This window comes from Chromobacterium violaceum ATCC 12472 (assembly GCF_000007705.1).
In the GTDB taxonomy this organism is placed as follows: Bacteria; Pseudomonadota; Gammaproteobacteria; order Burkholderiales; family Chromobacteriaceae; genus Chromobacterium; species Chromobacterium violaceum.
This window is the reverse complement of record NC_005085.1, coordinates 2,325,523-2,437,955: the sequence shown is the minus strand read 5'-3', so window position 1 is coordinate 2,437,955 and position 112,433 is coordinate 2,325,523. Positions and strand designations below refer to the sequence as shown.

The 112,433-nt window shown below is 65.3% G+C and carries 112 protein-coding genes, 1 other RNA gene and 2 pseudogenes (2 of these 115 only partly in view); 49 read left to right on the top strand and 66 right to left on the bottom strand.

The features are described 5' to 3' along the window. The 4 genes from CV_RS11050 to CV_RS11035 form a co-directional block, all read right to left on the bottom strand. Nucleotides 1–165, bottom strand: partial view of a hypothetical protein gene (locus tag CV_RS11050; RefSeq protein WP_011135796.1) — the 5' portion only. It extends 60 nt beyond the left edge of the window; only the first 165 of its 225 coding nucleotides appear in the window; it begins with the start codon at nt 163–165; the stop codon falls past the left edge of the window. A gap of 241 nt (nt 166–406) precedes the next feature. After that, nucleotides 407–1,633, bottom strand: coding sequence for a sugar MFS transporter (locus CV_RS11045; protein ID WP_043596092.1), 1,227 nt, complete (start codon nt 1,631–1,633; stop codon nt 407–409). Nucleotides 1,634–1,649: 16 nt separating this feature from the next. Then, nucleotides 1,650–2,324 carry a transaldolase family protein gene (locus tag CV_RS11040; protein WP_011135794.1) on the bottom strand — a complete coding sequence of 225 codons (675 nt, stop codon included), beginning with the start codon at nt 2,322–2,324 and terminating at the stop codon, nt 1,650–1,652. Then, entirely contained in the window at nt 2,321–3,196 is an 876-nt protein-coding gene (locus tag CV_RS11035; protein WP_011135793.1) for a helix-turn-helix transcriptional regulator, read from the bottom strand. The genes CV_RS11040 and CV_RS11035 overlap by 4 nt, the downstream gene beginning before the upstream one ends. Nucleotides 3,197–3,847: 651 nt before the next feature. On the opposite strand from CV_RS11035, the gene CV_RS11030 reads away from it, so the two are divergent. From CV_RS11030 to CV_RS11020, 3 genes are read left to right on the top strand one after another with little or no spacing between them, the layout of a single operon-like run. Further along, complete coding sequence (locus tag CV_RS11030) at nt 3,848–4,960, top strand: alkene reductase (protein ID WP_043597867.1); 1,113 nt, start codon at nt 3,848–3,850, stop codon at nt 4,958–4,960. Between the two features lie 21 nt (nt 4,961–4,981). Further along, nucleotides 4,982–5,635: an oxygen-insensitive NAD(P)H-dependent nitroreductase NfsB gene (locus CV_RS11025; protein ID WP_011135791.1), complete on the top strand. Its 654-nt coding sequence runs from the start codon at nt 4,982–4,984 to the stop codon at nt 5,633–5,635. A gap of 38 nt (nt 5,636–5,673) precedes the next feature. Beyond that, complete coding sequence (locus tag CV_RS11020; RefSeq protein ID WP_011135790.1) at nt 5,674–6,129, top strand: VOC family protein; 456 nt, start codon at nt 5,674–5,676, stop codon at nt 6,127–6,129. Nucleotides 6,130–6,142: 13 nt separating this feature from the next. On the opposite strand, the gene CV_RS11015 is transcribed toward CV_RS11020, so the two are convergent. From CV_RS11015 to CV_RS11005, 3 genes are read right to left on the bottom strand one after another with little or no spacing between them, the layout of a single operon-like run. Then, on the bottom strand, nt 6,143–7,522 hold the full coding sequence (locus CV_RS11015) for an efflux transporter outer membrane subunit (RefSeq protein ID WP_011135789.1): 1,380 nt from the start codon (nt 7,520–7,522) through the stop codon (nt 6,143–6,145). Next, nucleotides 7,519–10,647: an efflux RND transporter permease subunit gene (locus CV_RS11010; RefSeq protein WP_011135788.1), complete on the bottom strand. Its 3,129-nt coding sequence runs from the start codon at nt 10,645–10,647 to the stop codon at nt 7,519–7,521. The genes CV_RS11015 and CV_RS11010 overlap by 4 nt, the downstream gene beginning before the upstream one ends. Nucleotides 10,648–10,650: 3 nt before the next feature. Then, nucleotides 10,651–11,775: an efflux RND transporter periplasmic adaptor subunit gene (locus tag CV_RS11005; protein ID WP_043596087.1), complete on the bottom strand. Its 1,125-nt coding sequence runs from the start codon at nt 11,773–11,775 to the stop codon at nt 10,651–10,653. Nucleotides 11,776–12,073: 298 nt separating this feature from the next. On the opposite strand from CV_RS11005, the gene fepB reads away from it, so the two are divergent. Both fepB and CV_RS10990 read left to right on the top strand, forming a co-directional pair. Then, nucleotides 12,074–13,075, top strand: a complete 1,002-nt coding sequence (gene fepB, locus CV_RS10995) for a Fe2+-enterobactin ABC transporter substrate-binding protein (protein ID WP_043596081.1) — start codon at nt 12,074–12,076, stop codon at nt 13,073–13,075. Nucleotides 13,076–13,304: 229 nt separating this feature from the next. Next, the gene (locus tag CV_RS10990; protein WP_011135785.1) at nt 13,305–13,961 is read left to right on the top strand and encodes a hypothetical protein; all 657 of its coding nucleotides are present in this window, start codon (nt 13,305–13,307) and stop codon (nt 13,959–13,961) included. A gap of 72 nt (nt 13,962–14,033) precedes the next feature. On the opposite strand, the gene entS is transcribed toward CV_RS10990, so the two are convergent. Further along, a complete protein-coding gene (entS, locus tag CV_RS10985; protein WP_011135784.1) occupies nt 14,034–15,311 on the bottom strand; it encodes an enterobactin transporter EntS in 1,278 nt (425 codons plus the stop codon). Nucleotides 15,312–15,449: 138 nt separating this feature from the next. On the opposite strand from entS, the gene fepD reads away from it, so the two are divergent. The 3 genes from fepD to CV_RS10970 are packed head-to-tail and all read left to right on the top strand — an operon-like array spanning nt 15,450 to nt 18,333. Next, nucleotides 15,450–16,460 carry a Fe(3+)-siderophore ABC transporter permease gene (gene fepD, locus CV_RS10980; protein WP_052278808.1) on the top strand — a complete coding sequence of 337 codons (1,011 nt, stop codon included), beginning with the start codon at nt 15,450–15,452 and terminating at the stop codon, nt 16,458–16,460. Continuing rightward, a complete protein-coding gene (gene fepG / locus CV_RS10975; protein WP_011135782.1) occupies nt 16,457–17,500 on the top strand; it encodes an iron-enterobactin ABC transporter permease in 1,044 nt (347 codons plus the stop codon). The genes fepD and fepG overlap by 4 nt, the downstream gene beginning before the upstream one ends. Continuing rightward, nucleotides 17,497–18,333 (top strand): ABC transporter ATP-binding protein, encoded by an 837-nt coding sequence (locus tag CV_RS10970; protein ID WP_011135781.1) that lies wholly within the window; start codon nt 17,497–17,499, stop codon nt 18,331–18,333. The genes fepG and CV_RS10970 overlap by 4 nt, the downstream gene beginning before the upstream one ends. 66 nt (nt 18,334–18,399) lie before the next feature. Here the strand turns inward: CV_RS10970 and CV_RS10965 are convergent, their stop codons facing one another. The 3 genes from CV_RS10965 to fes all read right to left on the bottom strand — a co-directional run bounded on the left by CV_RS10965 (nt 18,400) and on the right by fes (nt 28,616). Next, nucleotides 18,400–26,922 carry an amino acid adenylation domain-containing protein gene (locus CV_RS10965; RefSeq protein ID WP_227590032.1) on the bottom strand — a complete coding sequence of 2,841 codons (8,523 nt, stop codon included), beginning with the start codon at nt 26,920–26,922 and terminating at the stop codon, nt 18,400–18,402. Between the two features lie 104 nt (nt 26,923–27,026). Beyond that, a complete protein-coding gene (locus CV_RS10960; RefSeq protein ID WP_011135779.1) occupies nt 27,027–27,239 on the bottom strand; it encodes an MbtH family protein in 213 nt (70 codons plus the stop codon). 72 nt (nt 27,240–27,311) lie between these two features. After that, a complete protein-coding gene (gene fes / locus CV_RS10955; RefSeq protein ID WP_011135778.1) occupies nt 27,312–28,616 on the bottom strand; it encodes an enterochelin esterase in 1,305 nt (434 codons plus the stop codon). A 264-nt stretch (nt 28,617–28,880) separates the two neighbouring features. Between fes and CV_RS10950 the strand changes: the two genes are divergently transcribed. Further along, a complete protein-coding gene (locus CV_RS10950; RefSeq protein WP_011135777.1) occupies nt 28,881–30,935 on the top strand; it encodes a TonB-dependent receptor in 2,055 nt (684 codons plus the stop codon). Nucleotides 30,936–31,152: 217 nt separating this feature from the next. Here the strand turns inward: CV_RS10950 and CV_RS10945 are convergent, their stop codons facing one another. The 8 genes and pseudogenes from CV_RS10945 to CV_RS10905 all read right to left on the bottom strand — a co-directional run. Then, on the bottom strand, nt 31,153–33,861 hold the full coding sequence (locus tag CV_RS10945; protein WP_011135776.1) for a nitrate reductase: 2,709 nt from the start codon (nt 33,859–33,861) through the stop codon (nt 31,153–31,155). A 16-nt stretch (nt 33,862–33,877) separates the two neighbouring features. Continuing rightward, nucleotides 33,878–34,003 (bottom strand): hypothetical protein, encoded by a 126-nt coding sequence (locus CV_RS24255; RefSeq protein ID WP_256595642.1) that lies wholly within the window; start codon nt 34,001–34,003, stop codon nt 33,878–33,880. Between the two features lie 27 nt (nt 34,004–34,030). Continuing rightward, on the bottom strand, nt 34,031–35,233 hold the full coding sequence (locus CV_RS10935) for a nitrate/nitrite transporter (RefSeq protein ID WP_011135775.1): 1,203 nt from the start codon (nt 35,231–35,233) through the stop codon (nt 34,031–34,033). 140 nt (nt 35,234–35,373) lie between these two features. Next, complete coding sequence (locus CV_RS10930; protein ID WP_011135774.1) at nt 35,374–35,868, bottom strand: ABC transporter substrate-binding protein; 495 nt, start codon at nt 35,866–35,868, stop codon at nt 35,374–35,376. Nucleotides 35,869–35,877: 9 nt separating this feature from the next. Beyond that, complete coding sequence (locus CV_RS10925) at nt 35,878–36,468, bottom strand: ANTAR domain-containing response regulator (protein WP_011135773.1); 591 nt, start codon at nt 36,466–36,468, stop codon at nt 35,878–35,880. Nucleotides 36,469–36,568: 100 nt separating this feature from the next. Then, nucleotides 36,569–37,723: an alanine/glycine:cation symporter family protein gene (locus CV_RS10920; RefSeq protein WP_080508982.1), complete on the bottom strand. Its 1,155-nt coding sequence runs from the start codon at nt 37,721–37,723 to the stop codon at nt 36,569–36,571. 2 nt (nt 37,724–37,725) lie between these two features. Next, a protein-coding gene (locus CV_RS10915) for an IS3 family transposase (protein WP_115610257.1) occupies nt 37,726–38,846 on the bottom strand; the annotation gives its coding sequence in 2 pieces (ribosomal slippage) (nt 37,726–38,588 and nt 38,588–38,846; 1,122 coding nt in all). Nucleotides 38,847–38,907: 61 nt separating this feature from the next. Continuing rightward, a pseudogene (locus tag CV_RS10905) lies at nt 38,908–39,279 on the bottom strand (alanine:cation symporter family protein); the annotation flags it as partial. Between the two features lie 271 nt (nt 39,280–39,550). Here CV_RS10905 and CV_RS10900 point away from each other — a divergent pair. Further along, on the top strand, nt 39,551–39,880 hold the full coding sequence (locus CV_RS10900; RefSeq protein WP_043596062.1) for a hypothetical protein: 330 nt from the start codon (nt 39,551–39,553) through the stop codon (nt 39,878–39,880). A gap of 92 nt (nt 39,881–39,972) precedes the next feature. Continuing rightward, entirely contained in the window at nt 39,973–40,242 is a 270-nt protein-coding gene (locus CV_RS10895) for a hypothetical protein (protein ID WP_115610124.1), read from the top strand. Here CV_RS10895 and CV_RS10890 read toward each other — a convergent pair. Together CV_RS10890 and CV_RS24250 are read right to left on the bottom strand one after the other, a co-directional pair. Continuing rightward, entirely contained in the window at nt 40,239–41,231 is a 993-nt protein-coding gene (locus tag CV_RS10890) for a hypothetical protein (RefSeq protein WP_043596057.1), read from the bottom strand. The genes CV_RS10895 and CV_RS10890 overlap by 4 nt on opposite strands. A gap of 178 nt (nt 41,232–41,409) precedes the next feature. After that, nucleotides 41,410–41,541, bottom strand: coding sequence for a hypothetical protein (locus CV_RS24250; protein ID WP_254894279.1), 132 nt, complete (start codon nt 41,539–41,541; stop codon nt 41,410–41,412). 198 nt (nt 41,542–41,739) lie between these two features. On the opposite strand from CV_RS24250, the gene CV_RS10880 reads away from it, so the two are divergent. Beyond that, the gene (locus CV_RS10880) at nt 41,740–42,246 is read left to right on the top strand and encodes a GAF domain-containing protein (RefSeq protein ID WP_011135769.1); all 507 of its coding nucleotides are present in this window, start codon (nt 41,740–41,742) and stop codon (nt 42,244–42,246) included. Between the two features lie 12 nt (nt 42,247–42,258). Here the strand turns inward: CV_RS10880 and CV_RS10875 are convergent, their stop codons facing one another. The 4 genes from CV_RS10875 to CV_RS10860 all read right to left on the bottom strand — a co-directional run bounded on the left by CV_RS10875 (nt 42,259) and on the right by CV_RS10860 (nt 50,809). Next, entirely contained in the window at nt 42,259–43,440 is a 1,182-nt protein-coding gene (locus CV_RS10875; protein ID WP_115610123.1) for a metallophosphoesterase family protein, read from the bottom strand. A gap of 39 nt (nt 43,441–43,479) precedes the next feature. After that, nucleotides 43,480–45,363, bottom strand: coding sequence for a c-type cytochrome (locus CV_RS10870; RefSeq protein WP_011135767.1), 1,884 nt, complete (start codon nt 45,361–45,363; stop codon nt 43,480–43,482). A 75-nt stretch (nt 45,364–45,438) separates the two neighbouring features. After that, nucleotides 45,439–48,894, bottom strand: coding sequence for an alpha/beta fold hydrolase (locus tag CV_RS10865; protein WP_011135766.1), 3,456 nt, complete (start codon nt 48,892–48,894; stop codon nt 45,439–45,441). A gap of 313 nt (nt 48,895–49,207) precedes the next feature. Next, nucleotides 49,208–50,809 (bottom strand): NAD(P)/FAD-dependent oxidoreductase, encoded by a 1,602-nt coding sequence (locus tag CV_RS10860; protein ID WP_011135765.1) that lies wholly within the window; start codon nt 50,807–50,809, stop codon nt 49,208–49,210. Nucleotides 50,810–51,174: 365 nt separating this feature from the next. Between CV_RS10860 and CV_RS10855 the strand changes: the two genes are divergently transcribed. The 4 genes from CV_RS10855 to CV_RS10840 all read left to right on the top strand — a co-directional run bounded on the left by CV_RS10855 (nt 51,175) and on the right by CV_RS10840 (nt 55,543). Next, a complete protein-coding gene (locus tag CV_RS10855) occupies nt 51,175–51,495 on the top strand; it encodes a hypothetical protein (protein ID WP_011135764.1) in 321 nt (106 codons plus the stop codon). A gap of 94 nt (nt 51,496–51,589) precedes the next feature. Beyond that, entirely contained in the window at nt 51,590–52,798 is a 1,209-nt protein-coding gene (locus CV_RS10850; RefSeq protein ID WP_011135763.1) for an EAL domain-containing response regulator, read from the top strand. 26 nt (nt 52,799–52,824) lie between these two features. Then, nucleotides 52,825–53,334 (top strand): molybdopterin-dependent oxidoreductase, encoded by a 510-nt coding sequence (locus CV_RS10845; protein ID WP_011135762.1) that lies wholly within the window; start codon nt 52,825–52,827, stop codon nt 53,332–53,334. Nucleotides 53,335–53,338: 4 nt separating this feature from the next. Then, nucleotides 53,339–55,543, top strand: coding sequence for an ATP-binding protein (locus CV_RS10840; RefSeq protein ID WP_011135761.1), 2,205 nt, complete (start codon nt 53,339–53,341; stop codon nt 55,541–55,543). Nucleotides 55,544–55,627: 84 nt separating this feature from the next. Here CV_RS10840 and CV_RS10835 read toward each other — a convergent pair whose 3' ends face one another. From CV_RS10835 to CV_RS10750, 18 genes are all read right to left on the bottom strand, one after another. Beyond that, a complete protein-coding gene (locus CV_RS10835) occupies nt 55,628–55,843 on the bottom strand; it encodes a hypothetical protein (RefSeq protein WP_011135760.1) in 216 nt (71 codons plus the stop codon). A gap of 29 nt (nt 55,844–55,872) precedes the next feature. After that, nucleotides 55,873–56,376 (bottom strand): DNA-deoxyinosine glycosylase, encoded by a 504-nt coding sequence (locus CV_RS10830; RefSeq protein WP_011135759.1) that lies wholly within the window; start codon nt 56,374–56,376, stop codon nt 55,873–55,875. Nucleotide 56,377: 1 nt separating this feature from the next. Then, nucleotides 56,378–56,974, bottom strand: coding sequence for a ribonuclease HII (gene rnhB / locus CV_RS10825; protein WP_011135758.1), 597 nt, complete (start codon nt 56,972–56,974; stop codon nt 56,378–56,380). Continuing rightward, nucleotides 56,965–58,137 (bottom strand): lipid-A-disaccharide synthase, encoded by a 1,173-nt coding sequence (gene lpxB, locus CV_RS10820; RefSeq protein ID WP_043596051.1) that lies wholly within the window; start codon nt 58,135–58,137, stop codon nt 56,965–56,967. Before lpxB ends, rnhB begins: the two co-directional genes overlap by 10 nt. A 4-nt stretch (nt 58,138–58,141) precedes the next feature. Beyond that, entirely contained in the window at nt 58,142–58,918 is a 777-nt protein-coding gene (gene lpxA / locus CV_RS10815; RefSeq protein ID WP_011135756.1) for an acyl-ACP--UDP-N-acetylglucosamine O-acyltransferase, read from the bottom strand. A gap of 2 nt (nt 58,919–58,920) precedes the next feature. Next, nucleotides 58,921–59,373 (bottom strand): 3-hydroxyacyl-ACP dehydratase FabZ, encoded by a 453-nt coding sequence (gene fabZ, locus CV_RS10810; protein WP_011135755.1) that lies wholly within the window; start codon nt 59,371–59,373, stop codon nt 58,921–58,923. Then, on the bottom strand, nt 59,366–60,412 hold the full coding sequence (lpxD, locus tag CV_RS10805; RefSeq protein WP_011135754.1) for a UDP-3-O-(3-hydroxymyristoyl)glucosamine N-acyltransferase: 1,047 nt from the start codon (nt 60,410–60,412) through the stop codon (nt 59,366–59,368). The genes fabZ and lpxD overlap by 8 nt, the downstream gene beginning before the upstream one ends. Before the next feature lie 51 nt (nt 60,413–60,463). Next, the gene (locus CV_RS10800) at nt 60,464–60,949 is read right to left on the bottom strand and encodes an OmpH family outer membrane protein (RefSeq protein WP_011135753.1); all 486 of its coding nucleotides are present in this window, start codon (nt 60,947–60,949) and stop codon (nt 60,464–60,466) included. 18 nt (nt 60,950–60,967) lie between these two features. Beyond that, complete coding sequence (bamA, locus tag CV_RS10795; protein ID WP_011135752.1) at nt 60,968–63,283, bottom strand: outer membrane protein assembly factor BamA; 2,316 nt, start codon at nt 63,281–63,283, stop codon at nt 60,968–60,970. Between the two features lie 9 nt (nt 63,284–63,292). Next, entirely contained in the window at nt 63,293–64,636 is a 1,344-nt protein-coding gene (gene rseP, locus CV_RS10790; RefSeq protein WP_011135751.1) for an RIP metalloprotease RseP, read from the bottom strand. Then, nucleotides 64,630–65,814: a 1-deoxy-D-xylulose-5-phosphate reductoisomerase gene (gene ispC / locus CV_RS10785; RefSeq protein WP_011135750.1), complete on the bottom strand. Its 1,185-nt coding sequence runs from the start codon at nt 65,812–65,814 to the stop codon at nt 64,630–64,632. Before ispC ends, rseP begins: the two co-directional genes overlap by 7 nt. A 16-nt stretch (nt 65,815–65,830) precedes the next feature. Continuing rightward, nucleotides 65,831–66,637, bottom strand: coding sequence for a phosphatidate cytidylyltransferase (locus CV_RS10780; protein ID WP_011135749.1), 807 nt, complete (start codon nt 66,635–66,637; stop codon nt 65,831–65,833). 4 nt (nt 66,638–66,641) lie between these two features. After that, complete coding sequence (gene uppS / locus CV_RS10775; protein WP_370448037.1) at nt 66,642–67,331, bottom strand: polyprenyl diphosphate synthase; 690 nt, start codon at nt 67,329–67,331, stop codon at nt 66,642–66,644. 75 nt (nt 67,332–67,406) lie between these two features. Next, nucleotides 67,407–67,964: a ribosome recycling factor gene (gene frr / locus CV_RS10770; protein ID WP_011135747.1), complete on the bottom strand. Its 558-nt coding sequence runs from the start codon at nt 67,962–67,964 to the stop codon at nt 67,407–67,409. A 75-nt stretch (nt 67,965–68,039) separates the two neighbouring features. Then, entirely contained in the window at nt 68,040–68,759 is a 720-nt protein-coding gene (pyrH, locus tag CV_RS10765) for a UMP kinase (RefSeq protein WP_011135746.1), read from the bottom strand. 91 nt (nt 68,760–68,850) lie between these two features. Then, complete coding sequence (gene tsf, locus CV_RS10760) at nt 68,851–69,717, bottom strand: translation elongation factor Ts (RefSeq protein ID WP_011135745.1); 867 nt, start codon at nt 69,715–69,717, stop codon at nt 68,851–68,853. A 73-nt stretch (nt 69,718–69,790) separates the two neighbouring features. Then, nucleotides 69,791–70,522, bottom strand: a complete 732-nt coding sequence (gene rpsB / locus CV_RS10755) for a 30S ribosomal protein S2 (RefSeq protein ID WP_011135744.1) — start codon at nt 70,520–70,522, stop codon at nt 69,791–69,793. A gap of 149 nt (nt 70,523–70,671) precedes the next feature. Continuing rightward, nucleotides 70,672–70,863 carry a hypothetical protein gene (locus CV_RS10750; protein WP_011135743.1) on the bottom strand — a complete coding sequence of 64 codons (192 nt, stop codon included), beginning with the start codon at nt 70,861–70,863 and terminating at the stop codon, nt 70,672–70,674. A gap of 80 nt (nt 70,864–70,943) precedes the next feature. Here CV_RS10750 and CV_RS10745 point away from each other — a divergent pair, with 80 nt between their 5' ends. Continuing rightward, nucleotides 70,944–71,975, top strand: a complete 1,032-nt coding sequence (locus CV_RS10745) for an NAD(P)H-dependent flavin oxidoreductase (RefSeq protein ID WP_011135742.1) — start codon at nt 70,944–70,946, stop codon at nt 71,973–71,975. Between the two features lie 67 nt (nt 71,976–72,042). On the opposite strand, the gene CV_RS10740 is transcribed toward CV_RS10745, so the two are convergent. Then, on the bottom strand, nt 72,043–72,837 hold the full coding sequence (locus tag CV_RS10740) for an outer membrane protein assembly factor BamD (RefSeq protein WP_011135741.1): 795 nt from the start codon (nt 72,835–72,837) through the stop codon (nt 72,043–72,045). Between CV_RS10740 and rluD the strand changes: the two genes are divergently transcribed. The 8 genes from rluD (at nt 72,836) to CV_RS10700 (ending at nt 78,691) form a co-directional block, all read left to right on the top strand. Beyond that, nucleotides 72,836–73,927, top strand: coding sequence for a 23S rRNA pseudouridine(1911/1915/1917) synthase RluD (rluD, locus tag CV_RS10735; protein ID WP_011135740.1), 1,092 nt, complete (start codon nt 72,836–72,838; stop codon nt 73,925–73,927). The genes CV_RS10740 and rluD overlap by 2 nt on opposite strands. Then, nucleotides 73,917–74,654: a peptidoglycan editing factor PgeF gene (pgeF, locus tag CV_RS10730; RefSeq protein WP_011135739.1), complete on the top strand. Its 738-nt coding sequence runs from the start codon at nt 73,917–73,919 to the stop codon at nt 74,652–74,654. Before rluD ends, pgeF begins: the two co-directional genes overlap by 11 nt. Before the next feature lie 105 nt (nt 74,655–74,759). After that, complete coding sequence (locus tag CV_RS10725; protein WP_043596048.1) at nt 74,760–75,371, top strand: AraC family transcriptional regulator; 612 nt, start codon at nt 74,760–74,762, stop codon at nt 75,369–75,371. Continuing rightward, entirely contained in the window at nt 75,368–76,216 is an 849-nt protein-coding gene (locus CV_RS10720) for a GNAT family N-acetyltransferase (protein WP_043596046.1), read from the top strand. The genes CV_RS10725 and CV_RS10720 overlap by 4 nt, the downstream gene beginning before the upstream one ends. A 141-nt stretch (nt 76,217–76,357) precedes the next feature. Continuing rightward, a complete protein-coding gene (locus CV_RS10715) occupies nt 76,358–77,011 on the top strand; it encodes an HD domain-containing protein (protein ID WP_043596045.1) in 654 nt (217 codons plus the stop codon). Between the two features lie 24 nt (nt 77,012–77,035). Further along, nucleotides 77,036–77,758, top strand: coding sequence for a metallophosphoesterase (locus tag CV_RS10710; protein WP_011135736.1), 723 nt, complete (start codon nt 77,036–77,038; stop codon nt 77,756–77,758). Between the two features lie 75 nt (nt 77,759–77,833). Continuing rightward, nucleotides 77,834–78,238, top strand: a complete 405-nt coding sequence (locus tag CV_RS23805) for a hypothetical protein (RefSeq protein WP_011135735.1) — start codon at nt 77,834–77,836, stop codon at nt 78,236–78,238. A gap of 54 nt (nt 78,239–78,292) precedes the next feature. Continuing rightward, nucleotides 78,293–78,691 carry a VOC family protein gene (locus CV_RS10700; RefSeq protein WP_043596039.1) on the top strand — a complete coding sequence of 133 codons (399 nt, stop codon included), beginning with the start codon at nt 78,293–78,295 and terminating at the stop codon, nt 78,689–78,691. Nucleotides 78,692–78,720: 29 nt separating this feature from the next. Here CV_RS10700 and CV_RS22170 read toward each other — a convergent pair whose 3' ends face one another. From CV_RS22170 to apaG, 3 genes are all read right to left on the bottom strand, one after another. Beyond that, nucleotides 78,721–79,863, bottom strand: a complete 1,143-nt coding sequence (locus CV_RS22170; RefSeq protein WP_011135733.1) for an RHS repeat-associated core domain-containing protein — start codon at nt 79,861–79,863, stop codon at nt 78,721–78,723. 318 nt (nt 79,864–80,181) lie between these two features. After that, complete coding sequence (locus CV_RS10690; RefSeq protein ID WP_011135732.1) at nt 80,182–81,972, bottom strand: ABCB family ABC transporter ATP-binding protein/permease; 1,791 nt, start codon at nt 81,970–81,972, stop codon at nt 80,182–80,184. A 176-nt stretch (nt 81,973–82,148) separates the two neighbouring features. Next, nucleotides 82,149–82,529 (bottom strand): Co2+/Mg2+ efflux protein ApaG, encoded by a 381-nt coding sequence (gene apaG, locus CV_RS10685; protein ID WP_011135731.1) that lies wholly within the window; start codon nt 82,527–82,529, stop codon nt 82,149–82,151. A 106-nt stretch (nt 82,530–82,635) separates the two neighbouring features. Between apaG and rpe the strand changes: the two genes are divergently transcribed. The 4 genes from rpe to trpE all read left to right on the top strand — a co-directional run bounded on the left by rpe (nt 82,636) and on the right by trpE (nt 86,432). Beyond that, nucleotides 82,636–83,319 carry a ribulose-phosphate 3-epimerase gene (rpe, locus tag CV_RS10680; protein ID WP_011135730.1) on the top strand — a complete coding sequence of 228 codons (684 nt, stop codon included), beginning with the start codon at nt 82,636–82,638 and terminating at the stop codon, nt 83,317–83,319. A gap of 40 nt (nt 83,320–83,359) precedes the next feature. Beyond that, nucleotides 83,360–84,112: an SDR family oxidoreductase gene (locus tag CV_RS10675; RefSeq protein ID WP_011135729.1), complete on the top strand. Its 753-nt coding sequence runs from the start codon at nt 83,360–83,362 to the stop codon at nt 84,110–84,112. Between the two features lie 55 nt (nt 84,113–84,167). Then, nucleotides 84,168–84,836 carry a phosphoglycolate phosphatase gene (locus CV_RS10670; protein ID WP_011135728.1) on the top strand — a complete coding sequence of 223 codons (669 nt, stop codon included), beginning with the start codon at nt 84,168–84,170 and terminating at the stop codon, nt 84,834–84,836. A gap of 129 nt (nt 84,837–84,965) precedes the next feature. Further along, nucleotides 84,966–86,432, top strand: a complete 1,467-nt coding sequence (trpE, locus tag CV_RS10665; RefSeq protein ID WP_011135727.1) for an anthranilate synthase component I — start codon at nt 84,966–84,968, stop codon at nt 86,430–86,432. A gap of 37 nt (nt 86,433–86,469) precedes the next feature. On the opposite strand, the gene CV_RS10660 is transcribed toward trpE, so the two are convergent. Together CV_RS10660 and CV_RS10655 are read right to left on the bottom strand one after the other, a co-directional pair. Then, on the bottom strand, nt 86,470–87,672 hold the full coding sequence (locus CV_RS10660; protein ID WP_011135726.1) for an MFS transporter: 1,203 nt from the start codon (nt 87,670–87,672) through the stop codon (nt 86,470–86,472). Between the two features lie 65 nt (nt 87,673–87,737). Continuing rightward, nucleotides 87,738–88,490, bottom strand: a complete 753-nt coding sequence (locus CV_RS10655) for an SDR family oxidoreductase (protein WP_011135725.1) — start codon at nt 88,488–88,490, stop codon at nt 87,738–87,740. A 93-nt stretch (nt 88,491–88,583) separates the two neighbouring features. Here CV_RS10655 and CV_RS10650 point away from each other — a divergent pair, with 93 nt between their 5' ends. The 6 genes from CV_RS10650 (at nt 88,584) to prmB (ending at nt 93,756) form a co-directional block, all read left to right on the top strand. Then, nucleotides 88,584–88,934, top strand: coding sequence for a winged helix-turn-helix transcriptional regulator (locus CV_RS10650; RefSeq protein WP_043596036.1), 351 nt, complete (start codon nt 88,584–88,586; stop codon nt 88,932–88,934). A gap of 400 nt (nt 88,935–89,334) precedes the next feature. After that, entirely contained in the window at nt 89,335–89,904 is a 570-nt protein-coding gene (locus CV_RS10645; protein WP_011135723.1) for an aminodeoxychorismate/anthranilate synthase component II, read from the top strand. After that, a complete protein-coding gene (locus tag CV_RS10640; RefSeq protein WP_011135722.1) occupies nt 89,904–90,290 on the top strand; it encodes a lysozyme inhibitor LprI family protein in 387 nt (128 codons plus the stop codon). The genes CV_RS10645 and CV_RS10640 overlap by 1 nt, the downstream gene beginning before the upstream one ends. Before the next feature lie 12 nt (nt 90,291–90,302). Continuing rightward, nucleotides 90,303–91,331, top strand: a complete 1,029-nt coding sequence (gene trpD, locus CV_RS10635) for an anthranilate phosphoribosyltransferase (protein WP_011135721.1) — start codon at nt 90,303–90,305, stop codon at nt 91,329–91,331. A 57-nt stretch (nt 91,332–91,388) separates the two neighbouring features. After that, nucleotides 91,389–92,765, top strand: coding sequence for a phosphomannomutase/phosphoglucomutase (locus CV_RS10630; RefSeq protein ID WP_011135720.1), 1,377 nt, complete (start codon nt 91,389–91,391; stop codon nt 92,763–92,765). Nucleotides 92,766–92,853: 88 nt separating this feature from the next. Further along, nucleotides 92,854–93,756, top strand: coding sequence for a 50S ribosomal protein L3 N(5)-glutamine methyltransferase (prmB, locus tag CV_RS10625; protein WP_011135719.1), 903 nt, complete (start codon nt 92,854–92,856; stop codon nt 93,754–93,756). Nucleotides 93,757–93,869: 113 nt separating this feature from the next. Here prmB and CV_RS10620 read toward each other — a convergent pair whose 3' ends face one another. Then, entirely contained in the window at nt 93,870–94,790 is a 921-nt protein-coding gene (locus CV_RS10620; RefSeq protein WP_011135718.1) for a LysR family transcriptional regulator, read from the bottom strand. Between the two features lie 115 nt (nt 94,791–94,905). Between CV_RS10620 and leuC the strand changes: the two genes are divergently transcribed. The 3 genes from leuC (at nt 94,906) to CV_RS10605 (ending at nt 98,356) form a co-directional block, all read left to right on the top strand. Next, a complete protein-coding gene (gene leuC / locus CV_RS10615) occupies nt 94,906–96,336 on the top strand; it encodes a 3-isopropylmalate dehydratase large subunit (protein ID WP_011135717.1) in 1,431 nt (476 codons plus the stop codon). Further along, entirely contained in the window at nt 96,333–96,971 is a 639-nt protein-coding gene (gene leuD, locus CV_RS10610; RefSeq protein WP_011135716.1) for a 3-isopropylmalate dehydratase small subunit, read from the top strand. The genes leuC and leuD overlap by 4 nt, the downstream gene beginning before the upstream one ends. A gap of 62 nt (nt 96,972–97,033) precedes the next feature. Beyond that, entirely contained in the window at nt 97,034–98,356 is a 1,323-nt protein-coding gene (locus CV_RS10605; RefSeq protein WP_011135715.1) for a 2-hydroxycarboxylate transporter family protein, read from the top strand. A 71-nt stretch (nt 98,357–98,427) separates the two neighbouring features. Here the strand turns inward: CV_RS10605 and CV_RS22875 are convergent. From CV_RS22875 to CV_RS10535, 15 genes and pseudogenes are all read right to left on the bottom strand, one after another. After that, nucleotides 98,428–98,652, bottom strand: a pseudogene (locus tag CV_RS22875) (DUF2269 family protein); the annotation flags it as partial. A 141-nt stretch (nt 98,653–98,793) separates the two neighbouring features. Continuing rightward, entirely contained in the window at nt 98,794–99,147 is a 354-nt protein-coding gene (locus CV_RS10595; RefSeq protein WP_011135713.1) for a Mor transcription activator family protein, read from the bottom strand. Next, a complete protein-coding gene (locus CV_RS10590) occupies nt 99,144–99,746 on the bottom strand; it encodes a gp16 family protein (RefSeq protein WP_011135712.1) in 603 nt (200 codons plus the stop codon). The genes CV_RS10595 and CV_RS10590 overlap by 4 nt, the downstream gene beginning before the upstream one ends. Then, nucleotides 99,747–99,821, bottom strand: an RNA gene (locus CV_RS22870) — hammerhead ribozyme type II. Then, nucleotides 99,821–100,093 (bottom strand): HU family DNA-binding protein, encoded by a 273-nt coding sequence (locus tag CV_RS10585; RefSeq protein WP_011135711.1) that lies wholly within the window; start codon nt 100,091–100,093, stop codon nt 99,821–99,823. Before CV_RS10585 ends, CV_RS22870 begins: the two co-directional genes overlap by 1 nt. Nucleotides 100,094–100,139: 46 nt before the next feature. Continuing rightward, complete coding sequence (locus CV_RS10580) at nt 100,140–100,361, bottom strand: hypothetical protein (protein WP_011135710.1); 222 nt, start codon at nt 100,359–100,361, stop codon at nt 100,140–100,142. Between the two features lies 1 nt (nt 100,362). Further along, entirely contained in the window at nt 100,363–100,974 is a 612-nt protein-coding gene (locus tag CV_RS10575) for a DUF3164 family protein (RefSeq protein WP_011135709.1), read from the bottom strand. Beyond that, nucleotides 100,971–101,342 carry a hypothetical protein gene (locus CV_RS10570; protein WP_011135708.1) on the bottom strand — a complete coding sequence of 124 codons (372 nt, stop codon included), beginning with the start codon at nt 101,340–101,342 and terminating at the stop codon, nt 100,971–100,973. The genes CV_RS10575 and CV_RS10570 overlap by 4 nt, the downstream gene beginning before the upstream one ends. Next, nucleotides 101,336–101,668, bottom strand: coding sequence for a hypothetical protein (locus CV_RS10565; protein ID WP_011135707.1), 333 nt, complete (start codon nt 101,666–101,668; stop codon nt 101,336–101,338). Before CV_RS10565 ends, CV_RS10570 begins: the two co-directional genes overlap by 7 nt. Before the next feature lie 30 nt (nt 101,669–101,698). Continuing rightward, nucleotides 101,699–102,004, bottom strand: a complete 306-nt coding sequence (locus CV_RS10560) for a hypothetical protein (RefSeq protein WP_011135706.1) — start codon at nt 102,002–102,004, stop codon at nt 101,699–101,701. Between the two features lies 1 nt (nt 102,005). Then, on the bottom strand, nt 102,006–103,202 hold the full coding sequence (locus CV_RS10555) for an ExeA family protein (protein WP_011135705.1): 1,197 nt from the start codon (nt 103,200–103,202) through the stop codon (nt 102,006–102,008). 11 nt (nt 103,203–103,213) lie between these two features. After that, nucleotides 103,214–105,001, bottom strand: a complete 1,788-nt coding sequence (locus CV_RS10550) for a DDE-type integrase/transposase/recombinase (protein WP_011135704.1) — start codon at nt 104,999–105,001, stop codon at nt 103,214–103,216. Between the two features lie 11 nt (nt 105,002–105,012). Next, entirely contained in the window at nt 105,013–106,005 is a 993-nt protein-coding gene (locus tag CV_RS10545; protein ID WP_011135703.1) for a hypothetical protein, read from the bottom strand. Between the two features lie 14 nt (nt 106,006–106,019). Further along, on the bottom strand, nt 106,020–106,322 hold the full coding sequence (locus CV_RS10540) for a helix-turn-helix domain-containing protein (protein ID WP_011135702.1): 303 nt from the start codon (nt 106,320–106,322) through the stop codon (nt 106,020–106,022). Next, nucleotides 106,319–106,792 carry a hypothetical protein gene (locus CV_RS10535; protein WP_043596028.1) on the bottom strand — a complete coding sequence of 158 codons (474 nt, stop codon included), beginning with the start codon at nt 106,790–106,792 and terminating at the stop codon, nt 106,319–106,321. The genes CV_RS10540 and CV_RS10535 overlap by 4 nt, the downstream gene beginning before the upstream one ends. 111 nt (nt 106,793–106,903) lie before the next feature. On the opposite strand from CV_RS10535, the gene CV_RS10530 reads away from it, so the two are divergent. After that, nucleotides 106,904–107,176 carry a hypothetical protein gene (locus CV_RS10530; RefSeq protein WP_011135700.1) on the top strand — a complete coding sequence of 91 codons (273 nt, stop codon included), beginning with the start codon at nt 106,904–106,906 and terminating at the stop codon, nt 107,174–107,176. 202 nt (nt 107,177–107,378) lie between these two features. On the opposite strand, the gene CV_RS10525 is transcribed toward CV_RS10530, so the two are convergent. Continuing rightward, nucleotides 107,379–107,621, bottom strand: coding sequence for a DNA-binding protein (locus CV_RS10525; RefSeq protein WP_011135699.1), 243 nt, complete (start codon nt 107,619–107,621; stop codon nt 107,379–107,381). 77 nt (nt 107,622–107,698) lie between these two features. On the opposite strand from CV_RS10525, the gene CV_RS22865 reads away from it, so the two are divergent. The 10 genes from CV_RS22865 to CV_RS10480 all read left to right on the top strand — a co-directional run. Then, nucleotides 107,699–108,172 carry a hypothetical protein gene (locus tag CV_RS22865; protein ID WP_218567015.1) on the top strand — a complete coding sequence of 158 codons (474 nt, stop codon included), beginning with the start codon at nt 107,699–107,701 and terminating at the stop codon, nt 108,170–108,172. Nucleotides 108,173–108,198: 26 nt separating this feature from the next. Then, nucleotides 108,199–109,272, top strand: a complete 1,074-nt coding sequence (locus CV_RS23505; protein ID WP_147296133.1) for a hypothetical protein — start codon at nt 108,199–108,201, stop codon at nt 109,270–109,272. A 50-nt stretch (nt 109,273–109,322) separates the two neighbouring features. After that, complete coding sequence (locus CV_RS23500; RefSeq protein WP_011135696.1) at nt 109,323–109,841, top strand: hypothetical protein; 519 nt, start codon at nt 109,323–109,325, stop codon at nt 109,839–109,841. 109 nt (nt 109,842–109,950) lie between these two features. After that, nucleotides 109,951–110,361: a M15 family metallopeptidase gene (locus tag CV_RS10510; protein WP_011135695.1), complete on the top strand. Its 411-nt coding sequence runs from the start codon at nt 109,951–109,953 to the stop codon at nt 110,359–110,361. After that, complete coding sequence (locus CV_RS10505) at nt 110,361–110,591, top strand: hypothetical protein (protein WP_011135694.1); 231 nt, start codon at nt 110,361–110,363, stop codon at nt 110,589–110,591. The genes CV_RS10510 and CV_RS10505 overlap by 1 nt, the downstream gene beginning before the upstream one ends. Beyond that, nucleotides 110,584–111,177, top strand: coding sequence for a hypothetical protein (locus CV_RS10500; protein WP_011135693.1), 594 nt, complete (start codon nt 110,584–110,586; stop codon nt 111,175–111,177). Before CV_RS10505 ends, CV_RS10500 begins: the two co-directional genes overlap by 8 nt. Beyond that, nucleotides 111,170–111,376, top strand: a complete 207-nt coding sequence (locus CV_RS10495) for a TraR/DksA family transcriptional regulator (RefSeq protein ID WP_011135692.1) — start codon at nt 111,170–111,172, stop codon at nt 111,374–111,376. Before CV_RS10500 ends, CV_RS10495 begins: the two co-directional genes overlap by 8 nt. Then, nucleotides 111,373–111,756 (top strand): hypothetical protein, encoded by a 384-nt coding sequence (locus CV_RS10490; protein ID WP_011135691.1) that lies wholly within the window; start codon nt 111,373–111,375, stop codon nt 111,754–111,756. Before CV_RS10495 ends, CV_RS10490 begins: the two co-directional genes overlap by 4 nt. Further along, nucleotides 111,753–112,061: a hypothetical protein gene (locus tag CV_RS10485; protein WP_011135690.1), complete on the top strand. Its 309-nt coding sequence runs from the start codon at nt 111,753–111,755 to the stop codon at nt 112,059–112,061. Before CV_RS10490 ends, CV_RS10485 begins: the two co-directional genes overlap by 4 nt. Further along, nucleotides 112,061–112,433: the 5' portion of a DUF3486 family protein gene (locus tag CV_RS10480; protein ID WP_011135689.1), read on the top strand. Its footprint extends 197 nt past the window's final position; only the first 373 of its 570 coding nucleotides appear in the window; it begins with the start codon at nt 112,061–112,063; the stop codon falls past the right edge of the window. The genes CV_RS10485 and CV_RS10480 overlap by 1 nt, the downstream gene beginning before the upstream one ends.

The window sequence follows — 112,433 nt, the reverse complement described above, 5'->3', positions numbered from 1 at the left end:
CATCAAGGAAAGCAGGTACTCCTTGGTGAATACCAGGGAGCCCTCCCATTCCGAACCTTTCTCTCCGACGATAACCGGGCTGGTCACCAGCACCTGATCGCCCTGAATCACATCCAGAGCATAATCATCGTCTGCTATTTCCCTGACAAGCCTGCTGGAATTCATCACTGTTGCTCCTGGTGGGATTTTCCTGCATAGTTCAATGCAAACTAAAAATACGACCTAGCATCAATAAAATCTTACGACGTCAAGATATCGCATACGGCGCCATCAAATAAGTACAGATTTCTGTAGTCTTTCCTCTGTCCTGACCCAAAAGCCGAGCAAGCGCGCAAAATTGCGCGCCTGAACGAACAAAGCCGGCTTTCGCCGGCTTCGCTTTATTTGCTTTTTCCCCTTTTGAAATTCAGAGCGCGCTGGCCAAAGGCTGCGTCGCCCTTTGACGCTCCAGATACACGCTGTACAGGAAAATCACGACGAAACTGGCCAGCGGAATCGCGTAGGCCGGCGGCGTGCCGTAATGGTCGGAGACATAACCCATCAAGTACGGATAAACCGCCCCTCCGCTCACCGACATCGCCAGGATGGAGCTCGCCCGCTTGGTCTGGTGCGCCAGGCCCTTGATCGCCAGCGAGAAAATGGTGGGGAACATGATGGACATGAAGAAAAACATCAGGGTCAACGCTCCCACCGCGATGGCCCCGCCCATGGTCACCACCGCCAGCGACAACAGAATGTCGGCGAAGGCGAACAGCATCAGCAAGCGTCCCGCAGACAAGCGGCCGATGGCGAAAGTGCCGACGAAGCGCCCCGCCATGAACAGCAGCATCGCCACCGACAGCAGCCAGGCGGCAGACTGCGCGCTCAAGTCCATGCCGCTTTCCATCGCGTAATTGATGAAAAAGGCGCCGATCCCGACCTGCGCGGCCACGTAGAGAAACTGCGCCAGCACGCCGAACGTGAAGCGGCCGTTGCGGATCAGCGGCCGGCCGCCGCGCCGCTCTTCGGCCTGGCAGTGGCCCGCGTCCGGCATCGGCGTTCGGGCGATGGCCAGCGCCAGCAGCGCCACGAATGCCGCGATCCACACATAGACCTGCATCACCATATCGTGCTGCGCGCCCGAAGTCGCGCTATTGCCCAGCTTGAAGAAGAAGGCTCCGCCGATCAGCGGCCCCACCACCGTGCCGAGTCCGCAAAAGGCCTGCGCCAGGTTCAGCCGCCGCTCCGAGCGGCTTTCGTCGCCCAGCAGCGAGATGTACGGATTGGCGGTGGTTTCCAGGAAGCCGGATCCGCAGGCCAGCACGAACAGCGACAGCACGAAGGCCAGGAAGCTGGCGTTCAGCAGCGACGGGATGAACAGCAGCGCCCCGGTCGCGAAGAAGCACAGCCCGGCGATCAGCCCGCGCTTGTAGCCAAAGCGTTCATTGAACAGCGCGGCCGGGATGGCAATCACGAAATAGGCCAGGAAATAGGCGATCTGCAGCCAGCCGGAGTCGGCCTTGGACAGCCGCATGGCCTGCTGGAAATGCTTGTTCAGCACATCCAGCAAGCCATAGGACATGCCCCACAGGAAGAAGGTGCAGGTCACCAGAATGATGGTTTTTCTCAACAGCGCGTCATCACGATTCATCATTTTCTTTCTTGTTTGCTCACGCCTTGAACAGCGCGGCGTCCCGCATCAGCCCGTTGCTTTGCCAGGCCGCGTCGAACTTGCGCAGGCTCTCCTCGATGTCCTCGCTGGACGCGTACAGCTGCTGGAATACCGCCACCGGCAGCGTGACAGCGGCCACGCCGGTCTGCGCGCAGCGCAGGAACTGTTCCACCGTCTTGACCGCCGCCGCCAGGATGGCGGTCTTGTAGCCGTAAGCGTCCAGCAGGCGCTGCGACTGCTCCAGCACCTCGAAGGCGTTGCCGGCGGAAAGCTCGATCCGGTTCACGTAGGGCGCCGCGTAGCTGGCGCCGGCCAGTGCGGCCAGCGCCAGCTGCCGGGTTTCGAAAATGGCGGTCGCCAGCGTGGCGACGCCCTCGCGCTCCAGCATGGACATCGCGCGGAAGCCATCGCCGACGGCCGGGATCTTGACTACCATCCTGGGGCTGATCGCGGCGATGCGCCTGGCCTGCGCCAGCATGCCGTCCAGCCCGCGCGCCACCACCTGTACCGCCAGCGGGCCGGTCTGCGCGTCCAGGATCTCGCTCAGCACGGCTTCCACGTCCCGATTGGCCGTCGCCAGTATCGAGGGATTGGTCGTCACGCCGGCCAGCACGCCCATGGCCTGGGCCTTGCGGATGGCGTCAATGTCTATCGTGTCCAGCCATATCTTCATTTGTTCGCACCACTTGCCACTGAAAAAGGGTAGATGTTGCGCGCGCTCAGCTTGCCGATCACAAAGCCCAGTTGGCACAGCGACCGGCAGTTGAGCCGCTCCTTGATGTTCTTGATGTGCTTGTTGACCGCGTCGCTGGTGATGTCCAGCGAGACGGCCGCCTCGGCGCAGGAAGCGCCGCTCACCAGCTCCCGCATCAGCGCCACCTCCTTCTTGGTCAGGTAGGCGCTGCGGTCCGCGTCGCCCAGATAGATGCGGGACACGTCGCGGCGGTCCATCAGGCTGTAGAAGTCGGAAACCAGCATGTCGTGGTTGATGTCGCTGTCCAGGATCAACTTGCCCCTGGCCGATTCCGGCAGATAGATCCGGTCATTGCAGGCGGCCTCGATCACGTCGTGCAGCTTGTACTTGAACAGCGAGACGAACTGCTGCAGGTGGGCCATCTTGCCGGCCAGGTAATCGTTGTTGACGCTGTTGTCGTGGACCGAGCCGAAATGGAAGAAGTCGCAATGCCCGTCGCCCCGCTCGATCAGCGTCACGCCGTTGTCTATGCCGAACTGCGCGGCCGCAGAGTAGATGGGCTCCCGGTTCAGCCAGTTCCAGAACACGTAGCCATCGGTGAAATTGTCGGAGTCCTTCTCGAATACCGCCAATTTGAACATTTCCCGCCGCCAGTAATGCTGGATCCAGTCCGGCGCATTGGTCAGCGCGACGCGGGAGCCGTCGGCATAATGCCTGTCGTAGGTGAAGTAGGAAATCTTCAGGCTGCGCAGCGGCCGGGTGAATTCGATCACCTCGTCGGTGGCGGTGAAAGACGCGTTGGTCGCGTAAAAGCGATCGCTCTGGAAATCGATGCTGGTCATCGCACCCATTACAATCTCCAATCGGCGGAAAGTTTCTTCGCGCAGCGGCGCAAATCGTAATCGATATAATCAGAAAACAAACTGTTTATATGCATACAAATAACGCGCCGGGATTTTATAAATAACCATGAATCATATCATTAAATCATCCGCCAAAATCCATCAATAAATTAATCACCCACGCAACCATCGCTATAAAAACAGCCATGTTCAAGAAATAAACCATTCGCTTTCATGGCGTTCACCCGCATTTTCTCCAGCGGCATTTACCCAGGCCCGAAAACGGCACATTCCACACAGTGCCGATTGCATGTCATTTCAGCCTTCCGTCTTGCCCCGGACGCATCCATGCGCATCCTCCTGTTCCGCGCATCCGCTTGACTGCCGCCTGCTCCGCCGTGAAGGCGGCTACCGGGACGAACCGATTCCGCCAAGGCGCCACCCGCCTAGCTGGGATACATCGCGCCGCAAGCGCATGCGCGGACTGGACCAAATCCGGCTGGACGGACAAAATGCCTGAGCTCCGAGTGACGCCATTTTCAAAAACCGCAAGCAAGTGATTCTGGCTAGAACTGGTTTTTCTCTTGCCGATTGCAAAGCATCATGTCCTCACTGGAACGCCTCCCCCTTCGCGGAGGCCGCATACCGAGGTTGAACGACATGCCCGCACCCGATCTGTTCTCGCCGCTGCAAGCCGGCGCCCTGCCACTGCCCAGCCGCATCGTGATGGCGCCGATGACCCGCTGCCGGACCGACCAGCCCGGCGACATCCCCAACGCCATGATGGCGCGCTACTATGCCCAGCGAGCCGGCGCCGGCCTGATCGTTTCCGAAGCCACTCAGATCTCGCGCCAAGGCCAGGGCTACAGCTTCACCCCCGGCATCTACAGCCAGGACCAGATAGACGGCTGGCGGCGGGTGACCGACGCCGTCCGCCAGGCGGGCGGACGCATGGTGCTGCAGTTGTGGCATGTGGGCCGGATGTCCCACCCGATGTTCCATGACGGCGCGCCGCCGGTGGCGCCGTCCGCCATCGCGCCCGACGCCCAGGTCTGGGTGGCGGACGAAACAGGCGCGGGCCGCATGGTGGATTGCCCGACGCCCCGGGCGCTGGAAACCGCCGAAATCGCCGCCATCGTCGGCGACTACCGCCAAGCGGCCCGCAACGCGATGGCCGCCGGTTTCGACGGCGTGGAAATCCATGCGGCCAATGGCTACCTGATAGACCAGTTCCTGCGCAGCACCTCCAACCGGCGCGACGATGCCTACGGCGGCAGCCTGGAAAACCGGCTGCGCTTCCTGATGGAGGTCGCAGCCGCGGTGGCGGACGAAATCGGCGCCGCGCGCGTCGGCGTGCGGTTGGCTCCCTACATCACCGCGCGAGGAATGAATTGCCCGGAGATCGTTCCGGCGATACTGGAGGCCGCCGTCCGGCTGAATGGGCTGGGCATCGCCTACCTGCACCTTTCCGAGGCGGACTGGGATGACGCCCCTCAGGTGGACGACGCCTTCCGCCACGCGCTGCGCGCGCGCTTCCGCGGCGCCATCATCGTGGCCGGCCGTTATGACCAGCCGCGAGGCGAGCGCTTGCTCGCGGAAGGCCTGGCGGACCTGATCGCCTTCGGCCGGCCCTTCATCGCCAACCCCGACCTACCCGAACGCCTGGCCCGCGGCTGGCCGCTGGCTGATTTCGACCCGTCCGCGCTGTTCGGCGGCGACGGACGCGGCTACGACGACTACCCACGCTACCGGGAAATGGCAACCGCCCGATAACCGACTGACAAGGCAAACATCATGAACATCGCCCATTACGCCCAGACCCGCTACACCACCAAGGCCTTCGATCCCGGCTTCCGGCTGAGCGCCGGCCAGATCGAACAGATCGAAACCCTGCTGCGCCACAGCCCATCGTCCACCAACTCCCAGCCCTGGCATTTCTTCATCGCCGGCAGCGACGAGAGCAAAGCCCGCGTCGCCAAGGCCACCGCCGACGGCTATGCCTTCAACCAGGCCAAGGTGCTCAACGCCTCCCACGTGGTGGTATTCTGCACCCGCGCCGCGCTGGACGACGCCTACCTGCGAACGCTGCTGGACCAAGAAGAGCGAGACGGCCGTTTCGCCAGCCCGGAGGCCCGCGCAGGCCAGCACAAGGGCCGCTCCCACTTCGCCGACATGCACCGCTTCGAGCTGCGCGACGCCCCGCACTGGATGGAAAAACAGGTTTATCTGGCGGTAGGCACCCTGCTCCTGGGCGCGGCGGCGCTGGAAATCGACGCTTGCCCGATAGAAGGCTTCGACCAGCGGACTCTGGGAGAGGAGCTGGGCTTGCGGGAAAAAGGGCTGATCGCTTCGGTGATCGTCGCCCTGGGCCGCCGCTCCGACGAAGACTTCAACGCCAGGCTGCCGAAGTCCCGCCTGCCGGCCGAGGCCGTCATCACCCGTCTGTGACGCAAAACCGCGCCCGCGCGGCGCGCAAGGAGTCCGGGATGAACATCCAGGGAATCGACCATTTCACGATACGCACTGCCGACCTGGAGGCCAGCGCGGTCTTCTATCAGCGAGTGCTGGGCCTGAGCGACGGCCCGCGGCCGAGCTTCCGTTTTGCCGGCAAGTGGCTGTACGCGGGCGGCCGTCCGGTGCTGCACCTGGTCGAAACGGCAGTGGACGACGCCGAACTGGAAGCCTATCTGGGCCGGCGGGAAAACCGCTCCGGCTCCGGCCGCGTCGATCACATCGCGCTGCGCGGGCAGAACCTGGTCGACATGCAGATGCGGCTGCTGTCGCTGGGCCAGGACTTCCACGAACGCGTGGTGCCGGAGCTGGGCGAGCACCAGTTGTTCATAGACGACCCGGACGGCGTCAGGATAGAACTGATTTTTCCCTACGCGCCCGACAACCGGATGGCCGGCGGCCAGTTGCCGCGGCTGGACATCCAGAGCTGAGGCCGCGGCGGGATCAGCTCTCCAGCCCGCCGCCCAGAGACCGGTACAGCGCCGCCATATTCTCCGCTTCGGCCAGGTGGGCGCCGATCCACTGCAGGCGCGCCGCCTGCGCCGTCCGCTGCGCCTCCAGCAGGCTCAGATAGCCGTCCAGCCCCTGCCGATAGCGCGCCTCCGCCAGCCGCAGCGAGCCCTCCGCGCTGGCGAGCGCGGCCTGCCGCGCCTGTTTCTCCTCCGCCAGCGCCTGGCGCTGGCTCAAGGCGCCAGCCACTTCACGGAAGCCGTTCTGCAAAGCTTTCTCGTAGGCGGCCAGCGCCGCCAGGCGCTGCGCCTCTGCCTGATCGACTCCAGCCTTCGCCGCGCCGCCGTCAAGCGCCGGCAAGCTGGCGTCCAGCGCCAGGCTCAAGGCCCGCGCCGGCGCGTTCAGCAGCCCGGCCAGCGTCACGCCGCTCAGCCCTGAGCTGGCGCTGAGCCCCAGCTTGGGCCACAGGCCCGCCCGCGCGGCGTCCACGTCGGCATGGGCGGCCCGCAGCAGATTTTCCGCCTGGCGGACATCCGGCCGGCGCAGCAAGGCATCGGCCGGCGCGTCCGCCGGCAGCGCCGCCAGCGTGTACGGCCTGTCCTCCAGCGCCGCCGGCACCCGCGTCTGGTCCAGTTCCGCGCCGACCAGCAATTGCAGCGCCAGGCGGTCCCGCTCCGCCTGGCCTTGGTAGCGGGCGACATCGGCCCGCGCCTGCTGCCGCACCGTTTCCATGGCGCTGACATCCAGCGCGGAAGACGCCCCCAGCCGCAGCCGCTCGCGCGTCAGTTCCAGCGAGCGCTCGGCGCTTCGCAGCGTCGTCCGCGCCGCGGCCAGCTGGCTGCGGTCGGCGGCCAATGTCAGGTAGGCGTTGGCGGTTTCCGCGATCAGGCTGACCCGCGCCGCCTGCGCGCCGGCCTCGCTGGCCAGATAGCGCCGCCATTGCGCGTCGCTCAGGCTCCGCACCCGGCCGAACAGATCCAGCTCGAACGCGCTGACGCCCAGCCCGGCGCTGACGCCGCGGCTGTCCGCCGCCAGCGACGGATCGCCGCCGCGGGTCAGCTGGCGGTCGGACTTGCCCTGCAGCTGCACGGCCGGCAGCCGCGCCGCGTCCAGTATCCGGTACTGCGCCCGCGCCGCCTGGACATTGGCGGCGGCTACGCGCAAATCGCGGTTGTTGGCCAATGCCTGGGCGATGGTTTCGCGCAGGCCGTCGTCGACGAAGAAGCGCCGCCAGGCGATATCGGCCTGACCGCTTTCCGCGTCCGCCGCCGGCCAATGCGCCGGCACCGGCGCGGCGGGCCGTTGGTAATCCGGCTGCGGCGACGCGCAGCCAGCCAAAGCCGCGCCCATCAATAAGCAGAAAGCCCGCTTCATGGCCGCGCCTCCGCCGGCTTCCAGCGCCGCTCTGCGACGCGGCCGGCCAGGCCCCGGATCAACACATGCGCCAGCGGCACGAAGAACAGAGTCAACAACGTGGCGGACAGCACGCCGCCCAGCACCGCCGCGCCGATGGCGTTCTGGCTGCCGGCGCCCGGCCCGCCGGCCCAGACCAGCGGCGCCACGCCGACCCCGAAAGCCAGCGAGGTCATCAAGATAGGCCGCAGCCGTTGGCGGGCGGCGGCCAGCGCCGCGCTCAGCGCATCGTCGCCGCGCCGGATCGCCGCCTCGGCGAACTCGATGATCAGAATGGCGTTCTTGGCCGACAGGCCTATCGTCGCCAGCAGGCCCACCTGGAAGTAAATGTCGTTGGCGAGGCCGCGCGCCATCACCGCCAGCACCGCGCCCAGCACGCCGAGCGGAATCGCCGTCATAACAGCGCACGGCACCAGCCAGCTTTCGTACAGCGCCGCCAGGCACAGAAAGACGAACAATATCGACACCGCGTACAGCAGCGGCGTCTGGCCGCTGGACAACCGGTCCTGGTAGGACAGGCCGCTCCATTCGTACTGGGTGCCCGGCAGCTTGCCGGCTATCGCTTCCACCGCCCGCATCGCCTCGCCGGAACTGATTCCGGCGGCGGCCGAGCCGGACAGCGGCAGCGCCGGCAAGCCGTTGTAGCGGCTCAGCTGCGCCGGGCCGTATTCCCAGCGCGCGCGGGCGAAGGCGGAAAACGGCGTCATCGCGCCGTCCGCGCCGCGGACGAACCACAGGCCCAGATCCTCGGGCTTGGAACGATACGGCGCGTCGGCCTGCATCATCACCTTCTTCACCCGGCCTCGGTCGACAAAATCGTTGATGTAGCGCCCGCCCCAGGCCGCGCCCAGCGTGTCGGCGACATTGGCCAGATCCAGCCCCAACGCGGCGGCCTTGCTCTGGTCGACGTCCAACCGCAGCTGCGGCTTGTCGTCGGCGGCGCCGGAGCGCACCGCGCTCAGCCTGTCGTCGCCCTGCGCGGCCTTCAGCAATTGGTCGCGCGCTTTGGCCAAGCCTTCGCGCCCCATGCCTGACGCGTCCTGCAGCCAGAATTCGAAGCCGTTGGTCTGCCCCAGGCCGCCGATAGGCGGCAGCACCATGCCGAACACCTCGGCGTCGCGCTGAGAGGCCAGCGCGGCGGTGGCGCGGTCGGCGATCGCCTGCGCGCTGTTGCCGGCGCCCGGCCGCAGCGACCAGTCTTTCAGCGCGACGAAAGCCATGCCGGCATTCTGGCCGGAGCCGCCGAAGCTGAAGCCGGACAGCATGTACACCGATTCCACATTGGCCTTCTCGGTCACCAGGAAATGCTGCTCCACCGCGCGCGCCACCTTGTCGGCGCGCTCGTGGGTGGCGCCGGTGGGCAGCGTGAACTGCACCATCACCGTGCCCTGGTCCTCGTCCGGGATGAAAGCCGTGGGCAGTTGCGGATACAACGCGGCCAGGCCGGCGGCCAGCGCCAGGTAGACCAGGCCGCCGCGCAAGGGACGGCGCAGCCAAGCCGGCAGCCAGCGCTCGGCATAGGCCGACTGCAGACGCAGGAAGCGGCGCTCGAACGCGGCCAGCGGGCCGTTGTCCGATGGTTTTTCCGGCCGCAGCAGCGTCGCGCACAAGGCAGGCGTCAAGGTCAGCGCGGTCAGCACCGACAGCGCCATCGCCGCGACGATGGTGATCGAGAACTGGCGGTAGATGACGCCGACCGAGCCGCCGAAGAAGGCCATGGGCAAGAACACCGCGCCCAGCACCAGGCCGATGCCGACCAGCGCGCCGCCGATCTCGCCCATCGAGCGGACGGTGGCCGCATGCGCGTCCACGCCTTGCTCATGCATCACCCGCTCGACGTTCTCCACCACCACGATGGCGTCGTCCACCAACAGGCCGATGGCCAGCACCATGCCGAACAGCGTCAGCGTGTTGATGCCGAAGCCGGCGGCCGCCAGCACGCCGAAGGTGCCCAGCAGCACCACCGGCACCGTCAGCGCCGGGATCAGCGTGGCGCGCCAGTTGCGCAGGAACACGAACATCACCAGCACCACCAGCGCCACCGCCTCCAGCAGCGTTTCCATCACCGCGCGTATCGACAGCCGGACAAAATGGGTGGTGTCCTCCGGATAGGCGACGCGGATGCCGGGCGGGAAATTGCGCTGCAACTCGGCGACGCGGGCCTTCACCGCCTCGGCGGTGGCCAGCGCGTTGGCGCCCGGCGCCAGCATCACCGCCAGGCCGGAGGCCGGATGGCCGTTCAGCCGCGAGCTGCTGCCGTAATCCTCCTGCCCCAGCTCCACCCGCGCCACGTCGCCCAGCCGCACCGCGCCGCCGTCCGGCAGCGCCTTGACGACGATGCCGCGGAACTGCTCCGGCGTGGACAAGCGCGACCAGGCGGTGACCATCGCGTTGAGCTGCTGGCCCGGCGGCGACGGCAAAGCGCCCAGCTCGCCGACCGAGACTTCGGTGTTCTGCTTGGAAACGGCGGCGCTGACATCGGACGGAATCAGGCCGTAGCTGTTGAGCTTGTGCGGGTCCAGCCATATCCGCATCGCGTACGGCGCGCCGAAGGCCCGCACCGAGCCGACGCCGTCCACCCGGCTCAATGGGTCTTGGATATTGCTGGCCAGCCAGTCGGCGATGTCGGTGTCGCCGCGCTGGCCGCTGATATCGTAAAAGGAAGCGATCAGCAGGAAGTCGCCCTGCATCTTCTGCACCGACAGGCCGTTCTGCTGCACCTGCTGCGGCAGCCGCGCCAGCATCTGGCTGACTTTGTTCTGCACCTGCACCTGGGCGGTGTCGGGATTCGCGCCCTGGCGGAAGGTGAGCATGATCTCGGCCTGGCCGGACGAGGAGCTGGTGGAGCTGAAATACATCAGATTGTCCAGGCCCTTCAGCTCCTGCTCCAGCACCTGGATCACGCTGGTCTCCACCACCTGGGCCGAGGCGCCGGGGTAGCTGGCGCTGACCATCACCGTGGGCGGGGCGATGTCCGGATATTGCGACACCGGCAGCGCGCGCAGCGCGAACAGGCCGGCCAGCATGATGACGATGGCCAGCACCCAGGCGAAGACCGGGCGGTCTATGAAGAAACGCGCCAGCATCGCTCAGCTCCTTCCGGCATAGGCCGGCAAGGCCACCGGCTTGGCCGCCTCGCCCGGGCGGGCGCGCTGCAGGCCGTCGACGATCAGGCGGTCGCCGGCTTTCAGTCCTGCGGTCACCAGCCAGTAGGCGCCGTGGGTGCCCTCGGTCGTCAACAGCCGCTGCTCCACCTTGTCGCCGGCGCCCAGCACCAGGGCGGTGGCGCGGCCCTTGTCGTCGCGCGCCACGCCTTGCTGCGGCGCCAATACCGCCTGGCGGCGCACGCCCTGCTCCAGCTCGGCGCGCACATACATGCCGGGCAGCAGCAGGCCTTCGGGGTTGGGGAATTCGGCGCGCAAGGTCACCGCGCCGGACACGCGGTCGACGTTCAATTCGGTGAAGCGCAGCTTGCCGGGATGCCGGTAAGGCGCGCCGTCCTCCAGTTTCAGCCTGGCGGCCGCGCCGGCCGGCTCAAGCTCGCCGTCGGCCTGCCGGCGCTTGAACGCCAGCAGATCCTGGCTGGACTGGACGATGTCCACGTACATCGGGTCCAGCTGCTGGATGGTGGCCAACGCCGCGCTCTGGCCCGAAGTGACCAAAGCGCCCTCGCTGACGGCGGAGCGGCCGATGCGGCCGGAAATCGGCGCCAGCACGCGGGTGCGCGACACATCCACCCTGGCCGCCGCCACCGCCGCCTCGCCGGCTTTCGCCGCAGCCAAACCCTTGCGATAGTCGGCATCCGCCTCCTCCCGCTCCTGACGGCTGACGCCGTCTATCTTGGCCAGCTCGGCATAGCGCTCGGCCCGGCCCTTCAGGCTGCCCAGCGCGGCGCGGGCGGAGGCCAGCGTCGCCTCCGCCTGCCGCAAGGCCGCCTGATAGCCGGCCGGGTCGATCTGGTACAGCAGGTCGCCGGCCTTGACCAGGCTGCCCTCGGTGAAATGCCGTTTCAGCACGATGCCGTTCACCTGCGGCCTGACTTCGGCGCTGCGGTAGGCGACGGTGCGGCCGGCCAGCTCGGCCCGTATCGCCACATCCTTCGCTTCCAGCCTCACCACGCCCACCTCGGGGGGCTTGCCCGCCTCCGGCGTCCGCTCCGCCGCCCCGCAGCCGGCCAGGCTCGCCGCCATCGCAACAACCGTCAATATCCGCATATTCCAGTGCATTCCAGCCGCGAAAACGGAAACCATCCCCCCATCCGATGTGCGCGCGGACGCATGCTGTCATCGACAACGGGGCTTGACGGCTCTCGCTCCGGGCTCAATCGAGTCCAGTGTCCAAACGGCGTCGAGCCCGGGCGAAGCGCCCGCCGCTCGTCCGCCGCTCGCATGAGCTTGCAGGCAGATTTCCCGAATGAAGACGGGAATCTTGGCATGGGCGACAATGTTAATGATAATACTTATCACTTGCAATAAAATCGCCACACGCTCCCGAATGCAAAGGAACACCATCATGCCGCTTTCCAACGCCACGCGCCGCGACGCGCTGCGCCTGGCCGTCGCCGCCAGCCTCGCCATCCTGCTCTCGGCCTGCGACGCCCCCGCCCAGTCCGGCGACGCGGCGGCCGCCTCCGCCGGCTGGCCGCGCACGCTGGACACGCCCAAGGGCAAGCTGACGCTGGACAAGATGCCGCAGCGCATCGTCTCGACCAGCGTGACGCTGACCGGCACCCTGCTCGCCATCCACGCGCCGGTGGTCGCCAGCGGCGCCAGCGCCGCCCACTCCAAAGTCACCGACGAGCAAGGCTTCTTCACCCAATGGAGCGCGGTGGCCAAGCAGCGCGGCGTGACGCCGCTCTACCAGGGCGAGCCCAACGCCGAGGCCATCATCGCCGCCCAGCCGGACCTGATCGTGATGGCCGGCACCGGCGGCGACTCGGCGCTGAAGCTGTACGAGCAATTGAGCCAGATGGCCCCGACCTTGGTGGTGAATTACGACGACAAGAGCTGGCAGGAGCTGGCGACGCTGCTGGGCCGGGCCACCGGCCGCGACGCCGACGCCCGCGCCGCCATCGCCGGCTTCGACGCCGAAGCGGCCCAGGTGAAGGCAGCGCTGAAGCTGCCGCCGCAGCCGACGGCGGCGCTGGTCTATTACGAGGACGGCTCCGGCGCCAATCTGTGGACGCCCCAATCGGCGCAGGGCAAGCTGCTGCAGTCGCTGGGCTTTGAACTGGCGACCGCGCCCGACAGCGTCAAGGGCAATACCAGCATGGGCGTGCGCCGCGACATCATCCAGCTGACCGGCGAGAAGTTCGCCGACGGCCTGCGCGGCCGATCGATGATCCTGTTCAACGCCGACCATGACCAGGTGCCGCAGGTGCTGGCCAACCCCTTCCTGGCCGGCAACCCGGCGGTGAAAGCCAAACAGGTGTACGCCGCCGGCCTGGACACCTTCCGCCTGGACTACTACAGCGCGCGCAATCTGCTGGCGCGGCTGCGCAAGCAGTTTGCTTAGAAAATCGCCCGCCCAGGCCATCCCCGCAGACTCAACGGGGATGGCGCCAGCTCAGCGGTATCGCGCGGGCAGCCTTTGAAAAATCTCCCACTCGATGACGCGGCTGGCCCCGTTGCCATCGTCCCGGCTCAAACGCCCAGGCAAGACATTCTCATTGCCAATGGCTTGATTCACAGATACCTTCCAAAGCTTTTGCCGACCGCGCCGAATCGCTCCAGCCATTCAGGGATTGAAAGCGCCATCGAAAACTTGCCGGCTAGACGCCGCACAAACCTCGGCTTCCCTCATGAAAAAAATCACTGCCTTCTTCTGCCTCTGCTTGCTCTCCCCTTTTTCTTTCGCCGACGAACCAGCCTGTCTTGACGACTTGGCCGGCACCTTTCAGGGCGCGATCGGCCGCAGCGCGCCGGAATCGGTTCTTACGGTGAAGCATGGCCAGGACGGCTGGGAATTCAGCCTGCCGGAGGGCGCGGAATACGATAAGGACTCGCTTTTCCGCTATCACTTCGACCGCGCAAAAACGCTGCAGGCCAACTCCATCACCGGAGACAGCCTGCAATATGTCGGCTACACCATGCTGACGCCATTTTTAGAAAAGAACATCACGCTGGACAAGATCAAGATCGAGTGCGGCCTGGCCGTCGACGGGATGTTCCTGGTCAGAATGGACCTGGCCCAGGCAGACGGCAGGCTCCTGCAAAACATGGCCATGCTGAGCAGCGTGATGGCGGGCAACAAGCCCGGCGTCAAGATAGACGACAGGCAGGTCAAAAAACTGCGGGGCATCCAGTACTTTGCCGGTGAATCGCTGCAGCTGGACGGCGTCATCAATACCATCACGCCGTTCCTGGTGCAGAAATCCGCGGGCGCCGGACAGACCCATTAGCATCGGCCAGATACGCGGCGCATGAAAAAAGCGGACCCTGGGTCCGCTTTTTTCATGACTCCCGCCTCAGGCTCAAGAGCCCGCCGCCTGCTCCGCCGGCTCGCCCTCCGCCTCGTCTTGCTGATGTCCGCCGGGAAGACGGCGCAGCGAGCCGAAGCCCGCGCACATCAGCAAACCCGCCGCGGCCGCGCCGGCGCCGAACCAGGCCACCGCCATCAGCGGCGCCAACGCGCGGGCCAATGCGCCCAGGCCCAGCGCGCCGAGGCTGTCGCCCACCACGTCCTGCGCGTTCCACAGGCTGTTGACCCGGCCCAGCAGATGGTCCGGCGTCTGGCCCTGCACCAGCGTGAACTGCAGCAGCGAGGCGATGGAGCCCAGATAGCCCAGCACCACCAGCGCCGCCAGGCCGTAGGCCAGATGGGTGAAAGCGCCCAAGGACGCGATGGCCAGCGACGAGGCGGTGACGCAGGCCAGCATCATCGCGCCGGGACGGCTGAGGCCGCCCACCCAGCCGCTGGTGAAGGCGCCCAGCATCGCGCCCAACGGCACCGCCGAATACATCAGGCCCACTTCGAACGCGCCGCCGCCGTAGCCGTCCTCGGCCAGCGACGGGTACAGCACCCGCACCGCGCTCAACAGCGTCTGCAGCGTGCCCACCGCCACCACCGCGCCGACCACCTTGTTCTGCCACAGGAATTCGAAGCCTTCCATCAAGGACCGCAACGGATGGGATGGCTCAGCGTTTTGCGGCTTCAGCGAAGGCAGACGGGTCAGCGGAATCAGGGTGGCCAGCGTGCCGATGCCGGCCAGCAGGTAGTTCCAGTTGACGCCGGCGGCGGTGATGATCAGGCCGCCCAGCAATGGCGACAGCACCGCGCCGAAGCGCACGGTCAGCATGCTCAGCGCGCCGGCGGCCGGCAGATTCTCGCGCCCGACGATGACCGGGATGGACGCCATCAGCGAGGTGATGCCGATGCCGCTGAAGAAGCCGTCCCAGGTGGACACCACGTACAGCGCCGTCACCGACGGGTTGGTCATGAAGCCGTTCAAGGCCAGCGCCAGGAAGCCCAGGCCGCAGGAGGTGCGGCCCAGCAGGATCAGCCGGCGGCGGTCCATGCGGTCGGCCAGCACGCCGCCGCACATCAGGCCGGCGAACATGCCGATGCCGTCCAACGCCATCGCCGCGCCCACCTGCAGCGTGGAGCCGGTCAGTTGATGGATCTGCACTGGTACCGCCACCATCAGGATGCCGAAGGCGAACACCGAGATCATCCGGGCGATGAAGATGGAGCGGAAATGCGGATTCAGCCTGAGCAGGCTGAAATCGACGAAGATGGGCGATTTTTTCATGTTCTCAATGCAGTGGTTCGATCAAGAGCGGCATGCGCGCCGCAGGCTGAGATGACAAGCCGCGCCATGGGCCTGTCCCTTCATGTGACAGGCATGGTAACATCGGCAGTTGTTATTAGGAATCATTTTCATTTGATTATGCAGACAAGCTCCGTCTCCGGACGCCGCGCCGCCCTGTTGCTGGCCTGCCTGGCGCTGCTGGCCGTCGCCGCCACGCTGAGCCTGGTCCTGGGCGCCAAGCCGATTCCGCTCGCCACCGTCTGGAACAGCCTGCTGGGCCGCGACTACGGCCCGGACAGCGTGATCGTGCTGCAAGGCCGGCTGCCGCGCACGCTGCTGGGCCTGCTGGCCGGCGCGGCGCTGGGGCTGTCCGGCGCGCTGATCCAGGCGCTGACCCGCAATCCGCTGGCCGATCCCGGCGTGCTCGGCGTCAACGCCGGCGCCAGCTTCGCCATGGTGCTGGGCGTCGCCTTCCTTGCCGTGGACAGCCAAGGCGGCTACATGGCCTGCGCGGCGGCGGGCGCGCTGTGCGCGACGCTGCTGGTCTACCTCGTCGGCGCGCGCGGCCGCCGCGCCGATCCGCTGCGCATCGTGCTGGCAGGCGTCGCCGTCGGCGCGGTGCTGATGGGCCTGTCGGCCGCCATCACCCTGCTCGATCCCATCGCCTTCAACCGGCTGCGCTACTGGAACGCCGGCACGCTGGACGTGCGCGACATGTCCGCCGTCGCGCTGGCGGCGCCCGCCATCCTGGCCGGCGGCCTGCTGGCGCTGCTGCTGGCCCGCCCGTTGAACGCGATGGGCCTGGGCACCGACCTCGCGGTCAGCCTGGGCGGCCGTCCGCTGCTGATCCAGGGCGGAACCGTGGCCGCCGTCACGCTGCTGTCCGGCGCCAGTACCGCCGTCGCCGGGCCGATAGGCTTCGTCGGCCTGATGATTCCGCACGTCGCGCGCCGGCTGGGCGGCGCCGACCTGCGCTGGAGCCTGCCCTTCACCGCCCTGCTCGCCCCCATCTTGCTGCTGGCCTCCGACATCGCCGGCCGGCTGCTGACGCCGGGCGAGCTGCGCGTGTCCATCGTCACCGCCTTCATCGGCGCGCCGGCGCTGATCTGGCTGGCGCGCGGCCACGGCGGCGCGGGAGGCCGGACATGAAAGCGATGGCACTGCGACTGGGCCATCCCGACGGCCGCTTCAACCTCCGCCTGAGGCTGGACCGGTTGTGGCCTGGGCTGCTGCTGATGGCGGCCTGCGCCGCACTGGCGCTGATCAGCCTGCGCGCAGGCGCCTTGCACCTGAGCATCGAGCAGGTCTGGGCGGCCTTGCAAGGCCGCGGCAGCCGGCTGAACGTGGCGGTGGTGCAGCAATGGCGGCTGCCTCGGGTGGCGATGGCGCTGGCGATCGGCGCGGCGCTGGGCATGAGCGGCGCGATTTTCCAGTCCTTGCTGCGCAATCCGCTGGGCAGTCCCGACGTGGTGGGCTTCAACACCGGCGCCTACACCGGCGCGCTGCTGGTGATCACCACCATCGGCGGCAGCCATTTCCAGATCGCCGGCGGCGCGCTGGCCGGCGGCCTGGCCTCCGCCGCGCTGGTTTACCTGCTGGCATGGAAGCGCGGCGCGCACGGGCTCAGGCTGATCATCGTCGGCATCGCCGTCAGCGCCATGCTGAGCGCGCTCAACAGCTGGCTGCTGATCAACGCCAGTCTGGAATCGGCGATGAGCGCCGCCATCTGGGGCGCCGGCACGCTCAACGGCATGACCTGGAGCAAGGGCCTGCCCTCGGCGCTGTTCTGCCTGCTGGCCATGCTGGCGGCGATGGCGCTGAAGCCGCGGATGCGGCTCTTGGAAATGGGCGACGACTGCGCCTGCGCGCTGGGCGTGCCGGCCGAGCGCACCCGGCTGACGCTGATGGGCCTGGGCGTGGCGCTGATCGCCTCCGCCACCGCGGCCGCCGGGCCGATTTCCTTCATCGCGCTGGCCGCGCCGCAGATCGCCCAGCGCCTGCAGCGCGCGCGCGCCACCAGCCCGCTTACCGCCGCCTGGACCGGCGCGCTGCTGCTGTTGGCGGCCGACTACGCCGCGCAGCATCTGTTCTACCCGCGCCAACTGCCGGTTGGCGTCGTCACCATCTGCATCGGCGGCCTGTACCTGCTGTGGCTGCTGCTGCGCCAAACCGGAGGCGCGAAACCGTGACCACCCTGTCCTTCAAGCTCAGCCCCGCCGCCGTTGATTCCGCCGCGCCCGTTGCAGGACTGCCGCGTCTCTCCGGCGACAGCCTGCGGCTGGGCTACCGCGAACGTGTGATTTGCGAGCGGCTGGACCTGCGGATTCCCGACGGTTCCTTCACCGTCGTCATCGGCCCCAACGGCTGCGGCAAATCCACGCTGCTGCGCAGCCTCAGCCGCCTGCTCAAGCCGCTGGACGGCCAGGTGCGGCTGGACGGCCGCGACATCCACAGCCAGCCGGCCAAGACGGTGGCGCGCCAATTGGGCCTGCTGCCGCAAAGCGCCGTCGCGCCCGACGGCGTCACCGTGGCCGACCTGGTGGCGCGCGGCCGCTACCCGCACCAGGGCCTGCTGCGGCAATGGAGCCGCGACGACGAAGCCGCGGTCGACGAGGCGCTGAAAGCCACCGGCACCGCCGAACTGGCCGACCGGCTGGTGGACGAGCTGTCCGGCGGCCAGCGCCAGCGCGCCTGGGTGGCGATGGCGCTGGCCCAGCAGACGCCGCTGCTGCTTTTGGACGAACCCACCACCTACCTGGACATCGCCCACCAGATCGAACTCTTGGAGCTGTTCCGCACGCTCAACCGCGACGGCGGCCGCACGCTGGTGGCGGTGCTGCACGACATCAACCACGCCTGCCGCTACGCCACCCACCTGATCGCGATGAAAGACGGCCGCATCGTCGCCGAAGGCGCGCCGTCGCGCATCGTCAGCGCCGAGCTGATCGAGCAGGTATTCGGCCTGCCCTGCCTGATCATCGACGACCCGGTCAGCCATACGCCGATGGTAATTCCGCGCTGAACACGTCTTGCCGTCCCGCCATGAAAAATGGCCCCTCGCGGGGCCATTTTCATTTGCCGGGATCGATTACCCCAGGCTGTCCACCTCCTTCAAGATGCCGTCCAGCAAGGGCCCCAAGGTCTCCAGCGACTGCGGCGACACGATATCCTCGTGCGCGCAGTCGAGCTCATGGACGGTTAGGCCGGCCAGGTGCGGCCGCCAGGTTTCCCGCACGTCCATGCCATCGGGCAAGGTGCGGCGGGCGACGAACAGCGTGGCCTCGCCGTCGTAGCGCGGCGTGCGCGCTTGCGACAGCAGCCGCACCGCGTCCTGGTAGTTGGCGACGATGTGGCCGAACATCTCGGTTTTTTCGCGCCGCATGAAGGCGTCGGCGGCATCCTCGGTGGCGGACATGAACTGCTCCTGCTCGCGCGCCACTTCAGCCTTGGCTTCTTCCTCGGTCGGGCCGTTCCAGTCCTGGCCCTCCGGCGGATAGGTGTCGAGCAGGCCCAGGAAGGCCACCTCCTCGCCCTGCTGCCGCAGCTTGGCCGCCAGCGCCTGCGCCACCGTGCCGCCCAGCGAATAACCGATCAAATGGTATGGCCCTTGCGGCTGGATGCGGCGCAAATTGGCCAGATGGCGTTCGCACACCTCGTCCATGTCGGCGCAGCGGGCGATGGCGCCGTCCGGACGCGGCGACTGCAGGCCCACCAGCGCGAGGCCTGGCCGCAGATGGCGCGACAAGCCGCTGTACTGCCAAGCGAAGCCGGAGGCCGGGTGAATGCAGAACAGCGGCCGCCCCTTGCCGGCGCGCAACGGCAGCACCTCGCCGAAGCCGGCCAGCGCCGGGTCGGACATGAGGCCACTGTCGGACAGCACCGCCGCCAGCTTGGCCACCGTCGGCGAGCTCATGATCTGGCCGACCGACACCGGCAGCTTCAGTTCGCGGCGCAGCGCGGCCGCCAGCCGCATCGCCAGCAGCGAATGGCCGCCCAGCGCGAAGAAGTCGTCGTCGGCGCGCACCGCGTCGCGTTCCAATATTTCGGCGAACAGCGCGGCGATGCGGCTTTCCAGGCCTGGACGCGGCTCGCGGCCATCGGTCGGCGCCGCAGCCGACGGCTCCGGCAGCGCCTTGCGATCCAGCTTGCCGTTGGCGCTGAGCGGGAAGTCCGCCAGCCGCATCACCGCCACCGGCACCATATGAGCCGGCAAAACCTTGGCCAGCGCCGCGCGCAGCGTATCGGCATCAGGCGGGTTGTCCGGATCGGACGCGATCACGTAGCCGACCAACTGGCGGTTGTCGGCGCCGGCGGCGTGGGCCGCCTGGCCGCCCAGCGCGCGGGCATGGACCACCGCGCGGGCCACGCCCGGCTGCGAGAGCAGCGCCGCCTCGATCTCGCCCAGCTCGACGCGCTGGCCGCGTATCTTCAGCTGGTCGTCGCAGCGGCCCAGGTACTCGACGACGCCGTCCAGCAGCCAGCGCGCGATGTCGCCGGTGCGGTACATCCGTTCGCCGTCGGCGTACGGGTCGGCGATGAAGCGGCTGGCGGTCAGGTCCGGCCGGCCCAGATAGCCGTGGGCCAGTTGCACACCGCACAGATAGAGTTCGCCCGGCGCGCCGACCGGCACCGGCCGCAACGCGACGTCCAGAATGCGCAGCGCGGTGTTCCACACCGGCAGGCCGATGGGCACGCTGGCCGATTCCGGCGCCGGCTTGGCCGCCGGCTGGTAGCTGACGTCCACCGCCGCCTCGGTCGGGCCGTACAGATTGTGCAGCGGCGCGTCTATCAGGCCTGCATAGCCGTCGGCCAACTCGCGCGACAAGGCCTCCCCGCTGCAGAACACCCGGCGCAAGCTGGCCGTCTGGGCCGAACGCGCCGCCGCGTCTCCCTGCATGTGAGCCAGCAGCGCCGCCAGCATCGACGGGACGAAGTGCAAGGTGGTGACGCCGCGCGCGGCGATCAGTTCCAGCAGCGCCTCCGGATCGCGGTGGGCGTCCGGCGGCGCCATGAACAGCTTGGCGCCGACGATCAGCGGCCAGAAGAATTCCCACACCGACACGTCGAAGCTGCAAGGCGTCTTCTGCAGCACCACATCGTCCGCGCCCAGCCCGTACTCGTGCTGCATCCACAGCAGGCGGTTGACGATGGCGCGGTGCGAGACCAGTACGCCCTTGGGCCGGCCGGTGGAGCCGGAGGTGTACAGCAGATAGGCGGCGTGGTCCGGCGTCAGCGCCGGCGCGTCGAAGGCCTGCGGCTCGGCCGCCAGCTCGTCCTGCAGCAGCAGCGTGCCCATCGCGGCGAAGCGCGGCGCCAGCTCGGCGCAGGTGACGATCAACGCCGGCTTGGCGTCGGCCACCATATAGGCCAGCCGCTCGTCCGGGTAGCCGGTGTCCAGCGGCAGATAGGCGGCGCCGGCCTCTTGCGCCGCCATCAAGGCCAGGCTCAGATGCGCCGAGCGCGGCAAGGCCACGGCGACGATGTCGCCCGGCTTGACCCCGGCCTCTGCCAGCCGGCCGGCCAGATGGCCGACCTGGGCGCGGGTTTCGGCATAACTGAGGGCGCGCGCCTCGTCCAGCAGCGCCGGCGCGTCCGGCGTCCTGGCGGCCTGCGCCGCCAGCAGCGACGGCAGCGTGGCTTCCGGTATCGCCGCGGCGGTGGCGTTGACTTGCTCGATCAGCTCGCGCTCTGCGCCGGTCAGCGGGTTGAAGGCCGACCACGGCAGTTCCGGCTGATAAGCCAGATGCTCCAGCAGCGCCAACATGCGTTCGGCCAGTTGTTGCGGCTGCTTCACCAGGTTGCGGTACTCGATCAACAGGCGCAGCCCGTCGCCCGGCAGCGCCAGCACGGTCAGCGGATAGTGGGTATGGCCGCGATTGCGCAGCGCTGCGATGCGCGCGCCGTGGTAGTCGCGCGACTGCATGTCCTGGTCCGGGTAGTTTTCCACCACCAGCAGCGTGTCGAACAGCGTGGTCGCGCCGGCCAAGCGCTGGATTTCGCCCAGCCCGATGCCGTCATGCTCCAGCAAGCGGATCTGCCGCGCCTGAAGATCGGCCAGCTGCTCCCACAGCGGCGCGTCCGGCCGCAGGGCCACCCGCACCGGGATGGTGTTGCTGAACAGGCCGATATGCTCATCCACGCCGTCCACCGCGCTGAAGCGGCCCGACACCGGCGAGCCGAACACCACGTCGTTGCGGCCAGTCAGCACCGACAGCAGCGCGCCCCACATGCCCTGCAGCGCGGTGTTCAGCGTGAGGCCGCGTTCGCGGCAGCGCTCGGTCAGCGCGTCTTCCAGCGCTTGCGGCAGCACCAGTTCGAATTCCCGCACTTCCGGCGCGGCCGTCTGCTGGCCGAACAACAACGTCGGCTTGACGCCGTCCAGCGTCCGCAGCCACAGCTGGCGCGCCGGCGTCAGGTCGCGCGCCGCCAGCGCGCGCACCACGCTGGGGTAGTCGACGCGGATGGGCGGCAGCGTGTCCGGCCCGTCGCCATAGGCGGCGAGCAGATCGCGCAGCAGGATGGGCGTGGACCAACCATCGACAATCAAATGATGCGCGGTCAGGAACAGCGTGGACTGGCCGCCGTGACGCGCCAGCGTGGCCTGCAGCAGCGGACCGTCGCCGGGGCCGCCGACCGCAAAATCGCGGTCCAGTTCTTCCTGCTCCAGCGCCTGCAAGGCTTGCGTCTCGTCAGCGGTCGCCGCCAGCTCCAGCTCGCGCCACGGCCATTCAGGCAGAACAAGCGGCAGCAACTGCAGCGGCTCGGCCTGGGCCTCGCTGTCGAAGCCGGCAGCCAGCTGCGGGTGGCGGCGCAATACCGCCGCCAGCGACGCGCGCAGCCTGTCGGCATCCAGCGGTCCTTCGAAGGTGACGCGGGTGATGGAGTTGTACTTGCCGGCCGCCTCTCCCAGCTGGGCGTGGAACAGCAGGCCCTGCTGCAGCGGCAGCACCGGCAGCGCGGCGGCCAGGCGGCCGTGGCGGGCGCAAAGCGCCGCCAGCTCGGCGTCGGCCAACGGCGCGCCATTGCCGCTCCGCGTCTCGGCGGCCACCAAGGTGTCCGCCGCGGCCAACGGATCGCGTTCGGCCAGACGGGCCAGCGCGGCGATGGCGCTGTCCATCCGCTGTCCCAGACGGGCTATGGTGTCGGCGCCATACAGCGCGTAGGCCCAAGTCCAATTGACCGCCACGCGCGGCGCGGCGCCGGACTCGTCGATGAAGACATTGGCCTCCAGTCCGTACTGCAGCGGCAGGGCCGGATCGATGTCGACGGCGAAGGCGTCGGCGAAGCGGCCGCCGGCCGCCAACGGCGTCCATTCGCCGTCGCCGGACTGGAAGCGGCCCAGGTAGTTGAACAGCAGTGTCGGGCGGTTTTGCGCCTCCAGCGCGCCCAGCGCCGGGCCGTGCTCTTCGTCCAGATAACGCAGCACGCCGTAGCCGAGGCCGTGGTCCGGTATCGCCCGCATCACGCGCTTGACCGCGCGCAGCGCCGCCAAGGCCGCGGCGTCGCCGGCCGGCTGCGCCGACAGGTCGAACAGCGCCGGGTACTCGGCGGTCAGCCAGCCCACGGCGCGGCCCAGGTCGATGCCGTCGTCGCCGGCGTGGCGGCCGTGCGACTCCAGGCCGACGCGCAAGCGCCGCGCGTCGAATTCGCCGCGGCAGGCCAGCAGCAGCGCCGCCAGCAGGATTTCCTCCACCGTCGCGCGGCAAGCATTGGGCAGCCGCTGCAACAGCGCCGCGCTGGCCGCTTCGCCGAGCAGCGCGCGCTGGTGGCGGGCCGTCTCGTGGCGGTCGCGGACGGCGTCCAGCGCCTTGGCGCTCAGCGCGTCGGCCGGCTCGGCCAGCATGCCGCGCCACATCGCCAACTCGCCGCGGCGGGCCGGCGCCTGGGCCGCCAGCGTTTTCGCCCATTCGCGCAGGCCGAACTCCTCGCGCGGCAGCTGGGCGCGCTGCCCGGCCATCGCCGCTTCGCACGCGGCCTGCAGTTCCGGCAGCAGCGCGCGCCATGACACGCCGTCCACCGCCAGGTGGTGGATGGCCAGCAGCACGTGCTTGCCATCCGCGCCATCCCGCAAGGCCGCGTGCAGCATCACGCCGTCCGCTGGGTCCAACCGCGCGCAGGCGGTTTCGAACAGGCTGTCCGGCGTCGCGTCCGCGGCCGCCTCGATCAGCATGCGCGCGTCCAGCGCGGCCGGCGCGGCATCGATATGCAGCTGGCCGTCGGCAGCGCGGCTGCGCAAGGCGGAGTGGGCGCGCTGCAAGGCCAAGAGGCCGGCGGCCAGCTGCTCGGCACTCAGCGCCGCCGGCGCCTTCAGCCACACGCCCTGCACGAAGCGGCTGGCCATGCCGTATTGCTCGGCGAACCAGCTGACGATGGGCAGCTTGCCCACCGGGCCTGCCTTGTCGTCGGCCGCCGGATTGGCGGCGGCCAAGGGCTTCAGCGCCGCGGCCATGCCGGCTGGCGTGCGCTTGGCGAACACGTCGCGCGGACGCAGCAGGAAGCCGGCGCGGCGCAGCTCGGTGCCCAGGCTCATCGCCGAGATGCTGTCGCCGCCCAGCTGGAAGAAATCGTCGTCGGGGCCGGTCTGCTCCAGATTCAAGACTCTGGCCACCGCCGCGCACAGCAGGCGCTCGGCCTCGTTGGCCGGTTCGCGGCCAGAAGCGGCGTTCTGCGGCCGGATCGCCGGCAGCGCCTTGCGGTCTATCTTGCCGTTGATGTTGACCGGCCATTCCGGCAGCACCGCCAGCGCCGACGGCACCATGTAGTCGGGCAGCGTTTCCGCCAGCTGCGCCAACAGCGCGGCGGACAGCCCCGCCTCCTCATGGCGGCCGGCCTCGGCCATCGTGCAGTAGGCGATCAGGCGGTGGCTGCCGCCGACCGCTTCGGCCAGCGCCACGGCGGCGTTGACGCCGGGGAGGCTGGCCAGCGCGTGCTCGACCTCGCCCATCTCGATGCGGAAGCCGCGCACCTTGATCTGGTGGTCGACGCGGCCGATGAAATCCATCTGGCCATGGGCGTTCCAGCGCACCAGGTCGCCGGTGCGGTACATCAGCTCGCCGTCGCCGAAGGGGCTGGCGACGAAGCGCGACGCGGTCAGCGACGGGCGGTTCAGATACCCAAGTCCCAGGCCGTCGCCGGCCAGATACAACTCGCCGGCCACGCCTATCGCCACCGGACGCAGCGCGGCGTCCAGCACCAGCGCGCGGGTATTGGCCACCGGCCGGCCCACCACTGGCTCCTCGGCGATGGTCCCCGGCGCGCCCAGCGCGGAGATCGTGTATTCGGTCGGGCCGTAGAAATTATGGAAATGCAGCTGCGTGTAGCCGCGCATCTCCTTCCACAGCGCAGGCGGCACCGCCTCGCCGCCCACCATCACCATGCCGGGCTGCCAATGGCCGTCGTCCATCAGGCCGCAATCCAGCATCTGCCGCAGCAGCGACGGCGGCACGTCCATCTCGTCGATGCGCTCGCGGCGCACCAGCTCCACCAGCTGCTGGGCGTCGCGGCGCAATTCCTCGTCGCACAAATGCACTTCCTGGCCCATCAACAGCCAGAACAACTGCTCCAGCGCGCCGTCGAAGGACAGCGAGGCGGTCTGCATCGTGCGCACTCGGCGGCCCCGGCCGCGGACGAAGTCGCCGAACAGTCCAGTCTGCTGGCTCAGCAGCAGGTTGAGGAAGCTGGCGTGGGCGATCATCACGCCTTTCGGCTTCCCGGTGGAGCCGGAGGTGTAGATCATGTAGGCCAGCCGGTCGCCATTCAGCGGACGCAGCCGTTCCGCGTCGTCCAGCGGCTGGGCGGAGCGGGCGGCCAACCGCGCGCGGACCTCGCCATCATCCAGGCACAGCGCCGGCAGGTCCGGCAGCCGGCCGCAAACGTCGGAGCGGGTCAACAACAAGGCCGGCGCGGCGTCCTCGCACATCATCGCCAGCCGCTCGGGCGGATAATCCAGATCCAGCGGCAGGAAGGCGGCGCCGGCCGCCAGCGTGCCCAGTATCGACACCACGGTGTCGACGCTGCGCGGCACGGCGACGCCGACCACGCTGCCGTCGCCAATGCCGCGCGCCAGCAGTTCGCGCCCCAATTGCGCGACGCGGGCCGACAGCTCGCCATAGCTCAGCCGCTCGTCGCCGCAGACCAGCGCGGTTTCGTTTTCGCATTGCGCGGCGCTGGCCAGGAACACGTCCATCGCCGTGCGCACGCCGGCCGGCGCGTTGACGCGCGGACCGCGCGACCATTCGTCCAACGCGGCCTTCTCCGCGGCGCTATGCAATGGCGCGTCGCCCACCTTCGCGCCGCCGGCCAAAGCGGCGATGAAGCCGCGCAGCCGCCAGGCATGCCATTCCAGCTCCGCCGCGTCGTAGCGCGCCGGATTGGCGCTCAGCTCCACCACCAGCGCCTCGCCCTGCTGCCAGATGCCGAATTCGATGTCTTCGACCGGCCCCACCGCCAGTGGCAGCGTGACGCCTTCCACCTCGCCCAACCGCAGCGACTGGTCATAGATCTTCAGGTTCAACGTCGCGCCGTACAGCGCGCGGCGCGATCCGACCATGCCGCTGTCGCGCTGGATCTGCTCGGCGTCGTAACGCTCGCGGCGCCGCGCTTGCTTCAATTCGTCGGCCAGCCGCCGCGCGAGCGTAGCCAGATCGTCGCCGTCGCTGACATCCAGCGCCACCGGCAGCACATTCACCACCGGCCCGGTCGCGCGCAGCGCCGCCGACCCCATCCGCCGCATGAAGGGCATGCCCATCGCCACCCGCGCTTTGCCCGTCATCTTCGCCAGATAGGCGAAAGCGGCAGCCATGGCCAGTTGCGGCGCGCCCAAGCCGGCAGCCAGGCCGCCCAGCGCCCGCGCGTCGCCGCCGATCAATTCAAACCGCCGGCGCAGCACATCGACATTGGCCGCGCCGTCGCCGGCCAGCGCGTCGCGCGCCGACAAGGTGGACGGCGGCGGCAACGCGGCGGCGTAGCCGCGCCAAAACGCGCGGTCTTCCTCGCAGCGCGGGCTGGCCAGGTAGGCCTCGCGCTCGGCCGCCACCGCGGCGAAAGAGACGAACGGCGACGGCGGCGGCGCTTCGCCGCGGCCCAAGGCCTGGTAAATGTCGGCGATGCGGCGGGTCAACGCGGCGAAGCTGTAGCCGTCCACGCAAACATGGTGGTAGCGCTGATACCAGAACCAGCGCTCGCCGGCGCCGCCCGCCAGCTTGAACAGGCGGTGCAGGTACAGCGGACGCTCGCCGTCGGCCGCCAGCCCGGCGGCCAGATCGTCGCGCATCCACTGGCGCGCGCGCGCTTCCGGATCGGACTCGGCGCTCAGATCCTGGATGCCGGCAAGAGGCAGATCCTCGGCGCGCAGTCCCCGCGGCAAGCGCAAGACCGGGCCATCCGGCGTTTCCAGATAATGGCCAACGACAGTGTCGGCCTCGGCCAGGCCCAAACGGATGGACTGGCGCAGCCGCTCGGCGTCTATGGCGCCGTCCAGTGCTACGCAGTGGGCGACGGTGTAGGTGTTTTTCTGTTCGGCGATCTGGTCCGCTAGCCAGATGCCCAGTTGCGAGCCGGACAGCGGCAGCTCGCGCTCGACGGCGGAGGGATTGGTTTCAATGCTCAACACGATGCTTCCCCGAAAGCGGGTAATCGGAACGACCGGCGCGCGGCCGGCCGCGCCCAGGCCTGCGGCGTGGGCGGGACGATGAAGAAAATGATGAAGCGGCGGCTTCAGCCGCTGCGCAGCGCGCGCGGCCGGATATCGGTCCAGTTGGCGTCGAGATAGGAAACGCACGCGGCGCGGCCATCGGGCCCGAACACCGCGCGCCAACCCGCCGGCGTCGGCAACTGCGACGGCCACAGGCTGTGCTGGTCCTGGCGGTTTACCAGGACGAGAAAGGAAAGGCTTTCGTCATCGAAAGGATTGGTTTGCTCCGCGCTCATGGCGAACACTCCAGCAAGGCGAGCCGGCCTGCAGGCGGGCCTGGCCCGCCTTCGGACGATTCTGGTTTGTTTTTAGGGGGCGACCCAAGGCCGCCACAGACAGCCCAGCCCCTGCAACAAACCGCCGCGCCAGCACAGCCAGTCGTGCCCGCCCTCGAACACCCGGTAATGCACGTCGTGCCCCGCGCGTTCCAGCGCCGCGCGGTGGCTGTCGTTGACATCCACCATCACCTCTTCGCGGCTGCCCACCTCCTGGTACACGCGCAGCCGTCCGGGCGGCATCTCGCCCGCCTCCAGCCGCTCGGTCAGGCGCCCCTTGCTGCCCGGCAGGCGGCGGGCGCTCGCCGCGCGCGCCCTTTCATGCAACTCCACATGCGGCCACCAGAACGAGCCGGACTGGCTGAGCACGCAGCCGAAGCGCTCCGGCCACTGCAAGCCGGCGAACATCGCCGCCAGGCCGCCATAGCTCTGCCCTGCCACCACGGTGCGGTCGGCGCGGTCGCTGAACGGGGCGATCAAGGCCGCCTGCGGCAGCAGTTCCGCCTGCAATGCCAGCCAGAAATCGGCATTGCAGGGCAGGTCCTCCTCACGGTTGCGGCCGTCGATGCTGTCCACCAACAGATATACCGCGGGCGGCAAGCGGCCGCGGCGGGTGTCTTCGTCCAGCGCGGAAAACACTGGCAGGCGCTGCGCCCAGTGCTGGCCATCCAACAGGATGGCCAGCGGCCGCTCCGCCCATTGTCCGGCCGGCACGGAGCCGGTGTGGTAAATCCAGACCCGGCGCGCCTTGCCCAGCATGGCGCTGTCCCAGCAGATCTCGGCCAAGCGGCGCGGATCCGCCCCCTGCCCGGCCTGGTCCCATGCCGCCCAGGCGGACTGGTCCGGCGCGTCGGGCAGATGCAGCGGCGACAGCGCCGCGCCCCAGCTGCTGCGGTAGCCGGCGGCGGGGTTGAGCGGATCGGAGATGGCCTGTCCCATGATGCTTAGCCACCACTCGCGATGGCGCAGCCGGCTCTCGCGGACGTCTGCGTTCGGCGCGGGCGGCGTCTGCCCGGCCGACACCGGGATATAGGCGTAGCTGCCGCGCCAGTCGGCAGGCAGCACGGCCTGCCACCACCAGACATCGGTATCGCCCAGGCGGGACAGCGACTGCGGCTGCGAACTGTGATGATCGGTGACGGAGTTCACATCGGCGTACACGCGGACCGTGGCCGAAGCGGCGGGCCCGCCCGCCGGATCGCGCCACAGGAAGGTCACGCGCACGCGTCCATCCGGCAGCCGCTCGCGCAGCGGCGCGCCCGCGGCGGCCAGCCGGTCCCACCATTGCGGCTCACCCGCCTCCGGGTGTTGCAGCCAGGCCGCACTCGCTACAGCCAACTGATTTGATTCCACAATTCTCTCCAACGATCCAGGCTGCGGAACCGTCCGGGCCAGGTTTAGGCTCCGCGCTCCGCTTTTTGATTGCATATTGATAATGATAAATATTATCATTCGCATCGATTGATCGCAACGATCACTCGGGTCAGCACAGCCCGACATGTTCAGTACGCCGCATTAGCCAACGATTCCTCGCCAGCCAGACGACGCCGCCGAACTGCTTCCGGTCACTCTGACAACAATCACAATGAGGAATATGAAACGATGAAAAAAATCCCGCACCGCAAACACGATGCCCTGGCTCACGCCACCCTGCTGGCCCTGGCCTGCCTGGGCGGCGTCACGCTGTCCCAGTCCGCGCTGGCCGACCAGCAAGACACCGCTCTGCCCACCGTGACCGTCACCGGCGAGAAGATTAACCGTTCGCTGAAAGACACCACCACCGCAGTTACGGTGCTGCGCGACGCCGACACTGGCGAGATCAAATCGGTCTATGACGCGGCGGCCGCAACGCCCAACGCCTCGCTCAACGGCGCCGGCATCGTCAATATCCGCGGCGTGGAAGGCACCGGTCCCGGCACCGGCTACAACACGCTGGTCTCCGGCTCCCGCCCGCGCGTCAGCACCACGGTGGACGGCATGTCGGAAAGCTGGAACGGCCAGCGCTACGTCGACGCCAGCCCATGGGACGTGGAGCAGATTGAAGTGCTGCGCGGCCCGCAGTCCACCACCCAAGGCCGCAACACCATGGCCGGCGCCATCGTGGTCAACACCAAGGACCCGACCTTCGACTGGGAGGGCGCGCTGCGCGCCGGTTATGAGAACAGGGATGGAAAAGTGACGCTGGCTGGCATGATCTCCGGCCCGATCACCGACGAACTGGCCTTCCGCCTGACCGCGGAAGGTCTGAACGGACACGGTTTCATCGACTACCCGGGCCAAATGCCTTGGGATGGATCTCAGATCAATCACAGCAGCTACCGCGGCAAATTGCTGTGGAAGCCCAGCGCGCTGCCAGGCCTCACCGCCAAGCTGACCGTGTCCCATCGCAAGGACAGAGGCGAGTACCTGAACTATGTCGATGGCAACTACTTCGACTACCAATACCATCGCTTATCCACCCAGGCACGCTATCAGGATTCGTTCAATAACACTGTTAGCACCGATCTGCAATACCAGTTCAACGATGCCTGGACCGCCCACCTGCTGCTAGGTCATTCGGACAACGTCAGCACATTCAAGGATACCGACACTCCTCCCCTGAACATGCGTTTGGACGAGAAAAGCAATACCGTCGAGGCACGGTTGGCCTATGCGCCGCAGAACGGCTGGCTTAGCGGGATGATGGGTGTCTACTACTACGATCGTGACCAAAACCTGCACACTTTCCGGTTCCCCAACCTATTGGCCAAGGATCGTCTCAAGACAGAGGCGCTCTACGGCGAAACCACCTTGGCACTCAGCGACAAATGGAGTTTAAATCTGGGCGGCCGCATCGAACGTGAAATGCAGCGCCGCAACACCGCGTTTAACCCGGACGTCGGGGGGCAAAGCCAGGCGAACTACAATATGGGCGAAACTTTGTTCCTGCCCAAGGCAGGCTTAAGCTATCGCTACAGTCAGGACACCACGCTGGGGCTGACAGCTCGTAAGGGCTACAACGCCGGAGGCTCTGGTCTTGACGACAACTATGTGTACTACACCTACAACAAGGAAGAGGTCACAGCCTATGAACTGAGCAGCCGCTCGACCTTCTTGGACAACCGGGTCAGCCTCAACGCCAATGCCTTCTTCAACCAATACACTGGCTACCAGGCGATGCAGCAGACGAACGGCAGCTCTCGCTTTACCAATATCCCCAAGGGCGAAAGCTACGGTCTAGAGCTGGAGGGTAAGGCCCGGGTGACATCAATGCTGACGATCAGCGCCGGTCTTGGTTTGCTCAACACCAAGGTGACCGCAACCGATGCAGCCCACCCCGGCATTCTAGGCAACCAGTTCAACTATGCGCCGCACACGACCATCAATCTAGGCTTCAAACAGCGCCTGCCGCATAACTTCTATGTTGGCGGCAGCCTGAACCGCGTCGGGTCCTATTATTCGGAAATCACCAACGATCCTAACCTGAAAGCCGGCGACTACACCGTGGTCAACCTGAACACAGGCTACGAGGATGCCCGCTGGGGGGTGCGCGCCTACGTCAACAACCTGACCAACCGCGGTGTGCTGTATTCCCAGATCGCGTCCCGCAGCAACAATCTGGGCGTAGTCGGTGCCCCGCGCACGGTCGGCGTGACGGTGGACTACCGCTTCAACTGATCGGCCTTCCGTCTTTGGCCTGAAACCAGCAAGGCTGCCCTCCGGCAGCCTTGTTTTTATCCTCTCCCGCCTCAAGCGATCGCGGCAGCGCGTAGCGGCGCATCAGTCTCGGGATGGCATCCTGCGGCGTAAACTGGCAACGCCCTCCCGGATCGCCCGGCCCCGCGCCAGCAGGCCCGCCCGGCCCATGTTTCGCGCATTTTCCATTCCCCTCTCCTCAGGCATGCTGCCGGTAGCCGGACGCCATCCGAGCCAGCTCCGGCGCGCAGGTGCCGCAAACCATGCCGCAACCCAGCTCGGCCTGCAATTCCGCCACGCCCCCACCCTGCGCCAGCCTGGCGAGGATGGCGGCCTCGCCCACCTGCTTGCACTGGCACACGATGCGGTCCCGCCTGGCGGCGCCGGCCGCGGCCGGCGAAAACGCGGCGAGCCGCGGCCCCCGCCATGGCTCGCCATCCAGCAGACTTTGCAGCAGCCGCTCGCCGGCGTCGCGGTCATCCTGGGCGCCGCCGGCGAAAACCAGCCACGCCAAACGGTCGCCGTCCCAGGCCACGCGCTTGAGCGCGCCGCGGCCGTCGTCGCGGTACTCCAGCACGTCCGGCCCGGGGAACAACGCCAACGCGTCCAGCACGCGCATCAGCCAATCCAGCCGGGGCGAGGCGCCGGCCGCGCGCAGCAGCAGCGTGTCCCTGCCGGCCAAGGCCATCGCCGCGTAATCCATATCCCCCAGCAGCGGGGCCAGCCTGGCCTGCAAGGCCGGCAAATCCGGATGGCGCAGCGCGGCCAGCGCGCGCCACGGCAGCTCGGCCTTCTCCACCCTCACCGCCGCGTGCTTGAGCTCAGGCTGAAAGGACAAGCCGTCCACCGCCGGGATGGTCGCCTCGTTGCAGCCGCCGCTGCTGAGGAATTGCCGGCTCCAGTGCATGGCGGCGAACACGCAGCCGCGCATCAGGTCGCCATCGGTTTTCAGCGGCAACACCCACTGCCCGCGCTTGCTGGCGACGCGCACCAGGTCGCCATCGCACAGGTTCCGCCGCTCGGCATCCTCCGGGTGCATGCAGAGCTCCGGTTCCGGGCTATGGGAAAACAGGCCGGGCACGCGGCCGGTGCGGCTCATGCCGTGCCACTGGTCGCGCAGGCGGCCGGTGATCAGCCGGAACGGATAATGGGCGGAGATCTTGTCGACCGGCGGCTGGTAGTCGATCGCGTGGAAGCGGGCCTTGCCGTTGTCGGTGGCGAACACGCCGTCCACATAGCGCCGGGCCTGGCCCTCGGCCTGGCCGGCAGGCAACGGCCATTGCTGCGGCCCTTTTTCCTCCAGCAGGCGGTAATCCAGGCCGCCCATGTCCAAGTCGCGGCCCACGGTCAGCGCGCGGTGCTCATCGAACACTTGCCCGGCGTCGGCGTAAGCGAAGTGATCGGCCTCGCCCGGATGCAGCCGCGCCGCCAGCCGCCGGCCGAATTCAGCGGCGATCCAGCCGTCCGGCCTGGCCTCGCCCGGCGGCGGCACGGCCGCCCTCACCCGGCTGACGCGGCGCTCGGAATTGGTGACCGTGCCCTCCTTCTCGCCCCAGCTGGCCGCCGGCAGCAGGATGTCGGCGAAAGCGGTGGTGTCGGTGGCGGCGAAAGCGTCCTGCACCACCACCAGCTCGGCGCGGCTCAGCGCCTGCCGCGCCAGCGCCAAGTCAGGCAGCGAGTGGGCCGGGTTGGTGCAGACTATCCATACCGCCTTGATCTCGCCCCGCGCCAGCGCCTCGAACATCGCCACCGCCGGCAGGCCGGGGCGCGAAGACAGCCGCGCCTCCGGCACGCCCCAATGCGCGGCCACCTCGCGCCGGTGATCGGGATTGGCGATGTCCCGGTGAGCGGCCAGCATGGTGGCCATGCCGCCCACCTCGCGCCCGCCCATCGCGTTGGGCTGGCCGGTCAGCGAGAACGGCCCGGAGCCGGGCCGGCCGATCTGCCCGGTCGCCAGGTGCAGATTGATCAGCGCCAGATTCTTGGCCGTGCCCTGGCTGGACTGGTTCAGGCCCATGCAGTACAGCGACAGGCTGGCCGGACTGCGGCCGAACCACTCCGCCGCGGTGGCGATGTCCTCGGCGCGCACGCCGCAGATCTCCGCCGCCATCTTGGGCGTGTAGTCGCGGACCATGCGCTTGAGCGCGTCGAAGCCCTCGGTATGGGCGGCGATGTAGCCGGCGTCGGTCAGCCCTTCCCAGATCAGGTGGTGCAGCATGCCGTGGAACAGCGCCACGTCGGTGCCGGGCTGGATCTGCAGGTGCAGATCGGCCATCGCCGCGGTGTCGGTGCGGCGCGGGTCGACCACGATCCAGCGCGCGTCGGACCAATCCCGCCTGGCGTCCTCCAGCCGGCGGAACAGCACCGGGTGGGCGTAGGCCATATTGCTGCCGGCGAACAACACGCAGCCGGCGGATTCCAGGTCTTCGTAACAGGCGGGCGGGCCGTCGGCGCCGAAGGCCATCTTGTAGGCGGTGACGGCGCTGGACATGCACAGCCGGGAATTGGTGTCGATATTGTTGGTGCCGGCCACGCCCTTGGCCAGCTTGTTGAACAGGTAGTAGTCCTCGGTCAGCAGTTGGCCCGACGCGTAGAAGGCCACCGCGTCGGGGCCGTGGCGGCGGATGATGTCGGCGAAGCGGTCGGCCGCCGCGTCCAGCGCCTGGTCCCAGCCCACCCGCAGGCGCGGCACGTCCCTGGCCATCCGCATCTCGGGATGCAGTGCGCGGCCGCTGTCGCTGGCGGCGCTGGCCGCCAGGCTCAGGCCCTTGCCGCACAGCCGGCCGTAATTGGCCGGGTGGTCCGGGTCGCCGCGCACGCCGACGATGCGGCCATTCTCGCTCGAGATCAGCACGCCGCAGCCCACGCCGCAATAGCAGCAGGTGGTGCGGGTTTCCGTCTTGTCCATCGATCCACCCTCCCCACTACAGCGCCAGCCACACCGCGCCGCCTTCCAGCCGCGGGGGGAAGCGCCTCGCGCAGCCGCTGTCCGGCGCCTGCGCCTCGCCGCTGGCCAGGTCTATGTTCCAGCCGTGTAGCGGGCAAGCCACCGCGCGGCCATGTCCATGCCTGTCCCCTCACACGCGGGCGGCCGCCACCGCCCAGTTGTCGCGCCAATGCCGCTGCACGCCCGCCAGGCTGAGCCAGGCCAGCAGGCAGAGGCCCGCGAACAGCCACAAGCCCGGCGCGTAATCGCCGCTGGCCTGCTTGACCGCGCCCAGCCCGGCCGCCAGCAGGAAGCCGCCGATGCCGCCGGCCATGCCCACCAGGCCGGTCATCACGCCCAGCTCCCGGCCGAAGCGCTGCGGCACCAGCTGGAACACCGCGCCGTTGCCGGCGCCCAGGCACAGCATGGCCAGCACGAACAGGGCCAGCGCCGCGCCAGCGCCGCCGGCGTTCAGCGCGGCGGCGGCCATCAACAGCGCGCATGCCAGATAGACCGCCAGCAGCGAGCGGGTTCCACCCATGCGGTCGGCCAGCATGCCGCCCAAGGGCCGCATCACCGAGCCGGCGAACACGCAGGCGGCGGTGTAGAGGCCGGCGGCTTTGGCGTCGAAGCCGAACTGGTCATGGAAATAGCCGGGCAAGGCGCCGGCGAAGCCGGCAAAACCGCCGAAGGTCATCGAGTAGAAGAACATGAACCACCAGGCGTCCTTCTCCTTCAGCACGGAGAGGTAGTCGGACAGGCGCTTGGGCCCCGCCGCGGCCGGCGCCTCCCTGGCCCAGACCGCGTAGATCGCCAGCACCAGCAGCAAGGGCAGGCAGGCCAGGCCGAACACATTGCGCCAGCCGAAGGCCGCGGCCAGCGCCGGCGCGAACAGCGCCGCCAGCACGGTGCCGGAATTGCCCGCCCCGGCGATGCCCAGCGCCGTGCCCTGGTGCCGCGGCGGATACCAGCGCGAAGCCAGCGGCAAGGCGGCGGCGAACGAGGCCCCGGCCACGCCCAGCAGCGCGCCCAAGGCCAGCATGCCGCCCAAGCTGGACAGATTAGCGAGCCAGGCGCCGAGCAACGCGGCGATGACGACGATCTGGCCGAGCAGCCCGGCGCGCTTGGCGCCGATGCGGTCCACCAGCATGCCCATCAGCGGGCGCAGCAGCGCGCCGGCCAGGATGGGCGTGGCCACCATCAGGCCGCGCTGCTGGGTGGAAAGCTGCAGCGCGGCGGCGATGGGCACCTGCAGCGGTCCCAGCAGATACCAGGCCATGAAGCTCAGATCGAAGTACAGAAAGGCGGAAACCAGCGTCGGCCGGTGCCCGGCCTGCCAGAAGGTACGGTCCATGATCGCTCCCGGCATGCATATGGTTTGCATGCAGATCGTCAAAACAAAACGGCGCCCCCTCCCGTCATCAAAACAGGAGAGGACGCCGTTGTCCCTAGTGGCAATCACCTACCTTGGCGCTTGCCCGCGTTTTAGAGCGGCTAACAAAATTCCTGATGCGGCGTTGCGCCGACTTGTCGTACTCCAGTACTGGCTGCGTCGGCGCGCCTTGCCATCGCATGGGTGCCGGTGGGAAAGGTGTGCGCCAGCCGCAGCGGCCGGCCCAGGCGGCGGGCGATCTCCGCCAGGCCGGCGCCGTCGCGCCACTGCGCCGCCAATGAGGGGCTCAGGCTGATGCCCTGGCCGTTGCGGTTCAGCGTCATCAGCAGCGCCATGTCGCACTGCGGTCCGCCCAGGCCCAGCTGCACGCCGCAGGCCAGGCCGTACAAGGCGTGGGCGGCATCCAGCTGCCCGGCCAGCAGGCGGTCTCGCAATGCCGTCCAGGACGGCTGCCGCAGCGGCTGCAGCGCCAGGCCGTACATTCGGTCCAGCCCCAGCTTGCAGGCGACGGCAATCGGCGCGCAGTCGGTCAGCGGCAGGAAGCCGACGCGAATCTGCGCCAGGCGGCTGTCTTCAGCATGGATGTCGGTTTTCATCGCGGCCTTTCAATCCAGCAGCTCGCTGGCGTGAATCAGTTGGCGGGACAGCTCGGCGAGGCACAGGCCGGATTTCATCGCCTGGCGGCGCAGCAGCGCGTAGGCCTCCTCTTCGTCCAGCTGGCGCCGCCGCATCAGGATGCCCTTGGCCCGCTCGATCAGCTTGCGATCCGCCAGCCGCTGCTCCATCTCGGCCAGCTTGCGCTTCAGCCTGGCGTCCTCTTCGAACTTGACCCTGGCCATGTCGATGATGGGCGCCAGCCGCTCCGCGGAAACGTGATCGACGATGTAGGCGGTGACCCCGGCGCGCACCGCGGCCTGGATGGCGGGCAATCCGCCGTGCCCGGCGAACATCACCACCGGCCGCGGCGCGGCGCGGTCCATCAGCGCCAATTGCTCCAGCGTGTCGCGCGTCGGCGATTCGGTATCGACGATGATGACGTCCGGCCGCTGCGACTCCGCCAGGCGCAGCAGCTCGGCCGCGCCGTCCGCCTGGGCGATGGCCCGGTAGCCGGCGCTGGCGAAGGCCTCGCGCAGCTGCCGCATCGGGCGGTCGGTGTCGTTGACCAACCACAGCCTCAAGGGGACGGACGGGTCCATGCTCTCATTCGCGGAATGGGTCTGCGGGAAATAAAAGCAAACCCCATGCCCGAATGCCGGGACGACGCAAAAACGCCCGCGTGAGCGGGCGTCGCGTCAATCAACCGGCCTTGGCCGGCTCCGGCTTGCCGCCTGGCGGCGGATCATCCCGCTCGGCGTCCAGATTGCTCTCGGCGCGGCGGCCGGCCCAGTAGGCGGCGTTGACGATGCCCAGCTTCTCCGGATGGAATACCGGATCCAGGCCCTGCGCCTTCTGCGCCTCGTAGTCGCGCAGGCAGGCCAGCGCCGGCTTCTGCATCAGGATGATGGCGACGATGTTCAGCCAGGCCATCAGGCCGACGCCGATATCGCCCAGGCCCCAGGCCAGGTCGGCGGTCTTGACCGTGCCGTAGACGGTGGCCGCCATCAGGCCCACCTTCAGCGCGAACACCAGCCACGGCCGCCGCGCCTTGCGGTTGATGAAGGCGACATTGGTCTCGGCGATGTAGTAGTAGGCGATGATGGTGGTGAAGGCGAAGAAGAACAGCGCCAGCGCGACGAACACCGAGCCGAAGCCAGGCATGATGCTCTCCATCGCGGTCTGCACATAGCCCGGCCCCGCCGCCACGCCGGCGATGCCGGTGTACAGCGCCGCGCCGTCCGGCCCCTGCACGTTGTACTGGCCGGTGATCAGCAGCATGAAGGCGGTGGCGGAGCAGACGAACAGGGTGTCGATGTAGACCGAGAACGCCTGCACCAGGCCCTGCTTGGCCGGATGGCTGACCGCCGCGGCGCTGGACGCGTGCGGGCCGGTGCCCTGGCCGGCCTCGTTGGAATAGATGCCGCGCTTCACGCCCCACTGGATGGCGAAGCCCAGCACCGCGCCCATGCCCGCCTCCAGACCGAAGGCGCTCTTGAAGATCAGCGCCACCACGCCCGGCAGCTGCTCGATATTGAGCGCGATCACCACGCAGGCGACGATGATGTAGCCCAGCGCCATGAAGGGCACCACCGCGCCGGCGAACACCGCGATGCGCTTGACGCCGCCGAAGATGATGAAGCCCAGCATGATGGCCAGCACGGCGGCCGTCACCGTGGGCGCGATGCCGAAGGCCGACTGCATCGAGTTGGCGATGGAGTTGGCCTGGATGCCCGGCAGCAGCACGCCGGTGGCCACCACCGTGGTCAGCGCGAACAGCCAGGCATACCACTTCATGCCCAGCCCCTTCTCGATGTAGAAGGCCGGCCCGCCGCGGTACTGGCGACGTCCCCCCACTTTCAGTAGCAGAGAGCTTTAGAGTCCGGGCTTAATTGACCTGATTTCTCTGCAAGTGATTCGGCATAGGCAGCTGGCGTCAAACCACCCAGTGCTTTCTTGGGCCTTTCGTTGTTGTATTCCCTACGCCAGGCTTCGATGACGACCTGGGCATGGCGCAGGCTGGTGAACCAGTGTTCGTTCAGGCACTCATCCCGGAAGCGCCCGTTAAATGATTCGATGTAAGCGTTCTGATTCGGCTTGCCTGGCTCGATCAGAAAGAGCTGCACCCCACGAGCGTGTGCCCAGGTCAACATCGCTCGGCTGCAGAATTCCTTGCCGTTATCGGTCCGGATGGCTTTGGGCAAGCCACGTGTCTGCGCCAGCTGGTCGAGGACGCGGGTCAGATGCAGACCTCCCATCGCACGTTCCGGAACAATGGCGACTGCCTCATGCGTGGCATCATCGACTACCGTCAGATTTTTGATGACCCGCCCCTCTGCCGTTCGGTCGAACACAAAGTCCATCGACCAGACCTGATTGGCGGCCAAAGGACGGGCCAGTGGGTGACGGTCGGCCACAGGGATTTTCTTGCGCTTGCGCCGGCGAATTTGCAGACCGGCCTCAGCATAGAGCCGATCCACCCGCTTGTGATTGACCACCATGCCGCTCTGCCGCAGTTTCAAATAGATCATGCCGGCGCCGTAGCGTCGGTGCCGTTGCGCAAGCGCGATGATCTTCGCTTTCAAGACGGCATTGCGATCGGTGGCGGGCTGATAGCGGAATGAACTGGGACTCATGCCGGCCAGGCGCAGCGATTTGCGCTCGCTGAGCCCTTTGCCCACCAGATGGCGCACCAGCTCCCGCCGTGACGGTGCGCTCACCACTTTTTTCTCAGGGCTTCTTTGGCAATCTCGTTCTCGAGCATGGTCTCGGCCAAGAGTTTTTTCAGGCGCGCATTCTCTGTCTCCAGCTCCTTGAGACGCTTGGCCTCCGAGACATTCATTCCGCCGAATTTGTTGCGCCAGAGGTAATAGCTGGCTTCCGAGAAGGCGTGCTTGCGGCACAGTTCGGCAATGGGCATTCCCGCGTCGGCTTCGCGCAGGAAGCCGATGATCTGTTCTTCGGTGAATCGTTTCTTCATATCCAATCTCCGTGTGTGGTTGATTGGACTCTAAAGTCACGTGCTACTCAATACCGGGGGGACGTCGCTGGCCGTCTATCTTCTCCTTGTACACCTGGCCCAGCGTCGATTCGACAAAAGCGGAGCTGGCGCCGAGAAAGGCCACCAGCCACATCCAGAACATCGCGCCCGGCCCGCCGAAGGTGATGGCGGTGGCCACGCCGGCGATATTGCCGGTGCCCACCCTCCCCGCCAGCGTCATCGCCAGCGCCTGGAACGACGACACGCCGGCACTGCTGCTCTGGCGGTTGAACATCAGGCGCAGCATTTCCTGGAAATGCCTCAGTTGCAGAAAACGGGTGCGCAGCGAAAAATACAGGCCCACGCCCAGGCACAGGTAAATCAGCGCCGGACTCCAGACCACGCCGTTGATGGCGTTGACCAACTCCTCCATGGGTTCTCCTTTGTAAGCGAAGGTATGCAATCGGCGTGTTTTTATATTCCTGCTGCCGATTGTCCGACTGGAACCCGCAAGATAATGGTCAAAGCCTCGATGTTTCCAGATGGTTTACTGTAAAAATAAAGTAAATACCCTAAATCAATATCGTCGTTTCGACAGGGAAAATTCGACGGCGCAAACGATAACGCCGCGGCACCTGGGCCGGGCGGCTGGCCCGCGCGTGGTATAGTGTGCCCCCGGTTCCACCAGCAGAAAGCTTCAAGCCATGTCCACCCCCTTCCGCCTGTCCGCGGCCTGCCTGCTGCTGGCCGCGCTCGGCGGCTGCCAGCCGCCGCAACGCATCCAGGCCAGCTACCACTGCGAAGACCAGATTCGGTTCAGCTTCGACCGCCGCACCCAGACGGTGGAAGTATTCCGCGGCGGTGAGCGCTTCAAGGGATATATGGACGAGAAAGGCCTGCTGACCTGGCCCAAGCCGCTGGCGGGAAAATCGCTGCCGGACAGTTTTTACATTTCCCGCAAAACGCCGGACCAGATGAAGCTGTACGGCGGCTTCGCCGGCACCGGCAAGGCGTGCCGGCTGGACCCGGGCTGAGCAAGCGCCGCGCGAGGCTTCGCATCCGGCCTCAGCCAGCGTCCATGGAGCGAGCCGGCGCATTCCGCGACGGCCCCGCTCTGGAGACCGCCATGTCGCTCGCGCTGAACAACTGCCCTCTTACCAACAACACCGCCGTCACCATCCGCGTCGTGCCCGACGCGCCCGGAAACGCCTTCGATGTGCCGGCGGGCCAGACCGTCAATTCCGGCGTGATCGTCTTCGACACCATACAAGTCCCCGGCGACGTGCTGGACACCGACGCCAACCAGGCCGCGAACCAGCTGAACTGCTATTTCGTCCTGGTGGATGGGGAATACCGGCTGAACATCCCCGACGACTTCACCGCGGTATTCAGCTAAATCGAAAAGCCGCCGTCGAAGAAGACCTTGTCGCCGAAGCGCAGCCGGCCGCCGGAAAAGATCAGGTCCAAGTGATGGCTGCCCAGCTCGCCGCCGCCCAGGCCCAGATGCAGTCCTGGGTGGCGCTCCTCGAAGCCGGCGTTGAGTCCGTACAGTCCCTTCACCCCGCAGTTGGTGCCGATGCCGAACTCCGCCACAGCGGCGTTGCCGGGGTTGGCGCTCAGATACTTGTCGAAATCCGCCGAGAAGCGCGCGTCGCCGCAACTGAAGTCCGCCACCCGGCCATCGCGGATGCGCAGCGTCGCGAAATCGCGGACCACGCCGTACTTGGCGGCGAACGGTATCGTGCTGAGAAAGGCGCCGCTGAAACGCACCTCGCCCTTCAGATCGGGAAGGGAGGTGGCGATCTCTCCAGGAACGAGGTCGACATTGCCGTCGCCGTCTATCGAGGTCCAGGATTGATCGGGCCGGATCGAGCCGCGGAGCCATCCGCCGCCCTCCTGCTCGAACGCCACGTATCCGGCTTGCTCCGCCAGCGCGATCAGGCGGCGATTGCGCTCCGCCATCCGCGCCCGCGGCTCGGAGAACGCCTCGTAGAAATAGGCCCCGTAGTCCTTGAACAAGATGGATTTCTTCCAATGGGACTGCATCGCGTGCTTGATCGGCAGCAGGAAGGCCGGGCCGCGCGGATCGACAGACGGCAACGTGGACGAGCGGTACAGGAAAATGAAGACATCGCATTGTTCGATGGCGGCGGTCAGCGCGTCCGCGCTCTCGCACTCCAACTCTGCCAGGCGGATGTCCGCGGCCATGCTCTCCCCGGCACCCTCGGCGATGTCCGCGGCGACCTCGCCGTGAAACGCGTCGAATCCCAGCAACAGGCGGATGGGCTCTCCCGAGGCCGCCTTGTCCCTGGCCGCCGGATGCAGCGCCAGGCAGGCGTACATATTGCGGACGCTTCGCGCCCGCTCTTCGGTGGTGATGCGCATTCAGCTTTCTCCCAAGGTCCGCTGACAAAAACTCGCGGAGCCTCTGGTCCAAAGCGCCGCGGGCCGTGCCAATCGTTCGACGCAGGGAGGCGCAGTCCAGGATCCGTTTTTTGTCGGCGGCTCTAAAAAACGGGGCCGCCAGGGCCCCGTCGTCAGACACGGATTCGGCTGATGCCTATCAGACCGGCCACAATGCGGTGCCGAACGGCACGACGGCCTTGTCCTGCATCATTTCCACCGCTTCGGCGAAGGTTTCTTCCTGGAACCAGGCATCCAGCTCGATATCCGCGCTTTGGATTGGATCGTTCATCTGCATCTCCTTTGTCGTTGGAAAAATCGCAATGCTAGAGCAAATGCCCTAACAAAATCACAGACGCATGAAATGCCGGCAAGTTCTAATCTCGCTTAGTATTATTTATGCTATTAACATTGCAATGGCATCGCGCAATGGCATTACTGCCCGCATCGCCGCCTATACTCACATCACCCCCCACACCGCGAGGTCATCATGCAATCCCCCGGCATTCCCACCAACGAGGCAGAACGCGTCCGGGTGCTGCAAGAGTTGCTGATCCTGGATACCGATCCGGAAGAACGCTACGACGCGATCACCGCCTACTGCCGCTCCCGCTTCGCAGTCAAGATCGCGCTGATCAGCCTGGTGGACAGCGACCGCCTGTGGTTCAAATCCCGCTGCGGGCTGGACGCGAGCGAAACGCCGCGCGACATCAGCTTCTGCGCACATGCCATTCTCGGCGACGACATCTTGGAAATACCGGACGCCAGCAACGACAACCGCTTCAGTGACAATCCGATGGTGCTTGGCGATCCCAATATCCGTTTCTACGCCGGCGCGCCGTTGAAGCTGTCGTCCGGCCACACCATCGGCACGCTGTGCCTGATCGACCCCAAGCCCAAGCGCCTGGCCGGAGAGGAGAAAAGGCATCTGAAAACGCTGGCGCATACCGTGGTGCTGGAGATAGAGGGCAGCCGCGCCGTCAGCGAGCCCGGCTGACCCGCTCGCCGGCTAAGGCTCGGGCCACCTCTGGTAGCCATTCTCGTCGTAGAAAATCTCCGTCAACGCCTCGCCGTTCAGCTCCAGCCTGACAAAGCCGTTCAATACCCGCTCCGGGTACTGGCTGTCGTCTGCGGACCGCGTTTCCGCCCATGCCACCTGCGGCTTGCCGTCCAACACTTTGGCGGGTCCGTACGGAATCGCGCCATGGCCGACGCAGCGGGCCAGCAGCTTGCCCTGCTGCCGGTAGCAGATGACGTTGTGCAAATGCCCCCAATACCAGTAGTCCGGTTCCCGCCCCAGCGCGGCCACCACCTCCTGGTACAACGGCGTCGTGGCCGAGCCGTCCATGGCGTAGCCCTGGTGGTGGGACAGCAGCATAATCTTGCCCTGCCAGCCGGCTGTCACCGTTTTCAGCCACGCGGTCTGCGCGTCGCCCAGCGCGCCGTCCATGTAGAGATTGAACTTCTCCGACCAGTAAGCGGTATCCAACCCCAGAATCAGCCAATTGTGGTTGTACAGGCTGAAGTAGCTGGTGCCCTGCTGCAGGGGAAAGCGCAAACCCAGCTCCTTGAAATAGCCGAAGGCGCCGTTGTACATCTCGTGATTGGAGTTCAACGTGAACTGGCCGTGCGCTCCAGCCGGCCAGGCGGCGAAGTCGCGCAGCTCGTCCGGGGCGGAGCCCGCATAGTAAACATCGCCCAGATGCACCGTATAGTCGGCGGGCTTCGCTTCCATCGCCTTCGCCACCTTGGCGGCGATGTAGTCGCCGCTTCCCCAGTCGCCGGCGATATTGAGGCTGACTTTGTCGGGCATGGCCACATGGTTGGGGCTGGCCGCCCAGGGCGCCCGATTCAGCAGATGCTCGAACCACTCCACCAGCGCCTCGCCCCACTGCGGGTCCAGCAGTTCCCATTTTCGACAGCCCAGCAAGGTGCCGTCATCCATCACCCGCGTGGGCAGCTCCGCCTCGGTGGACGGCAGATGCCTGCCATCCACCACGCCTTCCAGGATGGACAAGCCATGGGCGAACTCCCAGGGAATGTCTATCGGCACGGTGGAGCCGCTGTCTATCAGGTCCAGCGCCTGCTGGTGCACCTGCTTCAGCCGCTCCAACAACTGCTGCTTCTGCTCCAGCGCTTGCTGCGCGCCGACGAGATCATCCTCTACCCGCTTGCGCCAATCGTCGAACATGCCCATTTCCGCCTCCGCTCGCTATCCGGTGCTTACCGCTCACAAGGTTTTCATGTACTCGATCAGATCCCACTTCTCGCTGTCGGACAGATCGGTTCCGTACTCGTGGCCGGTGTTGTGGTTGCCCGGCAGACGGGTGTCGAACTTGAAATAACCGCCGCCCTTGACCTCCGGTCCGGCTGTAATGAAGCCGACGTTGCGGGTGTCGAATACGCTGGAGCCGCGATAGAACGCCTTGGGCCGCTTGTCCGGCTTCTGCAGCAGGTCCCACAGCGTCGGCACCGAGCCGTTGTGCAGGTAAGGCGCGCGCAGCCAGATGCCGTCGGTCGGCGTATTGCTGTAGCTTTGCGTCTTGCGGTACGCGCCGAAGTCGAACGGCGGCTTCTTGAACTCGTGGAACTTGTCCACCAGGCCGACGGTGAAGGAGTTGACGCGGTAGGGGTCGGTGCCCAGCTCGTCCAGCCCCACCGTCACCTGCCCGGTATCGGCCTTGCCGAAGTCATGGCAGCCGGCGCAATTCTTCTCCCACAGCGCCTGGCCGCGGTGCGCGCGCACCTGATCCAGGCCGCCGAACGGCCACTTGGGCGAAGGATGCGCGAGCAGCCAGTCGGTCACGCGCTTGAATTCGGCCGGCAGCACCGACTGCGGCGTCGCGCCCACTGCCATCGCCGCCGCGTAATTGCGCTCCTTGATGTCGTTGTTGTTGCCGTCCCAGTGCAGGTACAGCGACTCGCGCGGCTTCTGGTTCCAGATCTGCGGCAGGTCGACGGTGCCGATGGTGGAGTCGTCGGGGAAGCCGAACACCGCCATCTTGGTGGGGTTGAAGGTATCGGTGCGGCCCGGTCCCTGAACCGGCCGCAGCTTCTGCCACGCATACTGTTGCTTCTGCTTCAGGAAGGCCTGGCGCGTGGCCGGCACGATCAGGAAGCGGTAGAACAGCTTTTCTATCGGACCCAGGTCGTAATGCTGCTCGATGGCGTTCATCACCTTGGCGTTGAAGTCCGGATCGCCGGCGCAGTCGTACAGGAACCACTGGAACGACTCCAGGTTGAGCAGCGCCGCCGGCGCGGTGGGCACCGGCACCGGCACGTCGTCGGCGCTCTTGCGGTACATGCCGGTATGGCACAGCGCGCAATTGGGCTCCACCGACGGGTAGCCTATCTGCCGCTTGGCCAGGCCTATGGGCAGATCATGCCCGCCTTCGTAAATGAAACCGAACGCCTGCCAGCCGGTGCCGAGCCTGGGCATGCGGGCAGCGCACACCTGCGGCAGCACCGAGAACACATACAAGGGAATGCGCGCGTCCGGCCCCAGGCCTATCGCCGCGTACTTGAAGTGGTCGACATCGGACTGGATGGGCGGCTGCGGCACCTCGCGCAGCAGATTGGCCCAAGCCTCGTAGCCGACGAAGGCCAACACCAGCACCACGGCGATGGCGATCTTGCGGCGGGCGCCGGAAAAACACTTGGCCACGCAGCGCCACAAGCCGCACAGGCCGGCGCGGATCAGCGGCCATGGGCGCTGGTCCGGCAGGCCGATGTACAACAAGGCGCCCAGGATGACGAACATCGCGGCGTCGGAATACAGCAGCGGCTTGAAGGCGTCCGGATAGCCCGAGGTCTGGATCAGGTAGATCCAGAACACCACCGCGATCAGCCGGGACAGCACGCACAGCCAGGAATACACCGGGTAGCGGACGGCGCTGACGCCGGCCGGCGCGTAAAACAGGCTGACGCCGACCAGCAGCATGCCGGCGTTCTGCAGCCACGGATACACCGCCTGGCTTGGCAGGCCGAAGCTGCTGTTCAGGAAGTCCGGCCAGAACAGCGCCGGTATCGCGAATACCATGTTCATGGCGATGCCGATCCAGATGAAACGCTGGAACCAGCGCACGCCACACTCCGCGCAACGAGTCTTGTCCATGAAGATGTCCTTGTGAAGACGGCGTCGAATGGCCAGGCGCGGCCGGGACCGGACAGCGGCCCCGGCGCTTCCGCCTCAGCCGCCTGCGGTCTTGTCCAGATGCGCGACGATGGCCGGATAGACATCGGCCGCCGCGTTCTTGCCGAACATGCAGTCGATGTGGCCGTAGCCCGGCACCACCAGCCGGCTGTAACGCTCAGGACCGAAGCGCTGCGCCAGCTTGTCGAACGTGCGCTCCGTGCTCTCCGGCAGGTAGCACTCGTTCTGTTCGCCGCTGATGAACAGAATGGGCATTTGCAACCGGTCGAAGTGCGGCATGTAGATGTCGTCGCCGTCGAAGGACACCAGCCGCCCCTCGCGGCACATCCGCGCCAGATGCTCCATGGTGCGCATGTTCGCCACGCCGAACAGTTCGTGCAGATTGTCGTGCAGCGTCTCGTTCAGGGTTTCATGGCGGTACAGCGATGCGTACATGAAGGTGATGCGGTGGCAGACCGGGTTGTTGCAATAGCCCTGCGCCTCCGCCAGCGCGTAACCCTTCAACGCGGTGTCGTACAATTTCTCGAACCAGTTGGAGTCCGACGCGGTGTAGGCGGTCAACGACGACACGCCCAGCTTGTCCAGCACCGTCGGCAGGTGCAGGCCGGTCTTCACCTGGGTGGCGGTCGGCACCACGATGTCGGCGGCGATCTGCGAGCACACCACCGATCTCACGCCCTCCAGGCCGGCCAGCATGGACATGAAGAAGGTGGTGGCGCCGTAGCAGTGCACCACGCACTGCACGTCGGCCGCGCCGGTGGCCTCGCGTATCCTACGGATCGCCGCCGGATAGTCGTAGCGCGCCACCTGGTCGCCGTCCCACTGCTGCTGGCTCGCCGGCAGCAGGATGCTGACGCGGAAGTCCAGCAGCCATACGTCGTAGCCGTGCTGGTACAGGTACTCCAGCAGATTGGTGGAGATGGTGTCGGTGGAGAAGATGTTCGATCCCACGCCCAGGCCGTGCACCAGCATCACCGGGCCCTTGCCGCCGCCGTTGTAGCGGGTGAGCCGCAGGTTGACGCCGTCCTCGGTCGGAAAGAACACCACCTCGGGCGCGCAGACGTTGAGCGGGCGCTTCTTGCGCGGCGGCGCGTCCGGATTGAAGTAGACATTGGGCGCCAGCACCCCGCCGTAGCTCTCCCACAGCACGCCGGCGAAATACTCGCCGAAGCGGGCAAGCTGCTTCAGCCGCTCCGCCTCGCTGGAGACGTTGAGCACCTTCATCGTGGTCATCTGCCGCGCGAAGTCGGCCGGCTCGATGTGCAGCACGCCGCTGCCGACCACCTCGCCTCCATCGTCCACGCCCCGGTACACCGTCACGTACAGCGTGCTGGTATCGGCCCAGGCCTGGAGCGGACCGTGGTCGCTGGGCACCGACTTGAACGCGCTGAAGAAATACTCGACGCCATCCTCCGCCGTCAGCCGCATCTTGTAGTTCATGTGGCGCTCGCCCACCTGTTGCGGATACGCCTCGAACAGATTGAACACGCCGTGGGTCACCGTCAGCGGCAACGGCGACAGCGCCGGCGCATTCAGCGTGCCGACAATGGTGGCTGGATGGCTGGGATCGGCGATCAGCCTGTCCAGATCGTCCGAGGCCACGGTGACGGTGAAGCCCATCGCCGAGCCGGCGTCCTTGCCGGCCTGATACGCCGCCTCGTACGCGGCCAGGTCCGTGCTCGCCGGTTGGCGGTGAGCGGTGGAAAAGAAGCCTTTCATCGTCTCGGTGAATTCGATGCCCGGCTTGTTCGACTGCGGCTGCCCGCGGCGAGGCGCGGACGGAAGCGAGTAGTCTATCGTCCAGCCGCGGTCGGCGGCCAGCAGCGCCATCGCCCTTTCGCTGACCGCGGAGATGGTGAACAGCGGGTTCACCGCCAGCGAGGTGGGAATCACCGAGCCGTCGGTCACGTACAGCCCGGGATAGACGGCGCTGCCGCTCGCCCCGCTGAATGCCTGGCCCTTGTGGTTGACCACGCCCTGCTCCGCGTCTTCTCCCATCACGCAGCCGCCCAGCGGGTGGACGGTGATCAGGCTGTGCTTGAACAGGTCGGTCCAGATCGGATTGCGCACGTAGATGCCGCCCAGCGCGTGGGTGGCCTCCTGCAGCCTGTCGTTGCCGATCTTGAAGTTGGGCTGCTCGCCCACATCGGGCCAGTCCACCCGCAGCTGGTCGTGATCGTCCAGCGCCATCCGTCCGGCGCCGTCGTCGTGGCTCATGATCAGATAAGTCTGCAAGCGGTTCATCGCGCCGTGATATGGGCCGCGCAGCGCGCTCTCCACCTCGCGCGCCGCATACTTGATCTTGGCCAGCGCGCCGGTTTCCGACGGCTGGCCCAGCTCGGCCGAGGCCGCGGCCATCGCCGGCACCATCACGCCGCCGATGGCGCCGGGGATGGAGCCCTCCTCTATCACCATGCGCCGCCGCCAGCCGCTCTCGTCGCGCATGTCGATGATGGAGGTGATACAGGGACCGACCGGGCCGATCTCCTTGGCCGAGTGCGTGCCGAAACCGATGCCGTTGATCTTGTCGCCGTTGTTGTAGCCGAAACCCAGGATGTCGCCGTTGCCGCTCATGTGCATGCCCAGCTGGTCGGACAGGGCCAGGCCTTCGGCGCGGGAGCGCAGCAGGATCTCGGTGGAGCCGAGCGTGCCCGCGGACAGGATGACGATGTCCGCCTTGACGAACAGCGTAGGCGCGTCGAACTTCTCGCGCCCGGTGCCCACGTACTGGTAATGGACGATCCAGCCGTCGCCGTCCCGCTCCAGATAGCGCACCGACGCCTGGCAGAAAATCTCCGCGCCGTGGTTGCAGGCATCCGGCAGATAGTTCATCAGCGTGGTGTTCTTGGCGCGGTTGTTGCAGCCGGACACGCAGTCGCCGCAGTAATTGCACGGTTTCTGCTCGACGCCGACGTGGTTGAGATCGTTAGGCAGTTTCTCGAAGGTGACGTTGATAGGCGGGCGGTAGAAGGTATGCTTGGCCTTGATGCGCTCGCCCGACTTTTGGTTGGCCTGCAGCTTGGGCAGCGTCGGCGCGGCTTCCGGATAAGGCGTGGGCTTCAGCATTTGCTGCGCCCGCGCGTACCCCTCCTTCAGCAACGTGTCCACATGATCGCGCACGCCCTGCGGCCAGCGCGGATCCTCGAATACCTGCGGTTCCGGCTGCAGCGAGACGTTGGCGTTGATCAGCGAGGTGCCGCCCAGGCCGCAGCCGACGATGACGTTCTGCTGCGCGTTGACATGCAAATCGTAAAGGCCGGTGCGCGAGCCGAGGTGTCCGTCCGGATGATGGACCTGGAATTCCTCGGTCGCCTCCGCCAGCGTGTCGGGATACTCGCCGGGGATGATCTCCCGACCCCGCTCCAGCAGGCAGACCGAGCGTCCGGCTCTGGCCATCCGCGACGCGGCGATGCCGCCGCCGTAGCCGGAGCCGATCACCACGACTTCGTAATGTTCCTTGATTTCACTGATGGGAGTAGCGATTCGCACCATTGACTTGCTCCTGGGAAGGATCAATCAGTCAGGCCACGAATACCATTGCAGAAGGCGCGAAGCAGGCGGGCTGCGGGCGCGGTTGCCGGCCATCCGCAGGATGGCGGGACCGGCGATATTGTCATTGTGACGGCATGATTTGATCTAGGTCAGAACAATGCCGGTGTCAATGGCGCCGTTAAGTTTTTGTGTCCGGCCCGGCGCGCGCCAGCCAAGCCGCGCGGAGCGGGCCAAAGTCCGCTCGCCGAAAACATTGGCAAATAAAAAACCGCCGCGGCTCGTGGTCCGCGGCGGCTTATGGACGATGGAAGCCTTACTGGCCCAGCATGGCCTTCGCCACCGCTTCCGCCACCTTGATGCCGTCGACGCCGGCCGACAAGATGCCGCCGGCGTAGCCCGCGCCCTCGCCCGCCGGAAACAGGCCCTTGATGTTCAGGCTCTGGAAGTCCTCGCCGCGGGTGATGCGCAGCGGCGAGCTGGTTCGGGTTTCCAGGCCGGTCAGCACCGCGTCGTGAAGATCGTAGCCGCGGATCTGGCGGGCGAAATGCGGGATCGCCTCGCGCATCGCCTCCACGCAGAAGTCCGGCAGGATGCGCGCGAGGTCGGTCATGGTCACGCCCGGCTTGTACGACGGCTCCACGCTACCCAGCTGGGTGGACGCCTTGCCGGCCATGAAATCGCCCAGCAACTGCGCCGGAGCGAAGTAATCGCCGCCGCCCAGCTCATAGGCCTTGCTTTCCAGCTCGCGCTGGAAGTCCAGCCCGGCCAGCGGGCCGCCCGGATAATCCACCTCGGGCGAAATGCTGACCACGAAACCGGAATTGGCGTTGCGCTCGTTGCGCGAATACTGGCTCATGCCGTTGGTGACCACGCGCTTCTCTTCCGAGGTGGCCGCCACCACGGTGCCGCCCGGGCACATGCAGAAGCTGTACACCGCGCGGCCGTTGCCGGCGTGATGCACCAGCTTGTAGTCGGCCGCGCCCAGGATCGGGTGGCCGGCGTACTTGCCCCAGCGCGCCGCGTCGATCAGCGATTGCGGGTGTTCGATGCGCACGCCGACCGAGAACGGCTTGGCCTCCATGTACACGCCGCGCTTCTCCAGCATCTGGAAAGTGTCGCGCGCGCTGTGGCCCAGCGCCAGCACCACGTGGTCGCTCAACACCTCGCCGCCGTCGGCCAGCTTGACGCCGCGCACGCGGTCGCCGTCCAGGATCAGGTCGTCCACGCGCTGCTCGAAACGGATTTCGCCGCCCAGGGCGATGATCTCGGCGCGCATGTTCTCGACCATCGAAACCAGCCGGAAGGTGCCGATGTGCGGCCGGGCCAGATAGAGGATCTCCTCCGGCGCGCCGGCCTTGACGAATTCGGTCAGCACCTTGCGCCCCAGATGGCGCGGATCCTTGATCTGGCTGTACAGCTTGCCGTCGGAGAAGGTGCCGGCGCCGCCCTCGCCATATTGCACGTTGGATTCGGTATTGAGCTCGCTTTTGCGCCACAGGCCCCAGGTATCCTTGGTGCGCTGGCGCACTTCCTTGCCGCGCTCCAGCACGATGGGCTTGAAGCCCATCTGCGCCAGGATCAGCGCGGCGAAGATGCCGCAGGGGCCGAAGCCGACGACGACGGGCCGGGACTTGAGGCTTTCCGGTGCCTGGGCGACATAGTAATAATGGGTGTCCGGGGTGGGCATGACCCGGCGGTCGCCCTTGAAACGGGCAAACAGCTTGTCTTCATTGGCTACGTCGACATCGATGATGTAGACCAGGCTCATCACGCCTTTGCGCGCGTCGTAGCTGCGCTTGAACACGGTGAAACCGCGAACTTCGTCCGCCGGCGCCTTCAGGAAACCGGCGACGGCGTCGGCCAATTCCTCCTGCGTATGGTCCAGCGGCAGTTTCAGTTCGGAAATACGCAACATAAAAAATCCAGTAACAGGTTGGTGTCTATTCAACGAGGCGCCATTGTAGCGGCAAACCGGGCTGCCGGCACGACCAGGGTCAAGCCTGCGATTGAAATCCCCTGGCTATTTGGCTATAGCGTACTGTGGCCATGGCCACCGGCATGGCTTTGCCTGCCACGCCTGCCGTCCACCACCAGACTGACGGAACCTTAGCTGCCGCGACATTCCAGATAGCGCGGCAAAGCATTCAAGCTGCAGGTTATCGGGACTGCTCCTGACTCGATGCTTCCGCCGCGACGACAACAAGGCCATATCGCCACGCGCGCGGCATTTGCCGGGAAAATCGAGCCGAGCGGGAAAGTTTTGCATCAAGGAGAATCCTAATGGATCTGGACATTCTCACCCAACCGGCCGTCCGGCTGGCGATAGAGGCATTGCAGCACGGCGACCATGCCGGATGGATGGCGCAGTTCAGCGCCGACGCCACGCTGACCGACGATGGGCTGCCTGCCAATTTCCACAAGTTCAGCGAGCACGCGATGGGACATGAGCGCTTCACCAGCATCGACAGAGTGGAAAACCACGGCCTGGACGTATATGGCGGCTTCCACAGCGACCGCTGGGGCGATTTCAACACTTATTTCAAATTCCAGCTCGATGTCAACGGCAAGATCCGCCAGTTGGACATCGGCCAGGACAGCTGAGCACCTGCCCGGGCGGCCCCGTTTCCACCCGGAAGTCCGACACTATAATTGCAGCATCCACACCATATGACCAGCTGGCGTCATGGGAGAGGCGATGCACCAGATACTGGTCGTAGACGACGATGCCGTATCGCAGCAATTCCTCGTGATGGTGTTGCAACGCCTCGGCTACGCAAACGTGGTCGTCGCCAGCGACGGCCTCGATGCGTTGATCCAGCTCGATGCCGGCGACCGCCGTTTCGACGTGATCTTCTGCGACCTGGACATGCCGCGCATGGACGGCATCGAATTCGTCCGCCACCTCGGCGAGCGCGCTTTTCAGGGCAAGCTGCTGATTTCCAGCGGATTCGACGAGCGCGTGCTGGAATCGGTGGCGGAACTCGCCCGCATGTACGATCTGTGGCTGGCCGGCGTGCTGCCCAAGCCCATCAACCACCAGGCGCTGCAACGCCTGATCAACCAGGCTCCGCCCGCCTCTCGCCATCCGACCCACGCCGTGGCGCCGCCCACCGAGGACGAATTGCGCGCCGCCATCGGCAAGGGCGAGATCCGTCCTTTTCTTCAACCCCAGGTCTTGCTGGCCGACGGACGAATCCGGTCGGCGGAAGTGCTTGCGCGCTGGCAGCATCCCCGCCTCGGGCTGATCGGCCCCCAGCAATTCATCCAGCTGGCGGAACACTCCAGCCTGATCACCGAGCTGACCCTGCAATTGCTGAAGCAGGCGGCCGCCTCGATGGACAGGCTGCCCAGCGAGACGCCGATGGAGATGTCGCTCAATCTGTCGGTGGCGTCGCTGAACGAGATCGCCCTGGTCTCCCAGTTCGAACGGATACTCAACGACTGCGGCTTTCCCTTCAGCCGCCTGACCGTCGAAGTGACCGAAACCGGCCTGATGGCCAACCCGACCCGCGCGCTGGAGCTGCTGACCCGCTTGCGGCTGAAAGGCGCGCGGCTGGCGATAGACGACTTCGGGACGGGCTTCGCCAGCATGGATAGGCTGTCGCGCATTCCCTTTACCGAGTTGAAGATAGACAAGAGCTTCGTCATCGACGCCGCCCGCAACCCCACCAATCTATCCATCGTGCGCGCCAGCGCCGAGCTCGGCCGGCAACTGGGGCTGGTCGTGGTGGCGGAAGGCGTGGCGACGGAGTCGGAATGGCGGCTATGCCAGCAACTGGACGTGGAAATCGTCCAGGGGTCGTTCATTTCGCCGCCGGTGGATGCGGAAAGCTTCCGCCGTTGGCTGCTGAAACACCGCGGCGTATTCCTGCGCGCCGCGCCCGATCTTTCAGATACCGGTTGAAAGCCCGAATGCAAAGGAGCCTAGCCATGCCCGCCCTCAGCCGCGCCATTGCGATCTTGCTGTTCCTGGCCGTCTCCCTGTGCCACGCCGAAAGCCCCCAGCTGCCCAGGCCCGCCGGCAAGGTCGTCCTGACCGTCAGCGGCCAGATCAGCAACAAGAACCGCGACAACGACGCGGTGTTCGACATGGACATGCTCGCCAAGCTGCCGCAGCACACGATCGCCACGCGCACCCCCTGGCTGCCCGGCGTCAGCCGCTTCACCGGCCCCTACCTGCAGGACGTGCTCAACCTGGTGGGCGCGAAGGGGCACATGCTGCGGGCCGTCGCGCTGAACGATTACAAGACCGACATCCCGCTCGACGACGCCTCCCGCTACCAGGTGGTGCTGGCCCGCCTGCTCAACGGCAAGCCGATGCCGGTGCGCGACAAAGGGCCGCTGTTCATCGTCTACCCCTACGACAGCCAGGCCGTGCTGCGTTCGGAGGTCTATTACAACCGTTCCGCCTGGCAATTGAAGTCGCTGCAGGTCGAGTAACGCCATGACTCAGGGCAAATGGCAATCCACTTCCTGGCGCCTGTTGCTGGCCATAGGCATCGCGCTATCCTGCGTGTTCGCCGGCGTCGCCTACATCCAGCATCGCCAGTCCCAGATTCTGACCAACGCGGTGCTGTATCAGGACGACAACATCATTTGGGCCTATTTCCAGCTGGAAGCGGAAAACCTGCACCTGCAAACCGCGCTCCACGCCGCGCAGCACGATCAGATGTCGCCCGAGGACCTGCAGCAGCGCTACGACATCTTCGTCAGCCGCGTCGGCATCATCCGCGGCGGCCAATATCGCAGGCTGCTGCAAGACCAGCCCCAGTTCCTGCTGATGCAAGCCCGGCTCGACGCCTTCATCCGGCAGGGAGACGCCTATTTCAGCGCCGCCAACGCGGCGAACGACCACGCGCGCCAGGCCAGGCTGGAAAGGCTGTCCGCCTCGCTGTCGGACGGGCTGCACGATCTGTCGCTGCAGGCCAACCAGGCCGCGGCCCTGCAAGTGGACAACCGCAACCGCACCATGCAGCAGTACATCGCGGTCAGCAACTGGCTGATGACATTCGAATGGCTGCTGATCTTCGGCTTCGGCTTCACCGTGATTCGCCAGCTGCGCCAGCTGGAAAAACGCCGGCAGACCCTGGAAACGCTGACCGACAATCTGGAAGAAGCCCGCAGCCAGGCCGAGGCGGGCAGCCTGGCCAAGAGCGCCTTCCTCGCCAACATGAGCCACGAAATCCGCACGCCGCTCAACGGCGTCCTCGGCATGCTGGCGCTGCTGGCCGACAGCCATCCCAGCGCCAGCCAGGCCAACTACATCCGTACCGCGGAAGAGTCGGCTCGCCATCTGCTCTTGCTGCTCAACGACGTGCTGGACGCCAGCAAGCTGGAGTCCGGCAAGCTTGAACTGGCACCGGTCACCTGCAATCTGGCCTATTTGCTGCGCCAGGTGACCAATTTGATGAACGCCCAGGCTCAAGCCAAGGGACTGATGCTGAACCTGGAAATGGCTTCGGAAATACCGCAATGGGTGGAGCTGGACCCCACCCGTTTGCGCCAGATAGTGCTCAACCTGCTGAGCAACGCCATCAAGTTCACCGAGCGGGGCGGCGTCACCGTGCACGCGTCGGCGACGGCGGGAGAGCAGCCCGGCACGGCTCAGCTGCTGCTGGTGGTCACCGATACCGGCATAGGCATGGACCAGGCTACCCTCTCCAAGCTGTTCAAGCGTTTTTCCCAAGGCGACGGCTCCACCGCCCGCCAGTTCGGCGGCAGCGGACTCGGTCTGGAAATCTCCCAAAGCCTGGCCCAGCTGATGGGGGGCGGCATATCGGTGAGCAGCGTTCCGGGCCAGGGCAGTTGCTTCCAGCTGACGCTGCCGCTCCGGGTGATCGCCGCGCCCGACCTGCCTCCCGAAACCGCGGAGGCGTCCTTCAGCCACGATGTGCTGGGCAGGCCGCTGCGCATCCTGGTAGTGGACGACAACGCGGTGAACCGCAAGTATCTGCAAGCGCTGCTGGAAAGGCTGAACCAGCAGCCTACGCTGGCCTCGGATGGTCCGGAAGCCTTGCGCCTGGCCGCCAGCCAGCCCTTCGACCTGACCTTGATGGACCTGCACATGCCGGGAATGGACGGCGCGGAGACCGCGCGCAGGCTTCGGAAAGAGGCGCAAACGCCAGGAATGCCCATCGTCGCGCTGACGGCGGACGCGTTCCCGGAGACGCGCCAGCAGATGCTGGCGCAGGGCCTGGACGACTTCCTGACGAAACCGCTGGGACGCGACCAGTTGCTGGCGGTGCTCCAGAAGCTATTCCCCCCCGAACCCGGCGCCGCGCCCCAGACAAGGGAGGAGCCGGCCCTGGATGCCCGCACCATCGCGGACTTCATCGAACTGCTGTCTGAGGAGCAATACCGGCAATTGGTGGAGCAATACTTCTCCAGCCACCAGGAATCCATCCGGCAACTGCAGCTCAATCAGCAGCAGCCGGATCGGGAGAGCCTGTTCCACCTCGCGCACGGCCTGAAGGGCGGCGCGGTGACGCTGGGGTTCGCCAGCCTGGCGCAGCGCTGCCTGGAGCTGGAGCAGCAATCGGTGCAGTCCAATTGCACGCCTGCGCCGCAAATCGCACTGGTGATCGCCCAGTTCCAGGCCACCCGGCAGGCCTGCATCGCGCAGGGGTATCTGCATTGTCAGGTGGGTTAGCGCCAGCCTTGCCGCGCAATGGCTGTCGGAGCCGACAGAGCGCAGAAAAAGACGGAAGAAGCTCGGGAATCGTTGCCCCGCGCCTCAGGCCACCCTCACCAGCCGGCCGCCATCCTGTTCCGGCGTTTCGAACCGTTTCCAGTCCACGATCATCACCTGGCTGAGTCCGCACTCCCCGGCCAGTTGCGCCTCTATCTCTTCCAGCACCTGATGGCTGTGGATCACGCCATTGATGGCGACTTCGGCGCGACGCATCACGCTGTCGTCCGTGGTGACAAACCAGATGCAGTAACGGCTCATCGGCGACCCTCCGGCTGGGTGCTGCAAGATTAAGCTGACAAGTCTAAATATCGTTCCAATTGGCGCCAGACTGCAAGTTTTGCCTCGTAGGCCTGCGTATGCGCCGGGCTGGACGAGGGCAAACGCGCAACGGCCAGCCCCAGCCCCGCCAGTTGCGCCTCCGCCTTGGCCGCGGCGGCGCCGTTGAAAGCCACCGCTCGCAACGACGGCAGGCTGGCGGCGAAATCGGCCAGGTCATTGTGCCGGATGTCGCGCAGATCGGCATCCAGGCTGCCCTTGCGGCGAGCCTGGGCCACCACGTCCCACAAACCCACGCCGGCAGCGCGCAAGACGGCCAGGCGGGCATCGTACGGCAGCGCGGCCAGGTCGCGCCCCAGCACGTCGCCCAGCAGCCGCCAGAACTGGTTGCGCGGATGGGCGTAGTACTGGCTGGCCGCCAGCGAGGCATCGCCGGGCAGCGAGCCCAGGATCAGCAACCGGGTATCGCCATCCGCCACCGGCGGGAAACAGCGTTTGCCGTCCTGCTCCGCCATGCTAGAACAAGGCGCCCTGGTGGCTGGCCAGCCAGGCCTTGACCGGCCCGAAGGTCTTGCGGTGCGCAGGCAGCACGCCATGCGCCTCGATGGCGGCCAGGTGCTCGGCGGTGGGATAGCCTTTGTGGCGGGCGAAACCGTATTGGGGATGGAGCGCATCCAGCGCCACCAGCTCGGCGTCGCGCGCGGTCTTGGCCAGGATGGAGGCGGCGGAGATGGCCGCCACCTTGGCGTCGCCCTTGACGATGGCCTCGCCCGGCACCGGCAGATGCTTGGGCACGCGGTTGCCGTCTATCTGGGCGAGATCCGGCCTCACCGGCAACCCCTCCACCGCTCGCGTCATGGCCAGCATGGTGGCGTGCAGGATGTTGAGCTTGTCGATTTCTTCGACGCTGGCGCTGGCGACGCACCAGGCCAGCGCGTCCCGCTTGATCAAGACGGCAAGCTCGTCGCGTTGCGCCTCGCTCAACACCTTGGAGTCGGCAAGCCCGGCGATCGGTTTGGCCGGATCCAGGATGACGGCGGCGGCGAACACGGCGCCGGCCAGCGGACCGCGGCCCGCCTCGTCCACGCCCGCCACCCGCAGCTTCAATGGCATCGCGCCACCTCCAGCACCGCGCGCGCGGCGCGGGTGGCCGTATCCTGCTTCAAGGCCAGGTGCAGTTCGGTGAACGCCTTTTCCATGTCGGCCCTGGCCGCGGAGTCGGTGTACAGCCGCTGCATCTCCTCGGCCAGCTTCTGCGGCGTGGCCTGCTTCTGCAGCAGTTCCGGCACCACGAAGCGGCCGCACAAGATATTGGGCAGACCGACGTAGGGCAGCTTGATCTTGCGCTTGACCAGCCGGTAAGTCAGGGCGGACAGCTTGTAGCTGATCACCATCGGCCGCTTGGTCAGCGCCACCTCCAGCGTCGCCGTGCCGCTGGTGACCAGCACCACGTCGCTGGCGATCATCGCCATCTGCGCGTGGCCGAACAGCTTGCGTATGGGAAGGTCGCGCGCCTTGAAGCGGTACAGCATCTGCTCGAACTGGTCCATGGTGGCGCGGGTGGCCAACGGCACCAGGAATTGGGCCTCCGGATACTGGCGCAACAGCAGGCGGGCCGTGTCCAGGTAGATGGGCACCATGTATTCCAGCTCGCTCTGGCGGCTGCCCGGCATCAGGGTGAACACCGGCACGCCTTGCGGCAGCCCCAGTTGGTCGCGCATCGCCTCCCGGTCCGGCTCCAGCGGAATCTCGCTGGCCAGCGGATGGCCGACATAAGTCACCGGCACGCCGGCCTGGCGGTACAGCGGCGGTTCCATCGGGAACAGGCACAGCACGTGGTTGACCGCGCGGCCTATCTTCTGGACGCGCTCAGGACGCCACGCCCATACCGAAGGGCTGACGTAATGCACGGTGGGAATACCGCCCTTCTTCAAGCCGGCCTCCAGGCCCAGGTTGAAATCGGGGGCATCCACGCCGATGAAAACATCCGGCCTTTCCTCCAGCAGCTGCTCGCGCAGCCGGCGGCGTATCTTCAGCAGCTCCGGCAGGCTTTTCAGGACTTCGGAGTAGCCGCGCACCGCCAGCTTCTCCTGCGGCACCATGCTGTGGAAGCCGCGGGCTTCCATGCGCGGGCCGCCGATGCCGGCGAATTCGATGTCGCTGCGGTGCGCGCGCAGCGCATCCATCAGGTGGGCGGCCAGCAGGTCGCCGGAAGCCTCCCCGGCCACCATGGCAACCTTCAAGGCCCCCTTGCGCTTGAACAGTTGGTCGCTCATAAGCTCAGCGGATGATGCCTCGCGCCGATTGTCCGAAGAAGCGCACGAACGGCTCCAGCTCGGCATGGCCTTCGCCCGCTTCGGCCAGAATGGCGGCCTTGGCCTCGTCGTAGCTCAAGCCCTGGCGATACAAGGTCTTGTAGGCGTTGCGGACGCGGCGGATCTGCTCGGGCGTGAAACCGCGGCGCTTCATGCCTTCCGCATTGATGCCGGACGGCACCGCGCGGTTGCCGTGCGCCGTCACATACGCCGGAATGTCCTGCGCCACCGCGCTGGCGAAGGCGGTCATCGCGTGCTCGCCGACGATGACGAACTGGTGCACGCTGGTGAAGCCGCCCAGGAACACCCAGTCACCGAGGTGGACATGGCCGGCCAGGGTGGCGTTATTGGCCAGGATGATGTGGTTGCCCACCTGGCAGTCGTGCGCGATGTGCACATAGGCCATGATCCAGTTGTCGCTGCCGACGCGGGTGACGCCGCCATCCTGCACCGTGCCGGTATTGAAGGTGCAGAACTCGCGGATGGTGTTGTTGTCGCCTATCTCCAGCCGGGTCGGCTCGCCGGCGTATTTCAAGTCCTGCGGGATGGCGCCCAGCGAACAGAACTGGAACACGCGATTGTTCTTGCCGATGGCGGTATGGCCTTCGATCACCACGTGCGGGCCTATCCAGCTGCCGGCGCCGATGCTGACGTTGGGGCCGATGATGGAATAGGCGCCGATTTCGACGTCGTCGGCGATCTGCGCCTTGGGATCTACGATTGCGGTCGGATGAATGGCCATGTTCACACCTCGCGGCGCGCGCACATGATCTCGGCTTCGCAAGCCACCTGGCCGTCCACCAGCGCGCGCGCGGCGTACTTGCCGATGCCGCGCTTGACGGTCATCTGCGTCACTTCGAACACCAGTTGGTCGCCCGGCACCACCTGGCGCTTGAAGCGGGCGTTGTCGATGCCGACGAAGAAGTACAGCTCGTTCTCCAAGCGTTCGCCCTGGCTCTTGATCGCCAGGATGCCGGCGGCCTGGGCCAGCGCCTCGATGATCAGCACGCCCGGCATCACCGGATATTGTTCGAAGTGGCCGACGAAGAACGGCTCGTTGATGGTGACGTTCTTCAGCGCCTTGATGCGCACGTTGGGCTCCATTTCGGTGACGCGGTCAACCAGCAGGAACGGGTAACGATGCGGCAGGCAGCGCATGATCTCGCGGACATCGATCGAGACAGCGTGTTCACTCATGAGGTTCTTCCTTCGATTTTTTCAGTGTTTCCAGTTCCCGCTCAAGCTGCTTCACGCGCTTGGCGAAATCGTCCAGATGACGCACGTGGACGGCGTTGGACAGCCAATCCTTCATGCTTTGCAACGGGTAGGAGGACGCGTAGTTGCCGGCCTCCTTGATCGACTTCGACACCAGGGTGCCGCCGCCGATATGAGTGCGGTCCGCCACTTCGATGTGGCCGACGAACATCGCCGCGCCGCCGACGGTGCAGCGCGCGCCGATCTTGGTGCTGCCGGCGATGCCGACGCAGCCGGCGATGGCGGTATGCTCGCCGATTTCAACATTGTGGGCAATCTGCACCAGGTTATCTATCTTGGCGCCCTTGCGGATCACCGTATCCACCAGCGCGCCGCGGTCCACTGTGGTGTTGGCGCCGATCTCGACGTCGTCCTCCAGCACCACCCTGCCCGTTTGCGGGATCTTGAACCAGTGGTCCTTGTCCCAGGCCAGGCCGAAGCCGTCGCCGCCGATCACGCTGCCCGAGTGCACGCCGACGCGGTTGCCGATCACGCAGTCATGATAGATGGTGACATTGGGGTAAAGCGTGACGTCGTCGCCGATCTCGCAGCCGTCGCCGACCACCACGCCTGGCATCAGGCGGCAGCGCTCGCCGATGACGACGTTGTCGCCGATGGTCGCGTTGGCCGCGATCTCGCTGCTCTCGCCTATCCGGCAGCCCACGCCCACCACCGCGCGCGGATGGATGCCGGCGCGCGGCGCCTTGGGCGGATGGAACAGCGTCGCCAGCCGCGCGAAATACAGATAGGGATCGGCGGCCACGATCAGCGAGCGGTCCGGCAGCTCGGCGGCCAGCGCCTCGGTGACGATCAGCGCGTCCGCCGCGCTTTCCAGCATCTGGCGACGGAACTTGGCGCTGGCGACGAAGGCGATCTCGCCGGCGCCGGCCAGCTCAAGCGGGGCCAGCCGGGACACTTCCCGGTTCGGGCCGCGCAGCGCTCCGCCCAGTTGCTTTACGATGTGTTCGAGTGTGTAGGACATCAAAAACAAAGCCGACTCGGGGTCGGCTTACTCCGGTGACGGTTGAGACGATTACTTGTCCAGCTCTTTCAGCACTTGCGGCGTCAGATCGAACTTGGGGTTGATGTACACCGCTTCCTGCAGGATCAAATCGTAGTTTTCGCGCTGGGCGATATCCTTGACCGCGCGGTTGGCCCGCTCGGTCACGCCGGCGAACTCCTCGTTGCGGCGCTGATTGTAATCCTCGGCCAGTTCGCGGGACTTGGCGCGGTAATCGCGGTCCAGCCCCGCGTACTCCCGCTCGTAACGCTTGCGGTCATCCGGCGACAGGCTGTTCTTGGCCAGCATGGACTCCAGATCCTTGGCCCGGGTCTCCATCTTCTTCAGCTCCTCGCGGCGGCTGGAAAACTCCTTGTCCAGCTTCTTGTAGATGGCCACGGACACGCCCGCTTCGCGATAGATGCGCTCGATGTTGACGAAGCCCAGCTTGAAGTCGGCGGCATGAACCGGCAGCGCCGCCACGCTCAGCACCGCCAGCCACCATTTCAATGCTTTCATGATCTCATCCTGTAACGGTTAGAACGCCGTGCCCAACTGGAACTGGAAGCGCTGGATCTTGTCGCCCTGCTCTTTCTTCAGCGGGTTGGCGATACTGAACTTCATCGGCCCCATCGGAGACAGCCAGGTCAGCGCCAAGCCCGCGGAATAGCGGAAGCCGTCGCTCGGCGAGCTGGTGATGCCCTGCGCTTTTTCCGCAGCCGTCAGGTTGGTGTTCCACAAGGTGCCCGCGTCGAAGAACAGGCTGGTGCGCAGCGACTTGTTGTCCTTCATCCCCGGGAAGGGGAACAGGATTTCCACGTTCGCGACCGCCTTGCGGTTGCCGCCCAGGTAGGAATTCGCCACCGAGTCGTACGGGCCGATGCTGCTGCTGTCGTAGCCGCGGACCGAACCCAGGCCGCCCATGTAGAAGTTCTTGAAGAACGGCAGCTGCTTGGTTTTGCCATAGCCGTCAGCATAGCCCAATTCGCCGTTCAGCATCAGCGTGAAGTCCTTGGACAGCGGGAAGAACCAAGTCTGCTGATGAGTCAGGCTGTAATACTGCAGCGAGCCGCCCGGCAGGCCGAAGTCGGCGTTGACGCGGATGCTGGCGCCGCGGGTCGGCCACAGCGCGCTGTCCCGGGTGTCCCGGCCCCAGCCCACGGTGCCCAGCACCGTGTAGTTGCTGTTGCCGTACTGCTTGACGAAGTCGATGTACTGCTGCGGGCTGTTGCTGTACGTGGTGATGTCGGTCTTTTCCGCGCCGATCGTGAAATTGATGCGGTCGTACTCGGTGATCGGCACGCCGAAACGCATGTCTGCGCCGGTGGTGCTGGTTTTGTACGCGGAAATCGAGGTGGCGTCCGGGTTGTAGACGCGGTTGTACAGGTCGTAGCCCAGGCTGACGCCGTCCGGGGTGAAATACGGGTCGGTGAACGACAGCGAGTAGTTCTTGTTGACCTTGCCGGTGGACATGCCCAAGGACATGTACTTGCCCGAGCCGAAGATGTTGCTCTGGGAGATGTTGGCGCCCAGCACCAGGCCCTCGCCCTGCACATAGCCCAGGCTGCCGGAAATGCTGCCGGTGGACCGCTCCTTCAGGCCGATGTTCATGTCTACCTGGTCCGGCGCGTCGGCCACCGCCGGGGTTTCGACGTTGACGTCCTCGAAATAGCCCAGCAGCTCCAGGCGCTCCTTGCTGCGCTTGACGTTGGCGGCGTTGTAGGGCGCGCCTTCCAGCTGGCGCAGCTCGCGGCGGATCACTTCGTCGCGGGTCTTGCTGTTGCCGGCCACATTGACGCGGCGGACATAGGTCTTGCGGCCCGGATCGACAAAGAAGGTGAAGGCGGCGGTCTGCTTTTCGCGGTCGATGTCCGGCAGCACGTTGACATTGGCGAAGGCGTAGCCCTCGTTGCCCAAGCGGTCGCTCAGGGCCTTCACCGACTCGGTGACCTTCTCATTGTTGAAAGTGTCGCCGCGCTTGACCTGCATCAGCTTCATCAGTTCGGCTTCCGGCACCTTCAGGTCGCCGGCCAGGCGCACGTCGGACACGGTGTACTTCTTGCCCTCGTGCACGTTGATGACCAGGTACATGTCCTTCTTGTCCGCGCCGATCGACACCTGGGAGGAGTCGATGCCGAATTCCATATAACCCTGATTCTGGTAGAAGGCCTTCAGCTTCTCGAGGTCGCCGGTCAGCTTCTGCTTGGAATACTGGTCGTCCTTGGTGATCCAGGACAGCCAGCCGCCGGTGGTCAGGCTGAACTCGTCCAGCAGCTTGGACTGGGCGAAAGCATTGGCGCCGACGATGCGGATTTCCCTGATGCGGGCGGTCACGCCTTCATTGATGTCCAGCGTCACCGCCACCCGGTTTCGTTCCAGCTTGGTGACGGTGGGCGTGATTTCCACCGAGTACTTGCCGCGGCTGTAATACTGACGCTTCAGCTCCTGCACCGCGCCGTCCAGCAGCGCCTGGTCGAAGATCAGCGATTCCGCGAAGCCATTGTCCTTCAGCGCCTTCTTCAACTGGTCCTTGCTGAATTCCTTGGCGCCGTTGATGTTCAGCTGGGTGATCACCGGGCGTTCGGCCACGGTGACGATCAGCGTGTCGCCGCGGCTTTCCACGCGCACGTCGTTGAAGAATCCAGTGCCGAACAGCGCCTTGATCGCTTCCTTGGCCTTCGCGTCGGTGAAGGTGTCGCCCACCTTGACCGGCAGATAGTTGAAGACCGTGCCCGGCTCGGTACGCTGCAGGCCTTCAACGCGGATATCCTTGATCACAAACGGATCTGCAGCCATGGCAACGGTGGCCATGGTCAGGCCCATTGCGGCTACTGCGAGTCGCTTCAATTTCATAGGTTTGTTTTAACCCCCAAATAGGCGGCTGAAATCGTTCAGCATGGCAAAAGCCATCAAAGACGCCAGCAATATGAAACCAATTTTTTGTCCGAGCAATTGCGCCCGCTCGCTGACGGGCTTACCTCTGACCAGCTCCGCGACATAATACATTAAGTGGCCCCCATCCAGAACCGGTATGGGCAGCAGATTGAGCACCCCTATGCTGACACTGATCAGGGCCAGGAATTCCAGATAGGCGGCCAGCCCCTCCCGAGCGGTCTGGCCGGCCACGTTGGCGATCGTCAACGGGCCAGACAGGTTGTTCAGCGAAGCGCGCCCTATCAGCATGTTGCCGAGAAACTTGACGCTCATCCAAGCCGTTTCGCCGGTCTTGGCCCAGCCGGCGGCGAAAGCGCCGGCGGCGTCGTAATGCTGGGTGAAGGCGAGCCTGTCGCTCCAGGACCGGTCAGGCAACGGCCCCACGCCGATGCGGCCGACCACTTCGTCCTCCTGGGTGACGGCCTGCGGCCGCAGCTTGATGTCCAGCGGCTTGCCGCCGCGCTCGACGCGCACCGTCAGCTCCTTGCCCGGGCTATTCCGGACCAAGTGAACCCACTCCTCCCAGTTCCTGAGCATGACGCCGTTCACCGCCTGCAGCTTGTCGCCGACCTTGAAGCCGGCTTTCGCCGCGGGCCCCTTTTCCTCCAGCGCGCCGACCTGCAACAGGAAACGCGCCGGCGACAAACCGGGATCGCCCTGCTGCAGCGCCTGCTCGGCCTTGTCGCCGAAACGGCGCGCGTCGATGTCGCGCCGCTTTCTGGCGCCGGAAGCCTCCTGGACCTCGACCGGCACTGCGGGGGACGACATCGCCGCCTCCACGATATTGAGCCGCACCTCTTGCCAGCTGGAAACCTTTTGCCCCGCCACGGCGAGGATGAGGTCTCCTTCCTTGAAACCGGCGGCGGCGGCCGGCGTCTGCTCGACCACGGTCCCGACCAGCGGACGCAGCTGGGGCACGCCCTGGGCGATCACCGCCCAGTACAGCAGCGCCGCCAGCAGCAGATTGGCCAGCGGTCCGGCGGAAACGATGGCCATGCGCTTGAGCACGTGCTGGTTGTTGAAAGCCCTGGGACGCTCCGCCGGATCGACGAAGCCCTCGCGTTCGTCCAGCATTTTCACATAGCCGCCGAGCGGAATCGGACACACCACCCACTCGGTTTCCCGCGGCCTGAAACGCAGCAAGGGCGAACCGAAACCGATGGAGAAGCGCTGCACTTTCACGCCGCACAGCTTGGCCACCCAGTAGTGGCCCAATTCGTGAAAGGTCACCAGCAGGCCGATGGCCACCAGGAACGCCAGCAGCGTCAGCATGCAGCCACCCCGCCCTCGGCGAAGCGCCGCGCCTCTTCGTCCCGAGCCAGCAAACCCTCAAGGCTGTCGCTGGCGGCGCAGGATACGCCGCTCAGCGAGGCGGCCACCACGCGCGGAATGTCGACGAAGCGCAAGCGCCCAGCCAGGAAGGCCGCGACCGCCACCTCGTTGGCGGCGTTGAGCACCGCCGGGGCGTCGCCGCCCATCTCCAGCGCGTCGAAGGCCAGCTGCAGACAAGGGAAGCGTTCGAGATCGGGCTTTTCAAACGTGAGATCGGACAAGGAGAAGAAATCCATGGGCTCGACGCCGGCGTCTATGCGCTCCGGCCAGGCCAGCGCGCAGGCGATGGGGGTGCGCATGTCCGGCGAACCGAGTTGCGCCATCACCGAGCCATCGCGGTACTGGACCATCGAATGGATCACGCTTTGCGGATGCACTGCCACCTCGATGCGGCTTGGCGGCACATTGAACAGCCAGCGCGCCTCGATCACCTCCAGGCCCTTGTTCATCAAGGTGGCGGAATCGACCGAGATTTTGCGTCCCATGCTCCAGTTCGGGTGGCGGCAGGCCTCATCCGGCGTGACATGGGCGAGATCCGCGGCGGGGCGATTGCGGAACGGCCCGCCCGAGGCGGTGAGAATGATCTTGCGAACGCCGGCGCCGTCCGGATTGCCTGCGTAATCGGCAGGCAGCGACTGGAAAATGGCGCTGTGCTCGCTGTCCACCGGCAACAGCGCAGAACCGCTGGCGCGCACCGCGTCCATGAACAGGCGGCCCGCCACCACCAGCGACTCTTTGTTGGCCAGCAGGATGCGCTTGCCGGCTCGAGCCGCGGCCAGCGCCGACGGCAGTCCGGCCGCGCCGACGATGGAGGCCATGACCGCGTCCACCTCGGGCAACGCGGCCACCTGGACCAACGCGTCCGCGCCGTGCAGCACCTCGGACCGAAGGCCCGCCTCCGCCAGGCGGGCGCGCAATCGCGCCGCCGCGTCGGCATCGGCCACCACCAGGTAATCGGGACAAAAACGGCGGGCCTGCTCGAACAGCTTGTCGAGCTGGCGATGGGCGGTCAACGCCACGACGCGGTAGCGCTCCGGATGGCGGGCGACCACATCCAGCGTGTTGCAGCCCACGCTGCCAGTAGCCCCCAGTACGGCAATACCCTGAGGTTTGGTCATTGCTATGTTTCCAGAATTACATGCCGCCCAGCGCGCGCAGGGCGTTGCTGACCGCCAATACGGCGATCAGGCTGTCGATTCGGTCATACACGCCGCCATGGCCCGGCAGCAGACGGCTGCTGTCCTTGATGCCGGCGGAGCGCTTGAACCAGGACTCCAGCAGGTCGCCGCACACGCTGACCGCGGTCAACGGCAGCGCCAGCAGCAACAGGCCCCACAACGGCAGCTTGATGTCCAGCCAGCCGAAATGATCGACCAGCGCGACATAGACCGCCACGCAGACGACGGCGCCGTACACGCCCTCCCAGCTCTTGCCGGGACTGATGGCCGGCGCCAGCTTGCGCCGCCCGAAGGCCTTGCCGGAGAAATAGGCCGCCACGTCGGCCACCCACACCAGGCCCATCACGGCCAACAGCGCCAGCGCGTCGCGCGCGGAGGCGTTCGGGCGCCACTCAAGAAAGGCGAACCAAGCCGGCAGCATCAGCGCCCAGCCCAGCAGCCAGGCAGTCAGGCCGGACGGCATTTTCCAGCGCTTGGCCAGCCAGGCCGGCACCAGCAGCAGCCACAGCGCCAGCACGGCGCCATGCTCGGCGCCCTGCATCCGCCAGTGGCCGAACCAGGCCGCGGCGGCGAACAGCGAGGACAGCGCAAGGTAGCATGCCTGACGCGGCAGCGACATCCCGACCATGCGAGTGTACTCCCACAGGGCCAGCACGACGATCAACCAGGAAAACCCCGCCCAGGCCGCGGCGGGAAACAGGAAAAGCGCCGCCAGCATCAGCGGCAGCAATACGAGCGCGGTCAGAATTCGCGTTATCAGCATGAGATCAGAGCTTGTCTCGACGCAGGTGTTCGGGCAATTGCTCGCTGGTGCGGCCAAAGCGGCGCTCACGCTGCCAGTAGGAGTGGATCGCCTCCTGCAGCGCCGCTCGGTCGAAATCGGGCCACAGCAGGTCGGTGAAATACAGCTCGGAATACGCCAGCTGCCACAGCAGGAAATTGCTGATGCGCTGCTCGCCGCCGGTGCGGATGAACAGGTCCGGCTCCGGCGCCCATGCCATGCCCAGGCGATCGGTGACCATCTCCTCGGTGATCTCGGACCGGCCTTCGGCGATCAGCCGATTCACCGCGTGCACGATATCCCAGCGGCCGCCGTAGTCGGCGGCGATGGTCAGCACCAGCCCGTCGTTGCCGGCGGTCTTGGCCTCGGCGCGGTCTATGCGCTCGGACAACTCCGCGCTGAAACGCTCGCGCGAACCCAGCACCTTCAGGCGGATATTGTTGTTGTGAAGCTTGGCCACCTCATGCTCGAGCGCGCGCAGGAACAGGTCCATCAGAAAGGACACTTCCTCCTGCGGACGCCGCCAGTTTTCGGTGGAGAAGGCGAACAGCGTCAGATAGCCGACGCCCATTTCCTTGCAGGCCTTCACCACCTCGCGCACCGCGTCCAGTCCGCGCTTGTGGCCGGCTACGCGCGGCAGGAAGCGTTTCTTGGCCCAGCGGCCGTTGCCATCCATGATGATGGCGATATGCCGGGGCGGCTCGCGCCCCTCCGGCACTGCATTCGAAGAACCGGAAAACAAGATCGCCCCTTATACCGCCAACAGGTCGGCTTCTTTGGTGGCCAGCATCTTGTCGATTTCGGCGGTGTACTTGTCGGTCAGCTTCTGGATTTCGTCCTGGCCGCGGCGCTCGTCGTCCTCGGTGATGGCCTTGTCCTTCAGCAGATTCTTGAACTCGGTGTTGGAGTCGCGGCGGATGTTGCGCACGGCCACGCGGGCGCCTTCGGCCTCGCCGCGCACCACCTTGATCAGGTCCTTGCGCCGCTCTTCGGTCAGCATCGGCATCGGCACGCGGATGATCTCGCCCATCGAGGCCGGGTTCAGGCCCAGGTCGGAATCGCGGATGGCTTTTTCGATCTTGGCCAGCATCGGTTTTTCCCACGGCTGCACACCGATGGTGCGGGCGTCGATCAGGGTGACGTTGGCCACTTGATTGACCGGCACGTCGCTGCCGTAATAGTCAACCATGACATGATCCAGAATGCCGGTATGGGCGCGTCCGGTACGAACCTTGGCCAGGTCGTTCTTGAACGCTTCCAGCGTTTTCTGCATTTTTTGTTCGGCCGATTTTTTGATCTCGTTAATCATGTCGCACTCCCGGAACACTTAAAATGACAAGGCGAAAACGGCCATTGCCGTTTTCGCCCTCAGCAATTTTCAAACTCAGCAGTGTACCAGCGTGCCTTCGTCTTCGCCAAGCACGACGCGGCGCAGCGCGCCGTTCTTGAAGATGCTGAACACCTTGATGTTCAGGTGCTGGTCGCGGCACAGCGCGAAGGCGGTGGCATCCATCACTTTCAGATTGCGCGAGATCGCCTCGTCGAAAGTGACGCTCTGGTAACGAACCGCGTCGGGATTCTTTTTCGGATCGTCGGTATACACGCCATCCACCTTGGTGGCCTTCAGCATGATGTCGACGTTCATTTCCATGCCGCGCAGCGCCGCGGCGGTATCGGTGGTGAAGAAGGGGTTGCCGGTACCTGCGGCGAAGATCACCACCTTGCCCTCTTCCAGGTACTGCATCGCCTTGCCGCGGACATAGGGCTCGGCGATCTGCTGCATGGTCAGCGCGGACTGCACGCGGGCGATCAGGCCCGCCTTGGTCATCGCGTCCTTCAGCGCCAGCGCGTTCATCACGGTGGCCATCATGCCCATGTAATCGGCCGTGGCGCGATCCATGCCCGCCGCCGCCGGCGCCACGCCGCGGAAGATGTTGCCGCCGCCGATCACGACACCCACTTCAACGCCCAGCTCCACCACCTCCTTGATCTGGCCGACGATCTGTTCGATGGTCGTGCGGTTGATGCCATAGCTGTCATCCCCCATCAGGGCTTCGCCGGAAAGTTTCAACAGGATGCGTTTATAGGCGGGAACTTGGCTCATGATGTCCTCGGATTGGCGGTTTGTGGTGTGTTCAGTTTGCAAAACGGCACCCTGCAAGCAGGGTGCCGTCAATAAAGCGGTAAGCCTGAGCTTACAGCTTGGCAGCCGCAGCCACTTCAGCTGCGTAGTCTACTACTTTCTTCTCGATGCCTTCGCCTACGACGAACATGGCGAACGCCTTGACGGAAGCCTTCTGCTCAGCCAGCAGCTTCTCGACGGTCACATCCGGGTTCTTGACGAAGGGCTGACCCAGCAGGGTCACCTCGGCCAGGAACTTGTTGATGCGGCCTTCAACCATCTTGGCGACGATGTCGGCCGGCTTGCCGGATTCGGCAGCCTGGGCGCTGTAGATCTTGCGTTCCTGGTCCAGGGTCTCGGCGGAAACCTGGTCCTTGGACACGCAGATCGGCTTGGAGGCGGCGACGTGCATGGCGACGTCCTTGCCCACTTGCTCCGGACCGGTGAAATCGACGATCACGCCGATCTTGGCGCCGTGCAGGTAGGTGGAGATCGCGCCTTCGGTCTGGTAGCGAACGAAGCGGCGGATGGTCATGTTCTCGCCCAGCTTGGCGATGGCAGCCTTGCGGATTTCTTCCACTTGTTGGCCGTCGACTTCAACGGCGGCCAGGGCTTCCACATCGGCCGGATTGGCGATGGCCACGGCCTTGGCGGCAGCGTTAGCCAGGGCGATGAAGGTCGGATCCTTGGCCACGAAGTCGGTTTCGCAGTTCACTTCCACCAGCGCGCCCACGCCGCCTTCGACGTAGGAACCGATGATGCCTTCGGCAGCCAGGCGGCCGGCCATCTTGGAGGCCTTGCTGCCGGACTTGATGCGCAGGATCTCTTCAGCCTTGGCGAAGTCGCCTTCAGCTTCAACCAGAGCCTTCTTGCACTCCATCATGCCGAGGCCGGTGGCCACGCGCAGATCCGAAACCATTTTTGCGGTGATTTCCGCCATCTTGCTAACTCCTAATGATTTAGATTACGTGAATGTTCGGGTCCAAAAAAAGGGGCTTTCGCCCCTTTTCCGCTTACTCGGCCTGGGCCGTTTCAGCAGCTGCGACGATCTCTTGCAGAGAGTGCGCGCGACCTTCCAGCACAGCGTCGGCGATGCCGCGAGCGTACAGGCGGATGGCGCGGGAGGAGTCGTCGTTGCCCGGAACCACGTAATCGATGCCGTCCGGGGAGTTGTTGGTATCAACAACGCCGATCACCGGGATGCCCAGCTTCTTGGCTTCAACAATGGTGCCCTTCTGGTAGCCTGTATCGATCACGAAGATGGCGTCCGGCAGGCCCTTCATATCCTTGATACCGCCCAGCGAACGCTCCAGCTTTTCAACTTCGCGTTGCAGGTCCAGCAGTTCCTTCTTGTTGTAACCGGTTTCGCCGGCGCCTTCCAGGATGGCACGCTTCTCTTCAAGACGCTTGATGGACTGCTTCACGGTCTTGTAGTTGGTCAGCATGCCGCCCAGCCAGCGGTGGTCGACAAACGGCATGCCGCAGCGAGCGGCTTCTTCACGTACGATCTCACGCGCCTGACGCTTGGTACCCACGAACATCACGGTGCCCTTGTTGGCAGCCAGACGACGCACATACTCCTGGGCCTCTACGAACAGCGGCAGGGTCTTTTCCAGGTTGATGATGTGGATCTTGTTGCGGCTGCCGAAGATGTACTTGGCCATCTTCGGGTTCCAGAAGCGGGTTTGGTGGCCGAAGTGAACGCCAGCCTCCAGCATTTGACGCATGGTAACGTTGGTGGACATGCAAAAACTCCTAAAAGGGTTAAGCCTCCATCCGCGCAGACAACCTGACGATTCAGGCACCCTTTGGCGCGGATGTGCGTAGTTTGGATTTAAATTCCCCGCCACAGCGGCAGGGAACACGAGATTCTAGCACCGTAGAGCGCTCTGACTCAAGCTTTCCCCTCGTCTTCCAGCGCCTGGCGCCGTCTGCGCAGCCGGTTGCGTACCACCCATGCGACAAACCAGACGGGCAGCACGCCAAGAAAGAAAAACACCGCCGCCCCAGCGGCCACGCTGCGCTGCCCCGCCGCCAGCATCAACACCGCGTACAGCCACCCCATCAAAACAATGATCAGCGCCATGAATTAAAACATTCGTTTGAAATTTAGGACAAACACATCAACAATAAACCGTCATTCTAAACCAGCCACCCCTCATCGCCATGCAAACCGCCATCACCCGCCTGTTCGGCATCCAGCTCCCCCTGCTCTGCCCCGGCATGAGCTACATCGCCACGCCGGAACTGGTAGCCGCCGTCAGCAACGCCGGCGGCCTCGGCATACTTGCCACCGGCCCGCTGAACGCCGACCAGACGCGCGCCGCGATCCGCCGCATACGCGAACTCACCGACAAGCCCTTCGGCATCGGCTGCACGCTGATGATGCCCGGCGCCGCCGACAACGCCAAAGTCGCGCTCGAAGAACAAGTGCCGGTGATCAACTATTCGCTGGGCAAGGGAGACTGGATCGCCGAAGCCGCGCATCGCTACGGCGGCAAGGTGCTGGCCACCGTCGTGACGGAAAAGCACGCGATATCCGCCGAGAAGTGCGGCGCCGACGCGCTGCTGGTCACCGGCCACGAAGCCGCCGCCCACGGCGGCAGCGTCACGACCCTGGTGCTGATTCCGGCCATCCGCCGCGCGAGCTCGCTGCCCATCGTCGCGGCGGGCGGCTTCGCCGACGGCGCCGGCCTGATCGCGGCGCTCGCCCTGGGCGCCGACGCGGTCGCGATGGGATCCCGGCTGGCGATGACGCGGGAAAGCCCGGTGCACGCCCAAACCAAGGACATGATCCGCGAACGCGGCGTCGCTGACACGCTGTATTCCAAGAATTTCGACGGCCTGTGGTGCCGGATGATGGATACGCCCGCCGCCCGCCGCGCCTGCCGCAAGCCGCTGGGACTCATTCCCGCCGCATTCCGGGCCAGCCGGATGGCGCGGCGGATGGGCATGCCGGTGATGAAGGTGGCGATAGGCGGCATGCTCAGCCAGCCTCAGGCGCTGCGCCAGCTGGCGCTGTTCGGCGCGGCGACGGAATCGATCCGCCTGGCCATTCAGGAAGGCGACCACGAAAAAGGCGTGCAACTGATCGGCCAGGCCCAGGGGCTGATAAACGATGCGCCCAGCGTGGCCGAGCTGTTCGCCAGGATCAAGACCGAAGCGCAAGCCTGCCGGGAACGCATCGCCGGCCTTTGACCCAAAAAACAACAAAACAGCCCGCCGATGACTCGACGGGCTGCTTGGTTTCAGCTTGCCGGAAAGCTTATTTCCACAGCTTCCACCACGGCATCTCCTCCACCGTCCACGACTTGCCCAGGTACTGGCTCTGCGGGTAATTGAGCGCCAGCACGCGGCGCGCGTCGTCGCGCAGCTGCGGCAACTGCAGCTTGTCGTAGGCGGCCACCATGATGGCCAGCGCCTCTTCCGGATACTTGGTGTTGGCGTAATCCTTGACCACGCCCTGCGCGCGATTGGCGGCGGCCAGATAGGCGCCGCGCTTCATGTAGTAGCGCGCCACGTGCATTTCGTTGCCGCCCAGGGCGTCCACCAGGCGGATCATCTTGGCCTTGGCGTCCGGCGCGTAGCTGCTGCTGGGGAAGCGGGTGGTCAGCTCGCGGAAGGCGGCGAACGCCTCGCGCGCGGCGCGCGGATCGCGCTCGCTCATGTCCTGGCCGGCCCATTTGGCCAGCAAGCCAGAATCGTCGTTGTAATACACCAAACCCTTCAGATAATAGATGTAGTCGAGGTTCGGATGCGTGGGATGCAGCTTGATGAAACGGTCGGCGGAGGCGATGGCCAGTTCGGGTTCGCCATCCTTGTAATGGGTGTAGGCCAGATCCATCTGCGCCTGCTGCGCGTAGCGGCCGTAGGGGAAACGCGCTTCCAGCGTTTCATACAGCTTGACTGCGCGGGTATAATTGCCGCTGTTCAACTCGTCGTGAGCTTCCGAATACAGCTTCTCCACGGTCCAGCCGCGCGTCTCGTCGTAGGTTTCCGTGGTCGCACACCCGGCAAGACCCACCATCACCAACATAGCCGCAACAACGTATCTTTTCATGACTGATCCTTACATTGACCCGGACGATTATAGCGACATCTCGGAAAACGAGGTATCCACTACGCAACATCTCGAAATTCCGCTCTCGCTGTGCGGCGAACGGCTGGACGCCGCGCTGGCCAAGTTGCTTCCCGACTACTCCCGCAGCCGGCTGACGCAATGGGTCAAAGACGGCCTGGTGAAGGTGGACGGCCAGGTGGTCGCCCCCAAGACCAAGATGCTGGGCGGCGAGAAGCTGGAAGTGACGCTGCAGCTCACCAATGAGGAAATGGCTTTCCAGCCGGAACCGATGGATCTGCCCATCGTGTTCGAGGATGAGCACATCCTGGTGATCAACAAGCCGGCGGGCCTGGTCGTGCACCCCGCCGCCGGCAACTGGAGCGGCACGCTGCTCAACGGTCTGCTGCACCACTGCCCGGCGTTGGCCAGCGTGCCGCGCGCCGGCATCGTCCACCGCCTGGACAAGGACACTTCCGGCCTGATGGTGGTGGCCAAGACGCTGCCGGCGCAGACCGAGCTGGTGCGCCAGCTGCAGGCCCGCACCGTCAAGCGCGTCTATCGCGCCATCGCCGACGGCGTGGTGCCCTTCGACGGCACCATCGACGCCAACATCGGCCGCGACGCGAACAACCGCCTGAAAATGGCAGTGCTGAAATTCGGCGGCAAGCCGGCGATCACCCACATCCGCGTGCTGGAGCGTTTCGCCAGCCATTCCCACGTCGAGTGCAAGCTGGAAACCGGCCGCACCCACCAGATCCGCGTCCACATGCGCGAAGCCGGCCACCCGCTGGCCGGCGACCCGGTGTACGGCAACCCGCGCCACAAGATGGACGAGGAGATCGCGGCCGGCGTCAAGGCGCTGGGCCGGCAGGCGCTGCATGCCTTCGCGCTGGCCCTGGTCCACCCGGCCACCGGCGAGGAGCGCAGCTGGAAGGCGCCGCTGCCCGACGACTTCCGCGCGCTGCTGGACCTGCTGCGCGGCGACGGCGCGGTCGCCGACGACGAGGCCTTCGCCCACGGCGACGGCGAGGACGACGAAGACTGGGACGACGACGACGATGGCGACGTCGAGGTGATCTATGCCCGATAAGGACTGGATCTCGGCGGACTGGCCCGCCCCCGCCCGTGTCCGCACCCTGGTCACCACGCGCAACGGCGGCGTCAGCCAGCCGCCCTACGCCAGCCTGAACCTGGGCGCGCACGTCGGCGACGATCCGCAAGCCGTGGCGGCCAACCGCGCGCGGTTGCGCGACGCGCTGCCGGCCGAACCCGCCTGGCTCAACCAGGTGCATGGCGTCGCGGTGGCTGACGCGTCCGCCATCGGCGCAAACGCGCCCGACGCCGACGCCAGCTTCGCCCGCGAGCCGGGCGTCGTCTGCGCGGCGATGACCGCGGACTGCCTGCCGGTATTGCTTTGCGACGAGCGGGGCCAGACTGTCGCCGCCGCCCACGCCGGCTGGCGCGGGCTGTGCGACGGCGTGATCGAGGCGACCGTGGCCGCGATGGCGCTGCCGCCATCGGACCTGATGGCCTGGCTGGGCCCGGCCATCGGTCCGGACGCGTTCGAAGTGGGCGCCGAGGTGCGCCAGGCCTTCATCGCGAAGGACGCCGAGGCGGACTCGGCTTTCGTCGACATCGGCAACGGCAAGTACCTGGCCGACATCTACGCGCTCGCCCGCCTGCGGCTGCGGAAACTAGGCGTCTCCCGCGTCTACGGCGGCGATTTCTGTACCGTGATAGACCGCGACCGCTTCTTCTCCTACCGCCGCGACGGCGTCACCGGCCGCATGGCCTCGATGATCTGGCTGGAAGACTGACCCGGCTGCCCCGCCACTCGGCGGGGCTCTTGCTTTCCCCTGCCGGTTGACCTGCCCCCTCGATGCGAACAACATAGGCGGATGCCTCGACCATATGGACCCGCCATGGATATCGCCATCGTCACGCTGGACTGCTTCAACGAACTCGATTCGTTGATCGCCGCCGGCATTCTGGGCCGGATGAGTCCGCACGGCTGGAACGTGCGCATCTGCTCGCCGGCTCCCATCGTCCAATCCCGCAGCGGCACCCGCGTGGAGCGCCAGGAAGACCTGTCTTACGCCAATCGCGCCGACGCGGTGCTGGTAGGCAGCGGCTGGCGCACCCGCGACTGGGTGGCGGACGATTCGATCATGGGCCAGTTGAAGCTGGACCCCACCCGCCAGTTGATCGGCTCCCAATGCTCGGGCGCGCTGGTGCTGCACCGGCTGGGCCTGCTCGCCGACGGCGTCGCCTGCACCGACGGCATGACCCGGCCGCTGCTGGAGCAGCTTGGCGTGCGCGTGCAGCCCGCGGCCTTCCGCGCCGCCGGCAACGTCGCCACCGCCGGCGGCTGCCTGTCCTCCCAATACCTGGCTGCCTGGGTGCTGCTGCGCCTGGCCGGCGAGGCGAAAACCCGCGAGATACTGTCCTACGTCGCGCCGGTTGGCGAGGAAGAGGACTTTGCCAGGCGCGCGCTGTCCATCGTTTCCGCCGCGCCGGAGGCCGTCGCGCCGTGAAAATCGCATCGCTGGCGGGCCTGGCGCCTGACGATATCCATCCCTGCTTTCTCGATGCCTTCAGCGACTACCTGGTGCCCGCCCAACCCAGCCTGCCGCAGCTGGCCGCCATGTTGCGCCGCCGCGGCTGGATTCCCGAGCTGAGCGCCGGCGCCTGGCTGGACGGGCGCCTGGCCGGCTTCTGGCTGTGCGCGGCGCCGGAAATCGACGGCGAACGCGAAGGCTATTGCATCGCCGCCGGCGTCTCCCCCGCCGCGAGGCGACGCCGCGCGCTGACCGATATGGCGGGGCTGGTCGGCAGGCTGCTGGCCGCCCATGGCATACGCCGCCAGCGCCTGGAGGTGATAGACGGCAATCAGCGGGCGCGCGACGCTTACGCTTCGCTGGGTTTTGAGCCGCTACGCAAGCTGGACTGCTACCAACTGCAAGCGCCAGTCCAGGCCGCCTGCCGATGGCCGGTGACCATCCATACCGCCCACGATCCGGCTCGATGGCCCGCCCCCGACGCCCTCGCCTATCCGCCGGCCGTGCCCAACCGCCGCGAATCGCTGCTGCGCGCCGATCCGCCGTTGCGCTGGCTGAGCGTGGACCGGGACGGACAGACCCTGGGCTCGCTGCTGATGTCGCCGGACGGCGAGGTCGCCGAACTGCAGGTCAGCCCGCCCTGCCGCCGCCAGGGCATCGCCAGCCAGCTGCTGCAAGCCGCGCAAAGCCTGAGCGTATGCGGCCGCCTGGGCTTCAACAACGTCGACAGCCGCGACCTGCCCCTGCTCTCCCTCTTGTTGCGCCACCAGGCCGTCTATCGCCTGTCCCAGTGGGAAATGACGCTGTCCGCGCCACGTTAGCCGGCATTCCCGCCGCCCGGTGTTAAAATGACAATACGGATGATTCCTCATCCGATATTTTCGTCGCCAACAAAAAGGCGGCGCGAAAAACCGGACCCGCCGGCCCGCGCCGGCGCGGCGCAACCATCAGGACCTGCCCGCATGACCCCGCAACAACAAACCGAATGGCAGCAACGCCTGATCGCCTTGCTGGAAAGCCAGCCGCCCGACGATGACGGCGCGCACGACCTCAGCCATCTCCACCGCGTCTGGGCGGTGGCCCGCACGCTGTTGGCGCACTATCCCGACGCCGACTCCATCGTCGTCATGGCCGGCAGCTATCTGCACGACCTCGTCAATCTGCCCAAGAACCATCCGCAGCGGCAACTCGCCTCGCACTGGTCCGCCGAGCGCGCCCGCCAGTTGCTGGCGGACAGCGGCCTCACCGAGGCCCAGCTGGACAACCTGGCCCACGCCATCGAGGCGCACAGCTACTCCGCCGCCATCCCGCCGCGCACGCTGGAAGCCCGGATCGTTCAAGACGCCGACCGCATGGATGCCCTGGGTCCGGTGGGGCTGGCGCGGATGTTCTACGTGTCCGGCCGCATGGGGCGCGCGCTGGCCCACCCGCTGGATCCGCTGGCCGAGCACCGCGGACGGGACGACCAGGCCTGGGCGATCGACCACATCGACGTCAAGCTGGCCAAGCTGCCTGGCATGATGCAGACGGAAGCCGGGCGCGCCATGGCCGAGCGCAAGCTGGAATGGCTGTTCCATTTCCGCGACGAGTTCTGCCGGGACTGGATGGCCCGCTGAGACAAAACCGCCGGGAGCGCCGCCATGATGATCAGGAAACTGCCGCGCAACACGCAAGGCCGGGACTGGGTGGTCGGCGACGTTCACGGCTGCTTCGCCCAACTGGCCCGGCTGCTCAAGATCATCGCCTTCGATCCCGCCCGCGACCGCCTGCTATCCGTCGGCGACCTGGTGGATAGGGGGCCGGACAGCGCGATGGTCGGCGAATGGCTGGCCCAGCCGTGGTTTCACGCCGTGCGAGGCAATCACGAGCAAATGGCGCTGGACGCGATGCGGGATCCCCTGCGCGACCTGGAGCGTCATCTGCGCAACGGCGGCCGCTGGCTGACGGAATTGTCTCCCGCCGAGCGCGACGCCTGCGTGGCCGCCCTGTCCGGCTTGCCGCTGGCGCTGGAGGTGGACACCGAGGGCGGCAAGATAGGCGTGCTCCACGCCGACTGCCCCGGCAACGACTGGACCGCGATGGCCGCGAGGCTGGAAGCCGGCCAGCCCGCCGCGCAAGACAGCGATGTGCTGCTGTGGGCGCGCGACCGCGTGCAAAACGGCGGCGGCGGCGCCGCGGCCGGCGTGGAGCTGGTGCTGGCCGGACACACGCCGCAACCCCGCGCCATCCTGTACGACAATGTGATGCACCTGGACACCGGCGCCGTCTACGGCGGCAAGCTCACCGTGTTCTGCCTTCAGGATTTCGTCGAAGTGTCGCTGCCGTCCGGTTTCGAGCACCTGGCCCGCTTCGAGCTGCATTGAGCATGCGTTGGCAGGCTCTAGCCGCGGGCCACGCCCGCCGCTAGAATGCGCGCTCAGCAGACCAAGGACACGACAATGGCCGAGCGCAACAAGAAAACCGCCGCCCCGAAGCCGGGCCAACAACAACGCCGCGCGCAGGAGCAGCGCCACGCCCAGGCCGAACAGGCTTGCCGCCGCCTGGTGGACCTGCTGGAAACGCTGGCCCGAGAGGGCCGGCTGGATGGCCAGGAAACCGCCGCACAATGCCTGAACTCGGTCCGAGCGTACTATCGCCGCATCCGCAACGGCAAGGTGATGGGCGCGGCCGACTTCGCCGCCGCCGCCGACGTTTGCGCCAGCGCGCGCCGCGCGTTGGCCGCGCTGGATCCGACTCTGGAATTCGCCGAACTGCCTCAGCCGGACGCGCTGCGCGAGGCATTGCGCCAGGGCGCGCTGGTCATCGAGGAGATGAAACGGATCAAGGCGGGCAAGGCTGGCTGACCACTCTTCCGCGTGGCATGATGAAAGCGTCCCAACCCGCCCGCCTCCATCGCCATGTACAAGCAAACACCGCATCTCCGGGTCGCGCGCCCGGTCAGCAACCTGAACCTCAGCAAGGCCATGTATTGCGAGGGCCTGAACCTGAGGTTGCTGGGCAGCTTCAAGGACCACGACGGCTTCGACGGCGTGATGCTCGGCCTGCCCGGCGCCGGCTACCACCTGGAATTCGTCGTCAGCCATCACCATCCCGTACCGCCCAACCCCACAGTGGAAGACCTGCTGGTGCTGTATCTGTCCGACCACGCCGAATGGGAAGCCGCCTGCGCCTGCATGCGCGCCGCCGGCTTCGCGCAGGTGCCGTCAGCCAACCCGTACTGGGACGCGCACGGCGCCACCTTCGCCGACCATGACGGCTACCGCACCGTGCTGCAGAACGCCAAGAGTCCGGCATAAGGATCATCAGGCGCCCGGCTGCGGATCAGTCAGGCGAGACGGTTGAGCGCTTCGGCCCACGACGGAGAAAATACGCTGGACACCCTGTCCGGATGCAGCCTGAAAAATTCCTTGTCTCCGCCAAACCAGGGCCTCAACCGCAAGAACCGCTCATTGAGCGCCGCGGAGTCGAGCGCCGCCTGGCCGAAAAAGTTATGCCGCCCCGCCGACCCCGCGATCGCGATCAAGGCGTCACGCGCAATCCTGACCTGCCCGGAATAGGCTTTGACCGTCAACCCGGTATAGTCTGCGAAATTCTGAGCAAAAATGCTGCCCCCGATGACATCCGCCGAACGACAAACGACCAGCCTCGCATACTGGTAATTGTCATAATCGACTCCCGCCTTTTGCTTGATCAGAAACGCCAGCTCCTCCGGACCGAGGATGTCATATCTACCCGTCGCTTGATTGATCAGCGGAATCGACAAGCCGCTCTCCTCCATCCGCCCGTGCGCGATGACATTCAACCGGGCAGCGCCTTTGTAGACATCTTCGAACAGATAGGCGAACTCTGTATCGTTGGCCACGCCGGGGATGCCGTGCGAACCGATTGCATGCAGATTCTTGATGCCCTTCCCCAGCGCGACATAACCATCGTCCAACGCGCGCGCGCCCGTCCGTGGCAATCGCCCGGAGCCATTCAACCATGTTCTCGCCATGCCGGCGGGCACCCGAGACAGCGCCGCCCTGGCCAGGCCGCCGCCGATGGACGCCGCCCCTGCGGCCAGAGCAGCCCACCCCAGCGCCGACGATATCTTCGGATCCGTGTTTTCCAGCGCCCCTGACAATATCGCCGCCAAACCCGAGGCGGTCTCCAACCCGGCCAGCACGCAGGCCGCCGCGGTCAACGACTGGCCCAAGGTGAAGGGAACCAGAGCCAAGCCGACAACGCCGCTGGCGATGCCCGCGATGGCCTGCCAGCTCATATGCCCGGATGGATCGGCCCGGTTGACGGGATCCCCGGCGCAGTAGGCATACGGGTTGATTCCTCCCCTGCCAAAGGGACTGAAGCTGTCGGGCTGGTCAAATCGCTTCAAAACCGGCTCGTAAGCCCGATGGCCGTTGCCCAGATGAATAGCGCCACGGACGGGATCGAGGCGTTCCCCATTGAATCCAACCACTCGACTGCTCATTATTTTTCCTTGATGGCGTTGACGACGCAGCCACTGGCCTTGACCGGCACATGCGGAGCCCAAAGCCAGCGAAGCATGCCCCATCCCTTCGCGCTCTCCACCCCGCCGTTTCTCGGCCTTTTCCGACGGAGCAAGAATCGGTCAAACGGCATGGAGGCCGCGGTTATCGGACAGCTTTCATGGGCAGATCACCCGGCGCAGGCCGGAGAGATCGATGCCGATGCCGGTTTTTCCGCATGGATAGGCCCAGCCCCGCATGCAAAAAAACCGCCCGGCCGATTCGCGTCGGCCGGGCGGTTTTGAATTCACGCGCGGGGCTTATTCTTCCGCCACCGCCTCGCTCTCCTGCTGCAGCCGCCACATTTCGGCATAGCGTCCGTTCTGCGCCAGCAGCTCCCGGTGGCTGCCCTGTTCCACCACCCGGCCGGCATCCAGCACCAGGATGCGGTCGGCGTCGACGATGGTGGACAAGCGGTGGGCGATGATCAGCGTGGTGCGGTTGGCGGAAATCGCCGTCAGTTCGCGCTGGATGGCCTTCTCGGTGCGCGAATCCAGCGCGCTGGTGGCCTCGTCGAAGATCAGGATCGGCGGGTTTTTCAGAATGGTGCGGGCGATGGCCACGCGCTGCTTCTCGCCGCCGGACAGCTTCAGGCCGCGCTCGCCGACCATGGTGTCGTAACCGTCCGGCAGGCTGCTGACGAAATCGTGGATATGCGCCGAGCGTGCGGCGTCCATCACCTCCTCGCGCGTCGCGCCGGGCTTGCCGTAGGCGATGTTGTAGTAGACGGTGTCGTTGAACAGCACCGTGTCCTGCGGCACGATGCCGATATGGGCGCGCAGCGAATCCTGAGTCAGCGAGCGGATATCCTCGCCATTGATCCTCACCGCGCCCGACGTCGCGTCGTAGAAGCGGAACATCAGCCGCGACAGCGTGGATTTGCCGGCGCCGCTGGCGCCGACCACCGCCAGCGTCTGCCCCGCAGGAATCGTGAAGTCGACATCGTGCAGAATCTGCCGCTTGGACTCGTAGGCGAAGCCGACATGGTCGAAACGCACCGTTGCGGCGCGGGTATCCAGCGACTTCGCGCCAGGCGCGTCCGCCACCTCCAGGTTGACGCCCAGCAGCTTGAACATGCGCTCGATGTCGGCGAGCGAGTGCTTGATCTCGCGGTAGACGAAGCCCAGGAAGTTCAACGGCGCGTACAGCTGGGTGATGAAGGTGGCCACCAGCACCACGTCGCCCACCGTCATCCGGTGCTCCACCACGTCGCGCGCCGCCAGCACCATCACCAGGGTGACGCCGATGGCGATGATGGCCGCCTGGCCGGCGTTCAGCAGCGACAAGGACACCTGGTTCTTGATCGCCGACGCCTCCCACGCTTCCAGATTGCGGTCGTAGCGCCTGGACTCGTATTCCTCGTTGTTGAAGTACTTGACCGTCTCGTAGTTCAGCAAGGCGTCTATCGCCTTGGAGTTGGCCTTGGAATCCAGATCGTTCATGGTGCGGCGGTAGACGGTGCGCCACTCGGTCACCAGCAGCGTGAACACGATGTAGAGGGCGATGGTGCCCACCGTCACCACCGCGAACTCCCATGAATAGCGGTGCAGCAGAATGGCCGTCACCATGCCGATTTCCAGCAGCGTGGGCAGGATGTTGAACACGGTGAAGTTCAACAGAAAGCCTATGCCCTTGGTGCCGCGCTCGATGTCGCGGCTCATGCCGCCGGTGTGGCGCTCCAGGTGGAAGCGCAGCGACAGCTTGAACAGATGGCGGAACACATTGCGCGCCACGCTTCGCACCGCCCCCTGGATCACGCGGGCGAACACCGCGTCGCGCAGCTCGCCCAGCACGCCGGACAGCAGCCGCGCGACGCCGTAGCCGGTCAGGGCCAGCACCGGGATGGCCAGCAGCGTGGCCGGCACCGACAGCTGGTCGACGATGTCCTTCAGGTACAAGGGCACCGTCACCGCCGCCACCTTGGCCAGCACCATGCAGGCCAGGGCCAGGGTGACCCGCCACTTGAACGCCCACAAATAGGGCAACAGCGTCTTGATGGTTTGCCAGTCGTGGCGGCCGGACGGCGCCGGGCCGCTATGGGTGATGCGCATAAAAAGGTTTGCCTGTGGCTGGGACCTGTCCCAAAGTGAAATGCGGTTTCATTTCAAAAAGGGGCAGGCATCATGTGGATTCTATTGCTGGAAGCGCTGGGAGCCGGCGGGCTCGCCACCTTCATCGTCTGGTGGACCTGGCCGCGCGACGACAAGGACCCTTCCTGTAACAGCGATTAGTGCAGCACCCGGGGCGCCACCAGCGTCATCTCGGGAATGGACGCCTCGAAGCGCCGACCGTCGTCCGCCATCATCTGGTAGGCGCCCTTCATGCTGCCGTACGGCGTGGTGATGTGGGCCGCGCTGGAGTACTCGAACACCTGGCCCGGGTCGAGATGCGGCTGCTCGCCCACCACGCCCATGCCGCGCACCTCCTGCACCTGCTGATTGGCGTCGGTGATGATCCAGTGGCGGCTGATCAGCTGCGCCGGCTCGCTGCCGGTATTGGTGATGCGGACGCGGTAGGCGAACACGTAGACGTCGTTGGCGACGCTGGACTGTTCGGCCACGTATTGTGGCTCCGCCTGCACCTCCATCTGGTAGAGTTTATCGGCCATTGCGGCTTCTCCTGATTGATCTTGGTTTTCATTTTATCCGGCCAAACCGCTTTTGGCGCGGTAGAATGCCGGGCATTCCTCGTTTATCGATGTCAGAGCAATCGCCATGCGCACTTTCCGTATCGCCCCCAGCATTCTGTCCGCCGATTTCGCCCGCCTGGGCCAGGAAGTCAAAGATGTCGTCGCCGCCGGCGCCGACATCATCCACTTCGATGTGATGGACAACCACTACGTCCCCAATCTGACCATGGGCCCGATGTTCTGCGAGGCCATCCGCCCGCACAGCAGCGCGCCGATCGATGTCCACCTGATGGTCAAGCCGGTGGACGCGCTGGCAGCCGCCTTCGCCAAGGCCGGCGCCGACATCATCACCTTCCACCCGGAAGGATCGGAGCACATCGACCGCACGCTGGGCCTGATCAAGGACGCCGGCTGCAAGGCCGGCCTGGTGTTCAACCCGGCCACGCCGCTGTCCTACCTGGACCACGTGATGGACAAGCTGGACATGATCCTGATCATGTCGGTGAACCCTGGTTTCGGCGGACAATCATTCATTCCGCACGCGCTGGAAAAGATCAAGCTGGCGCGTCGGCGCATCGACGAATACACCGCCAAGCATGGCGGCGAGATCTGGCTGGAAGTGGACGGCGGCGTGAAGGTGGACAATATCGCCCAGGTGGCCGCAGCCGGCGCCGACACCTTCGTGGCCGGCTCCGCCATCTACGGCCAGAAAGACTACAAGGCGGTCATCGACGCGATGCGCGCCGAACTGGCCCGCGTCCAAGCATAAGAACGCTGCGCCGCCATTTCACGCATCAAGGGGTAAGACCATGTATGCATTCATCGTCACCGGCGCTTCGCGCGGCCTGGGCTACGCCATCTGCGAGACGCTGCTGAACGACGGTTACTCCGTCGTCGGCATCGCCCGCAACGCCGGCTCGGCGCTGGCAGGCCTGGCCGCCCGCCATCCTGAGCGGCTGCAGGCCGTCAACGCCGACCTGTCCGACGCCGCGCAAGCCGCCGCCTCGGTCCACGCCGCGCTGCAGCAGCTGCCGCTGCCGGCATGCGCGACCGTCACGCTGATCAACAACGCCGGCGTGGTGACCCCCATCGCCCAGGCCGGCCATTATCCGGCCGACGAAGTGGTCAAGGCCGTCGCCGTCAACGTCACCGCGCCGCTGCTGGCCACCGACGCGCTGCTGTCCGCCACCAACCACCTGCCGGCGCGCCGCCGCGTCCTGAACATCTCGTCCGGCGCCGCCGCCAAGGCCTACCCGGGCTGGAGCGTGTATTGCGCCACCAAGGCCGCGCTGGACCATTTCAGCCGCAGCGCGGCTGTCGAACAGGAAAGCCACGCCAATCCGGCGCAGATCGTCGCGCTGTATCCGGGCGTGGTGGACACCGACATGCAGGGCTGCATCCGCGCCAGCGACGAAGGCCAGTTCCCGCAGAAGGCCCGCTTCGACGCGCTGAAGGCAGACGGCGCGCTGAGCAGCCCGGCCGACGCCGCGCGCAAGATCGTCGACTACCTGGTGTCGCCGGCTTTCGGCCGGCAGCCCGTCGTCGACATCCGCGAACTCTGAACACCCTCATCCCCATTCCGCCGCGGCCCGCGCGCCGCGGCAACAAAGCAGACACATGAATCTCAAGCACATCAAAGCCGTCGCCTTCGACCTGGACGGCACTCTGGTCGACTCCATTCCCGATCTGGCCAATGCCGCCAACGCGATGCGCGAGCATCTGGGCCTGCCGCCGCTGGATCCCGAACGGATCAAGAGCCACGTCGGCGACGGCATCGCCAGCCTGGTCCACCGCGCCATCACCGACGAGCGCCACGCCGAGGCCGACGGCCCGCTGTGGGAGCGCGGCTATCGCTTCTTCGTCCAGCGCTACCGTGAACATCTGGCCGACCACACCACCGTCTACCCCGGCGTGCGCGACGGCCTGGGCCTGTTGCGCGCGCTTCAGCTGCCGCTGGTCATGATCACCAACAAATCCGAACGCCTGGCCGTGCCGCTGGCCGAGCAGCTGGGCCTGCGCGACCATTTCAGCCTGATCGTCGGCGGCGACACGCTGCCGGAGAAGAAGCCGTCGGCTCTGCCGCTGCTGCATTGCTGCCAGGTGCTGGGCATCCAGCCGCAGGAACTGGCGATGGTGGGCGACTCCGCCAATGACGTGGCCGCCGCCCGCGCCGCCGGCTGCGCGGCCATCGCCGTCGGCTACGGCTACGCCGACGCGTCCACGCTGGGCGCGGACCTGACGGTAAACAGTATTGCCGAGCTCTACGATTTGATGAAGAATGGCTAAAGCCCTGCAACCCTGAAGGAACTCGAACGCCCATGGCCTTTCTTCCCTGCCCCGCCAGCTGGCGATGGCGTCGCCCGGTCCCCGCCCCGCACGACTCCGCCCACACTGACAAGACACAGGAAGAACCACATGCAAGCGCAAGAGTTTGACCAACTGGCCGCCGCCGGCTACAACCGCATCCCCGTCACCCAGGAACTGCTGGCCGATCTGGACAGCCCGCTGTCCATCTATCTGAAGCTGGCCAACCAGCCGTACAGCTACCTGCTGGAATCGGTGGTGGGCGGCGAGCGCCACGGCCGCTACTCCATCATCGGCCTGCCGGCCGACACCCGGCTGCGCGTCAACGGCCAGCGGGTGCAGGTGGAATGCGGCGACAAGGTGATAGAACGCCACGACGGCGACCCGCTGGCCTTCATCGAGGCGTTCCAGCACCGTTTCCGTATCCCCGAGCTGCCCGGCCTGCCGCGCTACTCCGGCGGCCTGGTCGGCTATTTCGGCTACGACACCATACGCTACATTGAACGCCGCCTCGCCGACGTTCAGAAACCCGACCCGGTGGGCACACCGGACATCCTGCTGATGCTGTCGGAAGAGATCGCCGTGGTCGACAACCTGTCCGGCAAGCTCTACCTGGTGGTCTACGCCGACCCCGAGGTGCCCAACGCGCTGCAGAAAGCGAAAGCGCGGCTGGCCCAGCTTCGCGCCAAGCTGCGCGAGCCGCTGGCCATCCCGCTGTCGCTGCCCCAGCCGCACGAGGGCGAGGCGGTGTCGGAATACGGCGAGGAGGCGTTCAAGCAGGCGGTGGCGTCCTGTCAGCGCTACATCCACGACGGCGACATCATGCAGGTGGTGCTGGCCCAGCGCATGCAGCAGCCTTACCACGGCTCGCCGATCGCGCTGTACCGCGCGCTGCGCAACCTCAACCCGTCGCCGTACATGTTCTTCTACCACTTCGACGACTTCCACGTGGTGGGCGCTTCGCCGGAAATCCTGGTGCGGCGCGAAGGCGAAACCGTGACCGTGCGTCCGATCGCCGGCACCCGCCCGCGCGGCCACACCCGCGAGCAGGATGAGGCGCTGGCGGCCGAGCTGCTGGCCGACCCCAAGGAAATCGCCGAACACGTGATGCTGATGGACCTGGGCCGCAACGACGTCGGCCGCGTCGCCGACATCGGCACGGTGAAGATCACCGACAACATGGCGATCGAGCGCTACTCGCACGTGATGCACATCGTGTCCAACGTGGAAGGCCAGGTGGACCGCAAGATCAGCAATATCGACGTGATCAAGGCCACCTTCCCCGCCGGCACGCTGTCCGGCGCGCCCAAGGTGCGGGCGATGCAGATCATCGACGAGTTCGAGCCGACCAAGCGCGGCGTCTACGGCGGCGCGGTGGGTTACCTCGGCTTCAACGGCGACATGGACCTCGCCATCGCCATCCGCACCGCGGTGCTGAAGAACGGCATGCTCTACGTGCAGTCCGGCGCCGGCGTCGTCGCCGACTCGGTGCCGCAATCGGAATGGCAGGAAACGCAGAACAAGGCGCGCGCGGTGCTGCGCGCCGCGCAGATGGTGCGGGACGGCCTGGACGCCTGAGCCTCCGTCACATGAAACGCCGGCCGCTGCCGGCGTTTCATGCCGCCAGATCCCTGCCCACCTGCCAGGACAAAGGCAGGGTCAATAACAGGAAGGCGGCCAGCGCCAGCATCGCGACAGGCACGCCGGCCACGTCGCCCAGACGGCCGAACAGCACCGGCGACAGCGCGCCGCCGCCTATCGTGCCGGTGTAGAACAAGGCGAACGCGTGCTCGCGGCCGCTGGCGTCGGCCAGTTCCGGCACCGTGCCGTACAGCACCGACGAAGTGCCGTTCAGCGCCAGACCCAGCAGCGGCAACATCGCCATCATGCCAAGCAAAGGCAGCGCCAGGCCCGCCGCGATCAGCAAGGCCGTCAGACCTTCGGTCAGCCACACCGTCCTCACCATGCCGATGCGCGCGCCCAAGTAGCCGCAGAACAGCTTGCCGAACGCGCCGCCGACGAATAACAGCGACAGGGCCAGGCCGATGCCCGCCGCGCCCGCGCCCTTGCTCTTCAACAGGAAGGGCAAAAACGTCAGAAAGCCCATCCTCGCCGCGCTGTCTATCGCGCCGGTGGCCAGCAAGGCGCGCAAACCGCCCCTTGAACCTCGCCCCGCCGCGCGCGCCGCCGATGTCCCCGAGGCGGCCGGCAAGCGCGCCGGCGCCCATCGCCACAACAGCGCCGCGGCAAGCAAGCCAAGCAGCCCCATCAGGCTGACGCTGAGCCGCCAGCTCGCCACCGTCAGCAGCAGGCCGGTCAATGCTGGGATCAAGGTCTTGCCGATGTCGCCGGCGAAATTGTATTGCGCTAGCGCCTGCCGCGAGCCTCCCCCCGCCTCGTGGCTGTCCGCCACCAGCGAGGACGCCAGCGGATGCTGGACGCTGGCGCCCAGGCCTCCCAGCGTCAGCGCCAGCAACAGAACCGCCAGGCCGCCAGCCTGCCCGGCCAGCAGATAGGCCGCGCCGGCCAGCGCGGTGCCGCCCACCAGCATGCGCTTGCGCCCCCAGCGCTTCGCCAGCCGGCTGGCCAGCAGCTGGAAACCGGCCATCGCCCCGGAATAGGCGCCGCGCAGCAAACCTACCATCGCGTAGCCGATGCCGAACTGCGCCTGCCAGATGGGCAGCAACACGTAGACCAGGTCGGTCAGGCCGTCATGAACTGCGTGGGCGCCGCCGGCGGCCAGCAGCGAGCGGCGGCGCAGCCGCGCGTCTTCGCTTGCGGCCTCGGCGCGCAGAACGGCGGATTTCGGATCATTCATCGGATGACGCTTCCATTTCAATGCGGACCATTCTAGCGCCGCGAAACACAAACGTCATAAACAATTCACACGTTGCCGACGCCGCCATCGACCAATAGCTCGCTGCCCAGCATGTAGCTGGACTCGTCCGAAGCCAGGAACACCGCCGCCTTCGCCAACTCCTCCGGCCGTCCCAGCCTGCCCAGCGGCACCAGCTTGCGAATCCGGTCCCGCAGCGCCGGCAATTCGTCTTCCGGCATGCCCAGCTTGCCGAAAGCCGGGGTGTGCGTCGGTCCCGGCGACAGGCCGTTGACGCGGATGCCGCGATCCAGCCACTCGGCCGACAGCGTGCGCGCCAGCGACAGCAGGCCGGCCTTGCTGGCCGCGTAGGCGCTGCTGGACGGAACGCCTATCCTGGCGCCGACCGAGCCGCACAGAATCACGGAACTGGGGTTGGCCAGCAGCGGCGACAAGGCCTGCAGCAGGAAGAACGGGCCTTTCAGATTGACAGCCATCACCCGGTCGAAGTCCGCCTCGCTCCAATCCGCCAGCGGCAGATGGGTGACATCGCCGGCATTCAGGTATGCCGCGTCCAGCCGGCTCCAACCGTGGCTGCGCAGCTGCGCCGGCAGCGCGCGCTGGTCGTCCAGGCTGCCTGCGTCGCTCTTCAGCAGCAACGCGCGGCCGCCCAAAACCTCGTTCGCCTGCGCGAGGCCCGCCTCGCTGCGCCCAGTGATTGCCACTTTTGCGCCCTCGGCCAGGAACTGCTTGGCGGTTTCCAGCCCTATGCCGCTGGTGCCGCCGGTGATCAAAGCCTGTTTGCCTTCAAGCCGCCGCATGTCGTTCTCCTTGGATTGACTATCGAAGCGGCTACTTTATGGCCAGTGGTATGTAATGTATAGTAGGTACCAAATTGATACTAATGAACGATCATGACTGTGGAAAACCAGCAGGAAACCATGGCCGCAAGCCACTGCCCTATGCTGCGGTTCGTCGATCTGATCGCAGGCAAATGGGCGATCCCCATCCTCTACCGCCTGATCGTGCTGGACCGCCCGGTGCGCTTCGGCGAGCTGCAGCGCGCGGTCGGCGTCATCACCCAGAAGGAGTTGACCCGCCAGCTGCGCGCCTTCGAGCAGCGCGGCCTGGTGCAGCGCACGGTGTACGCCGAAGTGCCGCCCCGCGTCGAGTACCGGATCACCGCGCTGGGCAGCACGCTGCAGCAGCCGCTGCAGCAGCTGGCGGGATGGATGGAGCGCTATGGCGGCCAATTGCGCGGCTAAGCATGCCGTCAATCGTCCTCCCGCTCGGACAGCAGCGCCAGGTGCTGGCGATGAGGCCGTCGCGGTTTTGCCAGAGCCTCGCCATGCGTCACGCCGACCAACGGTATCGGATAGCCAGGCGTTCTCACCGCCACCGGCATCCTGCCGGCGCCAGCCGAAACGCAGCGCGAAGCGGCGTATGAAAACCATGCCCAGGGGTGACGGCGACCGGGGACTATGGGGTATAGTGTTGGCATCCTCAACCCGAACTAAAGCAATCGTTGGCCATGCGATGGCGCGCCATTTCGATGCGCAGTCAATCCGACTTAAATGACCAGCTTGCCGTGACCCTGGCGCTTGGAACCCATCGCCAGCGCGATAGACCAAATAGATTCCGCAAGATATTTGATTTAGGTGAAAAATGCTCCTCGTTATAGATAACTACGATTCCTTCACCTACAACCTGGTGCAGTATTTCGGCGAGCTGGGCCAGGACGTGAAGGTGTTCCGCAACGATGAAATCACGCTGCAGCAGATCGAAGAACTGAAGCCGCAATACCTGGTGGTCTCCCCCGGCCCCTGCACGCCCAACGAGGCGGGCGTGTCGGTTCCGGCCATCCTGCACTTTGCCGGCAAGCTGCCCATCATGGGCGTATGCCTGGGCCACCAGGGCATAGGCCAAGCCTTCGGCGGCAAGGTCGTCCACGCCAAGCAGCTGATGCACGGCAAGGTGTCGCCGGTCAGCCACCTGGACAAAGGCATGTTCCGCGGCCTGCCCAATCCGGTCACCTGCACCCGCTACCATTCGCTGGTGATCGAGCGCGAAACGCTGCCGGACTGCCTGGAAGTCACCGCCTGGACCGACGACGGCGAAATCATGGGCGTGCGCCACAAGACGCTGCCGATCGAGGGCGTGCAGTTCCACCCGGAATCCATTCTCACCGAGCACGGCCACCGCATGCTGGACAACTTCCTGAAGGAATTCGCCTGATGCGACTGAGGCCGCTGCTGATCGGCGTCCTGCTGGCCGCTCCCGCCTGGTCCGGCGCGCTGGAAGACTGCACGCGAAGCCAGGCCGACACCCCCGCCATCGCCGCCTGCCTGCAGCAACGGCACGCAGAGGCGGGGCGCCAGCTGGCCGCCCAGGAAGACAAAGCGCTGGATGCGATGCGCAAGCTGGACGGCGCCACCGACGGCCGTTTCCACGCCGCGCGCGAGCTGCGCCGCTCCCGCCAGGCGTACCGGGACTATCGCCGCCAGCATTGCGACTGGGTCGAGGCCAGCTACGCCAGCGGCAACGGCGCCGGCCGCGCCCGCCTGGCCTGCGAAATCGACCTCGACACGCAAAGGCTGGCCGACCTGGCCGGCCACAGCTGATAGGAAACCCTCATGATCACCCCGCAAGCGGCGCTGAATCGCCTGATCGACGGCAACGAGCTGTTTTATGACGAAATGCTGGCGCTGATGCGCCAGATCATGCGCGGCGAACTGTCGCCGGCGCAGACGGCGGCCATCCTGATCGGGCTCCGGGTCAAGGTGGAGTCGGTGTCGGAAATCGCCGCCGCCGCCACCGTGATGCGAGAGTTCGCCACCCACGTGCCGGTGTCCGACCGCCGCCACCTGGTGGACACTTGCGGCACCGGCGGCGACAAATCCCACACCTTCAACATCTCCACCACCTCGGCCTTCGTCGCCGCGGCGGCCGGCGCCCGCGTGGCCAAGCACGGCGGCCGCTCGGTATCGTCCAGCTCCGGCAGCGCCGACGTGCTGGAACTGCTGGGGGTCAATCTGCAACTGACGCCGGAACAGGTCGGGCAATGCCTGGACGAGATCGGCCTGGGCTTCATGTTCGCGCCCAACCATCACAGCGCGATGAAGCACGTGGCGCCGATCCGCAAGGAACTGGGCGCCCGCACCATCTTCAATATCCTGGGTCCGCTGACCAATCCGGCGGCTGCCGACCACCAGTTGATGGGCGTGTTCCACCCCGATCTGGTAGGCATACAATCCCGCGTGCTCAAGATGCTGGGCAGCCGGCATGTGATGATCGTCCACGGCTGCGACGGCCTGGACGAATTGACACTATCCGGCCCCAGCATGGTGGCGGAACTCAAGAATGGCGAGATACTGGAATACGAATTGGAGCCGGGCGAATTCGGCTTCCCGCTCTGCGAGCTGAAGGACTTGCGCGCCGACACCGCCGCGCAGTCCCGCGACCGGCTGCTGGCGGTGCTGGATGGCCAGCCCGGCCCCGCCCGCGACATCGTGCTGCTCAATGCCGGCGCGGCGATTTACACCGCCGATATCGCCCCAAGCCTGGCTGACGGTGTTACCATGGCGCGCGAGGCCTTGGACAGCGGCAAGGCCAAACAGAAACTGCAGCAGCTGATCGCCTTGAGCCGAAAGCTCGGCGGCTGAATTCCCTGCGGGGCGGCGCACCTCCGCCCCCCAATCTCATATCGCGTCAGAACCATCATGAACAAAATATCCAAAGACATCTTCAAGGCGTATGACATCCGCGGCATCGTCGGCAAGACCCTGACCGCCGCCGTCGCTCGGCAAATCGGCCAAGCCGTGGCTTCGGAAGCCATTGACCGCAAGGTCAAGGCCATCGTGATCGGCCGCGACGGCCGCCTGTCCGGCCCCGAATTGAGCGAGGCGCTGGCTGAAGGCATCCGCGCCGCCGGCGTCGACGTGATCGACGTCGGCCGCGTCGCCACGCCCATGCTGTACTTCGCCGCCCATCAGCTGGGCACCCTGTCCGGCGTGATGGTGACCGGCAGCCACAATCCGCCCGACTACAACGGCTTCAAGATGATGCTGGCCGGCGACACGCTGGCCGGCGACGACATCCAGGCGCTTTACCAGCGCATCGTCGATGGCCGGCTCGCCGAGGGCGAAGGCGGCTATCGCACCGAAGACATCGCGGAAGCCTACCTGGAGCGCATCACCTCCGACATCAAGCTTGAGCGTCCGCTGAACATCGTGGTGGACAGCGGCAACGGCGTGGCCGGCGCCTTCGGCCCGCTGCTGTACCGCCGCCTGGGCTGCAAGGTGCGCGAGCTGTTCTGCGACGTGGACGGCAATTTCCCCAACCACCACCCGGACCCGGCCAAGCCGGAAAACCTGAAAGACCTGATCGAGGCGCTGCAGAAAACCGACGCCGAGATCGGCCTGGCCTTCGACGGCGACGGCGACCGCCTGGGCGTGGTGACCAAGGACGGCAACATCATCTGGCCGGATCGCCAGCTGATGCTGTACGCCGCCGACGTGCTGGACCGCAATCCCAAGGCCAAGGTGATCTTCGACGTCAAATCCACCCGGCTGCTCAAGCCCTGGATCAAGAAGAACGGCGGCGTGCCGGTAATGGCGCGCACCGGCCACAGCTTCATCAAGGCCAAGATCAAGGAAACCGGCGCGCTGCTGGCCGGCGAGATGAGCGGCCACGTGTTCTTCAAGGAACGCTGGTACGGCTTCGACGACGGCATCTACACTGGCGCCCGCCTGCTGGAAGTGCTGTCCCGCGTCGAGGATCCCAGCGAGCTCTTGAACGCGCTGCCCAACGCCGTCTCCACGCCAGAACTGAACCTGAAGATGGCCAAGGAGGGCGAGAACCACGCGCTGATCTCCAGGCTGCAGGAGTCCGCCAGCTTTGACGGCGCCGAGGAAGTGAACACGCTGGACGGCCTGCGCGTCGAGTACAAGGACGGCTTCGGCCTGGCCCGCGCATCCAATACCACGCCGGTGATCGTGCTGCGCTTCGAGGCCGACACCGAGGAGGCGCTGGAACGCATCAAGGGCGATTTCCGCCGCGTGCTGGCCACCGCCACCGACGCCAAGCTGCCGTTCTAAGCTTGCCGCGACCGGCGTTCGTTTGCAGATAGCTGTCAGGGGACATGGTGCATCCATGTCCCCGTTGCATTGAATTGAAAGGAAATCCATGTACCAACTGGCCGCCAGCCACTTCACCACCGCGCGCGACCTGCTGCGCTTCGCCGTATCGCGCTTCAACGAGGCCGAACTGACCTACGGCCACGGCACCCACAACGCGCACGACGAAGCCGCCTACTTGATTCTGTCCGCGCTGCAACTGCCGATCGACACGCTGGATCCGTACCTGGACGCCAGGCTGCTGCCGGAAGAAGTGGAGCGCGTGGTGGAGCTGATCCGCCGCCGCGCCGAGGACAAGGTCCCGGTCGCCTACCTGACCAACGAAGCCTGGCAGGGCGAGTTCAACTTCTACGTCGACGAACGCGTGCTGGTGCCGCGTTCCTTCATCTACGAGCTGCTGGGCGAACCGCTGGCGCCGTGGATCGAACATCCGGAACTGGTGCATCGCGCGCTGGACCTGTGCACCGGCTCCGGCTGCCTGGCCATCCAGCTGGCCAGCCACTACCCGGACGCCGAGGTCGACGCCGTCGACATCTCGCTGGACGCGCTGGAGGTGGCGGCGGTCAATGTCGAGCATTACGGCCTGCAGGACCGCATCAACCTGATCCACACCGACATGTTCGAGGGACTGGAGGAAAAGTACGACCTGATCATCTCCAACCCGCCCTATGTCGACGCCGAATCGGTGGAAGAACTGCCGGAAGAGTACCTGCACGAGCCGGAAATCGCGCTCGGCTCCGGCGAGGACGGCCTGGACGCCACCCGCGAGATCCTGCGCCGCGCGCCGGAATTCCTCAACGAGCGCGGCGTGCTGCTGGTGGAGATCGGCCACAACCGCGACATGCTGGAAGAATGCTTCCCCACCCTGCCCTTCATGTGGATGGAGACGCAGAGCGGCGACGGCTTCGTCTTCCTGCTGACCCGCGAAGACATCGTCAGCGCCGGCATCTAAACAGACAGCAAAGCCGCCAACAACGTTGGCGGCTATTTTTATCATCTATTCCTATCTTTCCGGCCTCATCGATAAGAGCCAAATCACCCAGGTCAATGCGGCTTTGCCGAGCGCTACCAGCGACTCTTGCCCTCCGCTCTGGGCCGGTATGGCTCAAAATGCTTGTCCAGATGGCTGACGAACGCCCGCACTTTCGCCGACAGGTTGCTCTTCATCGGATAGACCGCGTGAATGTCGGCGGGCGGAAACCGCCAGTCGCCGAGCACTTCGCGCAATCGGCCCGAGCGCAGATAGGGCGCGACATTCCACTCCGAGCGCAGCAATATCCCCAAGCCCCGCAACGCCCAGTCGACAGCCACTTCTCCATCGTTGGTCGACACCGTCCCTCGAACCTTCACATTGGCTTGCGCGGCTCCCGAGTAAAGATGCCACGCGCCATAGGTTTCATCGCTTTCCCGGATCACGATGCAACGGTGGCGCTGCAGATCCATCGGAGACGCCGGGATGCCGAAACGCTCCAGATAGCCCGGCGACGCGCATAACAGGCGGCGATTGCAGGCGATCTTCCTGGATGTGAGACGCGCATCGGGCAGGTCGCCGAAGCGGATGCAGACATCGAATCCGTCCTCGATCAGATTGACCGGGCGGTCGGACAGGGACAGCTGAACGTCGACATCGGGATGAAGCTCGACAAAATCCGCTATCGCCGGGGCGATGAACTGGCGGCCGAAGCCGAAGGTCGCATTGACCCGCAACAGCCCCTTCGGGACGGAGTGCGCGCTGGCCAGCCTTTGCTCCAATTCCTCCAGCTCCCCAAGAATCTTTTTCCCCTCCGCCAGATACAGCTCGCCTTCATACGTAACGGCCGCCCGTCTCGTCGTGCGGTTCAACAGCCGGATGCCGAGCCGCACCTCGAGATTGGCCAGGCGCCGGCTGACGGCGGCTGTCGATACGCCAAGCTCCTGCGCCGCGCCGGACAGCGTGCCCGCCTTGACCACTTCCATGAAAAAAGCCACATCGGATACCGAGCTCATTTTTGCATTCAAGTTAAAAACAGTTTGATATTTCCATTATTGTACAAAAATCTGCAATCCAATAATTTGCCTCCCAAGGAAGCCTCCGCGCTTTCAGGCTCATCGGGAGACAAGAGTGACCGCATTGCAAACCCCACCCCAAACGCTGTACCAGAAACTGGTCGAGACCCACACGGTGGCGCGTCTGGATTCGCAGAACGTGCTGCTGTACGCCGATCTGCACATCATGAACGAGTACACCAGCCCGCAAGCCTTCGCCGGGCTGGCGGAAGCCGGCCGCACAGTCTTGCAGCCCGGCCAGAACGTATCCGTGGTCGACCACATCATCCCGACCCACCCCGTGGCGATCCGCATCATCGAGGAGCCGAATTCGGCATTGCAGGCCTCGAACCTGAAGAAGAATTGCGAGCGCCACGGCATCCCGCTTTTCGACGCCAACAACCGTTTTCAAGGCATCGAACATGTCATCGCGCCGGAACTGGGCATGATTCGTCCCGGCATGGTCGTCCTCTGCGGCGACAGCCACACCACGACCTATGGCGCGCTGGGGGCCTTGGGCTTCGGCATCGGCACCTCCGAAGTCGAACACGTATTGGCGACCCAGACCCTGGTGTATCGCCTGGCGCCAACCATGCGCATCCATGTAGCCGGCCGCTTGCCGCTCGGCACCACCGCCAAGGACCTGATCCTGCTGATCATCAACCGGATCGGCGCGCACGGCGCGCGCGGCTACGCGGTTGAGTTCTGCGGCGAAGCCATTGAAGCGTTGACGATAGAAGCGCGGATGACCTTGTGCAATATGGCGGTCGAGGCCGGCGCCCGCGGCGCGCTCATCGCGCCGGATGCGCTGACGCTGGAATACGTCGCCCGTCATTGTCCGGACTTGGCCGGCGCGACGCTGGACGCCGCGAAGGCGGACTGGCGCGCCCTGCGCAGCGACGACGGCGCCCCATTCGACCTGAAGCTTGAATTCCAGGCCGGCGACGTCGAGCCCTATGTGACATGGGGCACCAGCCCCGACCAATCCATTCCGATCAGCGGCCGCATCCCCGTCGCCGCGTCAGCGCCGGAGGGGCCTGAGCGGCTCACCATGCAGCGGGCGCTGCGCTACACCGGCCTGGCCGAAGGCGCCCAATTGGAAGGCTTGCCCATCCAGCGCGTCTTCATCGGCTCTTGCACCAATGCCCGCATCGAGGACTTGCGCGCCGTCGCGGACATCGTGCGCGGACGAAGCGTGGCGCCTTCGGTGCGCGCCATGATCGTGCCGGGCTCAGGCGAGGTGCGCCGCCAGGCCGAACAGGAAGGCCTGGCTCAGCTCTTCATCGAAGCCGGCTTTGAATGGCGTCAACCTGGCTGTTCCCTATGCCTGGCCATGAATGACGACGTGCTCAACCCCGGCGAGCGATGCGCCTCCACCACCAACCGCAATTTCGAAGGCCGCCAAGGCCGGGATGCGATCACCCACCTGATGAGCCCCGCCATGGCCGCCGCTGCCGCCGTCGCCGGCTGCATCACCGACGTTCGCAAACTGGGAGTCCGCGCATGACCATTCATACCCGAATCGAAGGCATGGCCGCGCCGCTGCCGGTCAGCAATCTGGACACCGACCAGATCATGCCGAAGCAATTCCTGCGCCGCATCGACAAGGCGGGCTTGGCCGAAGGCCTGCTATACGACATGCGCTTCGGCCCGGATGGAAAGCCCCGCCCGGAATTCGTTCTCAATCGGCCGGAATACGCCGCGGCCAGGATACTGGTCGCCGGTCCCAACTTCGGTTGCGGCTCCAGCCGCGAGCATGCGGTCTGGGGCCTGATGCAATACGGCATCCAAGCGGTGATCGCGCCAAGCTTCGGCGAGATTTTCTATTCGAACGCGATGAACAACAGCCTGATGCTGGTGGCGCTGGCCGAGGCCGATGTCGGGACCATTCTCGCCGACGTCTCCGCGCCGGAAAACAGCTGGATCACGATCGATGTCGCATCCATGACGGTGCGAAGCAAAAGTCTGACGGCGTCTTTCTCGCTGTCCGAACGCCATCGCCGGATGTTCCTCGAAGGCCTGGACATGATAGGCGCGACCTTGGCCATGCAAGACCAAATCCATGCTTTCGCCGCCAGACATTGGCAGCAGCGGCCCTGGCTGAAAGACATCGCATCCATGACAAAAAACCGTTTGGCGTAAGCGGGCGCCCTGCCGGGCCACCAGCCCGGCGGCGCCGTCACGCCCTATCAGAGGAGACAAAAATGCATATAGAGGAAACCGTTAGCAAGCCGCCGGCAGGCAATGGGCCATGGAGCAAATTGATGGCCATGCGCGTCGGACCGCTGCCCTTGCCGCTCTATTTGTCGCTCGCCGCCATTGCAGTCGCCGCCGCCATCGCGCATCGCCTGCCGAACGACCTGATCGGCGGCCTGGCCGTCATGATGCTGTCCGGCTTTCTGCTGGGCGAGCTAGGCAAGAGGATTCCCGTGCTCAAGCATATCGGCGGCTCGGCCATTCTCTGCCTGTTTGTCCCCTCGGCATTGCTGGGATACAAGCTATTCGACCCCGACATGCTGAAAGCGCTGGCCATGGCGATGAAGACCGCCAATCTGCAATACCTCTACATTGCCTGTCTGGTGGTCGGCAGCATTCTCGGCATGAACCACAAGGTTTTGGTGCAGGGCTTTTTGCGGATGTTCATCCCGCTGCTGGTGGGAACGCTGGGCGCCGTCGCCGCCGGCATGCTTGTCGGCCTATTGTCCGGCTACACCCCTGGGCACACCTTCTTCTACATCATCATTCCCATTTTGGGCGGTGGCATCGGCGAGGGCATTCTGCCGCTCTCCATCGGCTATTCCGAAATGACCCGAATCCCGCAGGCTCAAATTGTCGCCACACTGATTCCCGCGGCGCTGATCGGCAATGTCGTCGCCATCCTGCTGGCCGGCCTGCTCAATTTTTATGGCAAGAAGCGCCCGCGATTCAGCGGCAATGGCATGCTGGTCAAAACCGGGGAGGATCGGGAATGGCTGGCCGCGCAACATGAAGCGCCGATCAATTTGAGCTTGATGGGAAGCGGCTTGCTGCTCACCTGTTCTTTTTTCACCCTGGGGTCTTTATTTGCCCCGATTACCGGCATCCCGGGGCCGATCCTGATGATTATCACCGCCGCCCTGGTCAAGGTGAGCAAGGTGATGCCGGCGCAGATGGAGCTGGGCGCCTACCAGATGTACCAATTCATGACGAGCAATCTGACATACGCCATCCTGGTTGGGCTGGGCACCCTATTCGTGCCATGGAACCAGATGGTGGCTTCCGTCACCCCCGGGTATGTTCTGCTCTGCGCGGCGATCGTGCTGGCCATGGTGGCCAGCGGCTTCGGCATCGGCCTGTTGCTGAAGATGTATCCGGTGGAATCGGCCATTGTCGCCGCCTGCCATAGCGGCCTGGGCGGCACCGGCGACGTGGCGATCCTGTCGGCCGCCAACCGGATGGAAATGATGCCCTTCGCGCAAATCTCGACCCGTATCGGCGGGGCGTCAATGATCGTTCTGGCCACACTGCTGATGAAGCTTCTCCACTAGCCATCAAGAGACCGTGGCCGCCCTCTTCCAGCAGCGCAGAAAAGCCTCGCTCCCGGTCTCTTGCCGCACGCTCACGACCAGTCCGGCTTCAACACCATCAGAAAATACACCGCCAGCATCGCGCAGAAGGCCGGATAGCCCAGGCACTCCCAAATCCGCGCGAAACGCCAGTAGCGCGCCGGCAGCGCCTGCCCGGCCTCCGCCGCGTCGCGGGCCATGCCCGCCATCCGGATCTGCAGCCATACAACCGGCAGCCAGCACACGCCGGCAAATAAAAACAAGCCCAGCGCCCAAACATGAGGGGGTGAGAGATAAACCCACCAAGTAGTAACGTGATAATCGGGAACAGCTGGGATGATACGGGAAGAGGATGGACGGCGGTCTGAAAATCTATTTCACGTATTGCAAAGGGTGGTGAGCCGGTTGGCCCACCACTTTCAGCTGAACATATCGCCCTGGCGACTCTCCATTTCCTCACGCCGGACAGCCTTCACTATCTTGTAAATCCACTGCAGGCTGACACCGTACTTGCGCGCCAAGTCGCCGTGGTTGTCTCCGGTGAATTCCTCGAATATCTTCCGGTCCCGTTTCGACAACCTGACCGACAGTCCCATCGGGAAATAGATGTTCTGGCCTCCCCAGTGCGCGGCCATCCGGTTGGCGATCTCGCTGCCCAGCTGCTCACCGATCTCGCGTTCAATGCTGGCCAGCTCCTGCAGAGCCTCGGCGATGTGGTCGGCCAGGTCGGACAGCAGCTCAGGGCCTTTGCTGCGGGTATGGATGGGCTTCATGCTTCCTCCTTCGCCTTGAGGATGGCGGTCAGGCTTTCCCAGGCGCTCAACATCGGGTCGAACGTTTTACGCGCCATGGCCGTATTCATCAGCTGATTCAGTTCACTGCACTGCGCGGCGGTCAGTGGCAGCTGCTTCACTTCGGTCGCCAGCTTCTGCACCAGATCGGGCAGTGAACGCATCGCCCACTTCTTCAGCGATTCGATCACCTGCTCCAGTTGGTCGCCGGCCAGCCATTGCATGGCGTCCCGGCCAGTAATCCGCTTCACATACGAAGCCAGGGCGCTCTCGGCCGGGTTCTTGACCACACCAATCTGATGCAGAAACAGCCAGAGCGCGCGTATCTTCTTGTGCTGCTCGTCCTGGGCCAGCGGGCGCGATTGAGTGGTGGGCTGTCCTTTGGAACGCACCTTGAATCCGCTGCGCTTCAGGTATTCCAACACCTGGTTCAGCTCTGGAACGGTCAGGTCAGCCGCGGATGCCTGTCTTCCAATCCGCTGCAGAATAGCGCGGTAGCTGTCGTCATCCAGAGCCAGCTCGCGCTTGGCTACGTGGATCAGGCGGATCAGTCGCTGTCGGTCTTGAGTCTTTGCGTTCATCGTTGGCTGCTCATCAGTACCCGGCAACCACGCCGGGCAGACCGCGCACATATTTCAATGTGCGCGGTTTCGCTTTACGCGGCGGCGTCCTTCAGCGCCTTGGCTGGGGAGAACTTGGGCGCGCGCTTGGCTGCGATCTGGATGGTCTCGCCGGTTTTCGGATTGCGGCCGGTCTTGGCTGCGCGCTGGGTGGTGCCAAACTTGCCGAGGTCGGAGATCGCCAGCTCGCCCCCCGCCCGCACGGTGTCGAGCACCGCAGTGGTCAGCGCGTTGAGAACGGATTCGGCTTGCTTGTTGGTGACATCCGCGTGGGCGGCCAGGTGTTTGATCAGGTCTTGCTTGGTCATGGTTTGCTCCTTGCTGGTGAAAGAAATTGTCAAAGCGGCGTAGTGTTTAATCCGCTCGCACATCGATTGCGGTCTCTTTGGCCTCCCGCAACAGCTGAGCGATTGGCTGTACGTGCGTTCCTGCGATCATGGCCATCACAACTGAGCGACCATCGGCCAGCTCCATTTCCACGATGTCGAACTGGTTGTTGACCGTAGCCTCAGCCTCTTCAAATACCTCTAGCAGCGTGGTTTGGTCCCACTCAAACAGGTTGGTCAGCTTGCCCATCTCACACCCCCGCCAAATCCAGCCGAACGGCTTCGAACTTGCCAGTGCCTTCGCTACGCCGTTCGATTCGGACATAGGCCTTGGAACACTGCACCCGCACCGATTCCGACAGCGCGCGCATCGCGCGTTGCCACTTCTCGTCCTGGATATCGAGCCGGCGCAAGCCCAGCACTCGGCCGGTCGAGATGTTGCCGGCCTTGTCGACCTGAAATGCGTCAGAGATGAGCGCCTTCACCTCCGGTCGCGCATCCTCAGTCCACTCTTGGACGCACTCATCGATCAACGCCTTTGCAGCCAGCAACCCTTCGTCGAAGGTCAGCGTGTCAGCAATGGCCCTCAGTACGCGGGTATTGCCGTCAAAGCTGGTCAAGGTGACGTTACCCTTTTCGCCGCCCACATCAGCCTTGTAACGCTCGGCCGATAGCGCCACGAATGCGTCGATGTCGGCGAACAAGCCGGCCTTGAATTGGGCCAGTTGGTCTTGCATGGCCACAGCTTTCTGCAGTGCCTCGGCGACAAACTCGTCGCGGGCGATGTCTATCGGCTTGATGATGTTGATCGGCACCAGCCGGCCTTTTCCGTCTTGCTTGTACCCTTCGGGGATAGCGTTCATTCCTCACTCCTCAGTCCTACCAATCGTTTCACCTTGGCCAACTCGGCCCGGTTTCTTTCCAGCCACTCCGGCGTCAGCGGCACCTCATCTGCAGCCCGCCAAAATCGCCTGGGCGACAATGTCGGCGGCGGTTCCGGGCCGGGTATTTCTCCGGCGGACGCGGCCGGCGCCTCTGTCTCCGTCTCGGCCGGGGGCGATACTTCCGCCGCGGGAGCTACCTGGTACTGCTGCAGCTCGTCCTGATAGTCCAGCCAGACGATCCGCCTGGCCTCCTTGCGGCCAGTGCCCATCGCCACCAGCCGTTCCACCTCGTCGGCCAGACGCTGCTTGGTGGCAGCGTCCAGCTCGGGCACGGCTTGCTTCAGCATGCCGCCTGGGCCTGCAGCAGCTGGCGCTTGCCGTTGATCATCTGCCGCGCCATCCGGTACAACTGGCGCCACGCCGGGCGATTGGCCGGGGCGGACACCACCAGCATTTCCTGTTCCCACGCCGCGGTATCAAACGGCACGCTGGTATCGATCCGCTCCTCGCGCTCGAACTGCACCGAATAGATGTCCGCCACCAGCTCCAGGGCGGCCGGGCTGGAGCGAGTGATTTCGATGAAGCTGCGGCCGGCTGCCGAGGCGCGGGTGATGTTTTCTGAGGTGTATTGGGCAATGCGTTGCAATGAGGCCACTTCGTGATTCAGGTTCATGACTGGCTCCTTGAATTTTGAGTAACGGGGTCAGTTCCCCATCTCCGTCCACACAATCCGGCATCCGCCCAGCTCAAACTGCCCCTGGCGGTACGGGCCAAAGTAGGTGTCCCGGCCAAAGCTGAAGTACACGGCCTCGCCCTTTTCGATCATCCGGCGGCAGTTGCCGCAGGTTTGGATGGTGATGGTCGGCCGGGTCGGGGTGTTCAGCTCCACCGACACCACGGTGAAGTTGTTCTGGGTCAGCGCTTCTATCGCGTGGACCACCTTCATTGCACCCGTCATCATTTGGGCATTGAACGGTGGCCGCTTGGCCTGAATCGGGTTGGTTTGCATGTCACACCTCCCGCACTACGTCAGCCGTCACCAGCGGGGCGCCAATCTCGGCGGCCAGGTTCATGCATGCGGTCAGCAGATTCCCGATAGCCAACGGGTACAGCAGGGATACGGATTCCGGCCGGTCCAGGCGCTTGGTGTTGATGGTCAGCCTGGCGCGCAGCGCGTGGATGCCGCCTTCGTCAATCACCTCCGCTACCGGCTTGTTCAGCCGCTCCAGCTTGAACTTCAGGTACTCCTCCAGGCGTGCGCCTTCCAGCGGTGCCAGCTCCACCATTTCGCAGCGCTGCACCACCTCGCGCACTCCCGCATCGCGTTCGGACAGCTTCAGCTTCAGCTCCGGCTGGCCAATCAAGATGATGGACAGCAGCTTCTTGAAGCCCAGCTCCAGTTCGAAGAAGCGTTTCAGATGCTTGAGGGTGGCGATGGGCAGGGAGTGCGCCTCATCAATCACCAGGCAGTGGCGGTACCCTGCGGCATGGCTTTCGCGCAGCGCCTTGTGCAGTTGGGCGAAGCGAGCCTCGGGGCTGCTCTTCGGCTTCTCCAGCGGGGCCACGGCGGCCATGATGGCCTCAGCAATATGGGTTGACTTGAGTGTTTTGCCCTGCTTGTCGTTGTCCTCCATCGCCAACACGTAGGGCTTGATGATCTGGATCGGCTGGGTCTCGCGCTGAATGCGGTCTTCCAGGTCGCGCAGCAGCGTGGTCTTACCGGCGCCGGACTCCGCCACCACCGCCAGCAGACCGCCATGCTTGGCCGTCTGCAACATGGCTTCTCGCACGTAGCGGATGTCCGGGCTGATGAACATGTCCTCGTTGGACTGAATGGCGTCATCTGCAAATGGATCGCGGAACAAGCTGAAATGTTTGCGGGTGGCGGGCAACAAGGTCTGTTTGCGTAGTAACATGGTTTCCTCCTGGTTGGATTCCTGGTCGGTTTTCGTCTGGGAGACCGAGCGGGCCGCGTTCCCGCGCGGCTCGCTCACCTCTTCAAATGCGCCGTCGATGTCCCCATCGCTGGCGCCATGCGCCTGCAGATAGCGGCGGATGCTCTCCTGCAGGTCGGTTTCATCCAGGCTCTTGGGCCATTCGCCGTGATTGACGATCTGGGCCACGGTGGCCTGGGAAACATTCAAGTGCTCAGCCAGGTCAGCCTGCTTCCGGCCGACCTTTTGCAGCACGCTCTTCAGCTTCAACATGACTTGCTCCTTTATGCCGACTTCACTACGCGAAGCGGCGACTTGGTGCCCGCTGCCGGGCTGGTCAGCTCGGCCACCAGGGCGGCGAGCTGGTCTTCGGGTACGCCGGCCGGGTAGCGCTGGGCCAGCCATTGGAAACGGTTTTGCGTCCATTCGCCGCCAGCCGCGGTGACACGTTGCTTCAGTTGCTTGGCGGCCTCTATCAGGGTCAGCGGTGGGTATTCGATAGCCGGCGCGGCCAGCGCGTGTTCCGTGCCGCGGCGCGGCAGGTAGGCCGGCAGCTCGACGTCCTGCAGGTAGCTGTGGGTGTTCAGCGCGCCGTCGAACGGTGTCGCCTTCTTGGCTCGCGCGGCCTTGATCTCCTCCGCGTTCATGCCGGGGTAGGCTTGCCCATCCATGGCGCTGGCAGCATGTTCTATCGCGGTCTGCGGCATGGACTTGTACGCCTCGCCAATCACCGGGGCAGACAGCAGCTGGCCATAGGCGTCGTAGGCGCGCTCCGGCTCCACCTGGTAGACGCGGTCGGCGCCGTTGTAGACCGACACCGCCACCTGGATGGCGCAGTCGCCGAACACCATGGCGTTGACGCGCACTTCGTCCCCTACGTTGACCCCATCCAACCCACGCAGGCTGTAGGCGGCGGTGCGTTCGGCTTGCGGATGTTTGAACGAAACGGTCAGGTCTGGACGAACCTTGCGAATCTCTTCCTTGGCTGTCATGAACGCCTTGCACACTTCCACCGGGGGTAGCAACAGCAGCTGCTGCGGCTGAATCAGCTGCCACAGGTCTATGCGCGCAACCGGCTCGGCCAGGCCGGTACGGCGCAGCCGGGTATCCTGGCCGGGAATCAGGTTGGCATTCCAGGCCCGGCTCCAGGCTATGGCGGCGTGGTTCAGCTGTTCGATGCTTTCCACCGGCTCAAAGCGCAGCCGGCTCTCGAACTGGGTCTCGACGATGTTGTTGGCGCCTTCCACCCCGCCCTTGACGCGGGCCTGGCCGGCCTGGTGCTCCAGCGTTTCCACGCCCAGGGCGCGGCACAGGTTCTTGATGGCAGCCGAAGTGTTGGCGCTGCCCTTGTCCCATAGCAGGAAACGCGGCAGGCCCTGGAACAGCCGGCCCGGTTGTTCGCCCCAGGCGAACATCAGGAATTCGAACAGCTTGTGCTGGTTCTCGCCGGCCGACTCGCAGTACCAGGGCACGATCACGCCACTGGCCTTGTCGTACAGCACGTAGCGCCACACCTTGAACTTCACCTTGGCGAAGTTCTCCAGCTTGTTCTTGTAGAAGTCCCGGTCGCGCATGATGTGCTGCCGGCCCTTCAGGTAGTACACCAGGCACAGCGACGGGTCGATTTCGTGGGTGTGGTTGGGATGCGGCGCCCGCAGCGCCTGCACCGGGTCCGCGCAGCGCTGGGCGGCCACGTTCAGCTTGCGGTCGCGGATCAGTCGGTTCAGCTGGCTGTTGCTCACCTTCAGTTCAATGCCGTTTTGCTCCAGCATGCCGCGCGCGGTAGTCGTGAACAGCGTCTGCTTGCCGTTGTCGCGGATCGCCTCGCGCTGTACCGCGCCCAGCGTGACCAGCGCCTCCTCGGCCACCATGGTGCTGCCTTTGTCCGAGCGCGGCTTGCGGCCGGACTTCCAGCCCACCGCCTGTTTCAGCTGGCGGTAAACCGTCTGCGGGGACCAGCCCAGGAACACAGCCGCCTCTTGCACCAGCGCGGTCTGTTCGCCGTACCGCGCCGCATCCAGCTTGCCTGCCAGACCGCGCAAAACCTCGCGCACTTCCGGTGTCATGGACATAGCCGCCTCCCTTACGCCTCGCTGCCTTCGGTCAGGACGTTCCGCCTGGCGTCGTCAATGTCCGCGGCGAAGCGCCGGCTCAACTCGTCGCGCAACTCTGCCGCCAGCATGGCGGTGCGGGTGACGGAGTCGTCCAGGTGCAGCAGCACCGCGCGTACTGCTGGCGGCAGCGGCGCCGGCATTTCCGGGTCATAGTCGGGGGCCTGGGTGATTTCCGCAGTCAGCCAGGCGTCCAGCGCCTGCACCGCTTCCAGATGCTTGGCGATGGCGGCTTCCAGCACCGACTGCCGCTGGGTGATTTCCTGCTGGAACGGCGCCACGCGCTTGTCCCAGGGAGGCGTCTTCAACGGGTTGGAAAGTTTGGCCACTTCCTCGGTCAGCTGGTCGATCTTGCTGGTCTTGTCCTGCAGTACCCGCGACCGCGCTTCCAGATTCGCCTCGGCTTCCTCCACGCGCGCGGCCAGCGCCTCTTTCTCCTTGGCGTGCTTGGCGATGATCTCCTCGGCCAGTTCGACAAAGCTCTCTTTGTCGCCGGCCTTGGCCACTTCGATCAGCGCGGTCTTTTGGTCCTCCGGCAGCTTGCGGAACTGGCGCAGCTCGCGGTAGCCGATGCCCATGCGGGACATGCTTTCCAGGGCTTCTTCGCCGAAGGCGCGGAGGTTGGCGATGTCCTGGTTCGCCTTCTCATCCGAGACACCAAGCAAACCGCAAAACTCTTGCCACGTGCCCTGCAACTCCAAACCGTTTGGATTTTTCTTTCCTGCTAATGCCCGATACAGCTTGTTTTCCTTGACGTATGCAAGCTTGGAACTCCAAACCGTTTGGGAAAATTTGCCAAACGCTTCGGCCATCTGAGCCTGACCAAGCAACTGATTTACGAGGTCGCGTTCTTCGCCATAGTTGGCCTGAGCAATCGCCATCACATTCGCGGCATCTACTGCGTCCTGGCGCAGCTCAACGGCTGGGGCGATGTTGGGTGCTTCGGTAGATTTGGCACGTGCCATGTTCGGAACTCCTCTTATCGTTCAATCGTGATGCGGGTGGTCAATTCGTCCAGGCGGCTGCGAGCGGCCTCCAGGCTGCGCAGGATCGCCACCGCGTGTTGGGCCAGCTTGACCGAGGGGCGGATGCGGCCGGTTTCCGGGATGCGCTCGGCAAAGCCGGCTTCTTCCAGCGTGGCCACGTAGCGGGTGATGCTGGACGGCGACAGGTCGGTGGCCTTGGCCAGTTCGCCCGGCGTCAGTCCGTGGGCGAAGTGGCCCAGCATCACCGTCAGCACGTCCAGCACCTTCTCGGAGCTCTTGTTGGTTTGCACGCTCATGGGTTCAGCTCCAGTTCCGGCTGCATGTGCCGCTCGACATTGCGGTGGTGCCAGGCCAGGCCCTCAAGGCCTTGCTGTATCGCTGCCAGGGTGTCAGCCTCTTGGCCCTTGCCTTGGGAGAACTTCAACAACTGGCCGATTGCGTCGTTCAAAATCTGCTGTAGCACCTGGATGTCCTCGGCTGAGGCATTGCGGCCGGTGGGCATGTCGATCAGCAGGAAGCCGCCGCTGGCAGCCAGCCAGCGCGTGGCATAGTTGATGCCGCATACCGCCTCGTAGGCGCGTACCAGGCAGATCGGCATGCGGCCGTTTTGAATCCACTTGTAGAGGGTCCAGTGGTCGGCCAGGCCCATCTGCTCGGCGATCCGCTCCACCGACAGGTTGTGCCGTTCCCTCGCAAAGTCTTTGCACAGTTCCAGCGCGTGGCGCAGCGAGCTGGGCTGCAGGCGCTTCCAGTTGCGGCGACTCATTGGAATGTCCTCCAGGACAGTTGCTCCAAACAAAATGCCGTTTTGCAGCTGGTGCAACGGGTTTGCACCGCATAGCATGAACAGCGGATAATCCACACAAGGGAGCAAGCCATGATGAAGGACCTAGAGGCCAGGCTGCAGGCGCAGATCACCGCGCAGAACCTGATGATTGAGGCGCTGCTGGATGCCGCCATCCGGTCGGGCCAACTAGACCCGCGCGCGTTGGTCGATAAGCTGGAAAAGTTCGTCTCCGCGCCGAAGGCCAGCTTTGTCGACCACAATGAGATTGCGGCGGTAATGGGCGAAGTGGGTGCGTGGGCAGACATGATCAGCGGCCGTTACTTGGAGGTTAAGGACAGTTCGCCGGAGCGCAGCCTGCGGTAAACCTGTTGCAGGCTGATCCCCAGGCACGGAGACAGGCTCTCTGCCTCAGCGCGCTGGGCTGCAGTCAACTGCAGCCGCTGGTGCAATGCGGATTGCGCACGCAGTGCCGATAGAGAGTCCGGCAGAAACAGCGCGTCGGCGACGACCGGGATAGCACTGGGCTTGCTCGAATCAGTCAGTAGTGACTTGGACATGACGGGCCTCATGCGGCAACACGGCGACGGGACTGAGCCAAAGCATTGGCCGGGTCGGTGCAGATCTCACCGGCCTTGATGCCAAGCTTGACCGCGATTTCGTGTGCTTGGCCGCGCACACACTTCTTCCGGCCGCCCAGAACTTCGAACACCAGGTTCGGAGAAAACTTGTTTGCGATGGCCCACTGGGTGATGGAAATCCCTTTGGCCTGAAGCTCGGCTCGGGCCTCTTCGGGGGTGCGTAGTTGCATGGATAGCTCCTGGTTAAGGGGCGGCGGCGCTTAGGAGAGTGCCGCTTAAGTTGCCGTTCGTGGTGGGACGGTGTGACTTGATTATGGTAACTAAAAAGTTACCTGTCAATCTGATTGGAGAGCTTTTAGTGTCTATTGGTGAACGCCTGAGGGAAGAGCGCGAGCGTTTAGGCTTCACGCAGCCCGCTTTTGCTGGGTTGGCAGAAACAACCAAAAAAAGTCAGATTGACTATGAGAAGGACGTGACCCAACCCAAGGCGGGCTATCTAGCCGCAATCACAAAAGTTGGGGCCGATGTGCAGTACATCGTGACTGGTATGCGTTCTGCCCAAGCTCTCTCAAGCGATGAGCAGGAGTTACTAGCACTGTTCCGCGCGGCACCCCTTGAAGTGAAAGCGACCATCGTCGCAGGCTTGAAAGGAGGCGTTCGGCCATCGTCCGGCAGTAAGATTTCAGTCGGCGGCAGCTTCCATGGTCAAGTAGTTGAGGGCGATGTCACTAATACGGTCTCTGGTGGCATGCACATAGGTGGAAAAACCGGAGAGAAGTAAATCTGTACGTAGTCGAATTGTCCTGAATGACAGGTGCAATTTTTGGTAAAGCTGGTAGCGTAGTTAGCTCGAAGAGGCTGGCGGATGGCTTCGTTCCATTCGCCAGGTTGAGCGGCACGAACGAAAGCAACACCGTGGACGAACGAAACCAAAACCAGAATGTGCAAGGCGATTTTAACGGGCAGTTAGCCAACGGCAATATCAACAACCATATCTACAGCGGCCAAGAACGTGAGCGTCTCAACCCTGCTGAGGTTTGGCCAATCAAGATTAAGGGTCGTCAGTTGATTGAGATGACCGGGAAAAATAGTGCAGAGATTTGGGGGCGACTCAAGGACATTCTTGGCGAAGGACACAATGAACTGTTCAAAGATCAAGAAAAGGCGGCTCATGCCATTCTTGATCTGTGGATTGAGCAAGCTAATTTTCGTGGCGAAGATTCTGCAGGGTTACCAGCAGGCCTGCTGATACAGCTAAGTGAACTGAAGGCCAAGTACACAGAGGCACAGTCGACAGAGCAAAAACTGCGAAAGCAGTATGCCGACACTACAGATCGGCTGCGCCATTCCCAGCAAGCCTATTCCAATCTTGAACAACAACATCGTCAACAAACCGCGTCACTTAACGCTCTCTCCGATCAGCTAAGACGAAATCAAGGAACCATTCGTCGCCCCCAAACATGCCCATCGTGTGACGCTGCGGCAGTTAAGCTCGCCAGTACACGCAAGGGGGTTTTCACCGCCTCTATAATGGCTGGTCTTGCAATCGCCACAACTATCGTTTTGGGCTATTGGAGTTATCAAGCATCGAAGCGAGCCAGCTCAGCAGAAATGCTTATCCGCAATTGCGAATTCCATGGCAAGACATATAGCATCGGTAGCATCATCGATAACCCACAGGCCGATGACGTGCAATGTGTAGCCTCTCCCCAAGGTGGACAACCTAGCTGGCAGACTATCAAACCTTCAAAGCAAGCTACTCAGCACAAAACACCCATCAAGAGCCATCCAAAACGTGTAAAGCACTCCTCCATCAATCGGAATCTGCCCACGCAAGCGGCTGACCCCGTGCCTGAGGAGGTTAATCAGCAGCTGTTCTAGCCATATCCGAGACAGAAATCCTTATCGCTCTACATAATAAAGGCTCCGTGATGAATAAAATTACCTTCGCTCTTGGTCTATGCGTACCATTGCTTGCTACTGCAGCCAGCCCACCAGATGCTAGTCGTTACATTCAGGAATTGGATGCAGCGATGAAAGTGGCTCAAAAGACATTAGCTACTGGAGAGCTGAAAGCTATCAACACTCAAAGCCGAAGCTTTAGTCAGTTACAGTCTCGTGGTGAAATATTTGGGAAAAGTGTCTTTGACGAACCTTTTGGCCGTTGCTTTGCTGCTGGGGTACATGCGCAAGCTTGGTGGCAAGCGCAACTTGCTGCAGCTCAAAGGAGAGGCACAGAGGCTAATCCAGGCTGGATAAAACGGGAGCTGGCAAGCTACCAGGAAAACAAAACTGAATGCCTCAGGGCGGAAAAAAACAAAGGCAAGCTTGCCACCGAGCAGATCGCGTCTACCAGTGATACTCCTCCGCACAAAGGATGCTTGGCAGTGTTAGGAGTGAGGGCTGACGGTAATGTTGGTACCGTTGCCTACACTTGCCCGAAGAAATAAATTCTCGTCATAGGCTCAATGGCAAAATAACCTTAAACCCCTTTAAAGGCCCCTCCGAACATGCCACCCGAAAATGGGTGGCATGTTTCATTTTGACAGGAGGGAAACCATGGCAAGCCGCCGACTCGAAGACCTTCACCCGGACCTTCAACCCCTGGCGCATTCGTTTTTGCGCCGTTGCACCGATGCCGGACTGGATGTCCTGATTTACTGCACGTACCGCTCGGGGGCAGAACAGGACCAGCTCTACGCCCAGGGCCGCAAGGGCAGTCCCGGCCCTATTGTCACCAATGCCCGCGCCGGCCAATCCGCTCACAACTTCACCATCCAAAACCGTCCCGCTGCGCGTGCGTTTGATGCCGTGCCCATGGTGGGCGGCAAGCCACAGTGGGACCAGAAACACCCCCATTGGCAAATCATGGGCCGGATCGGAACCGAGCTGGGACTGAACTGGTATGGCAAGCCCACTGCGCCGTTCCGCGAATTCCCGCATTTCGAATTGCCGCGGGGGTACCAGTAATGGGCCTGGCCGATCTGATCCAAAACCCCGCCACCGGCCGGCTGAGCCACAGCAAGCTGTGGGCCAACGTGGCCTGCGCCGCAGCTACCGGCATGTTCGTTTACCAAGGGGTGGCCGGCACGCTGACCGCCGATGTCTGGCTGATCTACCTGGGCGTGGTGGGAGGCTATTCCGCAGCCCGCAGCTGGATCGCCACCAAGCGTGACAGCAAGGAGGCCAACAATGCTTAGCGCCAACCCCTTGCTGCTCAATGTCCTGCGCGTGGCACTGTGCGGCGTCACCCTGGGTGTGGCGGGATTCGTCGGTTACGGCAGCGGCCAAGGCCAAGCTACCCGCATCTATGAGGCCAAGATGGCCAAGCAAGAAGCCGCGCATGCTGCCGAATTGCTGCAGAAGTCTGAGAAACAAAACCAGGTGCTGGCGGCGGCCCATGCCGAGCAAGCGCACCTGAACGACCTGGCGCACCAGGTGGGCTGGCAGCTGTTGCAAACCCAGGGCCAGCTGGCGCGCAGCCAGGCCCAACTCCGCGAAAGGATCGCCGATGCGACACGCAATGATGGCCAGGCTTGGACTGGTCTTGGCCCTGACAGCCTGCGGCTCTACCGCGCCGCCCTCGGCTATTCCGAGCTTGATCCAGGTCTGCCCGCGGCCGACGCCGGAAATGCTGGTGATGCCGGTCAAGCCAGCGCCGCCGAGCGCGGGTTACCGCCCGCAGACCTACTGAACCACGCGGCCGACTATGGCCGCTGGTGCCAGGAGCTGGAAACCCGTCTGGAAAGCTTCATCCGGCTGCACCAGGAGGCCGACCATGGATGAGTTTGACCGCGCCCAGGAGCTGGAGGCGTTGCACCTGGCGGCATCCTTGGCGGCTCAGACCGCCGCCAGCCGGCCGCTGGGCGCCAGCCTGGCGCAATGCGACGACTGCGGCGAGCCCATCCCGGAAGCCCGCCGTCAGGCATCGCCAGGCTGCACTCGTTGCATCGACTGCCAAACCCTATCGGAGGCCGGACGATGACTATCGGCTGGACAGAGGCTACCTGGGCCATGGGTCTGGTAATTGCCTGGTCTGGGGCGCTGCTGGGTGTGATCCGCGCCATGTTGACGCGCTTGGTGGTGGACATGGACAAACGGCTGGATAAGCAATCCCACGATATTGCCCGCTTAGATGGAGAGGTGCAGCGCCTGCTGGCAGAACTGCCTTTGCATTACCAGCGCCGCGACGATGCTATCCGCGAGCTGACTGTGCTGGTGGCGCGTATTGACGCGGTGGGCACACGCCTAGACGGATGCGTGCGGCGCGACGACCACATCCGCAGCGAAACCGTTCTGCATGCCAAGCTGGACGCAGTGGCGGCCCGGCTGGACAAACTGATGAACAAGGAGAACCGAGCATGAGCAAAGCCATTGAACAAACGGAACGCGAAACCGCTCGCTGGGTGGCACTGGATGCGTTGTATCACGGCGGCGGCTATCCAGTAGCCGAGCGCTTGATCTTATCGGTGTTGGAAGCGGTGCCGTTGCGCGCCAGCGCCGCCGACATTCGCGCTCACTTGGCGTATTTGGAATCCGCCGGACTGGCCGAGGTAACCGAACTGCCGGATGGACGAGTGACAGCGCGTATCGAGCGGGCCGGCGTGGACGTAGTGGAATACAACGCGGAGTGTCCGGCCGGCATCGCTCGCCCCAAGAGGTACTGGTGATGGCTCGTAGGAACAGCGTCGAGCAACTACCGCAGGCCGTGCGCGACTGGCTGGACAAGGCCTTGATGGACGGCAACTTCAGCGGCTACCAGCTGCTGGAGGGGACATTGCGCGACAAGGGCTTCGCCATCAGCAAGAGCGCAATCCACCGCTATGGCCAGAAGATCGAGCGCCGTTTTGCCGCCATCAAGGCCAGCACCGAGGCCGCCCGCTTGCTGACAGAAGGCGCGGCCGACGATCAGGACGCCCGCTCCGAGGCGGTGATCGCCCTGGTGCAGACCGAAATGTTCGAAAGCATCGTCAATCTGCAAGAGGCCAACGAGGAAGACATCAAGCCGGAAGACCGCATAGCGCTGCTGTCCAAGGCCGCCA

Coding starts and splice junctions, on each gene's coding strand:
- CV_RS10690 (WP_011135732.1), bottom strand. CDS start 81,972: ATGCGCATCACCCATAGCGGCCCGGCGCCGTCCGGCCGCCACGACTGG.
- CV_RS11015 (WP_011135789.1), bottom strand. CDS start 7,522: ATGAAGCGGGCTTTCTGCTTATTGATGGGCGCGGCTTTGGCTGGCTGC.
- fepB (WP_043596081.1), top strand. CDS start 12,074: ATGCCGCTTTCCAACGCCACGCGCCGCGACGCGCTGCGCCTGGCCGTC.
- CV_RS10960 (WP_011135779.1), bottom strand. CDS start 27,239: ATGAGCGCGGAGCAAACCAATCCTTTCGATGACGAAAGCCTTTCCTTT.
- CV_RS10605 (WP_011135715.1), top strand. CDS start 97,034: ATGCATATAGAGGAAACCGTTAGCAAGCCGCCGGCAGGCAATGGGCCA.
- CV_RS11025 (WP_011135791.1), top strand. CDS start 4,982: ATGAACATCGCCCATTACGCCCAGACCCGCTACACCACCAAGGCCTTC.
- CV_RS10715 (WP_043596045.1), top strand. CDS start 76,358: ATGACCCCGCAACAACAAACCGAATGGCAGCAACGCCTGATCGCCTTG.
- CV_RS11030 (WP_043597867.1), top strand. CDS start 3,848: ATGCCCGCACCCGATCTGTTCTCGCCGCTGCAAGCCGGCGCCCTGCCA.
- rpsB (WP_011135744.1), bottom strand. CDS start 70,522: ATGTCCACCAACGTTACCATGCGTCAAATGCTGGAGGCTGGCGTTCAC.
- CV_RS10555 (WP_011135705.1), bottom strand. CDS start 103,202: ATGTTGAAGCTGAAGAGCGTGCTGCAAAAGGTCGGCCGGAAGCAGGCT.
- CV_RS10670 (WP_011135728.1), top strand. CDS start 84,168: ATGAATCTCAAGCACATCAAAGCCGTCGCCTTCGACCTGGACGGCACT.
- leuD (WP_011135716.1), top strand. CDS start 96,333: ATGACCATTCATACCCGAATCGAAGGCATGGCCGCGCCGCTGCCGGTC.
- rpe (WP_011135730.1), top strand. CDS start 82,636: ATGCGCACTTTCCGTATCGCCCCCAGCATTCTGTCCGCCGATTTCGCC.
- CV_RS10550 (WP_011135704.1), bottom strand. CDS start 105,001: ATGTCCATGACACCGGAAGTGCGCGAGGTTTTGCGCGGTCTGGCAGGC.
- CV_RS10895 (WP_115610124.1), top strand. CDS start 39,973: ATGTCGCTCGCGCTGAACAACTGCCCTCTTACCAACAACACCGCCGTC.
- CV_RS11010 (WP_011135788.1), bottom strand. CDS start 10,647: ATGCTGGCGCGTTTCTTCATAGACCGCCCGGTCTTCGCCTGGGTGCTG.
- uppS (WP_370448037.1), bottom strand. CDS start 67,331: ATGGATGGCAACGGCCGCTGGGCCAAGAAACGCTTCCTGCCGCGCGTA.
- CV_RS10580 (WP_011135710.1), bottom strand. CDS start 100,361: ATGGGCAAGCTGACCAACCTGTTTGAGTGGGACCAAACCACGCTGCTA.
- CV_RS10565 (WP_011135707.1), bottom strand. CDS start 101,668: ATGAACCTGAATCACGAAGTGGCCTCATTGCAACGCATTGCCCAATAC.
- CV_RS10535 (WP_043596028.1), bottom strand. CDS start 106,792: ATGAGTCGCCGCAACTGGAAGCGCCTGCAGCCCAGCTCGCTGCGCCAC.
- fepD (WP_052278808.1), top strand. CDS start 15,450: ATGCAGACAAGCTCCGTCTCCGGACGCCGCGCCGCCCTGTTGCTGGCC.
- CV_RS10750 (WP_011135743.1), bottom strand. CDS start 70,863: ATGGCGCTGATCATTGTTTTGATGGGGTGGCTGTACGCGGTGTTGATG.
- CV_RS10855 (WP_011135764.1), top strand. CDS start 51,175: ATGGATCTGGACATTCTCACCCAACCGGCCGTCCGGCTGGCGATAGAG.
- apaG (WP_011135731.1), bottom strand. CDS start 82,529: ATGGCCGATAAACTCTACCAGATGGAGGTGCAGGCGGAGCCACAATAC.
- CV_RS10620 (WP_011135718.1), bottom strand. CDS start 94,790: ATGAGCTCGGTATCCGATGTGGCTTTTTTCATGGAAGTGGTCAAGGCG.
- trpE (WP_011135727.1), top strand. CDS start 84,966: ATGCAAGCGCAAGAGTTTGACCAACTGGCCGCCGCCGGCTACAACCGC.
- CV_RS10525 (WP_011135699.1), bottom strand. CDS start 107,621: ATGCAACTACGCACCCCCGAAGAGGCCCGAGCCGAGCTTCAGGCCAAA.
- CV_RS10490 (WP_011135691.1), top strand. CDS start 111,373: ATGACTATCGGCTGGACAGAGGCTACCTGGGCCATGGGTCTGGTAATT.
- CV_RS11040 (WP_011135794.1), bottom strand. CDS start 2,324: ATGAAGATATGGCTGGACACGATAGACATTGACGCCATCCGCAAGGCC.
- lpxD (WP_011135754.1), bottom strand. CDS start 60,412: ATGTCCTACACACTCGAACACATCGTAAAGCAACTGGGCGGAGCGCTG.
- lpxA (WP_011135756.1), bottom strand. CDS start 58,918: ATGGCCATTCATCCGACCGCAATCGTAGATCCCAAGGCGCAGATCGCC.
- CV_RS10875 (WP_115610123.1), bottom strand. CDS start 43,440: ATGTTCGACGATTGGCGCAAGCGGGTAGAGGATGATCTCGTCGGCGCG.
- CV_RS10495 (WP_011135692.1), top strand. CDS start 111,170: ATGGATGAGTTTGACCGCGCCCAGGAGCTGGAGGCGTTGCACCTGGCG.
- CV_RS10660 (WP_011135726.1), bottom strand. CDS start 87,672: ATGAATGATCCGAAATCCGCCGTTCTGCGCGCCGAGGCCGCAAGCGAA.
- tsf (WP_011135745.1), bottom strand. CDS start 69,717: ATGGCGGAAATCACCGCAAAAATGGTTTCGGATCTGCGCGTGGCCACC.
- prmB (WP_011135719.1), top strand. CDS start 92,854: ATGTACCAACTGGCCGCCAGCCACTTCACCACCGCGCGCGACCTGCTG.
- CV_RS10835 (WP_011135760.1), bottom strand. CDS start 55,843: ATGAGCCGTTACTGCATCTGGTTTGTCACCACGGACGACAGCGTGATG.
- CV_RS10650 (WP_043596036.1), top strand. CDS start 88,584: ATGACTGTGGAAAACCAGCAGGAAACCATGGCCGCAAGCCACTGCCCT.
- CV_RS11020 (WP_011135790.1), top strand. CDS start 5,674: ATGAACATCCAGGGAATCGACCATTTCACGATACGCACTGCCGACCTG.
- CV_RS10545 (WP_011135703.1), bottom strand. CDS start 106,005: ATGGCACGTGCCAAATCTACCGAAGCACCCAACATCGCCCCAGCCGTT.
- CV_RS10845 (WP_011135762.1), top strand. CDS start 52,825: ATGCCCGCCCTCAGCCGCGCCATTGCGATCTTGCTGTTCCTGGCCGTC.
- CV_RS10950 (WP_011135777.1), top strand. CDS start 28,881: ATGAAAAAAATCCCGCACCGCAAACACGATGCCCTGGCTCACGCCACC.
- CV_RS10745 (WP_011135742.1), top strand. CDS start 70,944: ATGCAAACCGCCATCACCCGCCTGTTCGGCATCCAGCTCCCCCTGCTC.
- CV_RS10900 (WP_043596062.1), top strand. CDS start 39,551: ATGTCCACCCCCTTCCGCCTGTCCGCGGCCTGCCTGCTGCTGGCCGCG.
- CV_RS23505 (WP_147296133.1), top strand. CDS start 108,199: ATGACAGGTGCAATTTTTGGTAAAGCTGGTAGCGTAGTTAGCTCGAAG.
- CV_RS10800 (WP_011135753.1), bottom strand. CDS start 60,949: ATGAAAGCATTGAAATGGTGGCTGGCGGTGCTGAGCGTGGCGGCGCTG.
- CV_RS10485 (WP_011135690.1), top strand. CDS start 111,753: ATGAGCAAAGCCATTGAACAAACGGAACGCGAAACCGCTCGCTGGGTG.
- CV_RS10710 (WP_011135736.1), top strand. CDS start 77,036: ATGATGATCAGGAAACTGCCGCGCAACACGCAAGGCCGGGACTGGGTG.
- CV_RS10925 (WP_011135773.1), bottom strand. CDS start 36,468: ATGGACCCGTCCGTCCCCTTGAGGCTGTGGTTGGTCAACGACACCGAC.
- CV_RS10570 (WP_011135708.1), bottom strand. CDS start 101,342: ATGCTGAAGCAAGCCGTGCCCGAGCTGGACGCTGCCACCAAGCAGCGT.
- ispC (WP_011135750.1), bottom strand. CDS start 65,814: ATGACCAAACCTCAGGGTATTGCCGTACTGGGGGCTACTGGCAGCGTG.
- CV_RS10595 (WP_011135713.1), bottom strand. CDS start 99,147: ATGAAGCCCATCCATACCCGCAGCAAAGGCCCTGAGCTGCTGTCCGAC.
- CV_RS10880 (WP_011135769.1), top strand. CDS start 41,740: ATGCAATCCCCCGGCATTCCCACCAACGAGGCAGAACGCGTCCGGGTG.
- CV_RS11045 (WP_043596092.1), bottom strand. CDS start 1,633: ATGATGAATCGTGATGACGCGCTGTTGAGAAAAACCATCATTCTGGTG.
- CV_RS10840 (WP_011135761.1), top strand. CDS start 53,339: ATGACTCAGGGCAAATGGCAATCCACTTCCTGGCGCCTGTTGCTGGCC.
- CV_RS10655 (WP_011135725.1), bottom strand. CDS start 88,490: ATGCGGCGGCTTGAAGGCAAACAGGCTTTGATCACCGGCGGCACCAGC.
- bamA (WP_011135752.1), bottom strand. CDS start 63,283: ATGAAATTGAAGCGACTCGCAGTAGCCGCAATGGGCCTGACCATGGCC.
- lpxB (WP_043596051.1), bottom strand. CDS start 58,137: ATGAGCGACCAACTGTTCAAGCGCAAGGGGGCCTTGAAGGTTGCCATG.
- CV_RS10585 (WP_011135711.1), bottom strand. CDS start 100,093: ATGACCAAGCAAGACCTGATCAAACACCTGGCCGCCCACGCGGATGTC.
- CV_RS10540 (WP_011135702.1), bottom strand. CDS start 106,322: ATGAGCGTGCAAACCAACAAGAGCTCCGAGAAGGTGCTGGACGTGCTG.
- CV_RS10865 (WP_011135766.1), bottom strand. CDS start 48,894: ATGGTGCGAATCGCTACTCCCATCAGTGAAATCAAGGAACATTACGAA.
- fepG (WP_011135782.1), top strand. CDS start 16,457: ATGAAAGCGATGGCACTGCGACTGGGCCATCCCGACGGCCGCTTCAAC.
- CV_RS10700 (WP_043596039.1), top strand. CDS start 78,293: ATGTACAAGCAAACACCGCATCTCCGGGTCGCGCGCCCGGTCAGCAAC.
- CV_RS10935 (WP_011135775.1), bottom strand. CDS start 35,233: ATGGACCGTACCTTCTGGCAGGCCGGGCACCGGCCGACGCTGGTTTCC.
- CV_RS23805 (WP_011135735.1), top strand. CDS start 77,834: ATGGCCGAGCGCAACAAGAAAACCGCCGCCCCGAAGCCGGGCCAACAA.
- fabZ (WP_011135755.1), bottom strand. CDS start 59,373: ATGAGTGAACACGCTGTCTCGATCGATGTCCGCGAGATCATGCGCTGC.
- CV_RS10575 (WP_011135709.1), bottom strand. CDS start 100,974: ATGAACGCTATCCCCGAAGGGTACAAGCAAGACGGAAAAGGCCGGCTG.
- CV_RS10560 (WP_011135706.1), bottom strand. CDS start 102,004: ATGCAAACCAACCCGATTCAGGCCAAGCGGCCACCGTTCAATGCCCAA.
- trpD (WP_011135721.1), top strand. CDS start 90,303: ATGATCACCCCGCAAGCGGCGCTGAATCGCCTGATCGACGGCAACGAG.
- CV_RS10725 (WP_043596048.1), top strand. CDS start 74,760: ATGGATATCGCCATCGTCACGCTGGACTGCTTCAACGAACTCGATTCG.
- CV_RS10645 (WP_011135723.1), top strand. CDS start 89,335: ATGCTCCTCGTTATAGATAACTACGATTCCTTCACCTACAACCTGGTG.
- CV_RS10510 (WP_011135695.1), top strand. CDS start 109,951: ATGGCAAGCCGCCGACTCGAAGACCTTCACCCGGACCTTCAACCCCTG.
- CV_RS23500 (WP_011135696.1), top strand. CDS start 109,323: ATGAATAAAATTACCTTCGCTCTTGGTCTATGCGTACCATTGCTTGCT.
- CV_RS11035 (WP_011135793.1), bottom strand. CDS start 3,196: ATGGGTGCGATGACCAGCATCGATTTCCAGAGCGATCGCTTTTACGCG.
- rnhB (WP_011135758.1), bottom strand. CDS start 56,974: ATGCCATTGAAGCTGCGGGTGGCGGGCGTGGACGAGGCGGGCCGCGGT.
- CV_RS10870 (WP_011135767.1), bottom strand. CDS start 45,363: ATGGACAAGACTCGTTGCGCGGAGTGTGGCGTGCGCTGGTTCCAGCGT.
- rseP (WP_011135751.1), bottom strand. CDS start 64,636: ATGCTGACGCTGCTGGCGTTCCTGGTGGCCATCGGCCTGCTGGTGACC.
- CV_RS10890 (WP_043596057.1), bottom strand. CDS start 41,231: ATGCGCATCACCACCGAAGAGCGGGCGCGAAGCGTCCGCAATATGTAC.
- CV_RS10930 (WP_011135774.1), bottom strand. CDS start 35,868: ATGAAAACCGACATCCATGCTGAAGACAGCCGCCTGGCGCAGATTCGC.
- CV_RS10850 (WP_011135763.1), top strand. CDS start 51,590: ATGCACCAGATACTGGTCGTAGACGACGATGCCGTATCGCAGCAATTC.
- CV_RS24250 (WP_254894279.1), bottom strand. CDS start 41,541: ATGAACGATCCAATCCAAAGCGCGGATATCGAGCTGGATGCCTGGTTC.
- CV_RS11005 (WP_043596087.1), bottom strand. CDS start 11,775: ATGCGGATATTGACGGTTGTTGCGATGGCGGCGAGCCTGGCCGGCTGC.
- pgeF (WP_011135739.1), top strand. CDS start 73,917: ATGCCCGATAAGGACTGGATCTCGGCGGACTGGCCCGCCCCCGCCCGT.
- CV_RS10780 (WP_011135749.1), bottom strand. CDS start 66,637: ATGCTGATAACGCGAATTCTGACCGCGCTCGTATTGCTGCCGCTGATG.
- CV_RS10740 (WP_011135741.1), bottom strand. CDS start 72,837: ATGAAAAGATACGTTGTTGCGGCTATGTTGGTGATGGTGGGTCTTGCC.
- CV_RS10630 (WP_011135720.1), top strand. CDS start 91,389: ATGAACAAAATATCCAAAGACATCTTCAAGGCGTATGACATCCGCGGC.
- rluD (WP_011135740.1), top strand. CDS start 72,836: ATGACTGATCCTTACATTGACCCGGACGATTATAGCGACATCTCGGAA.
- CV_RS22170 (WP_011135733.1), bottom strand. CDS start 79,863: ATGAGCAGTCGAGTGGTTGGATTCAATGGGGAACGCCTCGATCCCGTC.
- entS (WP_011135784.1), bottom strand. CDS start 15,311: ATGAAAAAATCGCCCATCTTCGTCGATTTCAGCCTGCTCAGGCTGAAT.
- CV_RS10640 (WP_011135722.1), top strand. CDS start 89,904: ATGCGACTGAGGCCGCTGCTGATCGGCGTCCTGCTGGCCGCTCCCGCC.
- CV_RS10590 (WP_011135712.1), bottom strand. CDS start 99,746: ATGAACGCAAAGACTCAAGACCGACAGCGACTGATCCGCCTGATCCAC.
- CV_RS10505 (WP_011135694.1), top strand. CDS start 110,361: ATGGGCCTGGCCGATCTGATCCAAAACCCCGCCACCGGCCGGCTGAGC.
- CV_RS10500 (WP_011135693.1), top strand. CDS start 110,584: ATGCTTAGCGCCAACCCCTTGCTGCTCAATGTCCTGCGCGTGGCACTG.
- CV_RS10675 (WP_011135729.1), top strand. CDS start 83,360: ATGTATGCATTCATCGTCACCGGCGCTTCGCGCGGCCTGGGCTACGCC.
- pyrH (WP_011135746.1), bottom strand. CDS start 68,759: ATGAGCCAAGTTCCCGCCTATAAACGCATCCTGTTGAAACTTTCCGGC.
- CV_RS10830 (WP_011135759.1), bottom strand. CDS start 56,376: ATGGCGGAGCAGGACGGCAAACGCTGTTTCCCGCCGGTGGCGGATGGC.
- CV_RS10530 (WP_011135700.1), top strand. CDS start 106,904: ATGATGAAGGACCTAGAGGCCAGGCTGCAGGCGCAGATCACCGCGCAG.
- frr (WP_011135747.1), bottom strand. CDS start 67,964: ATGATTAACGAGATCAAAAAATCGGCCGAACAAAAAATGCAGAAAACG.
- CV_RS10945 (WP_011135776.1), bottom strand. CDS start 33,861: ATGGACAAGACGGAAACCCGCACCACCTGCTGCTATTGCGGCGTGGGC.
- CV_RS10860 (WP_011135765.1), bottom strand. CDS start 50,809: ATGTTGCGTATTTCCGAACTGAAACTGCCGCTGGACCATACGCAGGAG.